The following is a 115,343-nucleotide window of genomic DNA, read 5'->3' on the forward strand; positions in this document are numbered from 1 at the left end:
ACTGAGCCCGTAGAGGACTTTCACCTCCTAGATCAACGCCATGCTCGGCGCACAACAAAAAGCCCTGCGAGATTGCTCTTGCAGGGCTTTTTTCAAGTTTTCATTTCAATCAGTCATGTCAGCTGACAATTATGAGCGAACCCACTCGTATACCAAGCTTGGCTTAGCATGTACTGGCGCAGTGATGGTTAGATCTTCTGTACTAGAATCCTCTAACGTTGCGTCAGGCGTATTCGTTAGCTCAGCATCCTCAGATACCTCGTTGCCCTTAATCACTTGTACGCCTGAGTCAGTTTCGTCACCAACGACTTCAGCAGCGTCTGTTGAATCATCACCTACAGACATTGTGTTGTCTTGAGTTTCAAATTCAGGGCTCACTTCAGGCTCAATGTAAGATTCTTCAACCTTCGCAACTTGGCGAATACTTGCTACTTCTTGCTCAAACTCTTGTTGAGTCGACAATAAGTGAATTCGGAAAGTGACTTCGTTGTTCTGAATCTTCAGAATATCTAGGCTTGCCACCGAGTTTAGACGCTTAAGTGCGTTCTCTAACTGGAAGAAGTCTTGAGCATTATTCAGGCTAATAAACTGCGTTAAAATCGATTCTGATGACTCACTCGCTACCGTCACAGCACTTTTGCCTGCGTAGTAGTTACTGATTTGGTCAACTAACTTCTTAGAAGTCGTGTCGCTGTTACCCGATAGTGAACCACTTACAGGCGATGTTGGTGCACTCGTCAATTGACTTGGCTTTTGATCGTATAGAGCCCAACGTAGGCCTGAAGATTGAGCCTTTATCACCAACACAGCATCAACAGGATAACGCTGACTCGCTTTACTGATTGGCGTAACAAAGCTACCCCACAAATCAGAAGTCGCAATACCCGTAATATCGTCAAAGTCACCCACAGGCAGCGTTAGAGGCAAGCCACGCTCTTTTGCGTTCGCTTGTAAGCTAGCTGCTAACTGTGAGTTAGAGTGTTCCCATACGATGTTCTTGTCGTAGTTGTCCTCTTCCACAAGCCAAACAAGGATGTTTGAACGCGTGTCAGGCCAGTAAGGTAACTGTGCTTGAGTCAACAGAGAACGGATTTGAGCACCGTTAAAACGCATACGCAATGTTGATTGGTCATTGCTTTCGCCAAAACTCATTTGAGACATGTACTGCGAACTCTTGCGCATCGCCTTTTGAATCGTCTCATTCGAAGCGACATCAGTTTGGCCAGTCGCACGTATCAATACCTGCTCCATACCTGTATTTCTTGCCACTTGTTCTGGCTGTTTGTCTTCAGCGTTAATCGCAACTTCAGCACTAAAAATATCTACTTGAGTTAAGGCATAACTCGGAGAGGCTAATAGTCCCATCAACAACAATGCTATGTAGCGCATACTGATCCTAATATTCAAATTTTGTGCCTAGATGATAAGCAACTATGGATTGAGGGGCAAGGTCGATAGCGCCCACTGTGTTTAATAACCACAAAATATCACCTGGCCATGATAAATCGCTCACTTATAAACTGAATTTCTAGGGCTTAGATGGATATAAAACATCACTAAGATAAATAAATTTGATCTATTTGGTGTAGCAATCGATTGCCAAGTGATAGAATCCCGCGAATTTTATTTTTCGCTTTTCATATAACGACCATTTTTAAGGACATAACATGAAAAATGCTCTGCAAGGTGCGCAAATGCTGTTTGTAGCATTTGGTGCGCTTGTATTAGTGCCGCTACTGACTGGACTCGATCCCAACGTTGCACTGTTTGGCGCAGGTATCGGTACCCTTTTATTCCAACTTATTACACGCCGTTCAGTGCCAATCTTCTTAGCATCTTCTTTTGCTTTCATCGCGCCTATCATGTTTGGTATTCAAACTTGGGGTGTTGGTGCAACCATGGGCGGCTTGATGGCGGCGGGTGTTGTGTATGTACTAATGGGCGCGTTAATTAAAGTTCGTGGCGTTGGCTTCATCCATAAACTGCTTCCACCAGTCGTTGTTGGCCCTGTGATCATGGTTATCGGTTTAGGTCTTGCACCTGTTGCAGTTAACATGGCGCTAGGTAAGACAGGCGATGGTGCGGTTCAGCTTGTTGATGCAGACGCTGCCCTGTGGATCTCTTCAATTTCACTGTTAGTGACGATTGTCATCAGTGTGTTTTCAAAAGGCTTCCTTAAGCTACTGCCAATCTTCGGTGGTATTGTTGCGGGTTACATCACCAGCTTGGTATACGGCGCGGTAGACTTCACTCCAGTAGCGCAAGCATCTTGGTTAGCACTGCCAAACTTCACAACGCCAGAGTTCAACATCAACGCTATCTTTTTTATGGTATTTGTCGCGATTGCCCCTGCCGTTGAACACGTAGGTGATATGCTTGCGATATCTAACGTGACCGGTAAAGACTACCTTAAAAAACCAGGTTTACACCGCACTATTACTGGCGACGGTGTGGCAACAATTGCCGCTTCAATGCTGGGCGCGCCGCCAAACACTACGTACAGTGAAGTAACAGGTGCAGTAATGCTGACGAAAGCATTCAACCCAGTGATCATGACTTGGGCTGCTGTTACTGCTATCGTTCTTGCATTGGTTGGTAAGCTAGGCGCACTACTTCAAACGATTCCGGTTCCTGTAATGGGTGGCATCATGATTCTACTGTTTGGCTCTATCGCAACAGTGGGCCTTAACACACTCATCAAGAACAACGTTGACCTGCATAAATCACGTAACCTTGTGATTGTGGGCATTACTTTAGTCTTTGGTATTGGCGGCATGGCCTTTGGTATCGGTGACTTTAGCCTACAGGGCGTAAGCTTGTGCGGTATCGTTGCGATTCTACTTAACCTAGTACTTCCAGAAGAGCTAGGTGACAACACTGTGGTAGATAAAGCTCAAATCGATTAATGAGTCGGTAAGGCTAGATTCCAAAGAATCACAACCTAACAAGATCAAAAAAGGGAGAGCATCGAATGCTCTCCCTTTTTATTAATACGGTTAATTCAGCGAGTTAAGGAACTGTTTAGAGTCACTTAAGCTGAAACCGAATTACTTAGTACCGAAGATCTTATCGCCAGCATCGCCAAGACCAGGAACAATGTAGCCCTTGTCGTTTAGCTTTTCATCGATTGCAGCAGTGTAAAGTTCAACATCTGGGTGCGCTTTTTCTAGAGCCGCAATACCTTCAGGAGCCGCTACAAGAACAAGAATCTTGAAGTGCTTACAACCTTTCTCTTTCATTAAGTCGATAGTCGCGATCATAGAACCACCCGTTGCAAGCATTGGGTCTACCACTAGAGCGATACGCTCATCGATGTTAGATGCAAGCTTGTTGAAATATGGAACTGGCTCAAGCGTTTCTTCGTCACGGTAGATACCAACAACGCTGATACGTGCGCTTGGGATGTGCTCAAGAACACCGTCCATCATGCCTAGACCAGCACGTAGGATTGGCACTACTGTTACTTTTTTACCTTTAATTTGGTCAACTTCAACTGGACCGTTCCAACCGTTAATCGTCACACGCTCAGTTTCAAAGTCTGATGTCGCTTCGTATGTTAGAAGGCTACCCACTTCTGTCGCTAGCTCACGAAAACGCTTAGTGCTAATCTCACCTTCACGCATCAGGCCAATTTTATGTTTTACTAGCGGGTGTTTCACTTCAACAACTTTCATTTCCAACTCCGGCAATATTTAAACAAACCTGTAGATTATACACGAACTCTAGGGTTATTTCAGAATCTTTATTCTAATAAAAAAAACTGCGCAAACGTTTGCTCTTCATATTCAAGCCCTGTTAGAATAGCGCCGTTTTCACATCCAACTTAAGTTCGAGGACTATCCCGTGAGTGGTAATACTTCTTCTCTAAGCTACAAAGACGCTGGTGTTGATATCGACGCAGGTAATGCACTAGTAGACCGTATCAAAGGTGCTGTTAAACGCACTCGTCGCCCTGAAGTAATGGGCGGTATTGGTGGCTTTGGCGCCCTATGTGAACTTCCAACGAAATACAAAGAGCCGGTACTTGTTTCAGGTACTGATGGTGTTGGTACTAAACTTCGCCTTGCTTTGGATCTGAAAAAACACGACACCATTGGTATCGACCTAGTGGCAATGTGTGTGAACGACCTAATCGTTCAAGGTGGTGAGCCTTTATTCTTCCTAGACTACTACGCAACAGGTAAGCTAGATGTAGACACAGCAGCAGACGTTGTTTCTGGCATCGCTGAAGGTTGTGTTCAAGCTGGTTGTGCACTTATCGGTGGTGAAACCGCTGAAATGCCGGGCATGTACGAAGGCGACGACTACGATGTTGCTGGCTTCTGTGTTGGCGTTGTAGAAAAAGCTGACATCATCGACGGCACTAAAGTAGCAGCAGGCGACGCACTTATCGCTGTTGGCTCAAGTGGTCCACACTCAAACGGTTACTCTTTAATTCGTAAAGTCCTAGAAGTTTCTGGTGCTGATAAGAGTGAAGAACTAGAAGGTCGCACTATCGGTGAGCACCTACTAGAACCAACTAAGATTTACATCAAATCGGCACTTAAGATGATTGCAGAGCATGACATTCATGCTATCTCACACATCACAGGTGGTGGTTTCTGGGAAAACATCCCACGCGTACTTCCTGAAGGTACTAAAGCAGTCATTGATGGCAAGAGCTGGGAATGGCCTGCTATCTTCAACTGGCTACAAGAGAAAGGTAACGTGGAGACATTCGAAATGTACCGCACTTTCAACTGTGGTGTAGGCCTAGTTGTTGCTCTACCTAAAGATCAAGCAGACGCTGCTGTTGAACTACTGAAAGCTGAAGGCGAAAACGCTTGGGTTATCGGTGAGATCGCAAACGCTGAAGCTGGCGAAGAGCAAGTTGAAATTAAATAAGTGATACGCTCACTTACTTAGTTAATCAATGAGGACCTAATGGTCCTCATTTTGCTATTTAGCCCGCAGAAAACCTTAGTTTATGTAGGTACATTGTAAACAATTCAGTTAATCAATCGTATGACCCACTCTATGAAAAACAATCACTCAAATAAAACCAGTCACTCTCAGAAAAACATCGTTGTGTTAGTTTCAGGAAGCGGAAGTAACTTACAGGCTATTTTAGATGCCTGCGATAGCGATATGATTGATGCATCGGTTAAAGCTGTCTTCTCAAACAAAGCAGAGGCTTTTGGATTAGAACGAGCGAAAACCGCAGGTGTTGACGCTCATTCAGTGAATCCAAAAGACTTTGGTTCACGTGAAGAGTTCGATCATGAATTGATGATTCAGATTGATGCATACCAACCCGATTTAATCGTACTTGCGGGGTACATGCGTATCCTGAGTTCAGAGTTTGTTCGTCACTATGCAGGGAAAATGGTCAACATCCACCCTTCTCTGTTGCCGAAATACCCAGGCCTACACACCCACCAGCGTGCCATTGATGCGCAAGACAAAGAACACGGTACTAGCGTCCACTTTGTTACCGAGGAGCTCGATGGCGGCCCTGTGATCTTGCAAGCTAAGGTGCCGGTATTTGAAGATGATGATGCTGATATGTTGGCAAGCCGAGTGCTGACTCAAGAACACTGCATTTACCCTATGGTCTGCAAGTGGTTCGCGGAAGACCGTTTATCAATGGTCAATGGACAGGCTGTGTTAGACGGTAAAGCATTAGGTAAACACGGTTACGCAGAAGAGTAATTCGTCAAACGACTCTCAGACAACAAATTGCTGAAAAACAAAAAGGCCGCTTACTGACTGGTTAGTGCAGTAAGCGGCCTTCGTTTGTTCGGGTTCAAGCAATACGATCTACAGCATTAGCTTAATGGCTCTGTCGGTGCTTGGCTCGCTACCTTTTTCGGCGCATAAGCAACATCTTCTAACGCTTGATTGTTGTTGCCAATCAGCTCACCAAAATGAAACAGTGCGTATTCGCCCGGCTTCATTCTAAACCACTGTTCATTGTCCGTAAGAGGTTGAGTTGCTACCACCGTCACCACATCATTTGGTGTAGTTTCTTCTTGGAAGTTAATCTCAACATCTTCATCAATCAGGCTCGCTTTACCAAAAGGTGCGCGCCTTGTTATCCAGTACAAATGGTTGGTACAGAAGGTCATCACATACTCACCATCACTGAGTAACATGTTGAAAACGCCTTTCTCACGCAGCTTGTCACAACACTCAGCCACAAAGCGAAACATACCTTCCATATCTTGAGGTGGCTCAGGAAAACGCTCTTCGAGTTGTTTGAGTAACCAACAGAAAGAGAGCTCACTGTCTGTCTCGCCGACCGGTCTGAAACGACCACTGATCAGATCGTCGTAATCCGTTAATTGACCATTGTGAGCGAAGGTCCAGTATCGCCCCCAAAGCTCACGAGTAAAAGGGTGTGTATTTTCTAGATTAACACCACCACGGTTCGCTTGACGGATATGACTGACAACGGCTTGGCTTTTAATTGGGTAGTTTTGAACCAACTCAGCGATCTTAGATTCACAGCTAGGGTTAGGATCTTTAAATGTACGAAAACCCTTTCCTTCATAGAAGGTAATACCCCAGCCATCGCGGTGCGGGCCAGTATTGCCTCCACGCTGCATAAGACCAGTAAAGCTAAAACAAATATCAGTTGGCACATTCGCGCTCATACCGAGCAATTCACACATGGTTTAATCTACTCCCTATTAAAACCAATGGAGCCTAAGCTGGGCTCCAAATGTCTGTAAAACTATTATTCCATCTCTTTTTCAACAAGCTGAATCACAATATGAATGATCTTAATGTGAATCTCTTGGATGCGATCTGCGTAACCAAAGTGTGGCACTCGGATTTCGATATCAGCACAACCCGCCATTTTGCCGCCATCTTTACCCGTCAATGCAATCGTCTTCATGCCTTTAGCTTGAGCAGCTTCAATCGCTTTTAGAATATTGGCAGAGTTACCTGAAGTCGACAGACCGAACAACACATCACCTTTACGACCTACCGCTTCTACATAACGAGAAAATACGTGGTCGTAGCCAAAATCATTACTCACGCAAGACAAGTGGCTTGGATCTGAAATCGCAATACCAGCGTAACCTGGACGGTTTTCACGGTATCGGCCTGTTAGCTCTTCCGCGAAGTGCATTGCATCACAGTGTGAGCCACCGTTACCACAAGAAAGCACCTTGCCTTCTTGCTTGAATGAGTCAGCAATCAGTTTTGCCGCCGCTTCAATTTGAGCGATGTTATGGTCGTCACTCAAAAACTTGTTAAGAACGTCAGCAGCTTCGTTTAATTCACTTTTGATTAGGTCTTGGTACATAAGGCTTATCTCTTATTTTTTTTAACGCAACTTAAAGTGCGTGAAATGAGAACTGAGGGTTCCCCCTCTTTATATCACTGAGTTTACCCACAAACATGAAATAGTGTCGACACTTAAGCCCAAAGATTGCCACCTTTATTAACCAGTCACTGTCGATCCGCCCAAATATTCACCACCAACCTCTCACAATTAGAATTTTAACTCTATTCAGATCGCTTTTTATCCAATTTAGAGTTTTACAAATATTTAATATTTTGTTTACACTTAACTGGTTAGACCTCTTACCTAAAACTTAATAACAATAAGTGATCTCTGAAAAGGAAATCGATCATGAACATATTGCTCTCCCTACTCGGTATGACCGTCATCTTAGGCGTCTGTCTTTACCATAGAGTTAGTCTTGTGCGTGCATTAGTTGTACTAACCTGCGCGATGATAGCACTCACACTGTTTGGCGGCGTCGCGATTACTGGCTGGCTTTGTTACCTATTAGCCGTTGCGATCTTTGCTGTACCGACCATTCGTCAGACACTGATCAGCCAAAAAGCACTCTCTTTATTTAAGAAAGTTCTACCGGCGATGTCTCAGACAGAAAAAGAAGCACTAGAAGCCGGCACAGTATGGTGGGAAGCAGAGCTGTTCAAAGGCAAACCTGAATGGAAGAAACTTCAGAACATTGCTGACCCGAAACTCTCTGAAGCTGAGCAAGCGTTTTTAGATGGTCCAGTAAATATCGTGTGTGAAATGGTCAATGATTACCAAGTCACTCATGAGCTTGCTGATTTGCCACCAGAAGTATGGCAATACCTGAAAGACCATAAATTCTTCGCCATGATCATCAAGAAAAAATACGGCGGCTTAGAGTTCTCAGCTTACGCTCAATCTTTGGTTCTACAGAAGCTAACAGGCGTTTCTAGTGTATTGTCATCGACGGTTGGCGTACCTAACTCATTAGGCCCTGGTGAGCTTTTACAACACTACGGTACAGAAGAACAAAGAAACCACTACCTGCCTCGCCTAGCGGAAGGTAAAGAGATCCCTTGTTTCGCACTAACTAGCCCAGAAGCTGGCTCAGACGCTGGCTCTATTCCAGATTACGGTGTGGTTTGTAAAGGCGACTGGCAAGGCGAAGAAGTACTCGGCATGCGCCTAACTTGGAACAAGCGTTACATCACTCTCGCGCCTGTCGCGACGGTATTAGGCTTAGCTTTTAAACTTCGTGACCCGGATGGCCTGCTTGGTGATCAAAAAGATCTTGGTATCACTTGTGCGCTTATCCCAACGGATTTAAAAGGCGTAGAAATTGGCAACCGCCACTTCCCACTAAACGTACCTTTCCAAAATGGCCCGACGCAAGGCGACGATATCTTCGTGCCTATCGATTTCATCATTGGCGGTCAGAAAATGGCCGGTCAAGGCTGGCGTATGCTGGTTGAGTGCCTGTCGGTTGGTCGTGGTATCACACTGCCTTCAAATTCAACTGGTGGCATCAAGTCTGCCGCGCTTGCAACTGGCGCTTACGCTCGTATCCGCCGTCAGTTCAAACAGCCTATTGGCCGCATGGAAGGGGTTGAAGAGCCACTTGCACGCCTTGCAGGTAACGCTTATGTAATGGACGCTGCAAGTAACCTAACCGTTGCGGGCATCGACCTTGGTGAAAAGCCTTCGGTTATCTCTGCAATCGTTAAGTACCACTGTACTCACCGTGGCCAGCGCAGCATCATTGATGCGATGGATATCGTCGGTGGTAAAGGCATTTGTTTAGGCCCATCGAACTTCCTAGCTCGTGGCTACCAAGGCTCGCCTATCGCGATTACGGTTGAAGGCGCAAACATCCTGACTCGTTCAATGATCATCTATGGTCAAGGTGCGATTCGCTGTCACCCTTACGTACTGAACGAAATGGAAGCGGCTTATTCTGAAAGCAGCGATGCGCTTGATAAGTTTGATTCAGCGTTAGCAGGGCACGTTAGCTTTACGATGAGCAACCTAGTCCGCAGCTTGTGGTTTGGTTTAACCGATGGTCGTGGTTCTGATGCGCCAACACCTTCAAATAAAACAGATAAACAGACACAGCGTTACTACCAACAGCTAAACCGCTACAGTGCAAACCTAGCGCTACTGTCTGATATCTCAATGGCAGTTCTAGGTGGATCACTGAAGCGTAGAGAACGTTTATCAGCAAGATTGGGTGACATCCTGAGTCAACTTTACCTCGGCTCAGCAACGTTGAAGCGCTTTGAAAGTGAAGGCAGCCACGCTGAAGATCTACCGTTAGTACATTGGGGGATGCAAGATAGCTTACGTCAGACTGAAGTGGCGATTGATGAATTCTTAGCGAACTTCCCTAACCCTGTGATTGGTCGTCTGCTTCGTGTTGTGCTAATGCCATTTGGTCGTATCCGTCGTGCTCCAAACGACAAGCTCGATAGCAAAGTTGCGCACATTCTACAAACACCAAGCGAAACACGCTCTCGTATAGGTCGCGGCCAATACCTAGAAGCGACGGAATACAACCCAGTAGGTAAGATTGAAAAAGCGCTAGAAGTGATTCTTCAAGCTGAACCTCTGTTCGACAAAGTCTGCAAAGAGACACATCAAAAACGTGCCTTCTTACGACTTGATCTTGTTGCTCAGTTGGGACTTGAGAAAGGTATCTTAACGCAAGACGAAGCAAATCTTCTGATTAGCGCTGAGGAACATAGACTGTACACGATTAACGTGGATGACTTCTCACCAGAGGAGCTTGCAGCAAAATCTCAGTACCCAGACCAATCGATTGATAACGTCGCTTAAGGCCAGAAAAAGAAACAAAAACGGGACTACTATGAGTCCCGTTTTTTTGTTCATGATTTCGTTGCCACAAATTCCAATGCTTTATCTAGCAGCTTATTCTCTCTAGACAATCTAATCATCTAAGCGAGTTACTTGGGCGCCTTGAGCTGCATCTCAGGTAACGCTTTTTTCTTCGCCTTGACCTTACGAACCACAAACCAAATCAATAAGCCCAATAGAATCGCGACCACATTACCCACCGCAATAATGATCATACTGCGCTGTCTGTCATCTTCACGTTTTTGAAGGATCATCAACTCTGTTGCGATACGCTTCTGTTCAGCAAGAGCTTCTTCTTGAAGACGTCGTGACTCTGCTAAGTCGATATCTTCAACAACGCTGTACGACTGCTCGGTAATTGGAAAAATCAGCGGGCGCTGACTTGAAGCATCAGTGGCATAAACCATCCCTGACCAATTATAAATTCCTAAATCGCCATTATAAGGCACCTCTAAAGCGACTTTCATTGCGTCGACTTCAGCTTGCCCCTGCTTGTACATCACATATTCATCAGGAGCCTTGTGCTCAACATGAACCGCTAACGAGCTCGGTGCGATCATCCCCTGTTCACCAGACACCACAATAGTATGAGGTAAACCCTCTTTTCGTGATTGAATGAAGGTGCTAGTGATCGGTGTTGGGTAAACCAAGACTTCTTGCTCTTGCGCTCGCAGGAACACGCCATTACCAGAGGTAATACGCGCTCGGTATTTACCGGGCTCGATATCAATTGGCAAAGAGACAGTGAACACACCATCTCCGGCCTTTTCATCAAGATCAGCGCCATCATCGGCAAACTCGCCCATCACAACCGGCACCGGGCGCGCTTCTCTCACCAAAGACTCTTCGTTTTCAACAAACTTAGTAAAGGTAACCTTAAGCTTCACGCGATCGAGAAAATCGCGCAGCACCAGCGGCTTGCCATCAGAAGTCAGTCGAGCGGTAAATTTGATGCGCTCTGTTTGATACAACTTATCTGGGAACTCATTAGCATCCAAAACAAGATGAGACAGCAGCTTGATATTGTTCTTAGGGGAAACTTTACCTATCGCTTGCCAAGGGCCGGGCATCGGATTGTCGATAGAGATAATGTCCATGGACGATTCTTCGTACCAACGGACATTATCAGCATTGCGCCAAGAGTAGTATTTCTTGCCATCAGGGCGAACCAAAACGACAGGTTTAGAGTTATCGGCTCGATAAATCACAAAGGTGACTTGTTCAATACTGGAATCAACTCGAAAACGGTTGTCCAATAAACTCATAACGGATTCTGTTGCTGCATGTAAGCCAAAACTTAACAGCAATAAGCAACCGGTAGCCAATACCCTTAACATACTTTCTCCCTACTGACGCCAGAGGCAGCTTCCGCTTTTCTCGACGAGATCTAAACGACTTTGATGCGCTTCTACTTCATCGGCCGTAGCTCGTAAAACCTTTAGGGATTTTCGACCACTTTCTACTCTTCGTATGCTTTCGGCTTCGCCTTCCTGTTGACCAGCGTTAAATTGCAGCGAAGTTTGGCCACCCGTCATCAATAAGTAGACGTCGGCTAGGATCTCCGCATCGAGCAATGCGCCGTGGAGAGTACGGTGCGAGTTATCGATACCATAACGGTCACATAAGATATCTAGGTTGTTTCTTTTACCCGGGAATATCTTCTTCGCCATTGCCAAGGTATCGGTAACTTTACAGTAGTCATCCGTTTTACCTATCGCAGGATTAAGCTTCTCAAACTCATAGTCCATAAAGCCCGTATCGAAGGGCGCGTTATGAGCCACCAGCTCCGCACCTTTGATAAAGTCGAGAAACTCTTTATGTATGTCTTGGTACTCAGGCTTATCAATCAAGAATTCATCGGTAATACCGTGAACGCCAATCGCCTCTTCTTGAATCGCACGATCGGGCTTGATGTAGACATGGAAATGACGCCCGGTCAATCTACGGTTGATGATCTCTACTGCACCAATTTCAACGATGCGGTGACCCATATAGTGAGGGCCACCTTCTGTATTCATACCGGTGGTTTCGGTATCGAGTACAACAATGCGCTTATTTTCGTTCGAACTGTTTTTTTCGTTCGTGCTTTGTTCTGGAGTGCTACTGGTATTCATAAGGATAACTGTGTCAGACTATGCCGATAATGTGCTTGAGGTAATAGTATCAAATCATGACGAAACAAGTTGAAATTTTCACTGATGGTTCTTGTTTAGGCAACCCTGGTCCCGGCGGCTATGGCATCGTACTTCGCTACAAAAAAGTCGAGAAGACGCTAGCAGAAGGTTTCACGCTAACAACCAATAACCGTATGGAAATGCTCGCCGCTGTCGTGGCTCTGCAAACCCTCAAAGAACCTTGCTCTGTGATTCTGACCACAGATAGCCAATACGTGCGTCAAGGCATCACACAGTGGATTCATAACTGGAAAAAGCGTGACTGGAAAACAGCCGACAAGAAACCGGTTAAAAATGCCGATCTGTGGCAAAGGCTCGATAAAGAAACCGCTCGCCATAACGTTGATTGGCGCTGGGTAAAAGGACACGCGGGACACAGAGAAAACGAAATGTGTGATGATTTAGCGCGAAATGCAGCGGAGAATCCGACTCTAGAAGATACGGGCTATCAACCAAGCTAATCGTCTTTTTAATTAGACGCACATTTCAGAAAGCGATTTATAATTTCTTAAACTAATTGACAATTTCTCAATCGAATTGATAGATGAAAAGCCGACAACTAATCGGCTTTTTCTGTTTTTAGCGGATATGACGCTTTGGCTGAATCCATTGTACGGCGCGTATTGGTTCTAAAACTTGCCCCAACAGGCGAGAAACGTCGCTTGAGGTGCCAATGTGGTTTGATGGGTTTTAGCGGGTAAGTACGCTTACGAGCAACAATAAAGTATTGGCTTCCGGCGAAGGATGCACAACCACCTAAGCTGTTCTCCAACCACGTCCACATCGCTTGATACTTACTCATAGGAAACAGCGCGTAGGTGTCACAATGAATTACTTCATAGTTAAGTACACCTAACCAGTCTTTAATTCGACTTGGCGTGTACATACGCCCACTCCAGGGTAAGCTGTTCTTTCGCCAAGGCATCAAACTGGCAAGCCCAGTGACACTGATTGGGTTGAAGCCGGTGATAATGATATAGCCATCGTCCATCATCACTCGATCGACTTCTCTCAATAAGCGATGCGGGTCATTGCTATAATCTAGCTGATGACTCAGTACTACAACATCAAAGCTTTTCTCCAAAAAGGGTAAATTATAGCCATCCGCTATCACATTATGTAATGGGTTCTGGATATCTAGGTTTACTTGATGTTGAATGTTGCATGTGCAGCTAGAAATCTCACTACTGAGGCCACCGAGCTTGAGCATATGGTAACCAAATAGCTTTGGGCACCACTCATCGAGTCGAGTTTGAATAGATTCTCTCAACCAGTCCCCATTGTGCAATTGCGCCCAAGTGTAAGGACGTTCAAACTTCTTTCTGCTACGTGCTGGCTTCATCAATAATCTGTCTCACTTATTCTGTCGCACTAATAGTGACTGGAGAACCAATAATGTTACATATCAAAAGCATACCTGCATTTAACGACAATTACATCTGGCTGATTCAAAATAGCGATCGCCGTTGTGCTGTCGTCGACCCTGGTGATGCGGCTCCAGTATTAGAGTACTTGGCACACCATGAGCTAACTTTAGATGCAATCTTGATTACACACCACCACCACGATCACATTGGTGGTGTTCCAGAACTCGTTAGACAATTTCCCGGCGTGGATGTTGTCGGTCCAAGGAATGAACCTATCCCTACCTTAACTCATCCGGTCGATGATGGTGATCAATTAGAACTGTTTGGCGAAGTATTCCTCGTCCTAGGGCTCAGTGGCCATACTGCGGGTCATATTGGTTATGTGGGCGATGCCAAACTGTTTTGTGGTGATGTGTTGTTCTCTGCGGGCTGTGGCCGAATCATGGAAGGCACACCACAACAGATGTTCGATGCACTGAATAAGATCACGGCTCTGCCTCAAGAAACCGAAGTTTATTGTGCACATGAGTACACTGCAGCCAATATCGCTTTCGCATTAGCCGTAGAGCCTGATAACCAACATTTGCAGCAATATCGCGACCAAGTGAACCGACTTCGCGCTCAAAATAAGTCGACCATCCCCACAAATTTGAGACAAGAGAAGTTTGTGAACCCCTTCCTGCGCTATACCGAGCCAAGTGTAGTGAAATCAGTGTCTAATCGCACCGAGCAGACCGATCCTTTATCGGTATTCACCGCTTTACGTGCGTGGAAGAACGAATTTTAACAAATACAGACTTGTCACTCATAGGGGGTGGCAAGTATTATCATCGGCCGTTAATTAAAAAGGCTGTAACATGCGAGTTAAGTACAGCTGGGCTTTGGTATTACTACTTTCTGGTTGCCAATTAACTCAGTCAGAGAATCCAGACCAAGCTTCCGAGCAAACCAACACATCTCCTACTAAAGAAGTTTCTCAAGCGAACGTTTCATCAGAAGCAACAGCCAAAGAAGATCAAAAAGTTGAAGCACCTGTCGTTACTCCACAAACACAAGAAGATGTTTGGAAACGCATTGCGATGCAACTTGAAATGGAAGTGCCAGACCAAAAGAAGGTCGACTACTACCGAACTTGGTATCTCAAGCACCCGAGTCATCTAAAAACAGTATCAAAGCGTGCTGAACCTTTCTTGTATCTGATCACGACTAAGATTGAAGAAAAAGGCTTACCACTAGAATTGGCACTACTACCCGTTGTAGAAAGCTCTTTCGATGCGTTTGCCTACTCTCATGGCAGTGCTGCTGGTCTATGGCAATTCATTTCAGGCACTGGCAAAGACTACGGGCTTGAACAGAACTTTTGGTATGACGGCCGCCGCGATGTTGCCGCCTCTACCGACGCCGCATTGGACTTCCTCTCAGATCTTAACCGACGTTTCGATGGCGACTGGAATCATGCGATTGCTGCCTATAACAGTGGTGGTGGTCGAGTAAACAGCGCAATCCGCAAGAACAAGAAGCTTGGCAAGCCAATCGACTTTTTCTCTTTGGACTTACCAAAAGAGACCAGCAGCTATGTACCTAAACTGCTTGCTCTAGCAGATGTCATTGCCAACCAAGAAAAGTATGGCATCGATATTCCGGCGATCCCGAATAAGCCAGTGCTGACTCTGGTTAACCCTGAAGAACAGCTTGATTTAGCCATTGCTGCGAACTACGCAGGCATTCCTGTCAAAGAACTTCAAGGTTACAACCCGGCTTACAACCAATGGGCAACGGCACCAGAGAAACACCAACAACTATTACTTCCTTTAGATTCAGTTGAGAAATTCAACAAAGAAGTCGCTGCCAATAAAGGCAAAGGCATGAAGTTGGTGCGTTACAAGGTTCAATCTGGTGACAGCATTAGCGTACTGGCAAGCAAATATAACACCACCAGCAAAGTGATCCGCTCTGCAAACGGTTTGAGCAACAACAATATTCGTATTGGCCAGCACTTACTTATCCCAACATCCACCAAAGACGACAAGACATACGCCCTAAGCGCCTCAAACCGCCTAGCAAGCACACAGTCGAAGAGTCGTGGTCAATATAAGCTCAGCCATACTGTAAGAAGTGGTGACAGCCTATGGACGATTGCACGCGCAAATAAGGTCTCTCATCAATCACTGGCTAAGTGGAATGGCATGGGACCACGCGACACGCTTAGAGTTGGTCAAGAACTGGTCATTTGGAAGAACGGCTCAGACGGCGCCATCATCCGTACGATCTTTTATAACGTAAGATCAGGTGACACAGTCAGCGGTATTGCATCAAAGTTCAAAGTAAAAAGTACAGATGTTGTAAAATGGAACACTTTGCAGAACAAAAAATACCTACAGCCAGGACAAAAACTGAAGCTGTATGTTGATGTAACTAAGGTAAGTGTATGAACCCGTCAAGTAACCCACTCGTCATGCTGTTGGATATATTCCGTTCGCCAACAGCTTGTTTCTTAGCGCTTTATCAACGAAGTGCTTGGGGATGGCAACCCTACGTCGTATTAATGCTCAGCCCATTTTTGTTTTGGGGTGCTTATTTTTCGAATGTAGATTTTGCATGGTTAAGTGCAGAGCTCTCGCAGCAACTGGCTCAAACGAACCCTGACCAATTGGCGTTACTTGACAGCAATACCTTACTCGCAAGTGAAATCATCAGCGACGTATTTGGCCGAACATTAACCATCGTTCTATTGGCATTCTGGTTTAACCTAGCAACCAAGCCAAGCCAACATCAGCACAGCTTTTGGCGATGGTTTGCAGCGGCATCGGTTGTTATATTCCCAGCTGTTTTAGGTGATGTAGCAAGCTACGCAAGCCTGATACTCAAGCATGGACATGTGATGAACTACGCTGCCGACTTGAACAGCTTAAATGGCTTGATCAAGTTACCGCTAACTAATGATTGGTCACAGTTTGCTAGCTCATTACCACTGCTTCTGCCATGGTACATCGTGCTAGGTTATGCTGCGGTATTAACGTGGACTGAGTTTGAACGCGGGCAAGCGCTTGTGATTTCAGGCTTACCATGGGTTGGCTACTACCTAATCTGGGCGCTCTACATTTTAATCTTTTAAGTAGAAGAGATAAGGCTAGCGAAGACTCTCTAGCCTATTGTTCCGTTAGATTTCCCAAGGTAACCACCGTGCGAATGGTTAAGTTCCAATGACTAATAGCTAATCACTATTTAGCCTTAAAGGTCACTCGCATAGGGTTATGATCAGAAGCGTCCGTAATGGGCGCTTTTGCTTTTTCTACCTCTAGCCCTCGATAGAACACATGGTCGAGCACCAGTCCTGTAATGAACTGAGTTCTGTTATCTGGCTCAAAGGCAACTTCCGTCAAACCAACCTTCTCCAACGCATCTTTCAATACAGCAACGCGAGCTTCACTCCAGCTATTAAAGTCCCCAGCAAAAATAACCGGCCCACGATACTTTTTCAGATTGTCAGTTAAGCTCTTGAGCTGAGCCTCGTAATCTTCCGTACCAAAGGTAAAGTTCACAGCGTGGATATTAATCACAGCCAGCTCTTCGCCATTGTTTAGTTGGTAACGCGACCAAAGCGCCGATTTAGGCAGTTGAAGCCAAGGTTCTTCATGAGTATAAGCACACGCTTCAATCGGTAAATGGGTTGCTAGGTTGAGTACCCCAGCACTTTGCTCAAAGGCCTCAAACGCATTAACACGTGTGCTTCCCCACTGTCCGCTCATTACCCATTGGCGAAGTCCTTCTGTCATACTAGCTTCTTGCAGCAAGACTAAATCGCTACCTGCCGACAGCTTATTTAACTCACTCTGCCAATTATTTCGGTTTTGCTTGTAGATATTCCACACCGTAATGTCTAAGCCATCAGACACATCAATCGCTTTCGGTGCAGAGTTTTGGTAGCAACTGTAGATGTCGTTACTGGTACTTTGAGAGGAAATGATCAGGTTGGGTTTATTCGGGATCACGAAGATAAAATGAAAACTAACGACAGCAAGCGTTATCAATAACGTGATAACAATGATGGTTTTCTTAAACATACAGCACCCTACCAGAGATGAAAAAGGAGCGATAAACGCTCCTTTTAGGGTAATAGTTTTTTTATACGGCGTCTTCGTCTTCTTCGCCAGTACGAATACGTACCACACGTTCAACTTCAGTAATGAAGATCTTACCGTCACCAATTTTACCTGTTTGAGCCGTCTCAATGATGGTATCAACACATTGGTCAGCCACTTCGTCGGTCACAACGATTTCTAGTTTCACTTTAGGTAAAAAGTCGACCATGTACTCTGCACCGCGGTATAGCTCAGTATGACCTTTTTGACGTCCAAAGCCTTTAACTTCAGATACTGTCATACCCGTAATACCCACTTCTGCAAGTGCTTCACGTACATCATCAAGTTTGAATGGCTTGATAATGGCTTCAATCTTTTTCATGTTCATCCCTTAAACTGTGCGAATGGCTCATTATCGGTTAGCTATAGTAAACATTCAATGAAAAAAGCCAGAGCTTTAAAGCTCTGGCTCGAAATTTATCATCTTGTTTAATCAGCGCTTTGAGAAGGTTTTACTTAAGGCTTGCGTAGTAAGCGGCTAGATTCGCGATGTCTTCATCACTCAGCATTGAAGCTTGAGCCTGCATTACAGCGGCCAAACCGCCGGTGCGCTGGCCATTCTTATAGGCCTTAATTGATGAAGCGATGTATTGCTCGTTTTGACCTTTAAGGTTTGGATAGCCAGGGATCACTGCGATACCGTCTGCACCATGACATGCCGCACAGATTGCTGCTTTAGCTTGACCCGCAGCAACATCAGCCGCCAGAGCGTTACCACTCAATAGTCCAAATCCAAGAACTAATCCTAGTGTAATTTTCTTCATTGCATATTCCATTAATTATTTTTATTAAAGTGACGGTGAATTGTGACATAAACTTTTTCTACTTGCTCCAAAGCGCTTCACAATCTTGACCTTCGTAGTTTTTATCTACGAATAAGCCTAAAACAGCGATCACTCGATCGCCATCCATTAATATCGGCGTTCTGCGTCTTAACCAACTGGGTACTTGGTACTCTTGAAACAACTTCTTAAGCTTCCTGCTATGACCGCGCCCAACAGGGTGTGCTGACAATCCCTCAGGGTTAAATATCACTCGCAGTGTTCCTCTCGTTGTGTTGAGACTAAAATGTTGCGCATCACAGTGGTTAGATACACCATCACTCGCCGCTGAAGTTAAGTGTAGTTCCCCTAAACCGTCAGGCAAAACTAAGCTCTCTTCCATCGAGATATCACTTTGCCAGTTCGACAAGTCTTTGGTCTCTTTTACGACATGGAGCTGATGATTAAAACGTCTAACCTCAACCTCATTCAACACCAGCTTAGGGTTGGCGTCTGCCTGAGCACATGCCACCTCATCCCATATAAGTTTGAGCTGCTTTTGGCTCGGCATCGGTTGATTACAGCGGCTCAACCACATTCTTAATAAGCGTGCACGCAGTAAATCAGAGTACTGAGATAATACCTCAATACTTAAGCTGTGCTTCTCAGTCAAAGCTTGTTGTAAGTGAGATTCTAACAACTCATCCAACAGTAACTCTTGCTCTGCACATAGCTGAGCACTACGACTGACCGATTCTCGAAAACTAGGCCAACGCTCGGTCAGTGTCGGAGTGACTTGATGACGAATAAAATTACGGTCAAAGCGAACGTCTTGATTACTCTCATCTTCTACCCAAGTTAAAGCCATATCGCGCGCCGCCACTTCAATATCCGTTCTCGTCACCGACAGCAGTGGGCGAACGATATGAGCACCTGAAAATGGCATCACTTTCGCCATTGAAGAGAGCCCTTTCGGACCACTGCCACGCTTAAGAGCTAACAAGAAGGTCTCGACTTGGTCATCGATGTGCTGTCCTGTCACTAACACATCACCTTGTCTAATATGCTTTTTAAGGGCTTGGTATCGCGCGTCTCGAGCCAGCTTTTCAACGCTTTCTCCACGGCTAATATCTAGCGAGACTCGTTCAATGAACAAGGATACCGACAAAGCATCACACCATGTTTTGCACTGCTCTGCCCAATAATCAGCATTGTTGCTTAAGCCGTGGTGAACATGTACCGCACAGCAATCGATGTGATGGGACTTAGCGAATTGGGCAGCCAACTCCAACAACACTCGTGAATCGACACCACCACTGAAAGCGACGATCAACCGACAAGGCTTAAGCGCGCTTTGATCAAGTACAGATGTGAAGGTATCAATTAAGTGTGTCATGAGGCTAATAAACCAAGAGATCGTGTGTTAAGGGATAATGTTTTAATAATAAAAAAGGGTTGGCACTGAGTCCAACCCTTTCATCATTTGTTCGTATAGCTAGCCTTATCGCTAAGGCAAGTTATCAGCAGTAGCCGTAGCTCATTAGACGCTGGTAACGACGCTCAAGCAGCGTTTCGTTATCAAACTGCTCTAGCTCTTCTAGCTGTTTAACTAACATGTCTTTCATGTTTTGAGCGGTTTGTGCAGGGTCGCGGTGCGCGCCACCTAGAGGCTCAGGAATGATTTCGTCGATAAGCTCAAGCTCTTTAAGACGAGGAGCAATCAGGCCCATCGCTTCAGCTGCTTGTGGTGCTTTATCTGAATCGCGCCATAAGATTGAAGCACAACCTTCTGGAGAGATTACTGAGTACGTAGAGTACTGAAGCATGTTCACGTAGTCACCAACACCAATCGCTAGTGCACCACCAGAACCGCCTTCACCCACAACGTTACAGATAACAGGAACTGAAAGGCCAGCCATCACTTTTAGGTTTTTAGCGATAGCTTCAGATTGACCACGCTCTTCAGCACCAACACCTGGGTATGCGCCCGCTGTGTCGATGAAAGTAATAATAGGCATGTTGAAACGCTCAGCAGTTTCCATTAGACGTAGCGCCTTACGGTAACCTTCTGGCTTTGGCATACCAAAGTTACGGATCACTTTCTCTTTAGTCTCACGACCTTTCTGGTGACCAATAACCATAACAGGACGGCCATTTAGACGAGCCATACCACCCACAATAGCTTTGTCGTCAGCGTAAGCGCGATCGCCCGCCATCTCTTCAAACTCTGTGAATGCATGCTCCAGGTAATCTTTGGTGTAAGGACGTTGAGGGTGACGAGCAAGTTGAGCTACCTGCCATGCACCTAAGTCACTAAAGATTTTCTGTTTAAGCTCTAAGCTTTTTTTCTCTAGTTGTTCGATTTCTTTGTCTAGATCTACCGCTGTGTCACCACCGTGACGCGAAACGTCACGTAGCGCTTCGATTTTTGCTTCAAGTTCAGCGATAGGCTTTTCAAATTCTAGAAAGTTCAGGCTCATCTATGAATCCTTGTTGATTCAGCTCCGCATTCGCGAAGCTAAATTTTAGTTAAATTCGAGTTCTACTTGGCTATTTCCAAGCAGCTGTTTTAATTCGTCTAGTAATGTATCACTTGGCGTCACGCGCCATTCTGTGCCCAATGTTAACCGCGCTCTAGCGTCGGCACGCTGGTAGTATACATTGACTGGGACCGTTCCGGCTCTATAAGGTTCTAAGATTTGACTAAAGCGTTCAAAAAATTGACCGTTAATTTGGGATTGGTCGATAGATATCGACACCCCACGAGCATATTTCTCACGGGCGCTTCCTAAGTCCATGACCTCGCGCGCGGACATTTTAAGCCCGCCATTGAAATCATCAAAGCTGACCTGTCCGGAAACGACCACAATTTTGTCTTTTTCGAGCAATTCTGCGTAGCGATCGAGCGCATCCGAGAACAACATCACTTCCATTCGCCCCGAACGGTCATCAAGTGTCATCAAACCAATTCGCGTGCCGCGCTTCGTCGTCATCACTCTCGCAGCAATCACCAAGCCTGCAATTGTTAGTGATTGGTCACGACGCGTTGGCGTGGCATCTTTCAAACGACAGCTGGTGTATTTCGCTAACTCTTTGATGTAAGCGTTAACCGGGTGACCCGTTAAATACAAACCAAGCGTTTCACGTTCACCTTCAAGCCAAACCTTCTCAGGCCATTTAGGCACTTGGGTATACTTGTGTTCAACCTCTTCCGGAGCGTCGGTCAACACGCCAAACATATCAGATTGACCAAAAGACTCGGCATGGTGATGTTGACTCGCTGCCTTCACCGCATCTTTCAAAGATGCCATCATCGCCGCTCGGTGAGGACCTAATCTATCTAAGGCTCCGGATAGAATCAACTTTTCGATAACACGTTTATTAACCTTCTTCAGATCAAGACGTGCACAGAAGTCGAATAAGTCTTTAAAGTAACCACCTTTATTTCGCGCTTCAATGATCGCTTCAATAGGGCCTTCACCGACCCCTTTGATCGCACCGATGCCATAAACAATCGCGCCATCTTCATCCACGTTAAAGCGGTACAGACCCGAGTTGATATCTGGTGGTAAAAGCTTGAGCTTCATACGGAAACATTCATCAACAAGGCCAATAACCTTCTCGGTGTTATCCATATCTGCCGTCATTACCGCAGCCATAAATTCCGCTGGGTAGTGCGTTTTCAGCCATAGCGTTTGATAAGAAACCAGTGCATATGCTGCGGAGTGAGATTTGTTAAAGCCGTAGCCCGCAAATTTCTCTACCAAGTCAAAGATCTTCATGGCCAGCTCGCCATCAACACCATTGGCTTCAGCACCCTCTTTAAAGGTACCACGCTGCTTTGCCATCTCTTCTGGCTTTTTCTTACCCATCGCACGACGCAACATATCCGCTCCACCAAGCGTATAGCCAGCAAGGATCTGTGCGATTTGCATTACCTGCTCTTGATACAGGATGATGCCGTACGTAGGTTCTAGCGTCTCTTTCAGCGATTCGTGTTGCCACGTTTCATCAGGGTAAGAAACCGCTTCACGGCCGTGTTTACGGTCGATAAAGTTATCTACCATGCCTGATTGCAGAGGACCCGGACGGAACAGGGCTACCAATGCGATAATATCTTCAAAACAGTCGGGCTGTAGACGTTTGATAAGGTCTTTCATACCACGCGATTCCAGCTGGAATACCGCGGTGGTTTCAGAATTTTGTAATAGGTTAAATGACGCTTGGTCATCAAGAGGAATCGACTCGATACGAACCGGTTCTTTCCCCTCTTTCTTCAAACGTGGATTCACTAGGCCTAACGCCCAGTCGATGATGGTCAGGGTACGCAGCCCCAAGAAGTCGAACTTAACCAAGCCAGCCGTTTCAACGTCATTCTTATCGAACTGCGTTACTGGGAAGTTACCTTCTGCGTCGGCATAGATTGGCGCAAAATCGGTGATCGTGGTGGGTGAGATAACAACACCACCTGCGTGCTTACCGGCATTTCGCGTACAACCTTCAAGGATGCGACACTTATCAATCAGCTCACGAACTTCTTCATCGCCATCGTAAAGCTCTGGCAATGCAGGTTCAGCAAGGAATGCTTTCTCTAGCGTCATACCCGGGTCTGGCGGTACAAGCTTTGAAATTCGATCGACGAAACCAAACGGGTGGCCCAATACACGGCCTACATCGCGGATTACCGCTTTTGCCGCCATGGTACCAAAGGTGATGATCTGAGAAACGGCATCACGACCGTACATTTCAGCCACGTGATCAATAACTTGGTCACGCTTATCCATACAGAAGTCGATATCGAAATCGGGCATGGATACACGTTCTGGGTTCAAGAAACGTTCGAAAAGTAGATCGTATTCAAGTGGATCGAGATCGGTGATATCCAAGGCGTAAGCGACTAGAGAGCCGGCACCAGAACCACGGCCAGGACCTACTGGCACATCGTTGTCTTTTGACCACTGGATGAACTCCATTACGATCAAGAAGTAACCTGGGAAACCCATGTTGTTAACAACTTCGAGCTCAATCTTGAGTCGCTCATCGTATTCCGGTCTGCGCTCAGCACGCACTTTTTCATCTGGGAATAGGAACGCTAGACGTCGCTCAAGGCCTTCTTCAGATTTCTTGATCAAGAAGTCTTCAATCGCCAAACCTTCCGTTGGGAAGTTAGGCAGGAAGTACTCGCCCAGACGAACCGTTACATTACAACGCTTAGCAATCTCAACACTGTTCTCAAGTGCTTCAGGAATGTCTGAGAACAGCTCACACATCTCTTCTTCACTACGTAGATATTGCTGCGCGCTGTAGTTCTTAGGGCGACGAGGATCGACCATAGTGAAACCATCATGGATCGCCACGCGGATTTCGTGAGCATCAAACAGGTCTTCAGTTAGAAAAACCACTTCGTTGGTTGCGACAACAGGCAGGTCTTCCTGTTCAGCAAGCTCTAACGCAAAGTGTAAGTATGACTCTTCATCTGGTCGTCCGGTACGAATCAGTTCCAAGTAAAAACGATCGGCGAAGTACGTTTTGTAAAACTCGACGCTGCTTGCAACCAAGTCACGGTTACCTTTCAGCAACGCCTTACCAATCTCACCTTCTTTGGCGCCCGATAGAATGATCAGGCCTTCTGCATTCTCAATTAGCCACTCTTTATCAATAACAGGCTGATGTTGAACATGACCACGAAGGTAAGCTTTTGAGATGAGTAACGTTAGGTTGTTATAACCTTTATTGTTCGTTGCGATAACGGTGAGCTTGGTCAACTCGTCACCGAATTCTGGAGACTGCATCAAGAAGTCAGCACCAATAATAGGTTTAACCCCACACCCATGGGCAGTACCGTAAAACTTCACTAAACCACACAGGTTGGTAAAGTCGGTCAATGCTAGAGCAGGCATACCCATTTCAGCGACTTTTTTAACTAATGGTGGCACCTTGGATAGGCCATCCACCATCGAAAAGTCACTGTGTACGCGTAGGTGAACAAATTTTGGATCTGACATTATTTTTCCTGAGTTCTAGGTTTAGGCCTAGGATTACAACTGTGTGTATTCTATTTTTTTCTAATACAAGTTAGCAACTTTATTAGATGCCAAGCTCTAGTTAACGTAAAGCTCTAATCTATACCAAGAATACGTTTTACTGGCTTAAAGCTCTTGCGGTAATGCTCGGTTACACCATGTTTTTCAATCGCTTCGAAATGCGCTTTGGTCGGGTAACCTTTATGCTTAGCAAAACCAAACTCTGGATGAAGTTTATCAAGATCTTCCATCTCTTGGTCACGAACCACTTTAGCGATAATAGACGCCGCACTGATTTCAGCCACTCGCAAGTCACCCTTCACAATAGCAAGACCATCCATCGGCAGTTCAGGAACGCGGTTTCCATCTATCAACGCCATATCAGGTTGAACGCTCAAACCTGCGATAGCTCGCTGCATAGCTACCATCGTCGCTTGCAGAATATTCAACTCATCAATTTCTTGTGGAGAGCAACGACCGACAGACCACGCTAAAGCTTTCTCTTTGATTTCTGGAAGCAGCGCAAGACGCTTTTTCTCAGATAATTTCTTTGAGTCGTTCAAGCCTTCAATTGGGTTGTTTGGATCGAGGATAACCGCAGCAGTCACCACGTCGCCAACCAAAGGGCCACGTCCTACTTCATCCACGCCAGCAAACAGCTGGTAGCCTTGCGGGTATTCAAATGGAGGAAGCTCTTTTTTCTCTTTTACTGCCATAACTAATCTCTTAATATTCTGTAAGTAAGCGCTTTATGCTTCAACAAAAGGTCGGTCAATCAATTTCAATACTGCGTTAGCGGCTTGTTTGTCTGCGTCTTTACGGATCCAGTGATGCATCTCGGTAAAGCGTTCGATCAAGGCACTGTTATCGGCTGATAGCATTTTATCGACAGACGGGAACAAAAAGTCTGGGTGGCACTCTTCAAGAATATGCTCTTTCACGATCTCTTCACCAGCCAAAATATTCGGCAGTGACACAAACTCAGTGATCGCCAACTTCTTAACAATGTAACCCGTCAGCTTATTTACTTTGTAACCAACCACCATAGGGCGTTTAAGCAACATACATTCAAGAGCCACGGTACCTGAAGCCAAGAGCACAGAATCAGCGGCGGTAATCACGTTGGTTGCCGTATCTTCGACTAACGTGAATTCAAGCTCAGGTGCGGTCGATTGCCAGATTTCAGTAAACTGCTTTTTACGCTGCTCGTTAACGAGCGCAACAACAAAATTGATATCCGGATACTTCTGCTTGATACGTTGGCAAGTTTCGATAAATGGCTGAGCAATCAAACCCATCTCACCACCACGACTACCCGGTAATACGGCTAACCACTGCTTGTCTTGATCAAGACCTAACAGCTCTCGAGCATCTTGTTTACTAGGCTCTAAAGGAATCGCGTCTGCCAACGTGTGACCAACAAACTCACAGGCAACGTTATATTTATCGTAGAACGCTTTTTCGAACGGCAAGAAAGCCAAGACTAAGTCGGTTGCTTTGTCGATTTTAAAGATACGCTTTGGACGCCAAGCCCACACTGAAGGGCTCACGTAATGCACCGTTTTGATACCAGCGTTCTTAAGGTCTAACTCAAGCCTTAGGTTGAAATCGGGCGCGTCGATACCGACAAAGACATCGGGTGGATTTTGAGTGAAATACTTAACCAGCTCTGCTTTTACTTTTAACAAGCGAGGTAAACGGCCAAGCACTTCAACTAAGCCCATAACGGCCAGCTCTTCCATCTCGAAAAGAGACTCACAACCTAGGGCTTTCATTTTCGGCCCGCCAATGCCAACGAACTCTGCATTCGGGTATTGTGATTTGATCGCTTTGATAAAGCCTTCACCAAGCGTATCGCCAGACAGTTCGCCGACAACAATGCCTACGCGCAATGGTTCATTCGAAACGAAGTCCGAGCTATTGGTTGCTGCTTCTTGCTGTGCCATAGTTTTTCAATTCCCTTGTTGCCTAAAACAAAAAAGACCGCCTAACGAGTAGCGATCTTTTTGTTATACCATTCTGATGAAGTAGTTATTGCCATACTCACATTGATTGGTACATAACCATATCGAGTATTAACGAATAATACCGCGCTCAGAGTTCTCTAGCATTTCAAGCATAGGCGCTACCGAAGTAAACTCTTTTGCCATTTCAACTAAAGCCACTTTCGCTTCTTCAAGTGTTTTACCTGAACGGTATAACTCTTTGTACGCCTTCTGTAGTGCACGAATTTCAGGTTTTTCAAATCCGTTACGCTTCAAACCTACTAGATTAAGACCGAATGGAGCCGCGTGGTTACCCTGTGCAAGCACGTACGGCAGTACATCTTGAACAACTGCAGAACAACCACCAATGTATGCGTAAGCACCAATTGAGCAGAATGGGTGAATCGCAGAAAGTGCCATAACACCAGCGTAGTCGCCAACCGTTACATGACCGCCAAGAATAGCGTTGTTACCAATGTGAGTGTGGTTACCAACAATAACATCGTGCGCTACGTGAGCATTAACACAAAGTAAGTTGTCATCACCAATCACTGTGGTTGCTTTGTCTTGAACCGTACCACGATGGATTTGAACCGCTTCACGAATTACGTTGCGATCACCGATCACAACTGTTGTGTCTTCGCCGCCGTATTTCTTATCTTGGTTTTCTTCACCGATAACAGCGTGTGGGAAGATACGGTTTTCTTTACCAATGGTTGTGTGACCTTTGATCACAACGTGCGACATCACTTCAGTGTCGTCTCCAATGGTCACGTTACCAGCAATGTAAGTGAAAGGCCCAACCGTCACGTTAGCACCGATAGTTACATCACCTTCGATTACTGCTGCCGGGTGAATTTTCGCTGTTTCATGAATCATATTAAAACTCTCTACGAGCACATTTAAGTTCAGCTGAACATACAACTACGCCGTCAACCTTAGCAACACCATTAAACGATGCGATGCCACGACGTTCTTTTAAGAATTCAACTTCGATAACCAGTTGGTCACCAGGTACTACTGGCTTACGGAATTTTGCTTTATCAACACTTGCAAAGTAGTAAAGCTCGTTGCCAGAAGGCGCACCGAAAGATTTGAATGCTAGAAGGCCTGTTGCTTGTGCCATTGCTTCTAAGATCAACACGCCTGGGAATACAGGAAGCTGAGGGAAGTGGCCTGTGAACTGAGGTTCGTTAACAGAAACATTCTTAATTGCGGTCAGTGTTTTTTCTTTTTCAAAGCTAGTCACACGATCAACCATTAAGAATGGGTAGCGATGAGGTAGTAGTTCCTGAATTTCAGTAATGTTCATCGTTGTCTGTTCAGTAGTCAAAGTCGTATTCCTATGTATATTCTTTATTTAATTAGAAGGATTATAAACGAAAAAGACTCGCTGTACGCGAGCCTTTTATTAGAAATGCTGGAATTATGATTCCGCGCTCTTCTCAATAAGTTTTTCAACGGTTTTCAAACGCTTGTTCATTTCATCAATACGATGAACTCGCGTCGCTGTTTTACGCCAGTCTTTATTTGGCTGTAAAGGAATACCCGAAGAGTACATGCCTTTCTCAGTGATGCTGCGCATTACCATCCCCATACCGGTGATTGTAACGCCGTCAACGATTTCAATGTGACCATTAATCACACAACCACCACCAATAATACAGTACTTACCTATCGTCGTGCTGCCTGCAATGATAGTACCACCAGCAAGAGCTGAACCATATCCGATGTGAACATTGTGAGCAATCTGGAGTTGGTTATCTAGGATAACGTTGTCTTCGATGATTGTGTCATCTAATGCGCCGCGGTCGATGGTAGTACACGCGCCAATTTCTACGCGGTTACCAATGCGAACAGAGCCGACTTGCGGGATCTTAACCCATTCGCCTTTCTCGTTCGCATAACCAAAGCCATCAGAGCCAATAACAGTACTTGATTGGATCAGACATGCTTCACCAATCACAACTTCATGGTAAACACTTACGTTAGCCCACAGCTTAGTGCCTGCGCCAATTTTTGCATTTTTACCAATAAAGCAACCAGCACCGATGATCACATCATCACTAAGTACTACACCAGACTCAATCACAGCGTTCGCACCAATAGACACATTTTGTCCAATAGTTGCATCGCTAGAGATTGAAGCAGAATCAGCAATAGCCGCTGCGGGTGCAGGAGTAGTATCAAGCGCTTGAGCAACCTTAGCAAAAGCAACGTAAGGGTCACTAACCACAATAACGTTGGTCTTACACAATTCGCGCTCACTCTCTTTAACCATAATAGCGGACGCTTTACAGTCACCTAGGTGCTTGCTGTACTTCACGTTAGAAAGGAACGTAATGTTACCTTCTTGCGCTTTATCCATAGGAGCGACTGCTGAGACGGTAATCGTACCGTCTCCGTGTAGCTCTCCCCCAGTAATCGTTGCCAATTCGGCTAAAGTCAGGTTCTTCATAAAACTTATTTCAGTGATTTAATTACTTGCTCAGAGATGTTGTATTCAGGCTTACCGTATTGTAGAGCTTGAATATCAACGATCATGTCGTAGCCTTCTTTCTCTGCAACTTTAGTTACAGCATCTTGAATCACTTTGAACAGCTTCTGCTTCTCTTGTGCTTCACGACGTTGACTTGCTTTTTCTAATGCTTGAGCTTTGATTTTGTACTTGCTGTCTAGTTGGCCAACTTCGATACGAAGCTTCTCAACTTCTTCAGGACCTAGTAGCTCGCCATCACGCTTAAGCTTTTCAATCTTGGTTTTCGCTTCAGCTTGAATGCTTTGTAGCTCAGCCGCTTTATCTTTGAACTCATCCTGCATTTTTTGAAGAACAACTTCACGCTGAGGTAGAGCCTGGAATACTTGTGCAGTGTTTACATAACCCACTTTTTGCGCAGCTTCAGCAGCTGTTGCAAAGAAAGAAGAGCTAAGAACTACAAGGCCTAAACCTGCTGCTTTAATCATATTTTTCAAAATATTGTCCTTTAAATATTAGAAAGTTCTACCAATGGTAAATGTGAAGAACTCTTCATCATCACCTTCGTAAACTTTAATTGGTTTCGCTAGAGAGAAAACCAGTGGGCCCATTGGTGACATCCATTGAAGAGCGGCACCATAAGATGAACGGTAATTTGTTGGGTCAGAGTAATCGTAGTAGTACTGGCTGCCACTATTTGGTGCGCCGCGGTCTACGAACTCTGTGTCCCATACACTTGCCATGTCGAAGAAAACACTGGTTCGAATCTGGCTGCGCGCTTCATCAGAAGCAAACGGCGTTGGTACAATTAACTCTAAGCTTGCTAAGGCAACCGCGTTACCACCCACCGAATCATCAGTAGCGGTATCATAGGTTGGGTTGTTACCTGTGCTGCTTCCGTAAACGGCTTTCGGGCCAGCTGAGTTAGAACCAAAGCCACGTAGGGTTGTAAAACCACCTGCGTAGTAGTTCTCGTAGAATGGGAACAAGTTATCGTTACCATCTGTTTGACCATAACCATTACCATAGCCTAATCGGCCGCGCATCAATAGTGTGAACTCATGCTTTTTGGTCAGCGGGATGTAATGTTTTACATCGTACTGCATTTTGAAGTACTGAGCATCAGAGCCTGGTACCGTCATTTTAGCGAAAGCACGTTGGTGGTTACCCTCAGTTGGGAAGAAACCACGGTTCAAATTGTTACGCGTCCATGAAATATTGATATCGAAGTCATCGGTTAAGATGTGCTCGTCACCGTATTGGTCGATACTTCTCGCGAACTGTTCAACTTGGATATAAGTCGGTACGTTACCGATCTTGTTGTGCGTATAGCCCACACCAAACTCGATACGGTTCAGCTCATCCATAGGGAAACCCCATGTTAGGCTGGTACCGTAACTTTGGTTGGTATAGTCGACGATGCCCGCTTCAGAGGCTTCAAATTCGTTGTAGAAGATCTTACCGCCTAAGCTCACACCATCAAGGTTCCAGTATGGGTCACGGTAGTCTAAGCTCACGTTCTTTTGGTAATCATTCATCATGGCACTTACGCCAACACGGTTACCTGAACCTGCAAAGTTATCTTGTTGCAAACCAACTTGGAAACTAACACCTGATTCAGTACCGTAGCCAACACCAAAGTTGATACTGCCTGAGTTCGCTTCCTTAACGTTGTAAACCAAATCAACTTGGTCTTCACTGCCAGGAACACGCACTGTTTGTACATCAACCGTTTCAAAGAAACCTAAACGGTTAAGACGGCTCTTACCGGTATCAATGGACTTAGAGTTAAGCCAGCTGCCTTCCATTTGACGCATTTCACGACGCAGTACTTCGTCTTTCGTTGAGTTGTTACCCGTGAATCGAATATCACGAACATAGATACGGCTGCCCGCTTCTACATTGATAACCAACGACACTTCTTTGGTCTCATCGTCAAATTCAGGAATCGTGCGAACTTGTGGGTACGCGTAGCCAGATTCACCAAGAATTCGTTTTACGTTCTCTTCCAAAGACGTTACCGAAGAACCGTTGTACGTATCGCCGTCTTCGAATGGCACTAACGCTTCGAAGTCAGCCTCACGACCGATTAATTCACCACGGAAAGAGACATCTTTAACGGTGTAGGCTTCGCCTTCATCGAGGCCAAGCGTGATGTAAACACCTTTTTTGTCTGGAGAGATCGCCACCTGCGTAGAGTCAACCTTAAACTTAAGGTAACCACGGTCAAGGTAGTAAGATTTCAGCGCTTCGATATCACCGGCTAATACTTGCTTTTGGTATTTTTCATCCGCAAGGAAATTCCACCATGCAACATCAACATTCAGATTGAAACGACTAAGCAGTTCAGAGTCAGAGAAGACTTCATTACCGATAAAGTTGATTTGCTGAATCTTAGCGGATACGCCCTCAGTAAACACAAACTTAAGGTCAGAACGGTTACGTGGCAGAGGTGTCACAACCGCTTTTACTGTCGCGTTGTACTTACCAACACTGTAGTAAAAATCTTCAAGGCCTTTTTCAATGTTACTCAGCGTAGTACGGTCAAGGGCTTCACCTTCACGAACACCAGACGCATCTAGGTTCTGCTGAAGTTGCTCTTCTTTGATCGCTTTGTTACCCGAGAATGAAATGCTCGCGATGGTCGGTCGTTCTTTCACTTGAACAACTAAAACACCTTCATCGCGAAGGACTTTAACGTCCTCGAAGTTACCTGAAGCATACAGTGCACGAATGATCTCAGATACATCGCTTTCATCCACTTCATCGCCAATACGCACTGGCATTTTCAGTAGAGCAGCACCAAGTGCAACACGCTGTAAACCTTCGATCTTGATATCTTGAACCACAAAGTTTTGTGCTCCGTTCGCAGCCACACTAGTGGCCAATAGACTTGCGAACAGAATTTGCTTAATCGCCATACTTATTCTAATTATTCCTTGCTACTACCAATGCCTGTGAGAAACCATTCACAGACGAGTAAAATCATTAAATATTGCCAGAGCCATCAAAGAGAAGAGGATTGCACCTCCCACTCTGTATCCCATTTCCTGAACTTTTTCAGGCACCGGTTTACGAGTAACGGCCTCAATAGCGAAAAAGAGCAAATGTCCGCCATCAAGCATAGGCAGCGGAACCAAATTAATAATCCCTAAGTTAACACTAATCAGAGCCAAAAAGCCCAAGAAGTAAACCAGACCATAATCGGCGGTTGTACCTGCACCTTTAGCGATTGAAATAGGGCCACTCAAGTTGTTTAAGCCAACATCACCAACGATGAGCTTCTTAAGCATTGTCAGTGTCAATCCAATGATTTGACCTGTTTTATCAAATGCTTTTCCTACAGACTCAATTACACCAAATTGTAACTCAAAGCGATAATCTTCTGGCCATTCTGCGACTTCCGGAGCAATACCTGCATAGCCGATTGTCGAACCATCAGAAAGCTCTCGACTTTTGGGTGTCATAACCAATGACTGCTCGGCACCATTTCGCAATACGACCAAGTCCAATGATGTCATTGGATTAGCACGAATTAACTCAACAACCGACTGCCACTGTTCAATAGGTTGCCCGTTAATCTCAACAATTTTATCGCCAGCTTCAAGACCTGCATCGTATGCAGCGCCATCATCAATGATTTGAGCCAGTACGGTCGATATCTCTGGAGAATACGGTCTAAAGCCCAGCGTTGTCATTGCAGATTCAGTTTCTGGGTTGAACGACCAGTCTGAAATATCCAATGTCATTTGTTGCTCAAAGCCGATGTCGTCTTGAGAAGCAACCGTCACTGTCATGGATTGATCACCAATGTGCGATATCAACCCCATATTGACTGATTCCCAATCTGCGGTTTTGATTCCTGAAATAGATTTAAGTTCCATTCCAGTTTCAATTCCGGCTTGTGCAGCAATAGATTGTGGAGTGACTTCACCAATCACGGGCTTAACCGCGGGTACGCCAATCAAAAATACTAACCAATACGCGAACACCGCAAAGATAAAATTGAATGCAGGGCCTGCACCCACAATCGCCGTTCGTTTCCAAAGCGGCTTCTTGTCGAAAGCGTATTGCTGTTGATCTTCAGAAAGATCGTCAACACGACCATCGAGCATCTTAACGTAGCCGCCCAGTGGAATCACTGACAAGCTGTATTCAGTACCATCACGGCCCACTTTACTCCAGATTGATTTACCAAAACCAATCGAGAATTTTTCAACTTTCACACCACAACGACGAGCGACCCAGAAGTGTCCAAACTCATGAACAGCAACCAGAATGCCAAGCGCTACGATAAAAGATGCGAAGTTCCACAGAATTCCACTCATGCTAGCTGCTCTTTAATAAATTGAATGGCTATTTGACGAGACATATTATCGAGCTCGAGAAGGCTTTCCAAGCTATCTAAACCCTCAGAGTTATGTTGTTCACATACTTTGCTCATAACGTGTTCGTTAATGACAGCAATATCGGTAAACTTCACCTGATTGTTCAAGAAAGCATCGACCGCGATCTCGTTTGCTGCATTAATGGCTGTTGTCGCATGCTGACCTAAGTAGCACGCTTCAATCGCTAACCTCAAACACGGGTAACGACTGAAATCTGGTTCTAAGAAGGTAAGCTCACCCACTTTAGTAAAGTCTAAAGGCTTAACACCCGCCTCGGTACGATTAGGGTAAGACATCGTCAAAGCGATTGGCGTTGCCATATCTGGTTCGCCCATTTGAGCAAGCACAGAGCCATCCTTGTACTGAACCATCGAGTGAATCACAGACTGCGGGTGAATGATGACCTTTAACTGCTCCTGAGAAGCATTAAATAGCCATTTCGCTTCAATGTACTCTAGCCCTTTATTCATCATAGTCGCAGAATCGACAGAGATCTTAGGCCCCATAGACCAGTTAGGGTGTGCAATTGCGCGTTCAGGAGTCACTGATTCGAGTTCAGCCACATCGGTATAACGGAAAGGACCACCAGAACCAGTCAGAAGAATATGGTTAATGCCGTTTTCTTCAAGGTTACAGCGGCCTAGGTTAGTTTGTACGTTCTGCGGAAGGCATTGGAAAATAGCATTATGCTCGCTATCGACAGGAAGCAGCTCTGCACCGTATTTTTCCACGGCGTCGATAAACAACTGCCCAGACATCACCAAAGCTTCTTTGTTTGCAAGCAAGATACGCTTGCCCGCTTTAACCGCAGACATAGTAGGAAGTAAACCAGCGGCACCAACAATCGCGGCCATTACCGTGTCCACTTCCTCTAGAGAAGCAACCTGACACATGCCTTCAGTGCCTGAAAGTACTTTTACGTTAGGGTAACTCACGGACAACACTTCAGTCAGTTGAGACGCTGCATCAGAGCAAGCCATAGCAACATAGCTTGGTTGCCACTTTTCAACTAACGCCAGCATCTTTTCAACATTCGAGCCTGCAGCCAGTGCAACCACTGAATAGAGATCTGGGTTTTGCTCAACGACTTTTAGTGTACTTGCACCAATTGAGCCGGTAGCGCCAAGGATAGTTAGATTTCGCATCACATATGACCGTAGAAATGTAATAAAGGGCAGAATCACTGCCCTTTTTTATTAGAATGCTAAATAAAGCAGAGCAAAGACAGGGAATGCAGCCGTTAAGCTATCTATTCTATCTAGTATACCACCATGACCAGGAATCAGATTACTGCTGTCTTTCACCCCAGAAACACGCTTAAACATGCTTTCAACAAGGTCACCTAGAACAGAAATAACAACGGTCACAAGGGTAATAACAATCATGTGAAGTGGGCTTGTGAATTGGATGTCAAACAAGTCAGCAAAGATCCAAGCCACGATCACCGCAGTAATAATGCCACCGATAAGACCTTCAATCGTCTTATTAGGGCTTACCGCTGGTGCCATTTTACGCTTACCAAAACTCTTTCCTGAAAAGTATGCGCCGCTATCTGCAGCCCAAACAAGCAAGCAAACAAACATCACCAGTTTAGCACCGTGGTAAGGATCAGCATCGATACCGTTAGCACGCAGGATAACCACACTCCAGAAGAATGGCAGCAGAGTCAGCACACCAAAGGCGTGACGAAGAAGAGAAGAGTCTTTCCATGCAGGCATAGACTTAGGATAAGTCACCGCCATGCCACTCGCGATTACCCACCAAATCGAGCCAATCGTTAGAATGGCGTAGTGAGCAGTAGACAAGTTATTAAGGCTAAATGCATCAAAAGGGATAAAAGCAAAACTTGCAGCACTTACCACAACCGTTGGAATCAACGCTACATAACGTGATTTGCTTTCAACAAACTGAGTCCACTCCCAAAAACCCAATAGCGAGATTACCGCTAGTGAAAGAATAAATGTAGGAAGTGATAACTCGAAAATACCTAGAATAACTAGGGGAGCTAAAATCAACGCCGTAATAATTCGTTGTTTCAAACCAAAAAATCCTTATTAACTGTCCATCAGAGCTTTAATTTGCTCACCGGTGCATCCAAAACGACGCTCACGGTTAACAAACCAAGTCACAGCTTCTACTAAGCTGTCTTCATTAAAGTCTGGCCAGAATTGTTCAGTGAAATACATTTCGGCGTAAGCCAACTGCCAAAGCATAAAATTACTAATGCGGCATTCGCCACTGGTACGGATAAGTAGATCGACTTCAGGAATATCTGCCATTGTCAGGTGCTGTGTAATCATAGCTTCATCAATGTCATCTACATTAATATCACCAGACTTTACCTGTTGAGCAATAGAGGTCATTGCTTGCTGAATATCCCACTTACCGCCGTAGTTAGCTGCAATATTAATAACCATACCCGTATTGGTGCTAGTCAAAGCTTCCGCTTCTTCTATCTTCTTTTGTAGTCGATCATTGAAACGACTTTTATCACCAATAACACGAAGTTGTAGATTATTTTTATGAAGCTTTTTAACTTCACTCGACAGCACTGAAATAAACAGTTCCATCAAGATACCGACTTCTTCTTCAGGACGACGCCAGTTTTCGCTACTAAATGCAAAAAGAGTAACGGCTTTAATGCCAAGTCTGGCTGCAGAAGAGATAGTTTTACGAACGGCTTGAACACCGTTTTTATGGCCAAAGACGCGAGGCTTGCCCTGAGCTTTTGCCCAGCGACCATTACCATCCATAATGATAGCAATGTGTTTAGGAAGAGAGTCTGTGAACGCTTGAGAATTATGCATAAAAGAGTGAATCAAATTCTAATAGTCGAACAGAGTAGCATAAAAAAACGCTGCACCGTGAGTACAGCGTTTTTCCGGAAAGAAAAGAATATGGAAAATTAAACTTCCATCAACTCTTTTTCTTTAACAGCTAGAACTTCGTCTACGTTCTTAACCGCAGCGTCAGTTAGCTTTTGAATTTCGTCTTGTGCTTTACGATCTTCATCTTCAGAGATTTCTTTATCTTTAAGAAGTGCTTTTAGATCGCCATTCGCGTCACGACGGATGTTACGGATAGCAACACGGCCACCTTCAGCTTCGCCACGAACGATTTTAACTAGGTCTTTACGACGCTCTTCCGTTAGCGGTGGAAGTGGAACACGGATAACTGTACCCGCAGACATAGGGTTTAGGCCTAGGTCAGATGTCAGGATTGCTTTTTCAACTAGAGGAGTCAGTGTTTTATCAAACACTGTAATAGCTAGTGTACGTGCATCTTCAGCGATAACGTTAGCTACTTGAGTCAAAGGCGTTGGAGCACCGTAGTACTCAACAGTAAGACCAGAAAGTAGGCTCGGGTGCGCACGGCCTGTACGAATCTTTTGCAGGCTGTTTTTTAGTGCATCAACACTTTTTACCATGCGCTCTTGAGCGTCTTTTTTGATTTCGTTAATCACAATTTCACCTTGATTATGTTCTTTCTTCAAGAAAGCTTTTTATTTGGAGTGATAAGGATAAGCTTACCAAGGTACAACACCTCAGTAAGCCCGAAAAATTAGTCAGCGTCGCTGATTAATGTACCTTCAGTTTCACCCATAACCACGCGACGTAGTGCGCCTGGTTTATTCATGTTAAATACACGGATTGGCATTTTGTGATCACGTGCTAGCGTAAATGCAGCCAAGTCCATTACTTTAAGTTCTTTATCAAGAACCGTGTTGTAAGACAACGTATCATACAACTCTGCGTCTGGGTTTGCTACAGGGTCAGAAGTAAATACACCATCTACTTTTGTCGCTTTTAGAACTACGTCAGCTTCGATTTCGATACCACGTAGACATGCAGCAGAATCCGTAGTGAAGAATGGGTTACCCGTACCAGCAGAGAAGATCACAACGCGACCTTGACGTAGTTGGCTGATTGCATCTGCCCAGTTGTAGTCGTCACACACACCTTTAAGAGGGATTGCAGACATTACACGTGCGTTTACGTAAGCACGGTGAAGAGCGTCACGCATTGCAAGGCCGTTCATTACCGTTGCAAGCATACCCATGTGGTCACCAACAACGCGGTTCATGCCAGCTTCAGCAAGACCAGCACCACGGAACAAGTTACCGCCACCGATAACAACACCAACTTGAACGCCTAGTTCAACCAATTCTTTTACTTCTTGAGCCATACGATCAAGGATCGTTGGGTCAATACCAAAACCTTCTTCGCCTTGTAGCGCTTCACCGCTAAGTTTTAACAGAATACGTTGATACACTGGTTTAGGGTTCGTAGTCATGGAGTTTACCTTCCAAAGAGTTGATGATTAACAGTCATGGATAAAAACTGAAGAGCTCAGTTTGCATTCATAACAGCTAAAAGTCGGAAATAATTCATTATTCATAAAAAGACCGCAGCATTTGCCACGGTCTTTTTCAAACAATACGCTAAGGATTAACCTTTTTGTACCGCAGCAACTTCGTCAGCGAAGCTCATTTCAGCCGCTTTCTCGATGCCTTCACCAACTTCTAGACGTACGAAGTCAGATACTGAAGCGCCTTTCTCTTTCAGGATAGCGCCAACAGTTTGCTTAGGCTCCATGATGAAAGCTTGACCAGTTAGAGAGATTTCGCCCGTGAATTTCTTCATACGGCCAACAACCATTTTCTCTGCGATTTCAGCTGGTTTGCCTTCGTTCATAGCGATTTCAACTTGAACTGCTTTTTCTTTCTCAACTACGTCTGCAGGTACGTCTTCTGGGTTTAGGAACTCAGGACGTGATGCAGCAACGTGCATTGCAACGTGCTTAAGCGTTTCAGCTTCGCCTTCACCAGCAACAACAACACCGATTTTCTCGCCGTGACGGTAAGAAGCTAGTGCAACACCTTCAACGAATTGTACGCGACGGATGTTGATGTTTTCACCGATCTTAGTTACTAGTGCAATACGCGCTTCTTCAAATTTAGCTTGAAGAGCAGCGATTTCTAGACGTTCTGCTAGAGCAACTTCAGCAACTTCGTTAGCGAATGCAAGGAAACCTGCATCTTTAGCTACGAAATCAGTTTGGCAGTTAACTTCAAGAAGAGCAGCTGCGCCGTTTGCTTCTTTGATGATGATTGCGCCTTCAGCAGCAACGTTACCAGCTTTTTTAGCTGCTTTCGCTGCGCCAGATTTACGCATGTTTTCAATTGCTAGCTCGATGTCGCCTTCAGCAGCAACAAGTGCTTTTTTACATTCCATCATGCCCGCAGCTGTGCGTTCACGAAGTTCTTTAACTAGAGCTGCAGTTACAGTTGCCATTCTCTATTCCTCAGTAAATTCTAAAAAAGATAAAAAACAGGGGCCTAATTAATTGGCCCCTGATATTGACTGTATTCAGTCCGTTAAGCCACCGATTATGACCGCTTAATATGAACTAAATATGGCTCAGAGCCGCTATTATTCAGCTTCTACAAAACCGTCTTTTTCAGCAGCTACAGCAGCAACATCTTTGTTACGACCTTCTTTAACCGCGTCTGCAGCAGCGTTTAGGTAAAGCTGTACTGCACGGATTGCATCATCGTTACCTGGGATAACGAAGTCAACGCCGTCTGGGTTAGAGTTAGTATCAACTACAGCGTAAACTGGGATACCTAGGTTGTTTGCTTCTTTAACTGCGATGTGTTCGTGATCAGCATCGATTACGAATAGAGCGTCTGGAAGGCCGCCCATGTTCTTAATACCACCAAGAGATTTCTCTAGCTTCTCCATTTCACGAGTACGCATTAGAGCTTCTTTCTTAGTAAGCTTGTCGAAAGTACCGTCTTGAGCTTGCGCTTCAAGTTCTTTCAGACGCTTGATAGACTGACGAACAGTTTTGTAGTTCGTTAGCATACCGCCTAACCAGCGGTTGTTAACGTAGAACTGGTTGCTGTTGATAGCAGCTTCTTTAACAGCTTCAGATGCAGCGCGCTTAGTACCAACAAAAAGAACTTTACCTTTCTTCTCGCCAACTTTAGCAATTTCAGCTAGAGCGTCGTTGAACATTGGTACAGTTTTTTCTAGGTTGATGATATGTACTTTGTTACGAGCACCAAAGATGAATGGCTTCATTTTTGGGTTCCAGTAACGAGTTTGGTGACCGAAGTGAACACCAGCTTTAAGCATATCGCGCATTGATACAGTTGCCATTTTAAAATCCTCTATGGGGTTAGGCCTCCACATCCCCCATGAATCCGACCCCTAACAACTAACCACTTTTCAGCCGTTATCTATGTTGTTGAGGCACCCCGGAACATGTGTCGGAATGTGTGTGATTTAAAGAAATAAGTTAGTGGACACAAAGCTTGTTTCGCCAATTGGAGAAAACAGTCCTGATGTCCGGCGCGCTTTATACCATATTTTGTCTATCTATGGCTAGAAAAAATTCTAAAAATGGCGACTGCTATACTGATCCCTATCGGCGAATTTCACCTATAAATAGTGTCGCTATTCATTCACTTCTGTCTCAATAAATTGATCACGATTCACTCACGTTGAGCAGTATCCACCAGCAATGTATGGGCATGGGAATGTTGCGCTAAATTGCTGCACTGATAGAATAGCCCCAATATGCACACTTAGGTGCTACCAAATTAAGAGATATGCAATGGCTGTAAAAATTAAAACTGCTGAAGAAATTGAAAAAATGCGCGTCGCCGGCAAGCTGGCCGCTGACATTATTGAGATGATCGAACCTCACATCCAAGTGGGTACCACGACGGAAGAGCTCAATACGCTTTGTCATGAGTACGCTCTAGAAAGAGGTGCATACTCTGCGCCACTCGATTACCACGGTTTCCCTAAGTCTATCTGTACGTCTATCAATCATATTGTGTGTCACGGCATTCCCGCGTCACAAGACGAGACGGGTAGCACAGGTCAATTCAAACCTGCGGTACTCAAAGATGGCGACATTCTGAACGTTGATATCACAGTTATCATCCCTGATGACGCAAATGCCGATCTTAGTACTCGCCCTCAAGGCTACCACGGTGACACCTCTAAGATGTTCCTAGTGGGTGAGGTTTCACCTGCAAACAAGCGTCTGTGCATGGTTGCTCAAGAAGCACTTTACGAAGGCATGCGCCAAGTTAAGCCAGGTGTTCAACTTGGTCAAATCGGTACTGCTATCGAGAAGTACATCAAAACAAACAACAAGAACAACCCACGCGCTAAGTTCTCTATTGTTAAAGATTACTGTGGTCACGGCATTGGTTCTGAATTCCACGAAGATCCACAAGTAGTTCACTACAAGAACAGCGATCGCACCGTGCTAAAAGCAGGCATGTGCTTCACTATCGAGCCAATGATCAACGCGGGTAAGTTTGGCTGTCGTCTTGATGACGAAGATAGCTGGACAGTATACACAGCAGACAGCAAGAACTCGGCTCAATGGGAGCACACTCTGGTTGTAACTGATACTGGTTGTGAAGTACTAACACTGCGCAGCGATGATACAATCCCACGTATCATGAAGAACGCTTAGTTCACCGAACTGAGCGCATCAGCCTTTTAAAAATATCCTCGCATTGTCGAGGATATTTTTTATCCACTCAATTTCGATTTTCCATCAGCTTCTGTTAAATTGTTTACTATTCTCATTTGCTTGCACGGATAGCAGACTATGCCTTATCAATGCCCTCTTACGTTCAATGACGAACAAATTGAAATCTGCGAATTAAAAAATCAGCTCGAGATCTTCACGCAGTATCAAAAAAATGAATTTCTGAACCACCATCCCGTCACCGATTTGGTTCTACTGCGCTCCGAATACATGGATTTACTTCTCAATCGTTTGTGGGAAAATTTCGGATTCAACAAACTGCCTCATATTTCACTTGTCGCAGTGGGTGGTTATGGTCGTGGCGAACTGCATCCTTTGTCTGACATTGATATTCTCATTGTCTCGCAAAAAACACTACCACCAGCTCTTGGTGAAAAGGTCAGTCAATTCATTACTCTACTTTGGGATTTAAAGCTCGAAGTTGGCCATGCTGTGCGAACTATTACTGAGTGTCTCGATATCGGCACCGATGATTTAACCGTCGCGACCAACCTACAAGAGTCGCGATTGTTATGTGGTAGTGAAGACACTTTCCAAGAACTAAAACTGAAGATTCATTCCGATTCATTTTGGCCAAGTGAGACGTTTTACAAAGCCAAGATTCAAGAACAGAGAGAGCGTCATGCTCGCTACCACGACACCACCTATAATTTAGAACCGGACATCAAATCGACTCCGGGAGGGCTCAGAGACATCCATACCCTGAGCTGGGTTGCGCGTCGCCACTTCGGCGCGACCTCTTTGTTAGAGATGAGCAAATACGGCTTTCTGACCGATGCTGAATATCGTGAGCTCGTTGAGTGCCAAGATTTTTTATGGCGTGTTCGCTTTGCATTGCATATTGAACTGCGCCGTTACGACAACCGTTTAACGTTCGCGCATCAAGCTCAAGTCGCTGAACATCTGGGTTATACGGGTGAAGGAAACCGTGGTGTTGAGATGATGATGAAAGAGTTCTACCGAACCCTTCGTCGTGTTGCTGAACTGAATAAGATGCTGCTTAAGCTGTTCGATCAAGCGATCATCAATGGCGGTCAAACCCAAGACGCTGAAATTCTCGATAGTGATTTCCAACGTCGAGGTTCGTTGATCGAAGCGCGCAAGCCTGCCCTATTCCAAGCAAGACCAGAAACCATTCTCGATATGTTCATCCATATCGCCAATGACTCGACTATCGAAGGGGTAAGTCCACCAACATTGCGACAACTGCGTACGGCACGCCGTCGATTGAACCGATTCCTGCATACCATTCCTGAAGCTCGTGACAAGTTCATGGATCTAGTTCGCCACCCTAATGCCCTGCACAAAGCCTTTAGCTTAATGCACAAATTGGGCGTGCTCTCTGCGTACTTACCGCAGTGGAGCCAGATCGTTGGTCAGATGCAGTTTGACCTATTCCATGTTTACACCGTGGATGAGCACAGTATCCGCCTGCTCAAGCACATCAACCGCTTTGGTCAAATCGAAAACCACGATAAGCACCCTATCTGCTGTGAAGTCTATCCTCGAGTACAGAAGAAAGAGTTGCTGATCCTTGCCGCTATCTTCCATGACATCGGCAAAGGCCGCGGCGGAGACCACTCTGAGATAGGTGCGGTTGAGGCTTACTCTTTCTGTATTGAACACGGGCTATCGAAGCCTGAAGCCAAACAAGTCGCGTGGTTGGTACAAAATCACCTATTGATGTCAGTAACGGCTCAACGTCGTGATATCTACGACCCAGATGTGATCACCGAATTCGCCAAAAAAGTGCGTGATGAAGAATCACTCGAGCTACTGGTTTGTTTAACCGTTGCCGATATCTGTGCGACTAACCCTGAGCTATGGAACAGTTGGAAACGAACCCTGTTAGCTGAGCTGTTCCACTCAACGCAGCGAGCACTGCGCCGCGGCTTGGAAAACCCTGTCGATGTCAGAGACCGTATTCGTCACAACCAACAAATGGCATCAGCACTGCTGCGTAAAGAAGGCTTCACCGCTCGTGAGATTGAAGTGTTGTGGCAACGCTTTAAGGCCGATTATTTCTTGCGTCACACACATAAACAAATCGCTTGGCACTGTGAGCACTTACTTCGCCTAGAAGACCCAAGCCAACCGTTAGTGCTGATCAGTAAGAAAGCGACGCGTGGTGGCACAGAAGTGTTCGTTTATTGTAAAGACCAAGCAGCACTGTTTGCGACCGTGGTTGCCGAACTCGACAGACGTAACTTTAACGTTCATGACGCGCAGGTCATGGTTAGCAAAGATGGTCATGTTTTGGATACCTTTATCGTACTAGACCAGCACGGCGAAGCGATTGATGAAGCAAGACACAAAGCCGTTGCTAAACATCTGACTCATGTATTGACTGATGGCCGCCCGACTAAGATTAAGACGCGTCGCACGCCACGTAACTTGCAACACTTTAAGGTCAAAACCTTAGTTGAGTTCCTACCAACCAAGAGCAAGAAACGTACCTTGATGGAGTTAAGAGCTCTTGATACGCCGGGGTTATTGGCTCAAGTCGGTGCAACCTTTGCGGAGCTAGACATCAACTTGCACGGTGCGAAAATCACCACGATAGGTGAGAGAGCTGAAGATTTGTTTATTCTGACCAGTGATGCGGGAGGCAGACTGTCTGAAGAACAGGAACAAGCGCTAAGAGAAAGGTTAACTGAGCATGTTTCAGAACTCGCACCTTAGAAAGCGAATTCAGTCTAAAAACAGGTTTAATAACCAAATAAGTGTGGGCAAAGATAGAGAGCGATCTTGCCCACAACTTACAATCAATTCACAGATATCAACTATCTAGCTCGTCGTTAGGCTGCTACATTGATCAAGTCAATTACATAAAAGTATTACATTCATAACCTAGAGGTCGCTTATGTATCCAAACCTCACTGGCTTAGGTATCCACGAACCTAAACAGATTGAACGTTACTCCCTTCGCCAAGAAGCGCACAAAGATATCCTGAAGATTTACTTTCGTAAGCAGAAAGGGGAACTGTTCGCGAAAAGCGTTAAATTTAAGTACCCACGACAAGTAAAAAGTGTGCTTGTTAGCGGTGGCAATAATCAATACAAAGAAGTGACAGAGATTAACCGCAACCTCACTCTTGTGATTGATGAACTCAACAAAATCACCAAACCGACGCCAACGGCTGAGGTGGATGTGAAGCAGAAGATCCTTACCGACTTACGCCATCTAGAGAAAGTGGTATCAAGCAAGATCGCTGAGATCGAAGCTGATCTAGAAAAGCTAAAATGATCCCGCGACTAACTATTACTGTTAACTAACCAACATTAGTTATGCCGTTAAGGTTATACAGATACAAAAAGGGCTGATATCACTATCAGCCCTTTGTTTTTTATTCTATTTTCTCTATTCACTTAGACTGGAGATTGCCTAAACACGCGAGACTTACTTAGACAAGCAAGTTTGAGCATCGATTAAGTTAGTATCCCACTCAAAGGTTTCAAACAACCTTAGCCAAGTTTCATCAAGGTTGGCCTTCATCACCAACTCTTCTTTTGTGAAAGGATGGATAAAGCGAAGCTCAGAAGCGTGCAACAACAAACGATGCGAATCTAAATCATCACGGAACAGTCGATTGTGCTTACCATCACCATGTGAAGTATCACCGACAATCGGATGTCTTAGATGAGCCATGTGACGACGCAGCTGATGTTTGCGACCTGTCTTTGGCATCATCTCAACCAAGCAATAACGACTGGTAGGAAAGCGTCCTGTTGAATATGGCACTTCTACTTTTGCTAGCGGTTCATAGACTGTCACTGCCTCTTGCGCTTCTTTGTCTTCTTTCGCGAACTTATCTGCGATCTTATCCAGCTCAACCTTAAGTGCATAATCGAGCGTATCGCCCTCTTCTATCCAACCACGGACAATCGCATGATAGGTTTTTTGCATCTCATGATTAGCGAACATTGGCATCACCTGTGAAGCAACCTCACTCGACAACGCAAACACCAACACACCCGATGTCGGTCTGTCTAAGCGGTGTAATGGAAATACATGCTGACCAATTTGATCGCGCAATGTCTGCATAACAAATTGCGTTTCGTGTTTATCCAACCATGAACGATGCACTAGCATGCCAGCGGGCTTATTCACCGCGACAAAGTACTCATCTTGATAAATGATCTCTAACATTACGCACATACCTCATCAATGCTCTGAATTGTCACTAGCAGTTCGACTTTGTCTGCCTCATTTTTCCACACTTCACCAAAATAAGGATGGATAGCAAAGCCTTTCGGTAGGCTCATTTGGGCATCCATCATTGCGTTGATCTTAACGATAAAGATCCACTGCAACCACTCTTCCGGTTGTAACGAATCAATCCCGAAAGGTTCAACGCTCGCCAGAGCTTCATCCGAAGGCGGAAGCGTGCTCCATAGCGAACATTGGCGCATTTGTTCTTCTAATTGTTGAAGTAAAAGAGGTAACTTTGTGGCTGCTGTCATTTTTCACCAAGTTATTTATCTAGTGACCTTGAAATTGGGGCATAGAGTACCATCTATTTAGGAAAGAAAGTTAGGAGCTTTATTACTATGGAAACGATTCACACGCTCACTCAGTTACTAAAGAATAGCGGTTGCCAGTACGATATCTACGACCTAGGTCGCCGTATTCAGAAGATCGACAACACCTTATTCTCTGATGTTGAGCAAGGGAAACAGCCGTACCCATTTCCACTTCAGAAACAAGCTCACTTAGCGATTAGTTACTGGAACGAACACAAGCAACCTTGGATCTGGTTCCTAAAATTCAAACTGGACGAAAGAGGCCTATTACATCAAGGTGATGTCGGCAATTTCCTTAAGTTTGTTATCGAAGCGATGGGCACACGTTTGAACGGTGAGATCAGCGAAGAGCAACAACAAAAGCTGTCAAACAACCCATATACCTTCAAGCCTTCAGAAGACAAAATGGCCGTGTTCCATAGCCAAGTAAGAGCAGGTTTAGACCTTGCAACGAGCCAATACTACGAACACGCTCAACACTACTTCACAGGCGATCTAGGCTGGGACAACTGGAAAACCGTTGGCCTACAAGGCATCACTGATATGTGTGCTCGTTTAGGCAGCCAACAAAATGGTGTCGCGATTCGCAAAGCATTGAATAAGCTGCCTTCAGAACCTCTATACGCGACTCTCGGGGCGCTTGAGCATACGCAAATCAATGACAAGCTCGCTCAACGCTTACAAGAAATGGCAGAGAATGAGATTAACAGTCAAGAGCCAGATCTGTTCTTACTGTCAGCACTGGTACGTGCCCTTTCTGGCGCAGAGCAAAGCACAACCAACGCCGTAATTAACCAAGTTCTGGCTAGCCCGCGCTTAAGCCACCAAGAAGTATTGATTGGTTTGGCTGGTCGCAGCTGGCACGCACTGCAAGATCCTGCGATTGCTGAGCAGTTCTTGCTGCGTCTCGCACAAACGGGCAACCAAAACTTGTTCAATCAGTTATTTGCAGATTTAGTGATGATTCCGACACTGAGAATGGTATTTTTACCATTATTGAACTCGAACCCATCACCAGAACTCGCCAATGCACTTGTAGAATTACAACAAGCGGCTAAGTCGCAATAGATACCAGACAGAACAGCTCAGTAGCTCATAACAAAAAGCTCAAATCACGAACGGAATAGAGAGATAAAAGGAAGTATGGATTAAATGATAGATAACTTATTGGCTATTTTGATGCTGTGCTTCTTTTGCTTTCTGTTTTGGCAACAGCGCAGGCAATCCGAGCTTGCGAAAGCTGCCATTGCGAGAAAATGTAAAGAGCTCGACTTACAGCTATTAAGTGTTGCCTTTAGTGGTCATAAACTTAAGATGCGCCATGAGCTCACCACCATTTGGCGCTGGCACACCGTGTATCAATTTGAGTTTTCAGCGTTAGGTGATGACCTGTACCAAGGGAAACTGACCATGGTGGGCTTCCGTTCTATGCGGTTTGAGCTACAGCCTCATAGAATGTAACGTCGCAATACGCGGTATAACTATATTCATGATAAGGGCCAAACTGATCTTGTTTGGTCTCTTTAAATGCAAAGCCTAACTTTTCAAGTAACTTAATTGATGGGTTATGACCAACATTAACGGTCGCGACAACATTCGTTAGGTGTTCTTCAAAACAAACCAAACTAAAGAAAGGTTTTAGCACTTCACTAGCAAGGCCTTGATTCCAAAACTCCTTGTCCAGAATAAATCCCAGTTCATGCTTCCCTTCTTCAGACGAAACAAACAAATGCCCGAGGTATTCGCGGGTTTGGTTGTGGATAATGGCTCGGCAAAAACCAACGTTGTCGTTCAGTATTTCTTGAAATAGGTGTTTTGCAGAGGCAATAGAATGCGGCCCGTTCATTTCAGCACGATTGATGGGGCAGCAATTCAACTTGATAAAGTCATGTTCTAACTGCTCGGTATAAGGTACCAACAGCGTTCTTGAGGTTGCTATCGTCATAAAACACTCCTTGTGTTGACCATTAGCAGAAAAGCAGATGTCGCGTGCTTAGATAAAAGCTCCTGAATTAAAGAGAGCCCCTAGATAGAGAAAAAGCCTTAGGAAAAGAAAAGCCCCGACACCGAAGTGTCAGGGCTAGGGTCTTACTCGCAGCAGTCCGGCTACTAATTAATGCTCCATGCATCATCCATAATAGTGGCTGTAATCCTTCAGCTCTTTCCTTTACTTCGCCGTCCTAGCGGTGTCCAATCATCCTGAAAGCTAACAATCCTAGTTAGCGCACATCACTTGTTCCGTGAGCGGTGTCCTTTACATCGTCCTGATGCTAATCCAACCCTTTAATCCTAAAGGTGTCCATTGTCATTCCGTTGCAGCTAACTTCCTGTTAACTGACTGTATTCCTACAATGTCCTTACGCTCCATGCTTGATCACTCAATCCTAAGTAACCAAATCTTCATCCTGAAGATAACCAAATCCTTGGTGCTTTCCTGTTCCGTGTCAGAATCCTTCCGACAAGGTTTAATTTACGCGATTTAGGATTTCGGACAATAGATTTGCATCACATTTTGAATTCAAGAAAGTTGTTAATTATATAAAACAATTAAAATTCAACACCTTAACCATGTGCACATCAATCTCTCTAGCGATGTATTCGTGTTATCTCACAACCTTTGTAAGAGATCTCTCACAAGCCATGGGCGGTTTTATGATTCGCTATCATTCACCAGAGCGAGTAAAATGACTAAAGACTAAAAATGGAGATCAACATGCTGACAAAAGATGTTTCTGAAGAGTTGAAATCAGTGCTTGAAGGACTGCAAGCGCAAGGGAAAGAGCCGACAGTTGCTTTAGTTAAGGCTCGTATGAGCACATCCGTTCCGATGCCCGCTTTAATCACGACCATCAAGAGCTGGAAAAGCGCAAATCGTGTTCCTAAAGTTGAAGTCGCGACACAAGAAGAGCCAGCACTTGATCGTGTTAGCCAACTGGAAAAGCAAATCCTTGAACTCACTGCTCGCGTTGCCATGCTTGAAGCTAAACTAACTGATCAATAAGGCAACTGAGCAATAAGTTGACCGATAAATAAGCTAACAGAGAAATAGAACACTATGAAGATATGGGTTGATGCGGACGCTTGTCCAAAGGTTATCCGAGAAACAATCGTACGCGCAGCTGAGCGCACAGGGGTTGAATGTACCTTTGTGGCAAACCATCTGGTTCCCGTTCCTAAACGCAATAACATTCACTCAATTCAAGTGCCAAGCGGGTTTGATATTGCTGATGATGAAATCGTAAAGCGCACTGAACCCGGCGATCTTGTGATTACATCCGATATCCCTCTGGCTGACGAAGTGATCACTAAAGGTGGGCAAGCACTCAGCTCTCGTGGTGAGCTTTACACCAAAGAGACCATTAAAGCGCGTCTGAACATTCGTGACTTTATGGATACCATGCGCTCAAGTGGCATCCAAACGGGTGGACCAAGTGCCCTTTCTCAAACCGACCGTCGTGAGTTCGCAAACCACTTAGATAGAATTCTAGCCAAACGCTAGCTGGCTCATCCGAGCTTAACCTAGTTCTATCTCTCCATAAAAAATCAAAAAACCTGCAAACAATGCAGGTTTTTTTAATATCAATTAGAAGAAGGTTTCCCCTACTCTACAACTAAGGCGTGTAGTACGTTGCAGCGCCTGGACCTACTGGTAGACCGAATACGAATACCCATAGGTAGAACAAGATGCTCCAACCAAACATGAATACCATTGAGTAAGGCAACATTGTCGCGATCAGTGTACCGATACCTAGGTTCTTCATGTAGCGAGTTGCTACGGCAAGGATAAGACCGAAGTAGCTCATCATTGGTGTAATGATGTTGGTTGTTGAATCACCGATACGGTAAGCCGCTTGAATCGTTTCAGGTGCGTAGCCTACTAGCATTAGCATTGGAACGAAGATTGGCGCTGTTACTGCCCACTGTGCAGAAGCTGAACCGATCATCAGGTTAATGAAACCACACATTAGGATGAATGCGAAGAACAACATTGGACCCGTTAGGCCGATATCCTGAAGGAATGTTGCGCCGCCTACAGCAACCACTTGACCAAAGTTCGTCCACTTAAAGAAAGCAACAAACTGTGCAGCAAAGAATACAAGAACGATGTACATGCCCATTGAAGACATAGACGTTGCCATTGCATTAATCACATCACGGTCATTCTTCATTGAACCGGTAATTTTGCCGTAAACAAAACCAGGAATAGCAAAGAATACAAAGATAAACGCGACGATACTTTTCAGGAATGGAGAGCCTGAAATCGTGCCCGCCTCTGAACGTAGAACACCGTCAGCAGGAACAACAGTCCAAGCTAAAAGCGCACTCACGATTAATACAGCGACACCCGCCAATCTAAGGCCTTTCTTCTCAATAGCAGTAAGCTTACCCATTGAGTCATTTGAAAGATCTTCAGACGCGTCTTCGACATTGTATTTACCCAGTTTAGGTTCAACAATCTTCTCTGTTACCAATGCGCCGGCAATCGAGATAAAGAAGGTCGAAATAAACATGAAGTACCAGTTTGATTCAGGGCCAACAGAGTAAGATGGATCAAGCATTTGTGCTGCTGTTTCTGTGATACCAGAAAGCAGTGGATCAACCGTACCGATAAGTAGATTTGCAGAATAACCACCAGATACACCAGCAAATGCTGCCGCTAGACCTGCTAATGGGTGACGACCCAAAGAGTGGAAAAGCATTGCTGCAAGAGGGATAAGTACTACGTAACCCAGCTCTGAAGCCGTGTTAGAGATAATACCGGCAAATACCACGGTTACAGTAACCATGCGCTGAGATGCGCCCATTACCATGCCGCGCATTGCCGCAGATAATAGACCTGAGTGCTCAGCAATCGCAACACCTAGCATTGCAACAAGTACAGTACCAAGTGGCGCAAAGCCAACAAAGTTCGAAACTAGATTCGTTACGATGAGTTGTAAGCCTTCAGCATTAAGTAAGCTTACAACGTGGATCATACCATCAGCAGCACGACCACTAGCACCTTCAGGGCGAGGGTCCATGACAGACACTTCAAAGTAACCAGCAATACCTGAAGAAACTAGGATTGCGACACAGAAGATAGCAAAAAGAGTGATTGGGTGGGGTAAAAGGTTCCCCAAATATTCAACGCTGTCTAAAAAGCGTGTGAAAATAGGTTTTTTTGGTGCGTTGTTTTTTATTGAAGCAGATGAACTCATCTGTTCCCTCCTTGTGTAGTGATTCCTGTGCAATTGTGACAAAGATGTTCAAATTGCCAGCGAAGGGTACGCGACAAAAATATCAATTAGAAATTCAAAATGTTACAAAGTGTGTAACAAACGACAACTTTCAACTCTATTTGAACAATTAATTAGCAAATAAATCTATATTAAACACAAAAACTAGATTTATAATTTACAACAACGCATTCACTAGAAATATAACTCACAATATAACCCATTGATTCACTTGAAAATAAAATACATCGTACGTTAAATGCACACTCGATATCCGGTTAAGTTCCTCTCGAAGGAAAAGAAAAACAGACAAATGAATGAAGTTTGACTTTCCCCTCGTTTTTACACACATGTCACATCATATTGACGGTTATTTTTGAACCGCTTTAAATCTTGGATTGGATTTACAGATCACATAGTGACGCCCTCTACGCTTAACTATCTGGCAATCAGGGTGACGGCTTTTCGCACTTTTAAGTGATTTAACAACTTTCATTATTTAGCTCCCTTACCTAATTGACCAAAGCGACGAGTAAAATTAGCAACACGTCCCTCTTTATGTAGCACTCTCTGTTTACCCGTATAGAAAGGATGTGATTTTGAAGATACTTCAATAGTGAAATAAGGGTAAGTATTACCATCTTCCCATTCGATAGTACGCTCTGTTTTCAAGGTGGAGCCAATCAAGAAGTCCTCATCAACATTGGTGTCGTGGAACACCACTGTGCGGTAGCCCGGGTGGATATTCGGTTTCATTGTATTTCCCTAAATAATTAAATTGATACGTTATAACATATCAAATGTTAATTATTATCAAAAGAAAAACAAGCGATTTTATGATATTTTTCCGTCTTAACTGAAACCAGAGAACACCTTGCTATGTACACCATTAAACCTGTTGGCTTTATTGAGTCTCCTTATAAAGAGAAGTTCGCTGTGCCAAGACAGCCTAGGTTAGTACCAACATCCACCTCAAGAGTCAGGTTGGTTGACGCAGCAAACTGCCTTGAGTCTGTTCGAGATATTGAGCAATTTAGCCATGTGTGGTTGTTGTTTTTGTTCGATAAGAACCTTGAAGCAGGCTGGAGACCAACCGTGAGGCCACCTCGCCTTGGCGGCAATGAACGTATTGGTGTCTTCGCGTCTCGTGCCACATTCAGACCCAATGGAATTGGCATGTCTGCGGTTGAACTCAAAGGTGTATCTCAAGAGAAAGGGCAGACTTGGTTGGATCTTGGCAGCGTCGACTTAGTAGACGGCACACCGATCATCGACATCAAGCCTTATATCCCCTACTCAGATTCGATTCCGGATGCATTGGGAGGGTTTGCCGCCGACGAACCAGAGGTGCTCGACGTTAACTTTTCGCAGCAAGCGCAAAGTAAGCTCGCAAGCCATCCACAGGCGCGCCATATCATTCAGGTGATCAAAGAAGTATTAGGCCAAGATCCTCGCCCTGCCTATAAGAAAGGTAAACCTGACAGTAAGGAATATGCGGTAAATTTGTTCGATCTTAACGTGAAATTCGTAGTTGAAACGCTTTTCATCAATGTAACTGACATTGAACGCTTTTGAGATCCCAAATAGGCTGATATTATATGCGGCTATATCAGATTTGCTGTGGTTGCGAACGACAGCAAGTTTTCTTTTATCAATGATGAAACGGATACCATAGAATGCGTACCAGTAACTACCTTCTTTCTACTCTGAAAGAGACTCCAAACGACGCAGAAGTTATCAGCCACCAGCTGATGCTACGTGCAGGTATGATCCGTAAGCTAGCTTCAGGTTTATATACTTGGCTACCTACTGGTCTACGTGTACTGCGTAAAGTCGAAAATATCGTTCGCCAAGAGATCGATAATGCAGGTGCCGTTGAAATCTTGATGCCCGTAGTTCAACCGTTTGAGCTTTGGGAAGAGACTGGCCGTTCTGAAAAGATGGGGCCTGAGCTACTTCGTTTCACAGACCGTCACTCTCGTCCATTTGTTCTTAGCCCAACAGCTGAAGAAGTGGTAACGAGTCTAGTACGTAACGAGATCAGCTCTTACAAACAGCTACCTCTAAATCTGTACCAAATCCAGACTAAATTCCGTGATGAGCGCCGCCCTCGTTTTGGCGTAATGCGTGCACGTGAATTCTCTATGATGGATGCGTACAGCTTTGATATCGACAAAGAAGGCTTAGAAAAGTCTTACCAAGCGATGCACGATGCTTACTGTAAAGCATTCGACCGTATGGGCCTTGAATACCGTCCAGTATTGGCAGACTCTGGCGCAATCGGCGGCAGCGGCTCTCAAGAGTTCCACGTTCTTGCTGAAAGCGGCGAAGACCTAATCGCATTCTCAACTGAGTCAGATTACGCAGCAAACATCGAAAAAGCAGAAGCACTTGCTCCTACTGAAGATGCAGCAGCACCAACTCAAGAGATGGAACTGGTTGATACACCAAATGCGAAAACTATCGCAGAATTGGTAGAGCAACACGGTCTAGCAATCGAGAAGACAGTTAAGACTCTATTCGTTAAAGCATCTGATGAAGTAGAAGCAGATATTATTGCTCTAATCATCCGTGGTGACCACGAGCTTAACGAAGTGAAAGCAGAAAACCTTCCACAGGTTGCTTCTCCGCTAGAGATGGCTTCTGAAGAAGAAATCCGCGCACTTGTTGGTGCAGGTCCTGGTTCACTTGGACCTGTTGGCCTAGAGCTACCATTCATCGTTGACCGCTCTGTTGCTGTAATGAGCGACTTTGGCGCTGGTGCAAACGTAGATGGTAAGCACTACTTCGGCATCAACTGGGGTCGTGACGTTGAGCTGGCTCAAGTTGAAGACCTACGTAACGTAGTTGAAGGCGACCTAAGCCCATGTGGTCAAGGTACTATCCAGCTTAAGCGTGGTATTGAAGTTGGTCACATCTTCCAACTAGGTAATACTTACTCTAAAGCAATGAACTGTAACGTGCTTGGCCCTGATGGTAAGAGCGTAATCCTAGAAATGGGTTGTTACGGTATCGGTGTTTCACGTGTTGTTGCATCTGCTATCGAGCAAAACCACGATAAATTCGGTATCACTTGGCCAGACGCACTAGCGCCGTTCCAAGTTGCTATCGTACCAATGAACATGCACAAATCTGAGCGCGTTAAAGAAGCAGCTGAGAAGCTATACGCTGAATTAACAGCTATGGGTATCGAAGTTTTATTCGATGACCGTAAAGAGCGCCCTGGTGTTATGTTTAAAGATATCGAGCTTGTGGGTATCCCTCACACTATCGTTATCGGCGATCGCAGCATGGACGAAGGTAACTTCGAATACAAAAACCGTCGTACTGGTGATAAAGAAGCTATCGCAATGGACACGGTTATCGAGCACCTTAAGGCTCAACTAGCTTAGTAATCCGATTACTGACTAGATAAACATTGAAAGGCTGCCGTTAGGTGGCCTTTTTTGTGCCTGTCATTTCGCTTCAAACTCCCTTCTATTTATCAGTAGAGTAAATAACGTAAGTTAATCCCCTGTTCATCTTTAAATCCGTATATTGGTGTCATCAACTTTTTGGACATGCTCACCATTGGAGGTATCGATGGATATCAAAAGCTTACTGAACCAAGCACTTAAATCAGATCTCGTAAAACAAGGTACTCAGAAACTTTCACAAGGGTCTTCAAGTTTAAGTGGCTTTTCTCAAGGCAGCAATAGCAAGAGTAGCAGTAAAAGTACACTCGGAGCCTTCGGTGCAGGCGCAGTTGGCGGAGGACTGTTAGGTGCGTTAATGGGCTCTAAGAAGACTAAGAAAATGGGTAAGAAAGCGGCTGGGATTGGCGGCGCAGCAGCACTGGGCGCTTTGGCTTATAAAGTCTACAACGACTACCAGTCCAAACAAGGCCAGACACCTAACGCCGAACAGGCTCAGTTTGATGAAAATGATGCAAACCACAGCGTGCTGATTCTACGATCGATGATTGCCGCGTCTAAAGCTGATGGCCATGTTGATGAAGAAGAGATGGCTAAGATAGAGCAAGCCGTCGAGAATATGGGCGCTGATTATCAACTGACTAAATTGGTCTCTGAAGAACTGCATAAGCCACTCGACCCAAGCGAAATCGCTCAACTGGCAACGTCACCTCAACAGGCGAGTGAGATCTACTTAGCCTCTTTGATTGTGGCCGACGAACAGAATTTCATGGAAAAGGCGTACCTGAAAGAGCTCGCGAAACAGCTCAATCTTGCTGATGAAGTCACCTATCAACTTGAACAACAAGTCTCTGGCTAATCGGCAAGTACCAAACGAAGCCGTAAAGAACGGCCTAAGCAGCGAGCTAACCAAGTGAGATATTGAGCAAGGACAAACTAACTCTGAACTTGATCAGATCCACTTTGTTTTTGCTTATCTCTATGTGTATATTGAGATCAGTTATCATTTGGTTAGGTATAAAAATGAAAGTATACGATTGTTGTGATTTGGTTCGTGAACTGTATTCTCAAATTGGCAGTGGCGACCAAGGCTATATCCCTAAAGCGATCACCTGCGCAGTAAAAACATTGAATGACCTTGCTGCCGATGAGTCTCTTCCTAAAGAAGCTCGTGAACGTGCAGCCTTTGCCGCTGCTAACTTACTGATTTCAGATTTCGAGGACTAATATGAACCTCGCTAACTTTGAAAAAATGGATCCAGTGATGTTGATGAGCATCGTCAACATGAAGCTTCGTGACGACTTCGGCGGTGATTTAGATCGAATGGTCAACTTCTACGAAATCGACAAAGCAGCCTTAATCGCTAAGCTCGCGTCTGCTGGTTTTGAGTATCTTCCAGAAGCTAAACAGTTTCGATAGTCGTTTAAAAAATCTTCCTATTTAAAGACCAACCTCTGTGTTGGTCTTTTTTTGTTGGTGATACGTAATAAGGAAACACGCAGCAAACCCATTATAAATTATCTGTATGCACCTATACTTTTATATCTTAGAGTCAACGAACGCGCCTTGAACCAAAGCGTATTGTTGTATAGGCTACCTAAACTAGCATATAAAACTCATCACTAAACTTGATGATAGTGAAGGATTAACAATGAAAAGACTCGGACTTTTAGCCGTTATCGCAGCCGCACTCACCGCAGGTTGCGCTTCAAATACTCAGCAAGACAACTTTCGCGAAGCCTCTTTTGAGCTGTGTAATACTGAAGTCGATATTTACTCTGTAAGCCATGATGAACGAGTTCGTATTGTCTGTTCTGATGGCTCTAAATTCGCTTTGAACAGCGAAGACACATTAGAAGTGATGCGTGACATCAACATCGACTACTGTGATGGCGAAGGCCTAGGTAAGTTCAGTGAAAGCCGCCACTACTACTCTTTCAAGTGTAAGTCAGGCACCCTACTTAGCATCAAAAAGTAGAATCGACACTACCAAATACCAAAGGGTTGATGTGAAAGCATTAACCCTTTTTAATACCCGCTTTTCTTTACTCTTAATCCCAAATCCACCAGCCACCAGATACAAAAAATAGCTCCTTTAAAGAAGCCTCTAGTATCATTGCTTTTCAAAGTAGTTGTTTGAAATTCTAAGAGAGCACGCAGAGATTACGGGTGTAAGTGAGCATGCTCGACAACAATTTTAAAACTTCCAAGTACAAAAAAGGCCCCTATTAAGGAGCCTCTAGTATCAATATTTTTCAAAGTAGTTGTTTGAAATTCTAGGAGAGCACGCGGAGCTTACGAATGTAAGTGAGCATGCTCGACAACGTAATACCCAAAAAAACAAAAAAAGCTCCCAACAGGAGCCTTTCAAATCGTATTTTTCAATCAAATAGCTTTAGTTCAAGGAAAAGGCGCGGAGTTTACGAATGTAAATGAGCACCTTTGACACAGAAATTAAGCTATTTGAGCCAGAAAAATTAAGCGTAAACAGGTAGACGCTTACAGATCTCTAATACTTTTGCTTTCGTTGCTTCGATAACAGACTCATCGCCCATGTTATCTAGGATGTCACAGATCCAACCTGCTAGCTCTTTCGCGTCTGCTTCTGAGAAACCGCGACGAGTGATAGAAGGAGAACCGATACGGATACCTGAAGTAACGAATGGGCTACGTGGGTCGTTTGGTACTGAGTTCTTGTTTACAGTGATGTTTGCTGCACCTAGTGCTGCATCTGCTTCTTTACCTGTGATGTCTTTGTTGATTAGGTCAACTAGGAACAGGTGGTTCTCTGTAGAACCTGAAACGATGTTGTAACCACGAGCTAGGAATTCAGCAACCATTGCTTTTGCGTTAGCAACAACACGTGCTTGGTATTCTTTGAACTCTGGCTCTAGAGCTTCTTTGAACGCTACTGCTTTACCAGCGATAACGTGCATTAGAGGACCACCTTGGCCGCCTGGGAATACTGCTGAGTTCAGCTTCTTGTAAAGATCTTCGCCTTCGTTAGAAAGGATTAGACCACCACGAGGACCCGCAAGCGTTTTGTGCGTCGTTGTAGTTACTACGTGAGCGTGTGGCACTGGGTTCGGGTAAACGCCTGCAGCGATTAGACCTGCTACGTGAGCCATATCTACGAACAGGTAAGCACCTACTTTGTCAGCGATTTCACGCATGCGCTTCCAATCACAGATTTGAGAGTAAGCAGAGAAACCACCGATGATCATCTTAGGCTTGTTCTCGATAGCCAGCTTTTCCATCTCTTCGTAATCGATTTGACCCGCTTCATCGATACCGTAAGGGATGATGTTGTAAAGCTTACCAGAGAAGTTTACTGGAGAACCGTGAGTTAGGTGACCACCGTGTGCTAGGCTCATACCTAGAACCGTATCGCCTGCATTTAGTAGTGCCATGTATACAGCGTTATTTGCTTGAGAACCTGAGTGAGGCTGTACGTTTGCGTACTCTGCACCAAATAGTTCACATGCACGTTCAATTGCTAGAGTTTCAACTTTGTCTACGTACTCACAACCACCGTAGTAACGCTTGCCTGGGTAGCCTTCAGCGTATTTGTTTGTTAGCTGAGAACCTTGAGCTTCCATTACACGTGGGCTTGTGTAGTTTTCTGAAGCGATAAGTTCGATATGCTCTTCCTGACGAAGAGTTTCTTCTTGGATAGCTGCGAATAGATCCGCATCGTAATCAGCAATGTTCATGTCACGCTTAAGCATCTGTATCTCCTGACTCAGATTGTACTGAAAGTTTCAAAAAAACCACACAACGACCGAAAGCAAACGTTTCCGTCACCGTTTTGATGTGACGCATTCTACATAATTTGATCTAGGTCATAAAGAGCTAATTGCAATTTTATCATGCAGTTTTTTCATAATCACAAATAAGATTCATCATGGTTATTTGGCTTATCCAACCAAAGATGGCGCTTACTGTCAATTTTACGCTTTACACCCTGTAAAACGCAGATTACATAGGTTTACCTTAATTTTGCCCCTCAAGCTACCGAAAGCTAAGGTTTTTCTCTACTATGCACGCCTTTATTGGTTAGGTAATTATAAAAACGATGGAAAAACACTCACGTAAAGAAGATTGGGTAGCGATTCTCACTGGCACGTTTTTAGTGGCGTTAGGCGTCTTCTTTTTACAGTCAGCGAACCTGCTTACCGGGGGCACTACTGGCTTGGCTCTGCTTTTGAGTCAATTCTTGCCTGTAACCTTTGGTATTTTGTACTTTGTTGCCAATTGTCCATTCTATTTATTAGCATGGAAACGATTCGGCCGTAGCTTTGCTATTAGCAGTGCGATTTCTGGTGCTTTAGTGTCTGTGTTTGCCGATCATTTATACTTAGTTATCTCGCTAGAAGTTCATAACGAGATCTATTGTGCTGTTGCCGGCGGCTTACTAATGGGCTTAGGTATGCTAATCCTATTCCGTCACCGCTCAAGTCTGGGTGGCTTCAACGTACTGTGCTTGTTTATCCAAGACCGCTACGGTATCTCGGTAGGCAAAACACAAATGGGTATTGATGCGTGTATTCTGTTTGCATCGTTCTTCTTCGTGTCACCTTGGGTGATTGCCGTATCTGTATTAGGCACCGCAGTATTGAACATCGTATTGGCAATGAACCACAAACCAACTCGCTACTCGGTGAATTACGCGTCTTAAAGTTCATTACCTGCTCTGTCGTTGCTGGCACTCGATGCTCAAACTTCTAGCAAGTAGACTCGAGGCACGATATTCCAGCCATCACTAAAACAAAAAAGGCTTTGGGAAGCACTCCAAAGCCTTTGTAGAAGCCTAATCTTTTAAGGGGAATCAAAATTAGGCTCATTGAAATGAAACAAGGTTACCCTTCAATCAAAAGAATACGAGTCTCGTAAGGTTGCAAAACTTGATGATGAGACGCCACTAAACTCTCGCTCACTTGATAATTAGACAACAAGCTCTTAGCCTTTGCCATCTCAAAACGTTCAGGTAAAACGCATTCAGCCTCTTCACCATAATAGTTGTTAATGCACAGCAGAGTTTGTCCTTCACTCTCACGAGAGTACGCAAATACCGACGGGTGCTCAGGCAATAGATCTTGATAGCTGCCATCCGTAATCACTGGTACTTGTTTGCGTAACTCAATCAAGCTCTTATAGAAATAAAAAACAGAGTCTTTGTCTTCCAGTGCTTGCTCAGCGTTAATCTCAGAGTAATTATTCGCTACATCAAGCCATGGCTGAGCTTGTGAGAACCCTGCGTAAGGCTCACTGTTCCATTGCATTGGTGTACGAGAGTTATCACGAGACTTCTGCGCCAAAATCGCCATCATATCTTCATGAGCCACACCATCACGGTTCACCATGATGTCGTACATATTGGTACTCTCAACATCACGATACTGGCTAATTTCAGTATAGCTAGGGTTAGTCATGCCAATCTCTTCACCTTGATAGATATAAGGTGTGCCCTGCATCATGTGGACAGAAGCGGCGAGCATCTTGGCTGATTCAACGCGATATTGCTGGTCGTTACCTAAGCGGCTCACGACTCTTGGTTGGTCGTGGTTACACCAGAATAGTGCACCCCAACCTTTTCCGTTCAAGCCAGTTTGCCAGTGGTTAAAGATTGACTTGAGCTGTAAGAAATCGAAGGGAGCGTTGGTCCATTTCTCACCATTGGTGTAATCGACCTTAAGGTGGTGGAAGTTAAACACCATCGATAGCTCGCTGTTATCAACGTTTGAATATTGCTGACAATGCTCCAACGTGGTTGAAGACATCTCGCCTACAGTCACGCTACCGTACTTCTGGAATACCGCTTCGCTGATCTCTTTTAGGTATTCATGTACGCGCGGGCCATCGGTATAGAAACGACGACCATCGCCAATATCATCATTAGGGAAGTCTTGCTGCTTTGAAATCAGGTTAATGACATCGAGACGGAATCCATCGACGCCCTTCTCTGCCCAGAAGCTGATAACGTCTTTTACTTCTTCGCGTACAACCGGGTTCTCCCAGTTGAGGTCGGCCTGTTCTTTCGCAAATAGATGTAAGAAATACTGACCAGTGGCTTCATCCATTTCCCATGCATTACCACCGAACTTAGACTGCCAGTTGGTTGGTGCTTGACCATCTACGGGATCTTTCCAAATATAGTAATCGCGGTAAGAGCTGTTTTTGTCGCCCAAAGCAGATTGAAACCATGCATGCTCTGTCGAGGTGTGGTTTACCACGATATCCATCACGATACGGATACCACGTTGGTGCGCTTCAGACAGCAATAAGTCGAAGTCTTCCATGGTGCCGAATTGAGGATTAATCGCGTAGTAGTCTGAGATATCGTAACCATTATCGATCATAGGAGATGCGTAAACCGGGGTTAGCCAAATCGCATCGACACTCAAATGTTTGAGGTAATCCAGTTTCGAAATGATCCCTTTGATGTCGCCAGTACCTTTACTGCCACTGTCGCAGAAGCTCTTTGGGTAGATTTGATAGATGGTTGCGGTTTTCCACCAGCTTTCATCATGTTCAGTCATCGCCATCTCTAACACTCACTTACCAGAAAATATAAAATAAAAATCACCATGTGAATCATGGTCGAATAGCCGTTATAACTAAAAGAAAAAGCTATAACTAAGAGAAAAAGCGATAACTCATTTTGGAGTCATCGCTTATTCAATGCATTACGCGTTCGCGGTTTCTAACTCACCCTTGGATTGGGCTCGCTTGTAGAAAAACAGGGTTAGCGTGATAGGCAGTACTATCGCCACCAGCATCGCGACTAGGTAAATCGACCAATATTGAGGTTGAATCGATAGGATGCCCGGCAAGCCGCCGACACCGATACCATTCGCCATCACACCCGCGCTACCACAGATTGCGGCTGCAACAGCACTACCAATCATTGCGCTCAGCATTGGGAATTTGTATTTAAGGTTAATACCGTACATCGCAGGCTCTGTTACACCTAAGTAGGCTGAGATTGCCGCAGGAACCGAGATGTCTCGTTCACCTTCACGCTTACTCAAAATAATAATGCCAACTACAGCAGATGCTTGTGCAATGTTTGATAGCGCAATCAAAGGCCAGATTGGTGTGCCACCTAAGTCTTGCATCAGTTGTAAGTCCACAGCGTTGGTTGTGTGGTGAATACCCGTGATAACCAAAGGTGCGTATAGGAAACCAAAAACCACTGAACCAAGAATCGCAAAATCACCTGTCATTGCCGCTTTAGCTGCGAATGCCACACCATCGCCTAACATACGACCGAATGGGCCAATGAAAGCGTGCGCTAGAATCACAGACAAAATAATCGATACAAATGGCACCACAACTAGGTACAAGTAAGCAGGGACGATGCGCTTAAGATTGGTTTCAATGAACGCCAAAGCCACACCCGCTAACATTGCTGGGATCACCTGAGCCTGATAACCGACCTTCTCAATCACAAACAGTCCAAAATCCCATACCTCAGGTACCGATTTACCTATCATGTATGCGTTCATGAGTTGTGGTGAAACTAAGGTCACACCGAGCGTGATACCCAAAATTGGGGTTCCGCCAAGCTTCTTAACCGTAGCCCAACACACGCCAACCGGTAGGAAGAAGAAAATAGCTTCGCCGATCAACCATAAGAAAGAGTGAACGGTTGCCCAGAATTGACTGATTTCAACTAAGGTTTTGCCGTCGAACATGCGAATGTCGCCAATCACATTACGGAAACCAAGAATCAAACCACCTGTAATGATGGCAGGCAGCAGTGGTACGAAAATTTCGGCTAAATGGGAGATACCACGCTCAAGGAAGTTCATATTTTGACGAGCAGCCAGCTTCGCCTCATCTTTTGATGATGCCTCTTTACCTGTCTGTTCAATCAGAAGTGCGTACACTTCATCAACTTCAGTGCCAATCACAACTTGGAATTGGCCTGCGTTAGTAAAACAGCCTTTTACTAGCTTCAGTTTTTCGAGTTCAGCTTTGTTGGCCTGCTCTGTATCGTTCAATACAAAACGCAGTCGAGTCAGACAGTGGCTGACACTCGCAATGTTTTCTTTACCACCGACTAACTCGATAAGACGCGCAACGTCTTGCTTCGCTATCTTACTCATACTACCCCACCCTGGTTTCATTCAATTACTCTTCTAAACCATGCAGCTATAACCACTTCGATTTAGATTGATGGGAACATTCCCAATCACGGTTATTATAATGCCCACATGAATGATAAATTAAAATGGGAACAGTCCCATTAATTGAAAGAGATCACACTCTAATTTTAATCTAAGCGGTTCAATTTCGCTTAATTGAGTGGATTATAGAATCGGAGATTGAGTGTGATGAGAGATCTCTGAATTGCCTAAAAGCTGAGAGATCAATAGATTAGCGGCCAATTTACCTGCAGATTGATACCCAGGATCAATGCTAAATACTCGAGGGAACAAGAAAGAGAGAAGATCATTACCACCAACGCCGGTGACGACCACATCTTCACGTTGTCGCTCTTGCAGACGTTTGATCACACCGAGAGCCAATGTGTCACTAGCACAGACTATAGCTTGGGTGTTAGGTGTTAGTACCTCATCCACCAGCTGATAAGCACTTTCGTGATGAAGTTGACCAGTACGATAGTTTGCCACCGAACCTGTGTTTTCACACCAATCGAGATAAGCCTTAAGACGCAGTTCACCGGTTGATTTGTCGCTAGGATCAACTCCGATGAAGCCAACCTCAGAGATCCCCTGATCCGACAGATGCGCTAACGCACTATTGATCACCTGTTGGTTATCATAGTTAATCGACGTCACGTTCTCGGTATCCAGAGCAATAACCACCGCTTTGTGTTCCCAAGCTTCAATCGCAGGAATATCGCAATCAGTAAAACCAAACACGATTATGCCGTCTACATTGCGGCGCTTGAGAACCTGAAGGTGCTCATTGGCTTTTTCTCTATCTAGCTGGCTTTCCATGATCACGACATCGTAATCCGCTCGATACAACTCAGCCAACATAGTGCTAACTGCTTTGTTTTCAGAAGGGGAATCCAGACGAGAAATGATGACACCGATGACTTTTTGACTGCCACCACGCATCGACTGCGCAGACTTTGAAGGCGTGTACCCAGATTCTTGAATTACTCTTTCCACCCTTTCTCGGGTTTCAGGTTTCACTTTTGGATCATTGGTCAGAACGCGAGATACGGTTGACTTACCAACACCGGACAGCTTAGCAATATCGAGAATAGTGAGTTTTTTGCTCATAAAAAGTCTAACGTTAAAGGGAAGAGAAGAAAAAGTGAGGGCATACCCCCTCACTTAACTGTTTGTAAATCCTAGAAGTTAACTATGACTTACTTTCGGCAATTTTTATAGACGACACGACCAAGTTCTAGACGCGCGTTGTCACCTTTAGTGCGTAAAGTGACGCTATTGATCAGTTCAGAGGTTCCATCATCTAAGATGTAATTCGTTCCTGAACCTGCCGATATTTGAGTTAGGCGATATTCATTCTCTGGCAAACGTAATACCGCTTTTTCATTACCAAGGTAAGCGACCTTAAATGAAGCGTCAGACTCACATTGATAAGTCACGAATTGATCGTCCGATACTGCACCATCAGGCGCCGCGGATTTAGAACACCCGACTAACGCTACCGTACATAGAGATGCTGCCAACAATGCTTTCATACTGCGTTCCTCATCTTTATATAGTGAACAACACTTATATCTAAGTGAAGGAGACTTAGTGTCTTAACCTTTTAAGAAAGCTGGCACGTCTTTAATGCTATCAAGTACCACGCTAGCCAACGCTTCACCTTTTTCAGTGATGGGTTTACCCGTTCTTACCAAGACTTTAGTACCAACACCTGCTGCTTCTGCAGCCATCATATCTTCCGCTTTATCGCCGATCATGACCGAGTTAGCCATATCAATCTTCAGAAAGTCACGAGCAGAAATGAACATGCCTGGCTTTGGCTTACGACATTCACAATCTTGCTTGTAGTCACCAATACCGTGCTCAGCGTGGTGAGGACAGTAATAAATGCCATCGAGCTCGACACCATTATCAACAAAGTTCCAATCCATCCACTGCGTTAAAGAAAGAAAACGGTCTTCACTAAACATGCCGCGAGCAATACCAGATTGGTTGGTCACTAGCACCAATAAATAACCCATATCTTTAAACGCTTTCGCCGCTTCAAACACACCATCGATGTATTCAAAGTCATGCTCATCATGTACGTAGCCGTGATCAACGTTAATCACTCCATCACGATCTAAAAAAACAGCAGGTTTAGACAAAATTTTGTTCTCTATCAACTCTCTATTAATCATTAATTATTACACGCTTTATTTGCTTCATCACTATCTATTTAGTTTTGCGTTCGTTAACGATTTGTTTCTAGCTTAGCCATACAATCGACGTTTAGCCGTCTAGACGTAAAAATATCTATTGACTTAGATCATAGAACACCATAGCATCGTCTGTAAATCGAGCGAGCTATCGACATATTATTCTGTTCTACCTGCACGGGTTTCTCTATGATTAAAGTGAATCAAGTCAATAAGGTTTTTTATCAAGGCACTAAAGAAATCAATGCCTTAATTGATATCAACCTCCACATTCCTCAAGGTCAAATCTTTGGAGTCATCGGCTCTTCAGGTGCAGGCAAAAGTACCCTAATCCGCTGTGTAAATATGTTGGAAGCCCCGACTTCGGGTGAAGTGATTGTTGATGGTATCGACCTAACAAAACTCAGCAAATCAGAGCTTAGCGAAGCGCGCCGTAACATCGGCATGATATTCCAGCACTTCAACCTGCTGTCTTCTCGTACTGTATTTAACAATGTAGCACTGCCTCTAGAACTTGCTGGTAAAGATAAAGCGATTATTGAAGCGAAAGTCAGCGAGTTACTTGAACTGGTTGGCCTTGCTGATAAGCGTGACACCTACCCGGCAAACCTAAGTGGTGGTCAAAAGCAGCGTGTGGCGATTGCTCGCGCACTGGCCTCTGACCCGAAAGTACTGCTATGTGATGAAGCCACCAGCGCATTGGATCCAGCAACAACTCAATCTATCCTTGAGCTGCTGCGTGAAATCAACCGCAAGCTGAACATCACTATCCTGCTTATTACACACGAGATGGATGTGGTTAAAAGCATTTGTCACGAGGTTGCGATCATTGGCGGCGGTGAATTGGTAGAGAAAGGTACAGTCGGTGACATCTTTGCTCATCCGAAGACAGAGCTAGCGCATCAGTTTATTCGCTCAACGTTGGATCTGACGATCCCTGAAGATTACCAAGCACGTTTGCAAGAGACTCGCTTAAACAGCAGCTACCCGCTGGTGCGTCTTGAGTTTACTGGTGCAACGGTTGATGCTCCGCTAATGACGCAAATCGCACGTAAATTCAATATCGATGTCAGCATCTTAAGTTCTGACCTTGATTACGCCGGTGGCGTGAAGTTCGGCATGATGGTCGCTGAACTGTTCGGTAATGAAGCAGATGATAATGCTGCTATCCAATTCCTACGCGACAACAATGTAAAAGTAGAGGTGCTTGGTTATGTCCTTTAGTTTCAACGAGATTGCTGACTGGATCAGCCTTAACGGTAACCTTCTATTAGGCGCAACAGGCGAAACGCTTTACATGGTTGCTGTTGCAGGCATTGTTGGCTTCGCGGTCGGTATTCCACTAGGCGTGATTCTGCATACGACTAAAAAAGGTGGCCTGTTAGAGAACACCAAAGTAAACAAGATTCTAGGTGCGATTGTGAACGTGGGTCGTTCAGTGCCTTTCTTAGTGTTGATGGTTGCGATTATCCCACTAACTAAGATGCTGATTGGTACCTTCATAGGCACAACAGCAGCGATTGTTCCATTGACGATTGGTGCTATCCCATTTGTGGCTCGACTTATCGAAAGTGCACTACTTGAAGTACCAACAGGTCTAGTAGAAGCGGCTCAATCAATGGGCGCAACACCAACACAAATCATCAATAAGGTTCTGCTTCCTGAAGCACTACCGACTATTATCAACTCAGTAACGATTACGCTAGTGACACTTGTGAGCTACTCAGCAATGGCGGGCACGGTTGGTGGCGGTGGTCTAGGTGATGTCGCGATTCGTTACGGATTCCACCGTTACGATGTGACCATCATGGCTGTAACGGTAGTGATGTTGATTGTGCTTGTACAAATTATTCAATCAATCGGTGATTCCTTAGTTCGCCGCGTTGACCACAGATAAAGACTCAGCGCTAAAACGCAAACTCTCTAAAACAAGAGTCGTCTGAACCAAATTAAATAGATTTATTAAAAGGAGATTATTATGAAATTTAGCCTTAAAGGTTTACTAACTATCGCAGCAGCAGCTTCAGCGCTAGTTCTAGCAGGTTGTGGCGATAAAGAAGTGGATACTTCTAAAGTAAAAGTTGGCGTAATGGCAGGTGCAGAAGCGCAAGTTGCTGAAGTGGCAGCTAAAGTAGCGAAAGAGAAATACGGCCTAGACGTTGAACTGGTTACTTTCACGGATTACGTAACACCAAACGCAGCTCTAGATGATGGTTCTATCGACATCAACGCATTCCAACACGCACCGTACCTAGATCAGCAAGTGGCTGACCGTGGCTACAAGCTAACTATCGCTGGTAACACGTTTGTTTACCCAATTGCGGGTTACTCTAAAGAAGTGAAATCGGTAGACGAAATCCAAGACGGTGCTCGTATTGCTGTACCAAACGACCCTACAAACCTAGGTCGCTCTCTACTTCTTCTTGAGCAACAAGGTCTTCTTGAACTTCGTGAAGGCGCAGGTCTTCTAGCTACAGTTCGCGACATCGTGGGTAACCCTAAGAACCTAACGATTGTTGAACTAGACGCAGCTCAACTGCCACGTTCTCTTGATGATGTTGCTCTATCTATCATCAACACAACTTACGCGAGCTCTATCAACCTGACTCCACAAAAAGATGGCGTATTCGTTGAAGACAAAGATTCTCCTTACGTAAACCTAATCGTTTCTCGTGAAGACAACCTAAACGCTGAAAACGTACAAAACTTCGTTAAAGCTTACCAAACTGAAGAAGTGTACAACGCAGCTTCTGACATCTTCCAAGGTGGCGTCGTTAAAGGTTGGTAATCAACTAAACGACAGCACTGTATAGATACCCGAAGGGGCTGACATAACGTCAGCCCCTTTTTATTGGTTAGGATTTACCAGAAAGTTCGACTTACCACCAAGCTTCCACTTGCATACCAACGCTCATTTCACTGTTTTTACCTTCACCGAAGGCATTGTCGTTTTCAGCATCATTCAAGTAAGTGGCGAAGATACGGAATTCAGGACGAGACCAGAAACCCACTTGTGGAACCCAAGCCTGAGCGATTGTGAATTTACCACCTGCCCCATCTTGGTTATCAATCGTTTCTACAAAACCACCAATTTCAAGGATGGTACGCATGCGCTTGTCCCACTTATAAAGCGGACGAATGACTGCACTGAAAGAGTCATCATCACTGTTATTAGCACCCACACCGGTTGACGCGGCATAACGCACAGTGTGGCCAAACTCGATGTTCTCACCAATCGCAAGCACGCCCCAGTTAATCAAACGGAAGCCATCGGCGTCATTGTTGTTTGCATCACGAACGATGCCTTTACCCGTTCCAAAAGTCGTCATCTGCTCGGCATAACCAGAGTTAGCAACCTGTAGAATGGTTTTGTTGAAGCCGCCAGATAGGTTTTGATTCAAGCTCGCCGTTAGCATTACGCTGTCATCCGCATCCACCGTTTGACCTTGTTTTTCATTGGCGAAGTTCATATCAATACCGACCTCAAGATCAGCATTGCTCCACAATGGAATGCCCGCATAACGTATATCAGCAATCATGGCTGTGGTTTCTTTGCCATCAAACACATCGCCAGTCACCGTGTCTTGAATCAAAGCCACCGATAATTTACCAGGGCCTAGGTTGATGTGTTCAACGCCGGCTCCAATACCACTTACATCCCAGTAGTAGTTATCAACGATGTGCACATCATGACGTTGGTAGTAGCGCTCACCCGCCCAAATCCCAATGTCCTTATCTTCAAAAAGCCCCACCGCCTGAACATTCAATTGCACCACATCCACGCTTTTATCCGCGGCATTCTCATCTTGGCCTTGCCAGTACGACAACATGGAATCAACTAAAAATGAAACGTCGTCCTCAGCATACACTTCTTTCTTAAAGCCAAACTCACCATACAGGTCATTTTCGTTGCCGAGTCGGCCAACTTTACTCACCTCCCACTTGCTGTTTGAGCCGCCTTCATTACTCAGGCCAACGCCTCCGCGCATGTAGCCATTGAACTCTAATGGTGTGGTTTCATCAGCGTATAAATTAGGTGCAAGTAAAGCCGTAGAGAGTGCAGCAGCAATAGGTAACAGTTTCATCGTCCATTCCTTTCAGATCTAGAATCAGGTTATTATTTATAAATGGGAACATTCCCATGGGATCGATCCCATTTATATTGAGCAGAATATAAATTGAAAGAGAACTGATTGATTACTGTGATCCAGTTAACTATTGAAATAATCAAAAGTTGATGAGTGTGGGATTATTTTGGTGAATACTTGAGGGCTACAGAGAGAGATAGACAGCACAAAATGAGCGCATTTAAGGGCGAAATAGGTTCAACAATATTGGCAAGCCCAATACTTGATTAATGCTCAACATGGAGGGCAAAGAAAGAGAAAGAGAAAGAGAAGCTAACAGGGAGAAAACAAAGGAATAAGTATCGAAGTATTGATTAACACTTCGATACATTGAATCGATAATTAAGCTTTATGGATTACTTCAGGTGATCCCAAGAGATGTTTGACACCAATCGGCAGTCATCACACTTGAAATAGAAAATATCGTGGATAGGCGCATCTAGCAGCCATTCACCACCACATTGCGGGCATTTGCGCTCTTTTTCATCTTTCAGGCTGATCCCACCGACACGGTATAAGTAGTAGTAGGTTGGAACCTTAGTCAGATACTCAATGCGCCCTCTTAGACCCCAACCGCGTTTAAACAGCACACTCTTCGTGTCACTGATCTCGGTTAGCGTTGCATGTTCCGCGCGACAACCACCACCCATTTGTACTTCATCACAGGCTTGCCATTCGGTCTGCCATTTCAACACGGCTTTATGGTCGCCATTGAAGGTAGGTGGATTGCGATACAAAGGGATTGGTAGCAAGCTATCGCCACTACGCAGCGGTGAACAGGTGTGCACGAAAGTCGTGTATAGCACCTGCCAGCTTGGTGTTTCATCTTCTGCCACTTCTTCTGAGTTCAGATCTCGACCTAGCAAACGCATTTTAGGCGCTAGTAGGCTCGCGTTAGACAAGCGATCAAAACACACTTTCACAAAGTCTGAGTGATTCCGCGGGTGCAAGCTATCTTGCTCCGGGCACACAACGCGAACATAGAATTCACCATCGCCCATCACGATTGGGAACTCACGACCTAACACTTGTCCGTTATAACGAAGTGCATCCATTAAGCCATTAACCGCCTTGTCGACAGCGCTTACCGTTGTGTTATCAAAACACTCAAATTGAAGTTCTAGTACGTACATCTATTTATACCGCTGGTTGTAGCTTTTCTAAAAATTCTGCCAATGTCTCGGCGAGCACATCACGATTTTTGGTACCTAAGCGCTCCAAAATCACGTTACCCGTTAGGTTACAGATAGAGATAACATCCAGCTCAGCATCGGTCGCGGCAATGAAAACCGTTGGTTTTAGCTTCAAGCGACGCTGAGTTACTAGGTGACCCAAAATGTTTTCTTGTAGGCATTCGAAGTCTTCATCACTCCAAATCTGTAACAGAGTCAATTCGTTACCATCGAAAGTTGCGTTCATATCTGCGCTGAATTGTGCGCCGTAGAAAGTTTTGATGTCTTCATGCAGAGTCAACTCAATACCGGTTTCAACGTTGGTGAAATCCGCGAATTGCTCACGTGGATAGTGCTTCCACAACACGGCATCGCCACTCTTTTCTTCTACGCATGGCGATACGATGTCCAGCAACTCCTCATTACGAGGTAAGCTTTGGTGTTTCTGCTGCCACGCGTCAACGTATCGCTGACTAAAAGAAAGTAGTGCGTCTTGAGCACGTTGAGTCATGAAAATCTCCTAAACACAAAATAATAAATAGAATCCGAGCCCTTTCCGCGCCGATTAAGCGATGACTTAATGACAGGGTAAGGGGGATTCAGTAAAATCGACCCCATTCTAATCGAATTTGAAACGAAAGTATGAGCAAATATTCTGACGCAAAAGAGCTAGCGGGTTTAACCCTTGGCCAAAAAACTGAGTACTCTAACCAATACGATGCAAGTTTATTGCAACCAGTGCCTCGTAGCCTTAATCGCGATGATCTTGCGCTAAACGGCGAGCTGCCTTTTGTTGGTCATGATATTTGGACGATGTACGAGCTTTCGTGGCTAAACACCAATGGTCTACCACAAGTGGCTGTCGGTGAAGTTTTCATCCCAGCAACCAGCCCAAATTTAATTGAATCAAAATCTTTCAAGCTGTACCTGAACAGCTACAACCAGACTCAATTTGAAAACTGGGATCAAGTAACCGAGCGCCTGACCCAAGATTTGTCGGCATGTGCAGGCGAAACGGTGATTGTGAATGTAAACTCAGTAACCGACTACACTAACCAACCTATCGTGACGATGGAAGGTGACTGTATCGACAACCAAGACATACAAATCACTAGCTACGACTTTGAAGCGTCGCTGCTTGAAGGCGCTGCTGGCGAACAAGACGTTGAAGAAACACTGCACAGCCACCTATTGAAGTCGAACTGTTTGATCACCAATCAACCGGATTGGGGCAGCGTTGAGATCGCATATTCTGGTAAGCAAATTGACCGTGAAGCTCTGCTACGCTATTTAGTTTCTTTCCGTGAGCACAATGAATTCCACGAACAATGTGTTGAGCGTATCTTCACTGACATCATGAAATACTGTGCACCTTCGAAGCTAACTGTGTTCGCACGTTACACACGTCGTGGTGGTCTGGATATCAACCCATACCGTTCAACAGAGCAAGATAGACCAAGCCACAATAAGCGTATGGCTCGCCAATAATCAGGCGAGAACCACCCACACTTATTTGAACCTACCAAATCTTTAAAGGGACATTGAAATGCGTTGGTTATACGTTGTTAGTCTATTTATTTTAAGCTTAAGCACATCGGTCAATGCGTCGGTTTATTCGTCGGCGCTACTCAATGAAGCCAATAATTTGGTTGAGATCGAGCCGAGCCAAGCAAAACAAATGGCCAACAGCTACCTAACGCTGCGTGTCCTTTCTGATCAACGCGAGAAAAGCCCTTCAGCTATTTCTCGCGAAGAGACAGACTCCTCGATTCGAACACCAAACAGCAGTATCGATGCGTATAAGATCTTAGCCAAAGCGGAATACAACCTTGGCAATATGCGTATTGCGATTCAGCACATCGACAAAGCCTCCGAGCTAGCGCAAACCTATAAGCTTGATTACCTAAAAATAGATCTTCAGATCCTAAAAGTTCGCTTACTTTGGCTGAGTGATAGAAAATCAGCCAAAGCAAAATCAGAGCTCACTAACATTGAAACAAATCTAGAGTCGGTGAATAAAACCTTACGCTTAACGGAAGGCATTACCTATCGCTTGATCATGTTGAAAGCCGACATCGCCTCTTACGACAACAAGATCGATGAAGCCGAAAAGTTCTATCAAGAAGCCAAAACCTATCTCGATCAACGTTACTCTGAAAAAGTCACCATCGACTACCATATCTCCGTCGGCGAGTTTTATCTGACTCACAAAGAGTACAACCACGCGTTATCCGAGTTGTTGTATGGCTACTGGAAATCAGTAGAGGGCAATCTAAGTTCACGTTTGGCCAAGGTCAACCGCCTACTTGCGCAGCTTTTCTTTGAGCGCCAAGTGTTGGATAAAGCGTTAGAACACCTATCTCAAGCCGCTGATTTCTATGACAACTTTGAAAACTCGCCTGTCTTAGCACAAGTGCTTAAGAAAATGGGGGATGTGTACTTCTATCAAGGGAAATATAACCTTGCCTTGGTACACTTCTTCAACGTTCTTGATCACGAAAGCACTGACCGAGATATCCACCAAGTCATTGATATCCGACTAAGTCTATCGGCGACCTACTTACGCCTTTATAACTACCCTCTAGCAGAACAGTACCTAACCCGTGCCCTTGAGCTGCTGGAATATACCGACATTCCAAAGCTGGAAGGCCGTGCTGCACTGTTATCTGCAGGGTTAGCGTATCACCTACAAGAAAGCGAAGACGTGATAAAGCATGCGACACGTGCACTTGAGATCTCACGCCAGATAGAGAACATGCGCCTTTCACAACGCTCGTACTACTTACTTTCTTTGGGTTATGAACAGGCAGGTCGTCCACAGCAAGCATTGGCAAACCTCAAGCAATACAACAGCCTTGTCTCTCTAGAGCAGCAAAAACTCAACCGTGTTGGCGAAGACGCGTTCCGTCAACAGAAAGAATTTGCCGAACAAACCCTGCACTACGCAGGCCAAGCGCAAGAGCTAGAAAAGTACAAACTAGAGCATCGCAAGTTCCAGAAAATATCGTTCGCCCTATTCTTGTTCAGTATTATCTTGTTCTTCTTTGTGCTTCGCCGTGGCTACCTCATTCAAACCTTAGCCAAAGAAGTCGACTCACTACGAACAGACCTGTTTACGCACTCACGATCTAAGCTCCCGAACCTCAGAATGCTGAATGCCAAGCTGTCCAATTCGCTAGAACAAACCAGCCAGACCTTCGAACAGTGGCAACTTGGCGAATTGATTCATGAGCCACTCAACGACCGCTTACGCTTCGTGATGATTGATTTACCGTTCTTACGCAATATGTACACGCAGAACGGTTACAAAGCCGGTCTAGAACTGGAAGACGCTTTCGGTGAATTCCTAAAATCTAAGCTTGAAGGCCCAGCTCGTGTCTACCACTTCTCGGATGCGAACCTGCTTTATATCGAGCCAAACGCGGACCGTGATTTGTCGCCTGAGGACATGTTCAGAAAGATTCAGTCTTGGGTGAATGACTTCGAAACAGAGCGAAACATCAACCGAACGGTCCGTATGGGCATCGCTGACTACCCATTCTTGCCACGCGCTTACACCGCAATTAACGATCAAGAGCTGCTCGACGTATTGTTGATGTCGACCAATCTCGCCCGTGAGATAAGTCTCAAAGAGCGCAGTAGCCAATGGGTCTATCTAAAAGCTATCGATAATGCACCAGCAGCGAGCCTTGCAACTGGTAACATAAGAGAAGCGTGTAAACATGCGATTAATCAAGGGTTAATAAAAATACAATCCTCGTACCAGAATGAGGACAACATCAAAAAAATGCTAAAAGATGACTGATTTGCGAGCGGTTAAGAGCAGCAAGTCGTGACCTTATTTTTAGTTTTGTTATTATCGATGTAACGGAATTTCATCAAAATGATCGAGATCGGTCTACGCGGCGCTAATAAATACATCTATGGGCATTCTTGAAAAAGACATTCAGGCGCAACTCCACCAGCTGAAATCTCAGTTGGAGCAGGTCCGTTTGACGCAAAGAGACACCTCGTTCAAGTTTATTAGAGAACAGAAAGTTCTAAAGCGTATCGTCACGTCTTTAAGTGATGCATGTGTTGGTAGTAACAGCCATTTAGATGAAAACCTCATTGCCCTTAGGGAAGAGCTAGAAAAGCAAAAAGACATTAGCTCAATGATCCCAAAACTGGCAGTATTAGAAAGGATGCTTAAGCAGAAAACGTTGGCTATGGATAAACAGAACGGGTATCTGGACGATAGCATTAAGCACAGTGGGGAAACGCTGCAGCGCATAACTGGCCTTCCAGCACAGCTCAAACGCGACCTACGAAACTTACTTAGCTTCTCCGAATGCAATGGCAGTCAGAAAGTCGACCACGCCATGAAACTTCTCGGTATTTATGAGCGTGCCATAAAGATTATGGCGAATAACTCACGCACCCATTTTGCTGACGCTGCGCACTCTCCGGAACAAGAGCTCCTTTCCGACCTATCAAACGAACTACAACATCTGATCACTGAACTCGACTTCGAGGGTGAATCGGGTGATCTGCTTACCGATATTCGAGCGAAGCTGCTGCTTGGTGTTTCCACACAAAACCTACTTGAGCTAACACTTCAGATCCTCAAACTGGTTATTGAAGGCACCAACCTAGAACGTAAGAAGTCTGAACAATTCATCGATCAGCTTAATTCTTCTTTAGAGTCCAGCATCAAAACGGCAGACCAAAATGCCGACCAGAGCCAGAGCTACTTTGAGCACCGACAAGGTCTAAACTCTGAGTTAAATGAACTAGTCACTAGAAGCCAAAGCTCGGTAGATAAAGCGAAAGATATTGATAGTTTAAAGCTGTCGATTAATCCGCTACTCAGTGAAATCGCCTCTCTTTCGGAAAGGCTGAACCACGCAGAGCAAAAAGAACAAGCTCTGATAGAGAGAATGAGTTACGGAAAGACTCAGTTAGATTCACTCTATGAAGTGACGCAAGATTACCGTAAGCGCTTGGAAGATCAGGCTCAGCGTATGCTGCTTGATCCTCTAACCAAGGTTTACAATCGCACTGCCTTTACTGATCGCTTAGAGCTTGAGTATCGCCGCTGGATCCGCGCGCAACATTCGCTACGCGTAGTACTGCTCGACATCGACAACTTCAAAGCAATTAACGATAGCTTTGGTTACACCGCGGGCGACAAAGCACTCAAGATCATCGCAAGAACTATTACCAAAGAAGCAGGCACCACCGATACTGTGGCACGTTTTTCAGGTGAAGAGTTTGTGTTATTGCTGCCAGAGCAAACCGATGAATATTGCCATCAGGTGATTCAGAACATTCAAACTCAAGTAAGCCGCCTGCCCTTTAAATTCCGTGACCAGCAAATCACGATCACTTTATGCGCGGCAAGTACTCAGTTTAAAGAGTCAGATACACCTGAAGAAGTGCTAGAGCGACTCAATAAGACTCTAAATAAAGCAAAACAACGCGGTACCAACCAACTTGTTTGGCACTAGGCCAGCCCTAGATTTAATTTATTTCATTTTTTCAAATACTTATCACATACCATTTCCCTCAATGTTTGCTAAGCTAATGATTAACATTCGCTTAACAAGCATTCATGGCAAGCAACGCTGTCGTATCCGTTTCGTCTGGTTAACTCTCTCCTACCTTTAACCAAACACTTTCAACGTTTGCTTCTCACTCTCGAGCCATAGGGTCACTTCAACGTCCCCTGCTCTTTTCAACAAGGAGGCACTATGATCACTCATATCAGCCCTGCCGGTAGCATGGATTTACTCTCTCAACTTGAGGTTGAGCGTCTTAAGAAAACCGCGTCTAGTGATCTGTACCAACTGTATCGCAACTGTACGTTAGCGGTCCTGAACTCGGGTAGCCATACCGACAACTCCAAAGAGTTGCTCGACAAATATCTGTCGTTCGATGTCGAAGTCGTTCGCCGTGAGCGTGGTATTAAGCTCGAACTAAGCAACCCACCAGAGCATGCCTTTGTCGATGGTGAAATCATCAAGGGTATTCAAGAGCACCTATTTTCAGTGCTGCGTGACATTGTTTACGTCAACATGCATTTAGCCGATAACCAACGACTCAACCTGACTAATGCCACTCACATTACCAACCTTGTGTTTGGTATCTTGAGAAATGCAGGTGCGCTGACGCCGGGCATCGAGCCTAACCTGATTGTATGTTGGGGTGGTCACTCTATTAATGCCAGCGAGTACCAATACACTCGTGAAGTGGGTAATGAACTCGGCCTGCGTGAACTGAATATCTGTACCGGTTGTGGACCGGGTGCGATGGAAGGCCCAATGAAAGGGGCTGCCATTGGTCACGCGAAGCAGCGTTACACCGATCATCGTTATCTGGGGCTTACCGAGCCTTCGATCATTGCGGCTGAGCCACCAAACCCAATCGTCAACGAACTGGTGATCATGCCAGATATTGAGAAGCGTCTTGAGGCTTTTGTTCGTATGGCGCATGGCATCATCATTTTCCCAGGCGGCCCCGGCACGGCGGAAGAGCTGCTGTACATCTTAGGGATCATGATGCACCCGAATAACGCCGAACAACCAATGCCGATTGTGTTAACGGGCTCGAAAGAGAGTGAGGCTTACTTCCGCTCAATCGATAAGTTCATTGGGGAAACTCTAGGGCCTGATGCGCAGAAACATTACGAGATCGTGATTGATGACCCAGCACGCGCTGCGAAAATCATGAAACAAGCGATGCCAGATGTGCGTTCTCACCGTAAAGAGACCGGTGATGCCTACAGCTACAACTGGTCACTGCATATTGAGCCTGAGTTCCAACTGCCATTCGACCCAACACACGAATCTATGGCGGCGCTTGATCTTCATATGGACCAAAAAACAGAAAGCCTAGCCGCTAATTTACGTAAAGCGTTCTCAGGCATTGTGGCTGGTAACGTCAAAGCAGAGGGTATTCTGGAGATCGAGAAGCACGGCCCATTCCTAATTGATGGCGACAAAGAGCTAATGACCAAGATGGACCAACTGCTGAATGACTTTGTTGAGCAACATCGAATGAAGTTACCGGGAGGGACCGACTACGTGCCTTGCTATAAAATCGCCTCACGTGATTAAGGCGTTTACGTTACCAACGTTTCAACTCACCAAGTGATACGTTACTATAAGGGGCTAGCAGCCCCTTTTTTATTGCCTATTTAGTGGAAACTTATGTCTATCCATCTTGTTATTATCGATGCCTTAAACCTCATCCGACGCGTGCACTCTGTTCAGCCGGATCCAACCGATATAGCAAGAACCATTACCACCACAATTCGCACTCTCAATAAGATTCTGAATGAATCAAAGCCCACCCACATCATCGCGGTATTTGATCACCATTTACAAGACCGTGGCTGGCGCGCAGATGTGCTTCCTGCTTATAAGCAGAATCGTAAACCCATGCCAGAACCATTGATGAAAGGCCTTGATGCTATTCAACAAGCTTGGTGGGAGTTAGGCATTGATTCACTGCTGTCTGATGGCGATGAAGCGGATGATCTCGTCGCAACACTGGCAAAGAAAGTGGCTGACCACGGAGAAACCGTCACCATCGTCTCGACGGATAAGGGCTACTGCCAACTGTTGTCACCAACGCTTCAGATCCGAGATTACTTCCAGCACCGCTGGCTAGACAAACCCTTTATCGAAGCTGAGTTTGGCGTTAAACCTGAGCAGCTTGCAGATTACTGGGGCTTAACCGGTGTGAGCTCTAGCCAAGTACCGGGGATTCCAGGTATAGGACCAAAAGCTGCAAAAGAAATCTTAACCACTTACCCGGATATCGAAGCGGCCTATCAAGCAGAAGATCTGCCGAAAAAATATCGTAAGAAGTTCGACGAACACATCGAATCCGCTCGTGTATGTAAGCAAGTATCGGCACTCAAAACCGATATTGATTTAGGGTTCAACCTGCAAGATATTCGTTACGAAGCAAACGCTTAAGTCGCTGTGACTCGATAATATTGATACAAAAAATGCCCCTTAAAGGAGCATTTTTTATCACTGACACACTAACGTAAATATTAGTGCGGTGAGATGTTTGAAAGCGCCTGAATGTGGACCGTGATCTCTTCGCGATCGTGGTAAAGGTGCTTAGCCTGCATCTTGAACTTCACTTTGTTCTCAATCAGGAACACTTTTAGGTTCTCGATATCTTGCAGTACTTCATCGTAACGGCCTTTCATAGGCAGTTTAAGGTTGAACAGTGCTTCTTTCGCCCAGCCTTTGATGATCCACTCACCCATAAGGTGAGCAACACGAGCTGGCTTCTCAACCATGTCACAGATAATCCAAGTTACGTTCTTACGGTCTGGTTCAAACTTAAAGCCATCCACCATGTGGTGCTTAATTTGACCTGTTTCCATTAGGCTGTCTGCCATCATGCCGTTATCAACACAGTGAACGAACATCGAGCGCTTAACCAATTGGTAAGTCCAACCACCTGGACATGCACCTAAATCAACACCCCACATACCTGGAGCCAAACGCTCGTCCCACTCATCACGAGGGATGAATACGTGGAATGCTTCTTCTAGCTTCAATGTAGAACGGCTTGGCGCATCTGATGGGAACTTCAGACGAGGGATACCCATAAAGAACTGGGAGTTGTTCGTTGGGTAAGAGTAACCAACAAAACAGTGACCCGGAGCGATAAAGCATAAATGAAGCACAGGCTTCTTAGCGTTATCTTTCGCTGTCATCAGGCCTTTACCACGCATCGCTTGACGCATCGGCACGGTAAATTTACGGCAGAACTTCAAAAGCTCTTTTGCTTCGTTAGTATCTGGCGTTTCAATACGGATATCACCACAACGAGGGAAACCTTCTTTCTCAGAAAGCGCCTCAAGAATTGGAGAAATACGGTCATCGGTTGGCAGGTCTTTAATTTCAACAGCCACTGCCAACATTTGACGAGCAAAGATCAGTGATTGGAAATCGATCTCTTTTACCAGTTTATCGGCTTCGCCTGCTTGATAACATTCAAACAATACAAAGCCTGTATTGTTCTTTAAGCGAGGAAAACCAAACACTTCCAGTTGTGTTGCCTTGTCTTGAATTTCGCCAGCACATTCTTTTTCAAAACCAGAGCGACAATAAAGTAGTACGTGTTTCACTGAGTTACCTCTTTTATATTCAAAGCAGCGAAGGAGAAGACTCCCCAACCAATGATAAATAGTAGACCACCAAACGGTGTTATAGGGCCAAACCATTTTATTCCTGTCAGTGCCAAGCCATAAAGGCTGCCACTAAAACAAAGGATGCCGATGATAAAGCAAATTGCCGCAATGAAAAAATATTTTTGTGATTTAGCGCCAAGTTTCATCTGCAGCAGAGCGCCACACGCCAATATCGCTAGAGTATGGATAAATTGGTACTGAACACCCGTCTCAAACACGCCTAGCAGATATTCAGACAAGATAGCTTTCAAACCGTGAGCTGCAAAGGCGCCAAGCATCACAGCAACCGCACCAGAGATGCCAGCAAACGTGAGTAAATACTTACTTCTCATTGAGTACCTCTTTGATAAACGCTGATAACTTCTCAACGGTTAACGCAATATTCTGCTGCTCGGTGTAACCAGAACTCTTACGAGGTTTAAAGCTGTGGTCGCCATCGGGAATAAATTCAACACGAATAGAATCAGACAGATCAAAATCAGCAAACTCTTCACGCTTACCAAAGGTATCGCGCTCACCTTGTAAAATGAGGCATGGCTTTGCTAACTCAGCCAGATGCTCACCTTTGTATTTCTCGGGTTTACCTGGTGGGTGGAAAGGAAAGCCTAAACACGCCATTGCGGCCACCTTATCAAGTTCAGACAAATGGCTCGCCATACGCCCTCCCATCGACTTACCACCAATCACAAGCTTATCGGCATCAACCTGCTCAATAATCTCTTGATAGGCTTCAAGTAGCTTAGGCGCTCTGTCAGGTGGACGACGCTTACCATCTTCAGCACGTTTAATCATGTAAGGGAAGTTGAAACGAATCACTCGTATCCCTTTAAAGGCTAACCCTTTGGCTACCGACTGCATGAACTCATGCTCCATGCCTGCGCCAGCACCATGGGCAAAGATAAAGGTGATGGGATTGTCTTCACCATCAATGATGACGTTATTCATCGAGTAAGTCCTCTTGTTCACTTTGCGCTTTCGCTAGCATCCAGTCGCGGAAGGTAGCAATACGACCCATGTCGGCTTGTTTCTCATGACAAACCACATAGAAGGCGTTCTTACTCACCAACACTTCATCAAAAGGCGCAATCAAACGACCCGCTTCGATTTCAGGCTGCGCCAACACGTTGTTACCCAGAGCAATGCCCTGGCCGTGAGCCGCTGCCTGCAGCACCATGGTTGAGTGACTGAAGATAGGGCCGTGATTAACGTTTACCCCATCGATGCCATTTTGCTTAGCGAACTGTTTCCAATCCTTTCGAGAAGTATCATGCAATAGCGTATGACATGCTAAATCACTGAGAGATTCTAATGGTTTTACTCCTAGCAGCACGGAAGGTGAGCAAAGAGGGATCAAGTATTCTTGGTAAAGCTTATCGGCTCTAAGCCCCGACCAATTACCTCGGCCATAATAGATAGCGACGTCTACATCATCGGTTAGCGAGCCTTCATCCATATCAACGGCTTTGATTCTTACATCAATATCAGGCTCTTGCTGATTAAAGTCAGCGAGCCTTGGTACCAACCATTGAATAGCAAAACTCGGCGGTAAACTGATGGTCAATGCGCCCTTCTCACTTCGCTCCAGCACTTTGTCTGTCGCTTCTGCTAGTGATGTGAAAATATCTTTGATATCTAAGAAGTAGCTTTGACCTTCTTCAGTTAGCAGCAAAGAGCGGTTTCTTCGGCGAAACAGCTTCAAAGATAAGAATTCTTCAAGCGCTTTGATCTGATGACTGACTGCCGCTTGAGTAACAAACAACTCTTCTGCAGCACGCGTAAAACTCAAGTGTCGAGCTGCAGCTTCAAACACTCTTAGCGAGTTTAATGGGGGTAATCGACGAGACATAGTTACTCTCTAAATAAGCATTAGTTTTTTTTATCTGAAACATTATAATTTGTCCATTGCCTAGCAGCCAGAGAAATTCTATATTTCATCCCGCAGCAGCTAGCCTGAACGGCTTGATTCTCTCTAGAATCAATTGGCTTAGCTCCTGCGATGTTGTGTTTGCAAACTCGTTCTTTTCGAGTTGGGTAGAGTTCTACCAAATGTTTTGTTGCAGTTTATACTGAAACGAGGCATGTACTTCCTGTATTTATTTTGACCTGTCTGTCAAATTTGTTTACACCGCCTTATGGGCGGTGTTTTTTTATGTGCAAAGAAATGTAACAACAAGTTTATCAATAGCTGTGCTAATTAATCTTTATTATTTTTCATCGCCAATCACAGAATCAGACACCCACTCAAATAATCAACTGAACACATACAAATAGCACCATTGAGTTGCACTAAAAAGTAACAGAATACTTCAAGATACTCACACTTCTTCGGTACTTATAAACCCGTTTAGAACACACTCTTTCTATCAATCAAAAATTTCAAAGCTGAGCATGACGATAGCACGCCCAAACTCACGCCTCTGTCTGACTACTGTAAATCATTCACAATAGAAAATAAAAAAGCCGCTTACTTTTCAGTAAACGGCTTTGCAAAATGATTAACGGTTGGTCAATACACCACTATGGGCGGTAAACCTTAACGTTATGGAAGCCTTGCTCTTGTAGGTAAAGCGCCTGTAGACGGCTCATTACACCACGGTCACAGTACAGCAAGTACTCTTTCGCTTGGTCTAGGTCGCCAAACTGAGTCGAAAGCTTGAAGAATGGGATGTGTTTAATTTCAACACCCTCGATCTCTAGTGGGCTTTCGTCTTCTTCTTCTGGGCTACGGATATCAAGAACGATAGCGTGCTCAGCAACAGCTTGAACTTGTTCAACTTCAGGCGCTTGCTCTTGGCTCTCTTTCTCGATGTCACGGATATCCATAACACGAGCGTTCTCGATCACTTGATCCAGCACTTCAAAGTTAAACTTAGCTTCTTCTGCTTCTAGTTTGCCTTTCTTCGCTTTCACTGTTGGCTTCTTAGAGATAACACCACAGTACTCAGGCATTACTTTAGCGAAGTCTTCAGTACCGATGATACGAGAAAGGTCAATGATGTCTTCTTTATCCCAGTTGATAAGCGGACGAAGAATCAAAGTATCTGTCACGTTGTCGATGTGGCGAAGGTTAGTTAGCGTTTGGCTAGAAACCTGACCAAGTGCTTCACCCGTTACTAGAGCTTCAATACCGAAGCGCTCTGCAACCATACCACCAGCACGCATGAACATACGCTTAAGAACAACGCCCATTTGGCCGTCTTCTACGTTCTCAAGAATTTCAGCAACCACTGGTTCAAAGTCTACAGAAATGAACTTCACCTTTGCAGATGAGCCGTATTTATTCCATAGGTAGTGAGCCACTTGCTTAACGCCAATCTCGTGCGCTGGGCCACCAAGGTTAAAGAAACAGTAGTGAACCTTAGAGCCACGTTTGATGTGCAGGTAGCTTGAAACACCAGAATCAAAGCCGCCAGAGATCAAGCTTAGTAGATCTTCTTGGGTACCAAGAGGGAAACCACCTAGGCCTTTGTGACGAGCTAGAACTTGGTTTAACTTATCGTTAGCCACTTCAACTTTAACGGTTACCTCAGGGTTCTTAAGTCGAACTTTAGCTGACTCAACTGCTTGGTTTAGGCCGCCGCCTACGTAGCGTTCAAGTTCAATAGAGGTAAAGTCATGCTTACCACGACGCTTAGCTCGAACAGAGAAAGTCTTGCCTTCAATGTCAGCACGGCTGCGTTCTAGTACTTGCTCGTAAATATCGTGCAAGTCTTTAAACTCAGACTGTTGAACTTCAAGAGAGTGGTGAATACCTGGAGTGTGAGTCAGAGCCTCTAACACTTCTGCGTAGTACTGGTCACTCTCAGACGTCACTTCGATATGATCGCGACGGTTGAATACCGCAACACTTTCACAGCGACGTTGAATAACGTTACGAATGTTGCACTCTAGAATCCTTGTGAAGCGCTTACGCACCGATTCACTTTTTACAAAAATTTCCGGATGGGGCTTAACAATAAATTTCATAGTACTTTCACAACATTAATGTTCAAAATTTTGAAAACGCTCATCGCCAAGTAAATTAGAGAATTTACACAGCACTTGAAGCAAGAATAGATCATATCTAAATCTAAGGGCGCGAATTATACATGAGAAAGTGAAGCAAGGAAAAGAGTGCTTGCTGTAACACCATCATTAAACCGCTTGTTATTAACAGTAGCAGGTTTCGAAACGACATAAATGCCGCAGAGAGAACCATTGAAGACCAGCAAACAAAAAGCCCAACCTCATTATAAGGTTGGGCTTTCGATGCTATCTGCATGCTACCGTGTGTACACGTATCGGCTATTCATTAATAACAGGCACTTCGTCACTGTAAAGCGGCTCGCCCTGCATGATGCTGATTTCAACGCGGCGGTTGAGGCTACGTTGCCATTCAGTATCGTTCGGCTCGACTGGCTCGGTATCCGCCATGCCGCGTACTCTCAAGCGTTGATGAGAGAAACCACGCACCTTTTCCATCTCTTGAGCAACAGACACTGCTCGCTGTGATGACAAGTCCCAATTAGATCGATAAAGCTCGGAATCAAGACGTTGATTATCGGTGTGCCCTGAGATTCGAACGATACCCGGAACATCTTTCACCAACTCAGCAACCTGTCTCACCAAAGGTCGGAACTTAGGCTGTAGGAAAGCAGAACCCGATGGGAATGCACCCTTCTCACGAATTCGAATCACAATCTGCTGGCCAAGGTTTTCAACTTCAATCGCGCCTTGGTCTATCTCTCGCTCCAATGCCTTCTTGATGCTTTCCATCAAGGTTTCCATCTCTTGCGATTGAGCTTCAGCTTGTTGTTGCTGTTGGTCTGACTCAGAGTTTTGATTGTCGTGAGTCGAAACCTCTGGCGACTTGCCTCCGGTCATCTTGCCTTGATCACGCATGGTACCGCCAGCACGCTCAGATTCACCTTCATGAAACTCAAGCGTTTGCTGCGTAATATCAATCGTCTGCTGCATGATCACATCAATCGGTGTCGGCTCTGGACGACCAGGTCGAAACTCTTGTGCAATGATGCTGGTGCCTTTAGGAATGTCTTTCACTTCCAAGCGGTTTTGTACACCAAACGCAAATTTCATCGAGCCAGCGATCTGTTTGAACTTCAGTACGTCCATCTCAGAGAATGAGAGCAGCAGTACGAAGAAACACATCAGCAGTGACATCAAGTCAGCAAATGTCCCCATCCATTGAGGCAATCCCGGAGGAGGACATTTACATGGATTTTCTTCATCCATCTTCAACTCCTCTTACGCAGGTTCACCATCAATCGTACGCTTACCTTCGTTTAGGTAGCTCTTCAGGTAACCATCGATTACTCGTGGGTTCTGACCATCTTGAATCGCGAGTACGCCATCCATAACCAAACGACGGTTGAGTGTCTCTTGGTCACGACGCAGCGCAAGCTTGTCGGCAATTGGGAAGAACACCATGTTCGAAAGAATCGCACCATATAGGGTGGTTAAAAGTGCCACCGCCATCGCAGGGCCGATCGCTTTTGGATCATCCATGTTAGAAAGCATGGCAACCAAGCCAACCAAGGTACCAATCATACCCATCGCGGGTGCTACATCACCAAATGCAGAGAACACCTTCGCGCCCTGCTCATGACGCTCTGTGGTTAATGCGATGTCTTTTTGCAGTGCAGCACGAACTACATCTCCATCATGGCCATCCACCAAAAGATCGATGCCCTTTTGCATGAAACTGTTGTTAATTTCCATCTCTTCCAGTGCTAAAAAACCACCTTTACGAGCCGCATCAGCCATCTCTACAACTTTCGCAATAAGATCTTCAGGCTCATCCGCTTTAAACATAAAAGCTTTGCCTGCGATTTTAGTCGCACCAAAGAACTGTCCCATGGTGAACTTCATTAGAACAACAAAGGTTGAGCCCCCAACTACGATCAAAATGGATGTCGTGTCATAGAACATCCCGAGGCTTCCACCTAGGATCATTGCCATAATTACAAAGGCAAATCCACCAATCAAACCTATTAGGGTTGCTAAATCCACTGAGCACTCCTCATGCTTTTTTGTAGCTCTATGTCGACGATAATCTTTGTATCGGCAAGACTATAAGATCTTTTAGTAAATTCTTGGCCTAAGTATCACACTTTTCGTTTTTGAATCCCAACTATTGGCTTACTTTGCTCTTATACGTAGCACATAAACTCGATAAAGCTAAGGTTATTCAAGCAAAGTGCGTTCAAGCCCCTTAAAAACGAACTTTCTAGCAAAATTTCTTGGTTACATTTGACCATCTCAGCGGCCTAGGGTAACGTTCGTTCATCTTTCCAAACGCAGATTTATTATGGCTACTAAGAAACCTGAAAATATGAGCTTTGAAGCGGCTATCGAAGAGCTTGATGGCTTGGTTGATCAACTAGAAAATGGTGATCTAGCTTTAGATGATGCGCTGAAAAAGTTCGAACGAGGCATCTCCCTCGCTCGTGCTGGTCAAAGTAAACTAAACGATGCTGAACAGCGTGTTAGCATCTTACTGCAAAATGATGAAAATGCAGAACTTAGTGACTTTAACCCACAACCAGAATAACGAATTGTATGAGATCCCCTATGATCGAGACTTTATTGTCTTATCAAGCACGTAATAACGAGCAACTGAACCTTTGGCTTGATCGCCTGCCACACCAAAATCAGAACCTTATCAACGCGATGCGTTATGGGTTACTTTTAGGCGGCAAACGCGCACGTCCATTTCTTGTCTACATTACAGGGGAAATGCTCGGCTGTACCGCTGAAGAACTCGACACTCCAGCTTCTGCAATCGAATGTATTCATGCCTATTCTCTGATTCACGACGACCTTCCAGCAATGGATGACGATGAACTTCGTCGTGGCCATCAGACTTGTCACATCAAATACGATGAAGCAACGGCAATTTTAACTGGCGATGCCCTACAAACTCTCGCGTTTACTATACTTGCGGAAGGCACATTAAGTGCTGACGGGGAAAGCAATCGCGTTCGAATGATTCAACGCCTAGCTGAAGCGTCTGGTGCACAAGGTATGTGCATTGGACAAGCTCTTGATATTGAAGCTGAAAACCGCTCTGTCACGCTAGAAGAGTTAGAAGAAGTTCACCGTAACAAGACTGGCGCTCTAATGAAGAGTGCGATTCGTTTAGGTGCTCTCGCTGCTGGCGACAAAGCGTTTGAAGTGATGCCTCAATTAGATAAGTACGCCGATGCAATCGGGTTAGCCTTCCAAGTTCAGGATGATATTTTAGATATCATTAGCGATACCGAAACTTTGGGTAAACCACAGGGCTCTGACCAAGATTTGAACAAAAGCACCTACCCTTCTTTGTTAGGTTTAGAGGGCGCTCAAGAAAAAGCGCAAACTCTGCTACAGGAAGCGCTTCAAGCTTTGGCTGCAATCCCATACAATACCCAGTCACTCGAAGAGTTCGCCCGATACGTCATCGAGCGCAAGAACTAAGACAATAAGCGCGCATTACCTATGACTCTTGATATATCAAAGTACCCAACTCTTGCTTTGGCTGATAAGCCAGAGGATTTGCGTCTACTTCCAAAAGAGACGCTTACACAGCTTTGTGATGAATTACGTACCTATCTTCTTAACTCGGTGAGCCAGTCAAGTGGTCACTTAGCGTCAGGCTTAGGTACAGTAGAGCTGACAGTTGCTCTGCATTACGTGTACAACACGCCTTTTGACCAGTTGGTTTGGGATGTTGGTCACCAAGCATACCCGCACAAAATTCTTACAGGTCGTCGCGACCGCTTGTCGACTATCCGTCAAAAAGATGGACTGCACCCATTCCCATGGCGTCAAGAGAGCGAATACGACACCCTTTCTGTTGGTCACTCTTCAACATCGATCAGTGCTGCACTTGGTATGGCTATCAGTTCGAAGAAAGAAGGCAAGAACCGTAAAGTCGTGAGTGTGATTGGTGATGGCGCGATTACTGCGGGTATGGCATTTGAAGCCATGAACCACGCGGGCGATATTCACAATGACATGCTGGTTATCCTGAACGATAACGAGATGTCGATCTCTGAAAACGTAGGTGCGCTAAACAACCACCTAGCTCAAGTTCTTTCTGGCAGTCTTTACACGTCAATTCGTGAGGGCGGCAAGAAAGTGCTATCAGGCGTTCCGCCGATTAAAGAGCTGGTTCGTCGTACAGAAGAACATCTAAAAGGCATGGTTGTCCCTGGCACCATGTTCGAAGAGTTAGGCTTTAACTACATTGGCCCAATTGATGGTCACGATGTCAATGAGCTGATTAAAACGCTTAAGAACATGAGAGACCTTAAAGGCCCTCAGTTCCTGCATATCATGACTAAGAAAGGCAAAGGCTACGAGCCAGCTGAGAAAGATCCAATCGGTTACCACGGCGTACCGAAATTCGATCCAGCACACTCAAGTCTGCCTAAGAGCACCAGCTCTAAACCAACTTTCTCTAAGATTTTTGGTGACTTCCTGTGTGATATGGCGGCGCAAGATCCTAAGCTAATGGCGATCACGCCTGCAATGCGTGAAGGTTCTGGCATGGTGCGTTTCTCGAAAGAGTACCCAGAACAATACTTCGACGTAGCAATTGCTGAGCAGCATGCTGTGACCCTAGCAACGGGTATGGCGATTGCGGGTGATAAGCCGATTGTCGCTATCTACTCGACGTTCCTACAACGTGGCTACGATCAACTGATCCACGATGTGGCTATCATGGACTTACCGGTCATGTTCGCTATTGACCGTGCAGGTCTTGTCGGTGCTGATGGTCAAACACACCAAGGTGCGTTCGACTTAAGCTTTATGCGTTGTATTCCAAACATGGTGATCATGGCGCCAAGCGACGAAAACGAATGTCGCCAAATGCTTTACACTGGCCACCAGCATACAGGTCCAAGTGCCGTTCGTTACCCTCGCGGTAATGGTATGGGTACTGAGATACAAAATAAATTTACCGCGCTTGAGATTGGTAAAGGTCGTATCGTTCGCGAAAGCGAAAAAGCAAAAGATGGCTCGAAGGTCGCTATCCTAAGCTTCGGTACTTTCCTTGAGAGTGCACTTCAAACGGCTGATGCTATCGATGCTACAGTGGCAGATATGCGCTTTGTTAAGCCCCTCGACGAAGCTCTGATCAAACAACTTGCTGCTGACCACGATGTACTAGTGACTATCGAAGAAAACGCGATTGCAGGTGGTGCGGGCGCAGGTGTGATTGAGTTCTTGATGCAAGAGAAACTGCTGATGCCAGTATTGAACCTTGGCCTACCAGACAAGTTCATTGCTCAAGGTACGCAAGGCGAACTGCATGAAGAGCTTGGTTTGGACGCGAAAGGCATTGAGAAGTCTATCACTGACTATCTTGCCAAGTAGCTTTAATACGTAAGCTCGTAAGCTCCGCAAACAAAAAAGGTTGGCCCTAGGGTCAACCTTTTTAGTATCTGCTAATTAGTTTGGTGTATCGCCAACTAAACCTTAGCCCTTCAGTTAACTCACACTAACCAACCTGCGAAATGTGCCACGGCATACAACGAAATAGCCGCCATAATACCCGCTACAATATCGTCAATCATGATACCCAAGCCGCCGTGAATTCGCGCATCTAGCCAACCAATCGGCCAAGGTTTTACCATGTCAAAGAAGCGGAAAAGCACAAAACCAGTCAGAAGCCATTTCCAGTCATCGGCAGGGATATTCAGCATAGGCACTAAGCTCATGGTGATCCAAAAGCCCGCAAACTCATCCCAAACGATAGAACCGTGGTCATGCACGCCCATATCATCAGACGTTACTTGGCAGATCTTAATACCAATAATGCAGCTTACCACCACCACGGCAACGTAAGCAGGAAACGGTAGCTGAACCAACATTAGGTACAACGGAATTGACGCAAGCGTGCCCATTGTGCCGGGAATAATAGGCGATAAGCCACTGCCAAAACCCGTTGCTAAGAAATGCCAAGGATTTTTAAGAGAAATAAGAGAAAGTGGGTTTGTCATCAATTAACCTTAAAGTGATCGTAACCAGTTAAGTTCCAGCTTAGTGGTTCACCATTATTGTGTAATTCAAAATATTCTACAGGTCTTATCTGGCCAATGCAGGTGACTTTTGTACCTGTGTGTGACAAAGCACTTTCCAGCGACCCTTTATTCTCTTCTGGTACAGTAAAGCACAGTTCGTACTCTTCACCACTCGTTAGCGCATACTGCTGAGCTGAAGTGATATCAGGAGCGAACTGACGTAACTCTGGAGAGATAGGCAGCGTGCTTACATCAATACTCGCGCCAACTTGAGAACGCTTAAGGATATGTTTTAAATCAGCAATAACGCCATCAGAGATATCAATCGCCGATGAAGCAAGGTTCACTAGAGCCTGACCCGCTAACACTCGTGGGGCGCTCACATAATGTCTCTCTTCAAGCTCAGCAGCATAGGGCTTCGCTCTGTTCTGCTCAGGGTTAAGTAACACTTCTAAGCCAGCTTTGCTGTCACCTAGATTACCTGTTACGTAAATCCAGTCGCCCACTTTCGCGCCATCTCTGCGCAGCGCTCGTCCTTCAGGAACAAAGCCCTGTACCGTCAGTGTCAGGCTTAGTGGACCTTTGGTTGTGTCGCCACCAATTAACTGAATACCAAAGTAGTCTGCGAGTTTAAAAAAGGAGTCACAGAAGGGAGCAAGCCATGCTTCATCGATTTCAGGCATGGTTAAAGCAAAAGACACCCAAGCAGGCGTCGCGCCCATTGCAGCAAGGTCACTGATATTGGAAGCCAACGCTTTGTGTGCCACCCAAGCCGGATTCGCCTCAGCTAAGAAATGGGTCCCAGCCACTAAGGTGTCCGTGCTGATCGCTATCTCAACATTGCCCGGCGCTTTGACCAAAGCACAATCATCGCCAGCAGCTAGAAGAACGTCTTTACGTTGTGGTTGTCGATTTACAAAATATTTTTCAATCAGGTTAAATTCGCCAGACATCACATGCCCTATCTTTAGTCTCATAAAAATCGCCGTAATCATGGATATTACAGAAATTTAGTTACAAAAAAGGCCAGCATAAAAGCTGACCTTTAGATTCAATATACGAACGTCTTATTTCTTACGAACGTGCGGTGCAGCTTTATCAAGCACACCGTTAACAAACTTATGGCTGTCTTCTGCTGCAAATACTTTTGCAAGCTCGATAGCTTCGTTGATAACCACTTTGTATGGTACATCTTCGCGACGAGTCATCTCGTACATAGCTAAACGTAGAAGCGCTAGTTCCATCAGATCCAGATCTTGCATAGGGCGAGATACGAATGGACGAAGCTTGCTATCAAGTTCCATGTGGCTAAGAGCAACACCAGTTAGTAGGTCGCGGAAGTATGCAACGTCTGTTTCTGGCATAGCAAGAGCAGGCTCTGCAGCATGATGCTCTTCTTCATCATACTTACCACCAGATAAGAACTGTTCTTCAACGGTAGCAATATTTTCTTTAGTAATTTGCCAAGAATAAATTGCTTGTAGAGCAAATTGACGTGCGTTACGACGTGCGGCTGGTTTCACACTGGCCCCCATTAGGAATCGATTTCAGAAAGAACGTTGATCATCTCAAGTGCGCTAAGTGCTGCTTCTGCACCCTTATTACCAGCCTTGGTTCCTGCGCGTTCAATAGCTTGATCGATCGTATCAACAGTAAGAACACCAAACGCTACTGGAAGAGAATATTCCAGAGACACTTGTGCCAAACCTTTATTACATTCACTACAAACATAGTCAAAGTGAGGTGTACCGCCACGAATTACTGTACCAAGAGATACAATCGCATCGAACTTACCTGTTTTTGCAACGCGCTGCGCTACAAGTGGAAGTTCTACTGCACCAGGGCAACGAACAACAGTGATGTTGTCTTCGCTTACTTGTCCATGACGCTTTAAAGTATCGATTGCACCAGAAAGTAAACTTTCGTTAATAAAACTGTTGAAACGAGCAATAACGATAGCAATTTTTGCATTTGGCGCTGGGAAGCCACCCTCGATCACTTTCATAAGCCTTCCTTTAACTATTTTCATCAAGTGAGAATCGCCGGATTCTAGCACAAAACTGTGAGCAATATCTAATGGTAATTTAGAAGAACAGACACCGGCAATGTAAAGATGATAATGCAGCGCCAATCCCAAACATATAGGAACAGCGAGTAGCCAAGTTTGTGTATTGAACACGTATTGAGTCGAACTTGGCTACTTTGCTCTTTTGGCAAGATTTATCACCAAAAGAGCCACTGAGATTATCGGTAAATTATGTCACTACAAACGGAGAAACGTCTGCTCGTTGACACATATTTTATTCGCAAACATACTCAACAACGTTAAGACCAAAACCACCTAATGCGTGGTAACGCTTAGTGCTTGAAGAAAGCAGACGCATATCGTGCACACCTAGATCTTGAAGAATCTGAGAACCGACACCAACACGACGCGAGGTACCCTGCTTCTTCGCCATAGTTGGCTGCTCGTTCTTGTCTTGCGCTTCGAATGTCTTCACTTTGTGAATCAAAGAATCAGACGACTCTTCGTTGCCAAGAATAACCAACACACCGCCTTCGTCGCCAATACGCTTCATCGCTTTATCTAGCGACCAGCTGCGTTCAGTACCACGGTCTGAATGAAGCAGATCGGTGAACGTGTCATGCAGGTGAACACGTACCAAAGGAGCACCTTCAGATAGGTCGCCTTTTTGCATCGCGTAGTGGATCTGGTTATCAATTGTATCGCGGTAAGTCACCAGCTCGAAATCACCAAACTCTGTTGGTAAATGGCATTGTGCTACACGCTCAATCGTTGTTTCTGTGTTGTTGCGGTATTCAATCAAGTCAGCAATCGTGCCTAGCTTGATGTCGTGTTTTTCAGCAAACACTTCAAGGTCAGGGCGACGAGCCATAGTACCGTCGTCGTTAAGGATCTCAACGATAACCGATGCTGGCTCGCAGCCTGCAAGACGTGCTAAATCACAACCTGCTTCTGTGTGTCCTGCGCGAGTCAGAACACCGCCATCTTGCGCTGTCAGTGGGAAAATATGACCAGGTTGAACAAGATCAGCCGCTTTCGCATCTTTCGCCACTGCCGCTTGAACCGTCACTGCACGGTCTGATGCAGAGATACCCGTTGTTACGCCCTCTGCCGCTTCAATCGAAACAGTAAAGTTAGTGGTGTACTGTGCGTTGTTATCTTGAACCATAGGCGCTAGACCCATGCGGTTTGAACGCTCTTTGGTTAGCGTCAGACAAATTAAACCACGGCCGTACATCGCCATGAAGTTAATCGCTTCTGGCGTCACATGTTCTGCTGCCATGATCAGATCGCCTTCATTTTCGCGATCTTCATCATCCATCAGGATAACCATTTTTCCTAGGCGAATGTCTTCAATAATTTCTTGAGGAGTACTAATTGGCATTGTTCTATATCCTTTGAAATGGTTCTGCTTCCTAGAACCGACACTATTTAAACCTGATGATATTGCTTCGCTTTACAAAGTCTCGCTTAACGCACTTTGTATCAACGGTTAGGCAAAACCATTCTGCTGTAAGAATTCCATCGTTAATCGAGATTCAGGCTCAGATTCTTGTTGCTGACCTTGCAGTAAACGCTCCATGTAACGTGCTAATACATCAACTTCTAGATTCACTTTACGACCGACATTGAATTGGTCGATGGTGGTTTCTGAAGAAGTATGAGGAACGATAGTCAGCTTGAATGCGTTCTTACGTAAATCGTTCACAGTCAGGCTAATGCCATCAACTGTTACTGAGCCTTTTTGAGCCACGTATTTTGAGATTTCTGCTGGCATTTCTACCCAGAATTCAATCGCACGGCCAACTTGGTTACGTTCAACAATCTCACCCACGCCATCAACGTGACCAGACACTATATGTCCACCGAAACGCGTGGTTGGTAACATTGCTTTCTCAAGGTTAACTTTATCGCCCGCTTGGTAATCGACAAAACCCGTTTTTTTCAGGGTCTCAAGCGAAAGATCTGCACTGTAGCTGTGGTCGTTATATTCAACAACTGTCAAACACACACCATTGGTAGCGATACTGTCGCCTAACTTAACGTCAGCCATATCAAGCTTACCAACATTAACCGTTACGGTGATGTCTTCTCCGCGGGGAGTGATTGCACTCAATGTACCTACGGCTTCTACAATTCCTGTAAACATTTTAAAACTCTTTTTGTTGTCAACGACACGTATGTAGTTGGAGTAACTATTTCCACTGTGGTTTCGTTACTATCTGTTTCGAAATACGGGTTTCGCAACGATGCGAATATCCACACCAACCTGTCGAACATCTTTAATTTCTAGGTCAATAACGTCAGACATTGAAGTGAGCCCTAATGCACCCATCAAACCTCGTCCGTCACTGCCCATAAGTTTAGGTGCTAAATAAAGGATTAGCTCATCCACCAGCTGCTCTTCAATCAAGCTTTTTGCCAATGTTGCGCCCGCTTCGACCCAAATATGGTCGATATGATTGGCAGGTAATTGACGCATCAGATCGTGCAAATCGAGCTGACCTGCATCTGTGGTTGCGACTTCAATATCAGCAGATGCTTCGGCAACTCTCAACACCGATGTTGAAGTCTGGAATAACTTGAGTTCAGGACGCAGTTGGTTTTGACGATCAAGAATCACGCGAATCGGCTGACGCAGCTCGTCTTCAGCGTAATGACCTTTGATACTGCTTGGCAACTCTGCCCAACGAACATTCAACGACGCGTTGTCTTCAATCACCGTCTGGCTAGTTGACAACACAGCGCCTGATTTTGCTCGGTAGTTCTGAACATCACGACGTGCTTCTGGCGATGTGATCCACTGGCTTTGGCCATTTTCCAATGCCGTTTGCCCATCAAGGCTAGCGGCCATCTTTAACTGAACGAATGGCATGCCAGTTTGCATACGCTTGATAAATGCAGGGTTCAAGTCGAGAGCGTCTTGCTCTAGCAAACCGATTTCAACCTCAATACCCGCATCGCGTAGCATTTTGATACCACGACCTGCGACTTTTGGGTTTGGGTCCTGCATGGCACAAATCACTTTGGCTACTTGAGCCTTAATCAAACCTTCAGCACAAGGCGGCGTTCGACCGTAATGAGAACAAGGCTCTAGCGTGACATAAGCCGTCGCACCTTTTGCTTTGTCGCCTGCCATTCGCATGGCATGTACTTCAGCATGAGGTTCGCCAGCTTTGGCATGAAAACCTTCACCAACGATCTGACCGTCGGTTTGTACAATGACACAACCCACATTAGGGTTTGGCGCAGTAGTGTAAATGCCGCGTTTTGCTAACTGAATAGCACGCGACATCATTTGAAAATCTAGGGGAGTAAAGTTTGACATGATTGAGGAGTTAATCCTCTAATTTAGCGATTTCTTCGCCAAACTCTCGGATGTCTTCAAAGCTGCGGTAAACAGAGGCAAAACGAATGTACGCCACTTTATCCAATTCTTTCAATTGGCCCATCACAAGATTACCAATCATCTCGCTTGGTACTTCACGCTCACCAGTTGCACGGAGTTGTGACTTAATCGTACTGATCGCAAGTTCAATCGCGTCAGCACTCACTGGGCGTTTTTCTAGGGCGCGCTGTACACCACCCACCATTTTATCTTCATTAAATGGTTCGCGGTTTCCATTCGACTTTATGACTTTAGGCATCACAAGTTCTGCCGATTCGAACGTAGTAAAACGTTCACTACATGCAAGGCATTGACGGCGACGACGAACCTGATGGCCATCGGCTACCAGTCTTGAATCGATTACTTTAGTGTCGTTCTCTGAACAAAAAGGACAATGCATATCACCTCCAAATAATTGAATATCAGTGTAACGGAATTGCCAAACGTTAGGAAAGAAAAAGGGCCAATTAAGGCCCTTTTGTGTGGTGATTCATTGATTATTGCTACTCGACCGCCATTTCAAAAATGAGCTGAGGAGTAAAATTAACGACCAGCGTTAACCGCGGACTAAATAGTTCGCTTTACCTACCCATTTGTAGCTTGTCAGCTCTTCTAAGCCCATTGGGCCGCGAGCATGCAATTTCTGAGTAGACACGGCAACTTCAGCACCTAAACCAAACTGTGCTCCATCAGTGAAACGTGTTGATGCATTCACATAAACCGCTGCAGAACCAACAGAGTTAATGAAACGCTCTGAGCTCTCTAAGCTATTGGTCATGATCGCATCTGAATGACTCGCGTTGTGTACACGCATGTGGTCAATCGCTTCTGCCACATCCGCTACCACTTTCACGCCTAGCGTGTAGCTTAGCCATTCAGTGTCAAAGTCGCCTTCAACCGCATCACGTTGGTCTTCAAAACCCGCTAGCAGCGATTTTGCACTGGTATCAGCAACTAAGGTTACCTTGCCGGCTAAACGCTGTTTCAGCTTAGTTAGGAAAGCTTCAGCAACCGCTTCATGCACTAGCAGTGTATCTAACGAGTTACACGCCGATGGACGTTGAACTTTTGAGTTTTCGACCACATCGACAGATTTCTCAAGATCAGCGCTTTCATCAACGAAGATATGGCTGATACCAAAGCCGCCGATGATTACTGGGATGGTGCTGTTCTCTTTACACATCTTGTGCAGACCAGCGCCGCCACGAGGAATGATCATATCCACGTAGTCGTCCAGTTTAAGCAGTTGAGAAACGAGTTCACGATCAGGCTTCTCGATGTACTGAACAGAAGCGGCTGGAAGCTCCGCTTTCTCTAATGCAGACTGGATAACCTTAACCAGTTCCATGTTCGAGAAAAACGTCTCTTTACCACCACGTAGAATGCTTGCGTTACCTGTCTTCAGACACAGAGCTGCAATATCGATGGTTACGTTCGGACGCGCTTCATAGATAACACCCACCACACCAAGTGGCACGCGGCGGCGAGACAGTGACATACCGTTTTCTAGTACTTTGCTGTCAATTTCGCTGCCAACTGGGTCATTCAGGCTAATCACGTTACGAACATCGTTAGCGATACCGGTTAAGCGCTCTTCGTTAAGAAGTAGACGATCGAGCAGTGCGTCAGTTAAACCCGCTTCACGACCCAGTTCGATGTCTTTCGCGTTCGCTTCTAAAATCGTTGTTGCGTTTGCTTCTAGCTCATCAGCGATAATCGCCAATGCTTTATTCTTTTGCGCCGTAGATGCGGTCGCTAGGTGGAAAGCAGCGTCTTTTGCTGCGATACCCATGTTAGTTAAATCCACGTTTAACTCTCCCTAAATTCTGTCTGTCTTTGGATGCAAAAAGGTGATTCACCTTATCATCACGAGCTACTCTTGGATTACAACTAGGTCGTCACGGTGAATGACTTCTGACCCATAATCGTATCCAAGGATGTCGCCAATATCTTTACTGTGCTTGCCTGCAATTTTTGCTAGGTCTTGGCTTGAATAACTGGCGATACCACGCGCAATTACTTTGCCTTTGCTGTCTGTGACTTGGGTAACTTCACCACGAGAGAATTCGCCTTTAACTCGAACAACCCCTTTCGCCAACAAGCTGCTGCCTTTGGTGTTGACTGCGTTTACTGCGCCGTCGTCAACCACGATGTCACCTGCTGAAGCAGGGCCCGCTAAAATCCAGCGTTTACGGTTTTCAAGCGCTTCCGCTAAAGGCAAGAAACGTGTGCCTTGTGGGTTATCACTCAGTGAATCAAACACCACATTTTCAGCACTGCCCGCAGCAATAATCACTTCGATGCCTGCGCGACGAGCAATGTCAGCCGCCTGCAGTTTTGTCGCCATGCCGCCAGTACCCAACGTAGTACCGCTGCCACCTGCGATCTTACGCAGCGTGTCATCAATGGTTTTCACTTCTTTGATGAGCTCAGCATTTGGATCTTTACGAGGGTCAGCCGTAAACAGGCCTTTTTGGTCTGTTAGTAGCAAAAGCTTATCAGCACCGCACAAAATACCCACTAAGGCCGACAAGTTATCATTGTCGCCCACTTTAATTTCGTTGGTTGCTACTGCGTCGTTTTCGTTTACTACCGGAATAATATCGTGCTCAACCAGTGCGTTGATCGTGTCACGTGCATTAAGAAAACGCTCGCGATCATCGAGATCAGCACGAGTCAGTAGCATCTGGCCAATCTTAAGGCCATAGATAGCAAACAAAGACTCCCAAACTTGAATCAACTGACTTTGCCCAACTGCCGCAAGCAACTGTTTGCTCGCCATTGAGTTGGGAAGTGCGGGGTAACCAAGGTGCTCACGTCCTGCTGCAATTGCACCAGACGAAACCATAACCACAGAGTGGCCTTGTTTTTTTAATTCAGCACATTGACGAACCAGCTCAACCATATGAGCGCGGTCTAATGCCAATGTTCCACCAGTTAAGACACTGGTACCCAGTTTAACAACGACAGTTTTACGCTGTGTTGTTGTCCCGCTTTGATGATTTGTTGTCATGAAGTCTTTTATGGATAAAACAAATAAGAGGTGATGTTTTAGCAATCAAAAGGGGAATTCACAAGCAGAAAAGGTGCGAAATCGCACCTTTTTGCTTTATATAGAAGAGTAACCTTTAAAATTAGACGAATTCGACAGACTCTTCGTCTAATTGGATACTGATTTCAAACTTACTTTGAAGTTCATCAACCAGTTTCTTGTGGAAGGCTTCTTGAGTTCGAGAGACCTCAGCGACCGCCTTTTTAGGTAACGGCAAAGAATCCCAGTTACCATCGATGTTGTACTTGCCGATATTGTACTTCGCCGAATATCCCTCTTCCGACTTATCCAATTCCAGCCACCAGCCCCAGAACTCGCGTTCTTCTGGTGATTTTTTATCGTTCACACATACAGACAAGCAATCAAAGATATAGTGGCCTTCTTCTGATTGCGGTTCCCTTAAGTAAGGCCCGATCGCCTTTAAAACATTCAACAAGCGGTAATGCGTAGGTTGTTGTGTCACTTCTGACATATTGAATCTCCATTTTCAATGTTAAGAATGACGTTACTCAGACTGTTATACGTAGAAACTACGCATTTGGATTTTATAAATGACCTCTGAGTATCAGGTACTTAGTTTGTACATTTTTCATGCTTAACTAATTTAGGAGAAATGTCATCTAAATAATTCATCCTCAAGCCACTTTATCGCCAATTCGAGGGATTGCTCATAACCTTGTGTAATTGACTTAGCTTTGATTTTCTTCGCTTTTCCGTAATCACTGTAAATAGCAACCAGTTGATTATCCATTGGCGGTGAAACCGGGTCGCCTTCCAGAGCCAATGCCAAGATAGGAACACTGGTTTTACTGTTTGACAGCAAACCTTGTACCTTGAGTGACCACGCCATCAACTGCCCAGAAAGGCTAGAGATATCGACCGCCCCTTTACCAAGGCGCGAAGCCAACACATCTAGATGCATTTTAGGCATCTGCTTAAGTTTGTCTGCATGAACAAAGATATCGTGAATTGGCGCGCCTAAAGAAATACACGCTTTAATCTTATGTTGCTCGAGGAAAGATAATCTCACCATCGCATTGCCACCGAAGCGGAAACCAAACAAGCCGACTTTGTGGTGATCGACCCATGGGATGTTAGGCAATTCATTCAGCACTGCTTGGTGAAGACAAGATGAGTCTTCTGTTAACGGCCAATGTGCACTGTGCCCTATTGATGGCATGTCTACCGTTAACATAGCAATGTTCTTAGGTGCTAAATAATCCCTAAACAGGCGCCACATATCGGTTTGCAAGCTATCTAGACCCGCGCTGACAATCACAACCGGTTGTGGTTTATCTGTCTTGGTTAGATGCAAGTTCGCTTTGATCTTCTTGTTTTGGTATGGAATATCAATCTGCTTGACGATCAACTTAGTGTGCTTGATCGCTTCAGAATACGCTGCGTTGGCCAACACTTGAGCCTGAGCTGCCAAGTTGTCGCTCTTGAGGTGTGGGTAACCCGCAATACTGAAGCACAACGATGCGGAAAATAGCTCTTCAGCCATCTCTTCACCATTCTTCTCATTAGAACGATTTTGATGCTGCATACCCAGCTTGGTCCATTCGTATGCCCAGTTACCACTTCGGTAACCCATGACCGTATCAAGCCACTCATCGGTTGTACGAGAGTTATCTGATGACGCGATGCGAGCCAATACCGCTTCCTGCTCTATTGGATTAACGCCTTGCCATACCCACTGAAGACGTCTTAGGTTTCGATACCATGATGAGTTTTGCTGTTCACGTTTCTCATCCAATAGCGCTTCAGAGCTTGGCATGTATTGTGTCAACATTGAGGTCTCTTTCGCTTGCTTGTGCTTTACAAACAAAGTTTCCGAAAGGTTCGAGCTCGTTTCTTCTGGTTCAGACATTGGGATACTTAATAAGAAATGGTTGTCACTAATAATATAAAAAAAAATGACCCTATAAAGGGTCATTTCTCAAAAAACTAAGTTTACGCTTATTTTGACTTGCGATTTACTGGCTCTACGTAGCTTAGGCTAGTATCCCAAGGTTGCTCAATCCATGTGTCTTGAGCGATATCAACAATGTACTCGTCTAGCAAATCAGCGCCAGATGGTTTTGCACATACAGCGATCAGTTTCGCTTTAGGGTACATTTCGCGAAGCTTACGTGCAGTGTCACCACTATCAACCAAGTCTTCAACGATTAGGAAGCCTTCGCCGTCACCTTCAGGTGCTTTAACTACTGTCATATCACGTTGGTGATCGTGGTCGTAGCTAGAAATACAAATCGTATCTACGTGACGAATACCTAGCTCACGAGCCAAGATTGCACCAGGAACCAAACCACCACGGCTTACTGCCCAGATGCCTTTCCACTGCTCTGCTGGCATTTGCTTTTCAGCAAGTTGACGGCAGTAAGTCTGCATGTTGTCCCAAGTGATAACGAATTTGTTGCTCATAGTATAAAACCTAATAATTTTGTCATGTTATTAGAGGCTATTTCAAACATAGCCTCTTCAGCGATTAAGCAGAAATCTAGACGATTAAGCGAAAATGTATTTAAGAATAAAGATAGCCGACATTACCCACACAGCAGGTGAAACGTCGCGACCTTTACCACTTAGCAGCTTAATTGCAGCGTAAGCGATGAAACCTAGTGAGATACCCTCAGCGATAGAGTACGTCAGCGGCATAAGCAGACATGTTACCACGACTGGTGCTGCTTCCGTAAGATCACGCCAATCAATGCCAACTAGGCCAGACATCATCAGAATTGCTACATAGAAAAGTGCACCTGATGTTGCGTAAGCCGGAATCATACCTGCAAGTGGCGAGAAGAAAAGAGCCAGTAGGAATAAGATACCAACAACAACAGCCGTTAGACCGGTACGGCCGCCTTCAGCAACACCCGCAACACTCTCAACATAAGAAGTAGTATTTGATGTACCTAGCAGTGCACCAATAGATGTTGCTGTAGAGTCAGCAAGCAGTGCTTTGTTCAAGCGAGGTAGTTTGCCGTCTTCTTTGATTAGGTTTGCTTTCGTTGCAACACCAACCAGAGTACCCGCTGTATCGAACAAATCGACGAACAAGAACGCGAATACCACTGAAATCATACCGATTTCAAATACAGCAGAGAAGTCAAGCTGCATGAATGTAGGAGCAAGGCTTGGTGGTGTAGACATGATGCCGCCGTATTGAACGTCACCAATAACAATGCCAAGAGCTGTGATAGCTAGAATCGCAATCATTACTGCCCCTTTCACGCCACGGTGAACAAGAGCAATCGTTAGGAAGAAACCAAGTGAGCCTAGGATAGGAGCAATCGCGGTAATGTCGCCCAGTGAAACTTTAGTTGCTGGGTTAGAAACAACGATGCCTGCATTGCTAAGCGCAATAAACGCTAGGAAAAGACCGATACCTGCAGAGATACCAACACGCAGAGACATAGGGATCGAGTTGATAATCCATTCACGGATCTTAAAGATGCTTAAGAAGATGAAGATTACGCCTGATACGAAAACCGCTGCCAGAGCAACTTGCCACGTATAACCCATACCCATTACAACAGCGTAGGTAAAGAATGCGTTCAAACCCATGCCTGGAGCTTGAGCAATTGGGTAGTTAGCAACAAAGCCCATGATGAAACAGCCAATAGCAGCCGCTAAACAGGTTGCTACAAATACAGCGCCATGGTCCATACCAGCATCAGCTAGAATCATTGGGTTTACAAAAATGATGTAAGCCATTGTTAGGAAGGTTGTTAGACCGGCGATGATTTCAGTGCGCACATTGGTGCCATTTTCACTGAGTTTGAATAGCTTTTCGAACATTATCGAATCCTATAAGGGTAAAAAGTAAACGGTTGCGTAAACGATTGGCTGTGGATTATAAAGTTATCAAATAACAAATTCCAGATAGAATTAAGGCTCTAATCGATATTTATCAGAATGCCGTATGAAACAAAGCGATTACAAATGAGAAATAACAAGAATAATAACCATTAAAAACAATTAATTAGGTAAAATAAAGGCGATGAGATTACTTGGTTATTTTTTCAACCATCGGTTATTTCCATTGAGAATGTAGCCATCATATTCTCAATTTAAACCCACAAGAGTTGTGTATTTTTCAACAGGATCAGTAATAAGACGCAAATTGACATTTTGGCGTTTAAAAAACAACCACTCAGAACAGCAAAGAAAGTGACAAGCGAAAGCGGTTTGGAAAAGTAGCAGGCAAAAAAACGCCACTCAAAACTGAGTGGCGGTAGAATCTGTCAACCAAAAGGGCTGTAAAAGAATTCCAATATATAGGGGTGAACAAAACTGTTCGAGTTACATGCTTACGGTATTAGTAACCAAAGCTTGTAGGGTATGCAAAGTTGCTAGTGTAAACAGAGCTGTTAATCCAGAACATTGCAGATGGTAAACCTTTCATAACTATCACCTTAATAAATCAATAAAAAACGAATTTGATTTCTCGGTTCCTTGGAGGCGATAAAACGGACTCATCCTTTGAGCATTTACTCTTCATCTCAGAAGTTGGTTATTAATATACCCTAAAGAAAAAAGATTACAAGTATTTTTTGCTATACGTCACATTTTTGGCCATTTACGGTTATTTTGCAAACTTATTTTGTAATAAAATTACAAAATAGAATTAAACAAACGTTTGCCTGCTCCATTTATAAGCATCAAGGCGCTTAGCTGTGATCAGATGGACAAGATCGCTTTCAAAATTTGAGCTATTTGAGGTTTAGAACCGCTACTCGTCAAAACGCTCAAGTGGTATGCTGTTGCCATCAAAACAGACCCATATTTTAGATTTTTGTTCTAGGTTTTTCCCCATACAAAACCTAAATATATGGTTATTAAATAAAAAAGGAGTCATCCGTGTCTGAATTCCATTCTGAGATCAGTAAATTATCCCCTGCCCCTATCTGGCAGTTCTTCGATAAGATTTGCTCAATCCCACACCCTTCTAAGCATGAAGAAGAGCTTGCTCAATACATTATTGCTTGGGCAACAGAGCAAGGCCTAGATGTACGTCGTGACCCAACGGGTAACGTATTCATCAAAAAGCCAGCAACGGCGGGTATGGAAAACAAAAAAGGTGTAGTGCTACAAGCTCACATCGATATGGTTCCACAAAAGAACGAAGACACAGTTCATGACTTTGCTAAAGATCCAATTCAACCATACATTGATGGTGAGTGGGTTACAGCTAAAGGCACAACGCTTGGCGCTGATAACGGCATGGGCATGGCTTCTTGCCTAGCGGTTCTTGCTTCAAACGAAATCCAGCACGGCCCTATCGAAGTTCTACTAACAGTAGATGAAGAAGCAGGCATGACTGGTGCTTTCGGTCTTGAAGCGGGTTGGTTAGAAGGCGATATCCTTCTTAACACCGATTCAGAGCAAGAAGGCGAAGTGTACATGGGTTGTGCTGGCGGTATCGACGGCGCAATGACATTTGAAATTGCTCGTAATGCGATTCCAGCTGACTTCGTAACACGTAAGCTAACGCTAAAAGGCCTAAAAGGCGGTCACTCTGGTTGTGACATCCACACAGGTCGTGCAAACGCAAACAAACTGCTTGCTCGCTTCCTAGCGAGTCACGCAAAAGAGCTAGACCTTCGCATCGTCGAATTCAAAGGTGGTAGCCTTCGTAACGCGATCCCTCGTGAAGGTTTCGTAACGGTTGCTGTTCCTGCGGCAAACCAAGAAAAACTGGCTTCACTATACAACTACTACACTGAGCTGCTTTCAACAGAGCTAGGTAAAGTAGAAGACAGCATCGTGACTTTCAATGAAGAAGCTTCTGTAGAAATGGGCGCACTTGCGTCAGCAGACCAAGCTCGCTTTATCGCGGCACTTAACGCATGTCCAAACGGCGTGATTCGTATGAGTGACGAGATTGAAGGTGTTGTGGAAACGTCTCTAAACGTAGGTGTTATCACAACAGAAGAGAACTCAATCACAGTACTTTGCCTGATCCGCTCTCTTATCGATTCAGGTCGTAGCCAAGTAGAAAGCATGCTTCACTCTGTTGCTGAACTAGCAGGCGCTAACATCGCGTTCTCTGGTGCTTACCCAGGTTGGAAACCAGACGCAGATTCAGAAATCATGCATATCTTCCGTGACATGTACGAAGGTATCTACGGTCACAAGCCAAACATCATGGTTATCCATGCTGGTCTTGAGTGTGGTCTATTCAAAGAACCTTACCCGAACATGGATATGGTTTCTTTCGGCCCAACCATCAAGTTTCCGCACTCTCCTGATGAGAAAGTGAAGATCGACACCGTTGAGCTATTCTGGAACCAAATGGTTGCATTGCTTGAAGCGATCCCAGAAAAAGCTTAATTCGATAAGCTATGTGTGTTCAGTAAATGGTGTTTTACAGTAAACACCGTTTATCTGAGACAAAATAAAACAGGTACTCAATGAGTACCTGTTTTTGTATCTAATCTTTGTAGCTACTACTTGTGACTAAATAAACAATTAAGCGCGTGAAGCCGCGTAGCTTTCTAGCTCATCAATTGAAGTTTGTGCCACAACTTCGCCATCGATGAAGTACGTCACCATCTCGCCATCACGAACACCGATTAACGTCGCACGCTCACCAGACTGGTAAGTAATGTCCATTTGGATCGTGTTTTCATCAATCTGCTGCATTTGACCTTTTTCGATCACATCTGCACTCGTGATAGGACCCACTGGCGCTTCCGTTAGAGACGGATCAAGTTGGTGGTTGATGTCTAGGTAAGTATCAGTCTTAGTATCAAAGATGTGCGGAGCACCTGTTAGTGGGTTGCTACCAGTCCAGAACTCTAGTGAGTTGAATACTATGTAATCGGCAGCAACTGTTAGACCGTATGCAGGTGCAAGTAGAATGTTCAAACCACCACGAGCGTAACGGTTATCAACAGCCTTGATGTTGAACTTCATTAGGTAACCCGTTACTGCGTTGCTACCAACACAGCCAGATAAAGCAACAGATACCACCGCTAGTGCTACAACTTTTGAAATTGTTTTTTTCATTTTGATCTCAATATTTGAATTTGGCCGCCAAAAAATGGCGGTGGATAATACCAACGAACTGAATGACAAATATCAGCTCTAAGTTAATGTATTGTCATAAAATTCAAAATTTTAAACACCCTTCAATTAGCCAGATAAAAAACTGAAACCAATTCAGAAGCCCCTTCATAAAAAACTTTTGTCGTCACCGTAAAGCGATTGATTCGTACTAAAAATCAACGATTGCTACATTCCGTGTTAACGAATTATCACCATGTTGAGAACAACCTAAATGGCAAGACTAAAACCTAATCAACCATTCGAATTACTTGGTTATACTGTTCAGCCAGGACAGCGAATGGAGATTGAACTGCAAGCGGCTCAGCTTTACACGCATTCTCCACTTTCGATCCCGATTGAAATTATTCACGGTCGCCAAGCAGGCCCAACACTGATGGTAAATGCGGCTATCCACGGCGATGAGCTAAACGGTGTTGAGATTGCACGACAACTGACCAATGCGATTGATCCAAAGAAACTGAAAGGGACATTAATTGTTGTGCCTATCGTTAACGTATTTGGCTTTATCCATAAATCTCGTTACCTACCAGACCGTCGTGACCTAAACCGTTGCTTCCCTGGCAGTGAGAAAGGATCGCTAACATCACGTATCGCTTACACTTTCTTCGAGAACGTGGCAAAGCACTGTGATTACATCTTGGATCTACACACGGGCGCGATTCACCGCACCAACCTGCCTCAGATTCGTGCAAACCTATCAAATCCAGAAACAATGCGCATCGCGAAAGCATTCGCAACACCAGTGATCATCGATTCACCACTGCGTGACGGTTCACTGCGTAGCGAAGCGGAAAAACTGGGGATTCCTGTATTAACTTACGAAGGTGGTGAAGCGCTGCGTTTTGATCATCTAGCGATTCGTGCGGGTTATCTTGGTGTGCATCAAGTGATGAAAGAAATCGGCATGCTGCGCCCTAACCGCAAAAAGTTGCCAAAGCCTGTATTGAGTAAATCCACCAGCTGGATCCGCGCTGAATCAGACGGTATTTTGCGTAACATGGTAAGACTTGGCGAACAGGTTGAAGCAGGACAAACCCTTGCTTACATCAGCTCTCCATTGGGTCACCAAGAAGGCCAAGTGATCACAACCAAAGGCGGTATCGTGATTGGTCAGCAAACTCTGCCTTTGGTCAACGAAGGTGATGCTGTGTTCCACATCGCTTACTTCAAGCAAGACGATGAAGAAGTAGGACAATCAGTAGAAAGCTACATTGAAGAAGTGGCAGAAGACGATTGGCTAACTGCACTGAATAACTGATCAGACAATGCTTAACAGTTTAAGAGCTCGACGTTAAAAGCGAGAAGCTAAACCGAGCTCTTAAACACAATAAAACAGAACTCCACAAACTAAAAAGCCCCAAAACACTTTTAACTCGAAAGAAAAAAGTTGTATCGGGGCTTTTTTTTCACAAATCCCTTATCTTAAAATTAAGGGATCTATAAATTAGTCATGCACTGAATTATTCAGCGTCTTGTTGCTCTTCTGCACGAGCTTTAGCGCGCGCTTCACGTGCTTGCTCAGCTTTAAGCTCTTTAGTGTGACGTAGTTCGTCACGCTCTTTACGTTGCTCTGATTTACGCTCGTTACGTTCAGCTTGGTTAGCGATGAAAGATGCTAGCTCTTTCTCTGCCCACTCTTGTGCTAGAGCTTCAGTTTCGAAACCAGACTCACGCTTAGATACTGTAGTGCTGCGAGACGTTACTTGACGAGTAATCTCTGCACACCAACCGTTGCGTTTTTCTGTAAGGCGGATATCAAATTTTTTGTTCTTAGACATGTTCTATTTTTTCCTAAGGGAGATCATTAAGGGATCGGTCAACTTTGATAACTCCATCTAAGTGAGCATCTTTTAACACCATCCCTTGGTAAGCGCGGTATTAGAGCACAAATCAATGAATATTGCTGCAAATATTTGCAGCGGATCACACTCCAATGCTGCAAATCGTTTGCGCCTAATTTCAATCGGTTCATAACTCTCGGTTCACCATCAACTTCTATCCTATTTTATCGATAACAATGAAATGAACTATGCTCAAACAAAGATAAATGAAAGAGATACCTGCTTGCTCAGGTTTATAGACTCTACTGTCTCACCTACTCCGCTCATAATTAAAATAGCTAAGGAGTTGCTATGGATAGCTTCATCAAAAATTTACCCAAAGTTGAGCTGCACTTACATATAGAAGGCACATTAGAGCCAGAGCTGATGTTCCAACTCGCCAAGCGTAATAACCTGTCGATTCCCTTTGAGACCCCAGACCAAGTTCGAGACGCGTACCAGTTCCACAATCTTCAATCCTTTCTCGATATCTATTACCAAGGTGCAAACGTACTGATTCATGAACAAGATTTCTACGACCTGACGTGGGCTTATCTGTTGAAGTGTCAGCAAGATAATGTGGTTCATACTGAGATCTTCTTCGATCCTCAGACTCACACTGAACGCGGCATTGACTTTGAAGTCATCGTTGGCGGGATTACTCGAGCTTTGAATCAAGTGGAGCAAGAGCTTGGTATCAGCAGCCAACTGATCATGTGCTTTCTGCGTCATCTCGATGAAGACAGCGCTTTTGAAACACTCAAACAAGCCCTTCCTTATAAAGATAAGATCATTGCCGTTGGGTTAGATTCATCAGAACAGGGCAATCCACCAGAGAAGTTTAAACATGTATTCCAAGAAGCGATCAACCAAGGCTTTCTGACTGTCGCGCACGCCGGAGAAGAAGGCCCAGCACAAAATATTAGCGACGCACTGAGCTTGCTAGGCATTACCCGAATTGATCATGGCGTTCGCTGTGTAGAAGATGAAGAGTTGATGGAACAGCTAATAGCAAAACGTACACCACTGACCGTCTGCCCGCTGTCGAATACCAAGCTCAAGGTGTTTGAGACCATGCAAGAGCACAACATCGTCGAGTTGCTGAGAAAAGGGCTGTGCGTCACCATCAATTCCGATGATCCGGCTTACTTCGGCGGCTATATGAATGATAACTTCCTCGCCGTCGCCAATGCTCACCCAGTGACCAAAAACGAATTGGCGCAGTTCAGTATTAATGCCATCGAAGCCAGTTTTATCTCGCCTCACGCCAAGGAAGATCTCATCACACAGGTACGCCAATACCTTGCTGCGAGTACTTAATGAGTTATCAAGATCAAAAAGGGAAGCTCTGAGCTTCCCTATCTATATCAATAGATAACTAATTGGCTTAGCCCGGGTGACCATCCACTCTTGGCGTTAACAGCATCATCCCAAATTTCCAGATAAATAGACCGAACGCTAACGTCCATAAACCCGCGCTGATATTGACCATCTCAAATAAATACGCCGGGAAGAATGTCACACCTAAACTACGAACGAGTGCCGCGATAAATATAGCCGAGAACGCCAAAGCCATACTTGGCCCTTTATAGATAGCACGGCCAGTATGTCCCATTGTCACGCGCGTGATCATCGCCAGAATTACCCCACTCAAACCGCCAATCGCAAACAGGTGCAGCATGTTATGGCTCGCGAACGGGTTATTTAGCAAACCGCGTAACAGTAAGCTGAGAGGGATACATAGGTAAGCCGCATGCAGCGACCACACCAAGGGTTCTGATAGTGTTGTCCAAGGCTTCCAGCGGATAAAGCGCACCAACTGTGTCACACCTGCAAATACCATCAATTCATTGCCGACTTGAGCAAAGGTCAATGGGAAGAAGCTCAACACAAATAAGCCAACCAAAGGTAGATTGGCTAACCATTCCAACCAAACCAAGGGCTGCGCTTTTTCGAAATCAAAACGACGCGCTGTAAAGAATGGGAGCACTCGCCCACCCATCACTGATAACAGCAAGGTAAACCACCACAACATAGCCTGCCAAACTGCAGACGATGGGAATGGAGGCATCCCCTTAATGGTCGCGTAACTAGCAAAGTTCGCCACGATAGCCAATATAAACAGTGGCACAAAGAATAGATTCTTCCAGCCTTTCGACTTCACGACTCGGAAACCAATTTCGTAGGCGGCGAAGATTAAGAACAGCGCCTCAACCGACGAGATCAGCCATAACGGAGCGGGTGTCCAAAACAGAATACGAGGTGCGAGCCACAAACCGACTAGCGCAGCTAATCGATAATGCTTGGTGCCATTGACACCCGTCCACGTTTGTACTGCCGTTAACACAAAACCGACCACTATCGCCATTGAGAAACCAAACAGCATCTCATGTACATGCCACCAAAGCGCCGGTACTTTTAGCATTTCAGGCTGACCGTTTTGGAACATGATGACCCAAGCTACAATCGCAATCACGGCATAGAGACTACCTAAAAAGAAGAAAGGTCGAAAGCCTAAACGCAGGTAGGCTGGAATCGCGTCTTCTACACTTTTATCTGTGATATTTAACAAACTCGCTCCTAATTCTCAGATAAGCGGCCAAGGTATTACCTAAACCATATTTAGTGTGCATCAAATCCGATGCAATATGCAGATCATATTGCATGAAACGCGCCAATTAGATAAAACCAGTAAAAACAGCGACTCACGAGATTCACCAACCAATAACAAGTCAAAAAAACACAACCAAAAGAGTCATAAAGACCTATAGATGTATAAATAGAAACTTACTGACTTTTGGTATCTCGCCACATATAGTAAGACTAGACTTAAATGGAACAACTCAGACAAGGAATGCGATGTATATTTTTGGTTATGGCAGCTTAATCAACTCATCTTCACGCCAGCTTACCGGTCAGACAGGGCAAGCGATCCCTGCGATTGTTCATGGCTTAATTCGCCATTGGAGCAAGATCGATGACAGCTATGTGTTATCACCTTTGATCGTCAATCTTGGCGAAGGACAAGTGAATGGTGTGTTGCTTGAGGTGGATGATATTGCACTGGCTGAGTTTGATCGCCGTGAGCGTGGTTATCACCGTATCGAATTAAAGGCCTCTCAGATAGAAAGCCAAGATGAATTCAAACAGGATCAACCGATCTGGGTTTACATCAAAGACGAGATTGAAGCACCTTGCGAAAACAGCCCTATCGTTCAAACCTACGTCGATACGGTATTAGCAGGATGTTTAGAGGTGTCTGAAAGCTTTGCGGCGCACTTCGTTAAACACACACAAGGTTGGCATCACCCATTAGAAAATGATCGCCACCAGCCTAAATACGGCAACCTTGCTGGGGTTTCCGATCACCATCACAGTGTGATTGATGGCTTGATACTAACTGTACGCAGCTAGTTGATTTAGGTTGGTGAACACATTGACTCACCAACCTAAAGTGAGCTTAAACGACACGAATACCTGCTGGCATCGCACGTTCAGGTGTTAGCAATACACTTTCAGATTCATCTTCCGTTTCTGCACAAAGCAACATGCACTCAGAAGTGTGGCCTCTCATCTTCGCCTTCGCTAGATTGCACAAAACAACAACCTGCTTACCCATCAACTCTTCTTCTGTGTAGTAAGGGACTAGGCTGGTCACCGTTTGCAGTGTCTTGTCACCAACATCCACTTGCACTATGTAAAGCTTGTCGGCGTTTTCATGACGCACAACCTCAATGATCTTACCCACACGCATTTCTAACTTAGCAAAGTCACCATAAGAGACAGTATCCATTTCTCACTTCCTATATTGGTTTATTTTCACTCATTAAATCATTTACTAAAATTAAGTAAAATGTAAATGTTTACACTAGCATTAAGCCTAATAATTACAAGCGGTAAAGATCTCATTACTGGAAGTAAAATGAGAGTTTCGTTGCCTTACTATCATTGTCGGTGTTAAATAGATGAAGCAATGTATAGAGGTTAAAAATGGCAACAATTAAAGATGTAGCAAAGGAAGCTGGTGTTTCTGTTGCAACCGTATCTCGAGTGATCAACAAGTCTCCCAAGGCGAGTGCAAGCTCGGTAGAGTCTGTAACTAAAGCGATGTCTAAACTTGGCTATCGACCGAATGCCAATGCTCGAGCGCTGGTAAGCCAAAGCACGAACACTGTTGGTGTATTGGTCGGTGACATCTCCGATCCCTTTTTTGGCACGCTGGTTAAGGCTGTCGACAATGTCGCTCGTGAGAACGGAAAACATATCCTTGTCGGTAATGGCTCGCACGATCGTGAAGAAGAGAGACAAGCGATTGAATTGCTGATTAACAGCCGTTGTGACGCCCTGGTGATCCACTCTAAAGGCCTCACCGACGAAGAACTGATTGCCTATGCAAAAGAGGTCAAAGGCTTAGTACTGATCAACCGTTATATTGCTGAGATTGCCAACCACTGTATTTTCTTAGACAACAAAAAAGGTGCGTATCTTGCGACGGAATATCTGATCCGCCATGGCCATAAGAACATTGCCTGTATCGCCTCATCGCATAGCATTGAAGATGCCGATGAGCGTATCCAAGGTTACTTAGCGGCACTCTCAGATTACAAAATAGCGCTCTCTGACAGCTATATTGAATACTCAGCGCCGACCAGTGACGGTGGCGAATACGCCATGACTAACCTTCTGACTAAGTCACTGCCAATCACTGGCATTGTGGCGTACAACGATTACATGGCAGCTGGTGCTTTGTCTGTCCTTGATGAAAACGGTATTCAAGCGCCAGACAAAATGTCGATCATCGGTTTCGATGATGGTTTGATTGCCCGCTATGTTCATCCAAAGCTCACCACTATTCGCTACCCGATTCAGATGATGGCAGAGAAAGCGACACGACTCGCGTTGCACTTAGCCAAAGGTGAAAACACCTCAACTGAACCAATGATGTTCTCTCCAACTCTGGTACGCCGTAATTCGGTAGAGAAAGTCTAGGTTCTGGTCGACTCATCAAGCAATAAACAAAAAAAAGCCCTAACAGAATCGCTTCTGTTAGGGCTTTCCTACCTTACTCAGATACTCAACAATTGCGCTTAATAAACCGCACTCTTGTTGAGCGCCACTTTTGCTCATCCCCCAAGAACAACGCGATAATTCACATCGTCCTATTCACAAACAAAAGATATTGACGTAACCGCTTTGAGCTAGAGCGTACTAGTTTGAAGAATCCCCCGAAAATTCAAACTGGTAACAGGTACTGTAGTTATATTCTTGTTCAGGCTTGAGAATACAACTGTCCTGCTTCCACTCTGGGTGGTTAGGAGAGTCAGGTAAGAACTGGGTTTCTAGCGCCAAACCAGCGTAGTCTTCATAGCTGCCACCACTTCGGTTTGGTGTGCCACCAAGCCAGTTTCCGGTGTATAACTGCATCGCAGGTTTGGTTGAAAATACTTTTAGTGTGACGAGCGCATCCGGTGAGGTTACGGTCGCGGCGCATTGAGTGCGTTTGCAGCCATCAGCCAATAAGAAAGAGTGGTCGTAACCCTTTGCTGCTTTCTGCTGTTCATCGCCCAACAAACGCTCTGAGATCATCATAGGCTGATTGAAGTCAAAGCTGGTCGATTTCACTGATTTAAGGTTACCTAACGGAATACCCACCGAGTTGGTCGGTAAAAACTGATTGGCGTTGATGCTCACAATGTGTGACAAACAATCGTGGCCGGCTTCTGCACCAAGTAAATTGAAGTACGCATGATTCGTTAGGTTGACTACGGTCGGCTTGTTTGTGGTTGCAGAGTAATTAATGGAAACTCGATTGTCTTCGGTGATGTCATAACGCACCGACACATTCAAATTCCCCGGGAATCCTTGGTCGCCATCAGCAGACTCTAGACTGAACACCACTGACGTTTCGGTTTGCTCGGCAATATTCCAACGGCGTTTATCAAATCCGTTCGGGCCACCATGTAAGGTATTGCCCGCTTGGTTGGTTTCCAGCTTGTAATTCTGACCATCAATTTTGAAACGACCATTAGCAATGCGGTTAGCATAACGGCCAACGGTTGTGCCCATATAGCTGGCTTGTTTATCGAAGTTCTCCATTGAGTTAACACCCAACAACACTTCTCTTTTGTTTCCCTTTACTGGCAGGATACAGCTCAACCATGTTGCACCAATATCCATGAATGTCACTTGAATGCCATGCGTATTTGATAGCGTCACTAACTGAGCGGGTTGGCCATCATAGGCTGGAGTCTGCGCCATGGATTGATGCAGGTTTTGCTCTTGTGTCATTCTAAATTCCTTCTAGTGCCAGTAAAAAGCCTCTACCTGAAGTAAAGGCTTTAGCATTTGGCCTACCATGATCTTTTTACTTGGTAAGCTCTATATTAAGTCTCGAAGCCGTTAGATTACTTCAACTAAGCCTGCTCCGTCTTTCGCTTGGCACACATAAATAGATTCTTTTAGCCCCGTCGCCGCTTGATATTTCTGTTCAACGGTTGTTTTGATTTCATCAACCAATGCAGGTGGAACCAATGCCACAATACAACCACCGAAACCACCGCCAGTCATACGCACGCCACCTTGTTCACCGATCACTTCTTTGACCATATCAACCAGCGCATCAATCTCTTTCACCGTGATTTCAAAATCATCACGCATTGATGCATGCGATTCAGCCATCAACTCGCCCATACGCTTCATATCATGAGTGCGTAGAGCTTGAGCCGCTTCAACAGTACGGTCATTTTCAGTAATCACGTGACGAGCACGTTTCGCGACCATTTCATCCAATTCAGACTCTTTCGCTTTGAATTGCTCAATGGTCACATCACGAAGTGCCGGAACACCAAAGATGCGCGCCACTTCTTCACACTGTTCACGACGTGTGTTGTATTCGCTGTCGACTAAGCCGCGTTTCTTGTTTGAGTTAATGATAACCACAGCCATATCTTCTGGCATTGAAACCGCTTGAGTCTCTAGGCTACGACAATCCAAAAGCATCGCGTGGTTTGCGCGACCTTCTGCAGAGATCATTTGGTCCATGATGCCGCAGTTACAGCCCACAAATTCGTTTTCGGCCTGCTGACCATTTAGCGCCACTTCAGCTTGGCTGATCTCTAGGTTATAAAGCACCTTGAATGTTTGACCAATCACCACTTCCAGCGCCGCAGAAGAACTTAAACCTGCACCTTGAGGCACGTTGCCCGTTACAGAGATGTCTGCACCTGTAAATTCAAAGCCGCGACCTTTTAAGCACTTCACCACACCACGAATGTAGTTAGCCCACATCTTGTCTTGTTGGAATGTGATCTCTTGAGTTAAATCGAACTCATCGACTGCATTACCGTAGTCCACTGATACTACGCGAACAATGTTGTCGTCACGCTTAGCCGCGGCGACTACCGTTTGGTAGTTAATGGCACACGGTAGAACAAAACCATCGTTGTAGTCAGTGTGCTCGCCGATCAGGTTCACACGACCTGGTGCTTGGATAATATGAGTCGCTTGGTAACCAAGGACTTGCTCAAAAGATGCTTTCACGTTTTGGATTAGGTCAGACATAAGTAAACTCTCTGGTTAAACTCTTTGTTCAATTGGTTATGGCCCCTTTACGGCACCACTTTAATTCTTTTAGATTCCCTATATCGTTCGTCGCTCACGGTAGGGAATGACAACATCAGCGACTAAACTTTTAAGCTTCTAAGCTCTTAAACTTATGGGCTTTTCATCTGCCGTCATTCCAGAATCGAGGGACGAGATATCAGGAATCTCGCTTGTTATCTACGAAGCAACGTATTACTGCTCTTTATAGTGAACGTCACTCAAATCACGCAGACGCTGCGCTGCTTGTTCTGCGGTTAAATCACGCTGAGACTCAGCCAACATTTCGTAGCCGACCATGAACTTGCGAACCGAAGCACTACGTAGCAATGGCGGGTAGAACAACGCATGCAGTTGCCAGTGATCGATGTCCGTGCCTTCTTCAAAGAACGGCGCATAGTGCCAACCCATTGAGTACGGGAATGAGCATTGGAACAAGTTGTCGTAACGACTGGTCAGCTTCTTAATCGCAAGCGCTAAATCATCACGCTGCTCGTCAGTCAGTTCGCTCATACGGCGAATGTGCGTTTTTGGTAGCAACATGGTTTCAAATGGCCACGCCGCCCAGTAAGGCACCACCGCAATCCAATGTTCAGTTTCAACCACAGTGCGAGAGCCGTCTTTCATTTCAGCTTCAACGTAATCCACTAAAAGATTCGAACCTTGTTGTTCGAAGTACTCTTTTAACAATTTCTCTTTGCGTTCAATCTCGTTGGGCAAAAAGCTGTTTGCCCATATCTGACCGTGCGGATGAGGCTGAGAACAGCCCATGGTCTCGCCTTTGTTTTCAAACGCTTGAACCCATAGGTAGTCTTTACCTAGCTCTTCAATCTGTTCATTCCATGTGTCGATAACACCGCGAATCTTGTTTACTGGTAACTCTGGCAGCGTTTTGCTGTGGTCCGGAGAAAAACAGATCACGCGGCTCAACCCGCGAACACCTTGAGTCTTGAATAGAGGGTTTTCAGACTCTGGAGCGTCAGGCGAATCGGGCATCAAGGCCGCGAAGTCATTACTGAATACATAAGTGCCGTCGTAATCTGGGTTTTCGTCGCCCGAGATACGCGTATTGGTTGGGCACAAGAAACACTCTTTCTCATACGCAGGAAGCTGCGCAGTCGATGGTTTTTCATCTTGGCCACTCCAAGGACGTTTTGCTCGGTGCGGTGATACTAAGATCCACTGACCCGTTAATGGGTTATAACGACGATGCGGGTGGTCTACTGGGTTAAATTCAACTTTTGACATGTTTAGATTGCTCTCAAATTTTGTGTCTTGGTCAATTCACCAAGATGAATAATTCTTCTACAAGGAGATTCCCTATCACGCTCGTGCCTCGCTGTAGGGAATGACG

Annotated in this window: 109 protein-coding genes; 38 read left to right on the forward strand and 71 right to left on the reverse strand. The window is 45.0% G+C overall.

Annotated elements, in window-relative coordinates; translation table 11 throughout:
- Positions 1–129: 129 nt before the first annotated feature.
- Positions 130–1,389 (reverse strand): DUF2066 domain-containing protein, encoded by a 1,260-nt coding sequence (locus AB6D58_RS04070; protein WP_017060714.1) that lies wholly within the window; start codon positions 1,387–1,389, stop codon positions 130–132.
- 278 nt (positions 1,390–1,667) lie between these two features.
- On the opposite strand from AB6D58_RS04070, the gene AB6D58_RS04075 reads away from it, so the two are divergent.
- A complete protein-coding gene (locus AB6D58_RS04075; protein ID WP_017060715.1) occupies positions 1,668–2,906 on the forward strand; it encodes a uracil-xanthine permease family protein in 1,239 nt (412 codons plus the stop codon).
- Between the two features lie 141 nt (positions 2,907–3,047).
- Here AB6D58_RS04075 and upp read toward each other — a convergent pair whose 3' ends face one another.
- Positions 3,048–3,674: a uracil phosphoribosyltransferase gene (gene upp / locus AB6D58_RS04080; protein WP_017060716.1), complete on the reverse strand. Its 627-nt coding sequence runs from the start codon at positions 3,672–3,674 to the stop codon at positions 3,048–3,050.
- A 169-nt stretch (positions 3,675–3,843) separates the two neighbouring features.
- Here upp and purM point away from each other — a divergent pair, with 169 nt between their 5' ends.
- Both purM and purN read left to right on the forward strand, forming a co-directional pair.
- Positions 3,844–4,884, forward strand: coding sequence for a phosphoribosylformylglycinamidine cyclo-ligase (purM, locus tag AB6D58_RS04085; RefSeq protein WP_008222945.1), 1,041 nt, complete (start codon positions 3,844–3,846; stop codon positions 4,882–4,884).
- A 132-nt stretch (positions 4,885–5,016) separates the two neighbouring features.
- On the forward strand, positions 5,017–5,691 hold the full coding sequence (gene purN / locus AB6D58_RS04090) for a phosphoribosylglycinamide formyltransferase (RefSeq protein WP_372156515.1): 675 nt from the start codon (positions 5,017–5,019) through the stop codon (positions 5,689–5,691).
- A gap of 116 nt (positions 5,692–5,807) precedes the next feature.
- Here purN and AB6D58_RS04095 read toward each other — a convergent pair whose 3' ends face one another.
- Both AB6D58_RS04095 and lpcA read right to left on the reverse strand, forming a co-directional pair.
- A complete protein-coding gene (locus tag AB6D58_RS04095) occupies positions 5,808–6,653 on the reverse strand; it encodes a class II glutamine amidotransferase (RefSeq protein WP_372156517.1) in 846 nt (281 codons plus the stop codon).
- A 65-nt stretch (positions 6,654–6,718) separates the two neighbouring features.
- Positions 6,719–7,294 (reverse strand): D-sedoheptulose 7-phosphate isomerase, encoded by a 576-nt coding sequence (gene lpcA / locus AB6D58_RS04100; RefSeq protein WP_017063379.1) that lies wholly within the window; start codon positions 7,292–7,294, stop codon positions 6,719–6,721.
- 330 nt (positions 7,295–7,624) lie between these two features.
- Between lpcA and fadE the strand changes: the two genes are divergently transcribed.
- A complete protein-coding gene (gene fadE, locus AB6D58_RS04105; RefSeq protein ID WP_372156519.1) occupies positions 7,625–10,090 on the forward strand; it encodes an acyl-CoA dehydrogenase FadE in 2,466 nt (821 codons plus the stop codon).
- Positions 10,091–10,218: 128 nt separating this feature from the next.
- Here the strand turns inward: fadE and AB6D58_RS04110 are convergent, their stop codons facing one another.
- Together AB6D58_RS04110 and dnaQ are read right to left on the reverse strand one after the other, a co-directional pair.
- Positions 10,219–11,466, reverse strand: a complete 1,248-nt coding sequence (locus tag AB6D58_RS04110; protein ID WP_136978527.1) for a TIGR03503 family protein — start codon at positions 11,464–11,466, stop codon at positions 10,219–10,221.
- 9 nt (positions 11,467–11,475) lie between these two features.
- Positions 11,476–12,243: a DNA polymerase III subunit epsilon gene (dnaQ, locus tag AB6D58_RS04115; protein ID WP_017060722.1), complete on the reverse strand. Its 768-nt coding sequence runs from the start codon at positions 12,241–12,243 to the stop codon at positions 11,476–11,478.
- A 56-nt stretch (positions 12,244–12,299) separates the two neighbouring features.
- On the opposite strand from dnaQ, the gene rnhA reads away from it, so the two are divergent.
- Complete coding sequence (gene rnhA / locus AB6D58_RS04120) at positions 12,300–12,764, forward strand: ribonuclease HI (protein WP_017063376.1); 465 nt, start codon at positions 12,300–12,302, stop codon at positions 12,762–12,764.
- 98 nt (positions 12,765–12,862) lie between these two features.
- On the opposite strand, the gene AB6D58_RS04125 is transcribed toward rnhA, so the two are convergent.
- Positions 12,863–13,645, reverse strand: a complete 783-nt coding sequence (locus tag AB6D58_RS04125; RefSeq protein WP_017060724.1) for a class I SAM-dependent methyltransferase — start codon at positions 13,643–13,645, stop codon at positions 12,863–12,865.
- A 53-nt stretch (positions 13,646–13,698) separates the two neighbouring features.
- Here AB6D58_RS04125 and gloB point away from each other — a divergent pair, with 53 nt between their 5' ends.
- From gloB to AB6D58_RS04140, 3 genes are all read left to right on the forward strand, one after another.
- Entirely contained in the window at positions 13,699–14,457 is a 759-nt protein-coding gene (gloB, locus tag AB6D58_RS04130) for a hydroxyacylglutathione hydrolase (protein WP_017060725.1), read from the forward strand.
- A gap of 70 nt (positions 14,458–14,527) precedes the next feature.
- Complete coding sequence (locus AB6D58_RS04135) at positions 14,528–16,102, forward strand: LysM peptidoglycan-binding domain-containing protein (protein ID WP_017063374.1); 1,575 nt, start codon at positions 14,528–14,530, stop codon at positions 16,100–16,102.
- Entirely contained in the window at positions 16,099–16,785 is a 687-nt protein-coding gene (locus AB6D58_RS04140) for a YIP1 family protein (protein ID WP_017060727.1), read from the forward strand. The genes AB6D58_RS04135 and AB6D58_RS04140 overlap by 4 nt, the downstream gene beginning before the upstream one ends.
- A 106-nt stretch (positions 16,786–16,891) precedes the next feature.
- Here the strand turns inward: AB6D58_RS04140 and AB6D58_RS04145 are convergent, their stop codons facing one another.
- The 21 genes from AB6D58_RS04145 to rpsB form a co-directional block, all read right to left on the reverse strand.
- Complete coding sequence (locus tag AB6D58_RS04145; RefSeq protein ID WP_372156520.1) at positions 16,892–17,734, reverse strand: endonuclease/exonuclease/phosphatase family protein; 843 nt, start codon at positions 17,732–17,734, stop codon at positions 16,892–16,894.
- A 61-nt stretch (positions 17,735–17,795) separates the two neighbouring features.
- Positions 17,796–18,134 carry a nitrogen regulatory protein P-II gene (gene glnB / locus AB6D58_RS04150; protein ID WP_017063373.1) on the reverse strand — a complete coding sequence of 113 codons (339 nt, stop codon included), beginning with the start codon at positions 18,132–18,134 and terminating at the stop codon, positions 17,796–17,798.
- A 130-nt stretch (positions 18,135–18,264) separates the two neighbouring features.
- Positions 18,265–18,588, reverse strand: coding sequence for a cytochrome c (locus AB6D58_RS04155; protein WP_170791809.1), 324 nt, complete (start codon positions 18,586–18,588; stop codon positions 18,265–18,267).
- A gap of 46 nt (positions 18,589–18,634) precedes the next feature.
- Entirely contained in the window at positions 18,635–19,969 is a 1,335-nt protein-coding gene (gene tilS / locus AB6D58_RS04160; RefSeq protein WP_017060730.1) for a tRNA lysidine(34) synthetase TilS, read from the reverse strand.
- A 124-nt stretch (positions 19,970–20,093) separates the two neighbouring features.
- The gene (gene accA, locus AB6D58_RS04165; protein WP_017060731.1) at positions 20,094–21,053 is read right to left on the reverse strand and encodes an acetyl-CoA carboxylase carboxyl transferase subunit alpha; all 960 of its coding nucleotides are present in this window, start codon (positions 21,051–21,053) and stop codon (positions 20,094–20,096) included.
- Between the two features lie 45 nt (positions 21,054–21,098).
- Complete coding sequence (gene dnaE, locus AB6D58_RS04170; protein ID WP_050649624.1) at positions 21,099–24,578, reverse strand: DNA polymerase III subunit alpha; 3,480 nt, start codon at positions 24,576–24,578, stop codon at positions 21,099–21,101.
- Between the two features lie 113 nt (positions 24,579–24,691).
- Positions 24,692–25,312, reverse strand: coding sequence for a ribonuclease HII (gene rnhB, locus AB6D58_RS04175; RefSeq protein ID WP_017063371.1), 621 nt, complete (start codon positions 25,310–25,312; stop codon positions 24,692–24,694).
- Positions 25,313–25,345: 33 nt separating this feature from the next.
- Positions 25,346–26,542: a lipid-A-disaccharide synthase gene (lpxB, locus tag AB6D58_RS04180; protein WP_050619939.1), complete on the reverse strand. Its 1,197-nt coding sequence runs from the start codon at positions 26,540–26,542 to the stop codon at positions 25,346–25,348.
- A 129-nt stretch (positions 26,543–26,671) separates the two neighbouring features.
- On the reverse strand, positions 26,672–27,460 hold the full coding sequence (gene lpxA, locus AB6D58_RS04185) for an acyl-ACP--UDP-N-acetylglucosamine O-acyltransferase (RefSeq protein WP_017066405.1): 789 nt from the start codon (positions 27,458–27,460) through the stop codon (positions 26,672–26,674).
- Position 27,461: 1 nt separating this feature from the next.
- Positions 27,462–27,914: a 3-hydroxyacyl-ACP dehydratase FabZ gene (fabZ, locus tag AB6D58_RS04190; protein ID WP_009847408.1), complete on the reverse strand. Its 453-nt coding sequence runs from the start codon at positions 27,912–27,914 to the stop codon at positions 27,462–27,464.
- A gap of 93 nt (positions 27,915–28,007) precedes the next feature.
- Entirely contained in the window at positions 28,008–29,039 is a 1,032-nt protein-coding gene (gene lpxD / locus AB6D58_RS04195; protein WP_017066404.1) for a UDP-3-O-(3-hydroxymyristoyl)glucosamine N-acyltransferase, read from the reverse strand.
- Between the two features lie 5 nt (positions 29,040–29,044).
- Positions 29,045–29,545, reverse strand: coding sequence for an OmpH family outer membrane protein (locus AB6D58_RS04200; RefSeq protein WP_372156573.1), 501 nt, complete (start codon positions 29,543–29,545; stop codon positions 29,045–29,047).
- Positions 29,546–29,572: 27 nt separating this feature from the next.
- Positions 29,573–31,978: an outer membrane protein assembly factor BamA gene (gene bamA / locus AB6D58_RS04205; protein WP_372127838.1), complete on the reverse strand. Its 2,406-nt coding sequence runs from the start codon at positions 31,976–31,978 to the stop codon at positions 29,573–29,575.
- Positions 31,979–32,026: 48 nt separating this feature from the next.
- Positions 32,027–33,385, reverse strand: coding sequence for a sigma E protease regulator RseP (gene rseP, locus AB6D58_RS04210; RefSeq protein ID WP_017060736.1), 1,359 nt, complete (start codon positions 33,383–33,385; stop codon positions 32,027–32,029).
- On the reverse strand, positions 33,382–34,590 hold the full coding sequence (gene ispC, locus AB6D58_RS04215) for a 1-deoxy-D-xylulose-5-phosphate reductoisomerase (RefSeq protein ID WP_017060737.1): 1,209 nt from the start codon (positions 34,588–34,590) through the stop codon (positions 33,382–33,384). The genes rseP and ispC overlap by 4 nt, the downstream gene beginning before the upstream one ends.
- Before the next feature lie 51 nt (positions 34,591–34,641).
- Entirely contained in the window at positions 34,642–35,484 is an 843-nt protein-coding gene (locus AB6D58_RS04220) for a phosphatidate cytidylyltransferase (protein ID WP_017063365.1), read from the reverse strand.
- 15 nt (positions 35,485–35,499) lie between these two features.
- Entirely contained in the window at positions 35,500–36,252 is a 753-nt protein-coding gene (locus AB6D58_RS04225; protein ID WP_017063364.1) for an isoprenyl transferase, read from the reverse strand.
- A gap of 98 nt (positions 36,253–36,350) precedes the next feature.
- Positions 36,351–36,908 (reverse strand): ribosome recycling factor, encoded by a 558-nt coding sequence (frr, locus tag AB6D58_RS04230; protein WP_017060741.1) that lies wholly within the window; start codon positions 36,906–36,908, stop codon positions 36,351–36,353.
- A gap of 98 nt (positions 36,909–37,006) precedes the next feature.
- A complete protein-coding gene (gene pyrH, locus AB6D58_RS04235) occupies positions 37,007–37,738 on the reverse strand; it encodes a UMP kinase (RefSeq protein WP_017060742.1) in 732 nt (243 codons plus the stop codon).
- Between the two features lie 155 nt (positions 37,739–37,893).
- Positions 37,894–38,739 (reverse strand): translation elongation factor Ts, encoded by an 846-nt coding sequence (tsf, locus tag AB6D58_RS04240; RefSeq protein WP_010436487.1) that lies wholly within the window; start codon positions 38,737–38,739, stop codon positions 37,894–37,896.
- Positions 38,740–38,877: 138 nt separating this feature from the next.
- Complete coding sequence (gene rpsB, locus AB6D58_RS04245; protein ID WP_009847420.1) at positions 38,878–39,609, reverse strand: 30S ribosomal protein S2; 732 nt, start codon at positions 39,607–39,609, stop codon at positions 38,878–38,880.
- A 457-nt stretch (positions 39,610–40,066) separates the two neighbouring features.
- On the opposite strand from rpsB, the gene map reads away from it, so the two are divergent.
- The 3 genes from map (at position 40,067) to AB6D58_RS04260 (ending at position 44,270) form a co-directional block, all read left to right on the forward strand.
- Positions 40,067–40,945 carry a type I methionyl aminopeptidase gene (gene map, locus AB6D58_RS04250; protein ID WP_017060743.1) on the forward strand — a complete coding sequence of 293 codons (879 nt, stop codon included), beginning with the start codon at positions 40,067–40,069 and terminating at the stop codon, positions 40,943–40,945.
- Positions 40,946–41,083: 138 nt separating this feature from the next.
- Positions 41,084–43,705: a bifunctional uridylyltransferase/uridylyl-removing protein GlnD gene (gene glnD / locus AB6D58_RS04255; protein ID WP_372112407.1), complete on the forward strand. Its 2,622-nt coding sequence runs from the start codon at positions 41,084–41,086 to the stop codon at positions 43,703–43,705.
- 181 nt (positions 43,706–43,886) lie between these two features.
- Positions 43,887–44,270, forward strand: coding sequence for a DUF3461 family protein (locus AB6D58_RS04260; protein ID WP_004734354.1), 384 nt, complete (start codon positions 43,887–43,889; stop codon positions 44,268–44,270).
- 153 nt (positions 44,271–44,423) lie between these two features.
- On the opposite strand, the gene truC is transcribed toward AB6D58_RS04260, so the two are convergent.
- Positions 44,424–45,173 (reverse strand): tRNA pseudouridine(65) synthase TruC, encoded by a 750-nt coding sequence (gene truC / locus AB6D58_RS04265; RefSeq protein WP_017060745.1) that lies wholly within the window; start codon positions 45,171–45,173, stop codon positions 44,424–44,426.
- A complete protein-coding gene (locus AB6D58_RS04270) occupies positions 45,173–45,487 on the reverse strand; it encodes a YqcC family protein (protein ID WP_017063358.1) in 315 nt (104 codons plus the stop codon). Before AB6D58_RS04270 ends, truC begins: the two co-directional genes overlap by 1 nt.
- A gap of 87 nt (positions 45,488–45,574) precedes the next feature.
- Here AB6D58_RS04270 and AB6D58_RS04275 point away from each other — a divergent pair, with 87 nt between their 5' ends.
- Together AB6D58_RS04275 and AB6D58_RS04280 are read left to right on the forward strand one after the other, a co-directional pair.
- Positions 45,575–46,615 (forward strand): DUF3549 family protein, encoded by a 1,041-nt coding sequence (locus tag AB6D58_RS04275; RefSeq protein ID WP_017060747.1) that lies wholly within the window; start codon positions 45,575–45,577, stop codon positions 46,613–46,615.
- An 84-nt stretch (positions 46,616–46,699) separates the two neighbouring features.
- Positions 46,700–47,008, forward strand: coding sequence for a DUF3301 domain-containing protein (locus AB6D58_RS04280; protein ID WP_017060748.1), 309 nt, complete (start codon positions 46,700–46,702; stop codon positions 47,006–47,008).
- On the opposite strand, the gene AB6D58_RS04285 is transcribed toward AB6D58_RS04280, so the two are convergent.
- Positions 46,974–47,492 carry a GNAT family N-acetyltransferase gene (locus AB6D58_RS04285; RefSeq protein ID WP_017060749.1) on the reverse strand — a complete coding sequence of 173 codons (519 nt, stop codon included), beginning with the start codon at positions 47,490–47,492 and terminating at the stop codon, positions 46,974–46,976. The two genes, AB6D58_RS04280 and AB6D58_RS04285, sit on opposite strands and share 35 nt — an antisense overlap.
- Before the next feature lie 768 nt (positions 47,493–48,260).
- Between AB6D58_RS04285 and AB6D58_RS04290 the strand changes: the two genes are divergently transcribed.
- Together AB6D58_RS04290 and AB6D58_RS04295 are read left to right on the forward strand one after the other, a co-directional pair.
- The gene (locus AB6D58_RS04290; RefSeq protein ID WP_017069390.1) at positions 48,261–48,548 is read left to right on the forward strand and encodes a hypothetical protein; all 288 of its coding nucleotides are present in this window, start codon (positions 48,261–48,263) and stop codon (positions 48,546–48,548) included.
- Positions 48,549–48,602: 54 nt separating this feature from the next.
- Positions 48,603–49,046, forward strand: coding sequence for a YaiI/YqxD family protein (locus AB6D58_RS04295; protein ID WP_017063355.1), 444 nt, complete (start codon positions 48,603–48,605; stop codon positions 49,044–49,046).
- Between the two features lie 112 nt (positions 49,047–49,158).
- On the opposite strand, the gene AB6D58_RS04300 is transcribed toward AB6D58_RS04295, so the two are convergent.
- The 3 genes from AB6D58_RS04300 to AB6D58_RS04310 form a co-directional block, all read right to left on the reverse strand.
- A complete protein-coding gene (locus AB6D58_RS04300) occupies positions 49,159–50,745 on the reverse strand; it encodes an AbgT family transporter (protein ID WP_010436458.1) in 1,587 nt (528 codons plus the stop codon).
- Positions 50,746–51,133: 388 nt separating this feature from the next.
- Positions 51,134–51,259 (reverse strand): type B 50S ribosomal protein L36, encoded by a 126-nt coding sequence (ykgO, locus tag AB6D58_RS04305; RefSeq protein ID WP_010436457.1) that lies wholly within the window; start codon positions 51,257–51,259, stop codon positions 51,134–51,136.
- Positions 51,259–51,519: a type B 50S ribosomal protein L31 gene (locus AB6D58_RS04310; RefSeq protein WP_017060751.1), complete on the reverse strand. Its 261-nt coding sequence runs from the start codon at positions 51,517–51,519 to the stop codon at positions 51,259–51,261. Before AB6D58_RS04310 ends, ykgO begins: the two co-directional genes overlap by 1 nt.
- Before the next feature lie 123 nt (positions 51,520–51,642).
- Between AB6D58_RS04310 and tsaA the strand changes: the two genes are divergently transcribed.
- The 6 genes from tsaA to AB6D58_RS04340 all read left to right on the forward strand — a co-directional run bounded on the left by tsaA (position 51,643) and on the right by AB6D58_RS04340 (position 56,155).
- The gene (tsaA, locus tag AB6D58_RS04315; protein WP_372156521.1) at positions 51,643–52,338 is read left to right on the forward strand and encodes a tRNA (N6-threonylcarbamoyladenosine(37)-N6)-methyltransferase TrmO; all 696 of its coding nucleotides are present in this window, start codon (positions 51,643–51,645) and stop codon (positions 52,336–52,338) included.
- A 101-nt stretch (positions 52,339–52,439) separates the two neighbouring features.
- Positions 52,440–54,155 (forward strand): proline--tRNA ligase, encoded by a 1,716-nt coding sequence (locus AB6D58_RS04320; protein ID WP_060982540.1) that lies wholly within the window; start codon positions 52,440–52,442, stop codon positions 54,153–54,155.
- Positions 54,156–54,345: 190 nt separating this feature from the next.
- The gene (locus AB6D58_RS04325; RefSeq protein ID WP_372156522.1) at positions 54,346–55,035 is read left to right on the forward strand and encodes a tellurite resistance TerB family protein; all 690 of its coding nucleotides are present in this window, start codon (positions 54,346–54,348) and stop codon (positions 55,033–55,035) included.
- Positions 55,036–55,199: 164 nt separating this feature from the next.
- Positions 55,200–55,403, forward strand: a complete 204-nt coding sequence (locus AB6D58_RS04330; protein ID WP_008222923.1) for a YaeP family protein — start codon at positions 55,200–55,202, stop codon at positions 55,401–55,403.
- Between the two features lies 1 nt (position 55,404).
- Positions 55,405–55,596: a DUF4250 domain-containing protein gene (locus AB6D58_RS04335; protein ID WP_372156523.1), complete on the forward strand. Its 192-nt coding sequence runs from the start codon at positions 55,405–55,407 to the stop codon at positions 55,594–55,596.
- A gap of 232 nt (positions 55,597–55,828) precedes the next feature.
- Complete coding sequence (locus AB6D58_RS04340) at positions 55,829–56,155, forward strand: hypothetical protein (RefSeq protein WP_017072003.1); 327 nt, start codon at positions 55,829–55,831, stop codon at positions 56,153–56,155.
- Between the two features lie 499 nt (positions 56,156–56,654).
- Here AB6D58_RS04340 and glyA read toward each other — a convergent pair whose 3' ends face one another.
- The gene (glyA, locus tag AB6D58_RS04345) at positions 56,655–57,905 is read right to left on the reverse strand and encodes a serine hydroxymethyltransferase (protein ID WP_017066387.1); all 1,251 of its coding nucleotides are present in this window, start codon (positions 57,903–57,905) and stop codon (positions 56,655–56,657) included.
- 347 nt (positions 57,906–58,252) lie between these two features.
- Between glyA and AB6D58_RS04350 the strand changes: the two genes are divergently transcribed.
- Complete coding sequence (locus AB6D58_RS04350; protein WP_017060757.1) at positions 58,253–58,855, forward strand: YitT family protein; 603 nt, start codon at positions 58,253–58,255, stop codon at positions 58,853–58,855.
- Positions 58,856–59,036: 181 nt separating this feature from the next.
- Here the strand turns inward: AB6D58_RS04350 and treC are convergent, their stop codons facing one another.
- From treC to gmhB, 5 genes are all read right to left on the reverse strand, one after another.
- Positions 59,037–60,722 carry an alpha,alpha-phosphotrehalase gene (gene treC, locus AB6D58_RS04355; RefSeq protein ID WP_372156524.1) on the reverse strand — a complete coding sequence of 562 codons (1,686 nt, stop codon included), beginning with the start codon at positions 60,720–60,722 and terminating at the stop codon, positions 59,037–59,039.
- Positions 60,723–60,863: 141 nt separating this feature from the next.
- Positions 60,864–62,288, reverse strand: coding sequence for a PTS trehalose transporter subunit IIBC (treB, locus tag AB6D58_RS04360; protein WP_017063347.1), 1,425 nt, complete (start codon positions 62,286–62,288; stop codon positions 60,864–60,866).
- A gap of 204 nt (positions 62,289–62,492) precedes the next feature.
- Positions 62,493–63,437: a trehalose operon repressor TreR gene (gene treR, locus AB6D58_RS04365; RefSeq protein ID WP_146492080.1), complete on the reverse strand. Its 945-nt coding sequence runs from the start codon at positions 63,435–63,437 to the stop codon at positions 62,493–62,495.
- An 89-nt stretch (positions 63,438–63,526) separates the two neighbouring features.
- A complete protein-coding gene (locus AB6D58_RS04370; protein ID WP_372156526.1) occupies positions 63,527–63,862 on the reverse strand; it encodes an MliC family protein in 336 nt (111 codons plus the stop codon).
- Between the two features lie 63 nt (positions 63,863–63,925).
- A complete protein-coding gene (gene gmhB, locus AB6D58_RS04375) occupies positions 63,926–64,510 on the reverse strand; it encodes a D-glycero-beta-D-manno-heptose 1,7-bisphosphate 7-phosphatase (protein ID WP_017060762.1) in 585 nt (194 codons plus the stop codon).
- Positions 64,511–64,717: 207 nt separating this feature from the next.
- On the opposite strand from gmhB, the gene metN reads away from it, so the two are divergent.
- The 3 genes from metN (at position 64,718) to AB6D58_RS04390 (ending at position 67,316) form a co-directional block, all read left to right on the forward strand.
- The gene (gene metN, locus AB6D58_RS04380; protein ID WP_372156527.1) at positions 64,718–65,752 is read left to right on the forward strand and encodes a methionine ABC transporter ATP-binding protein MetN; all 1,035 of its coding nucleotides are present in this window, start codon (positions 64,718–64,720) and stop codon (positions 65,750–65,752) included.
- On the forward strand, positions 65,742–66,425 hold the full coding sequence (locus AB6D58_RS04385) for a methionine ABC transporter permease (protein ID WP_017060764.1): 684 nt from the start codon (positions 65,742–65,744) through the stop codon (positions 66,423–66,425). The genes metN and AB6D58_RS04385 overlap by 11 nt, the downstream gene beginning before the upstream one ends.
- 81 nt (positions 66,426–66,506) lie before the next feature.
- Positions 66,507–67,316 (forward strand): MetQ/NlpA family lipoprotein, encoded by an 810-nt coding sequence (locus AB6D58_RS04390; protein WP_019824947.1) that lies wholly within the window; start codon positions 66,507–66,509, stop codon positions 67,314–67,316.
- A gap of 91 nt (positions 67,317–67,407) precedes the next feature.
- On the opposite strand, the gene AB6D58_RS04395 is transcribed toward AB6D58_RS04390, so the two are convergent.
- From AB6D58_RS04395 to syd, 3 genes are all read right to left on the reverse strand, one after another.
- The gene (locus AB6D58_RS04395) at positions 67,408–68,613 is read right to left on the reverse strand and encodes a carbohydrate porin (RefSeq protein ID WP_050633964.1); all 1,206 of its coding nucleotides are present in this window, start codon (positions 68,611–68,613) and stop codon (positions 67,408–67,410) included.
- Between the two features lie 398 nt (positions 68,614–69,011).
- Positions 69,012–69,788, reverse strand: coding sequence for a Zn-ribbon-containing protein (locus tag AB6D58_RS04400; RefSeq protein WP_017060766.1), 777 nt, complete (start codon positions 69,786–69,788; stop codon positions 69,012–69,014).
- A 4-nt stretch (positions 69,789–69,792) separates the two neighbouring features.
- Positions 69,793–70,338, reverse strand: coding sequence for a SecY-interacting protein (gene syd, locus AB6D58_RS04405; RefSeq protein WP_372156528.1), 546 nt, complete (start codon positions 70,336–70,338; stop codon positions 69,793–69,795).
- 131 nt (positions 70,339–70,469) lie between these two features.
- Between syd and queF the strand changes: the two genes are divergently transcribed.
- The 5 genes from queF to xni all read left to right on the forward strand — a co-directional run bounded on the left by queF (position 70,470) and on the right by xni (position 77,791).
- On the forward strand, positions 70,470–71,315 hold the full coding sequence (queF, locus tag AB6D58_RS04410; protein WP_017060768.1) for an NADPH-dependent 7-cyano-7-deazaguanine reductase QueF: 846 nt from the start codon (positions 70,470–70,472) through the stop codon (positions 71,313–71,315).
- Between the two features lie 58 nt (positions 71,316–71,373).
- Positions 71,374–73,632 (forward strand): tetratricopeptide repeat protein, encoded by a 2,259-nt coding sequence (locus tag AB6D58_RS04415; RefSeq protein WP_102393215.1) that lies wholly within the window; start codon positions 71,374–71,376, stop codon positions 73,630–73,632.
- Positions 73,633–73,750: 118 nt separating this feature from the next.
- Positions 73,751–75,316: a GGDEF domain-containing protein gene (locus AB6D58_RS04420; RefSeq protein ID WP_372156529.1), complete on the forward strand. Its 1,566-nt coding sequence runs from the start codon at positions 73,751–73,753 to the stop codon at positions 75,314–75,316.
- Between the two features lie 243 nt (positions 75,317–75,559).
- On the forward strand, positions 75,560–76,924 hold the full coding sequence (gene ppnN / locus AB6D58_RS04425) for a nucleotide 5'-monophosphate nucleosidase PpnN (protein WP_017060771.1): 1,365 nt from the start codon (positions 75,560–75,562) through the stop codon (positions 76,922–76,924).
- Between the two features lie 93 nt (positions 76,925–77,017).
- On the forward strand, positions 77,018–77,791 hold the full coding sequence (gene xni, locus AB6D58_RS04430; protein WP_017069498.1) for a flap endonuclease Xni: 774 nt from the start codon (positions 77,018–77,020) through the stop codon (positions 77,789–77,791).
- 80 nt (positions 77,792–77,871) lie between these two features.
- Here xni and rlmM read toward each other — a convergent pair whose 3' ends face one another.
- The 7 genes from rlmM to pomA all read right to left on the reverse strand — a co-directional run bounded on the left by rlmM (position 77,872) and on the right by pomA (position 85,035).
- A complete protein-coding gene (gene rlmM, locus AB6D58_RS04435) occupies positions 77,872–78,963 on the reverse strand; it encodes a 23S rRNA (cytidine(2498)-2'-O)-methyltransferase RlmM (protein ID WP_017063341.1) in 1,092 nt (363 codons plus the stop codon).
- A complete protein-coding gene (locus AB6D58_RS04440) occupies positions 78,960–79,358 on the reverse strand; it encodes a DUF423 domain-containing protein (protein WP_102319950.1) in 399 nt (132 codons plus the stop codon). The genes rlmM and AB6D58_RS04440 overlap by 4 nt, the downstream gene beginning before the upstream one ends.
- The gene (locus AB6D58_RS04445; RefSeq protein ID WP_102319949.1) at positions 79,348–79,971 is read right to left on the reverse strand and encodes an alpha/beta fold hydrolase; all 624 of its coding nucleotides are present in this window, start codon (positions 79,969–79,971) and stop codon (positions 79,348–79,350) included. The genes AB6D58_RS04440 and AB6D58_RS04445 overlap by 11 nt, the downstream gene beginning before the upstream one ends.
- Complete coding sequence (locus AB6D58_RS04450; RefSeq protein WP_012604639.1) at positions 79,964–80,872, reverse strand: transcriptional regulator GcvA; 909 nt, start codon at positions 80,870–80,872, stop codon at positions 79,964–79,966. Before AB6D58_RS04450 ends, AB6D58_RS04445 begins: the two co-directional genes overlap by 8 nt.
- Before the next feature lie 671 nt (positions 80,873–81,543).
- Positions 81,544–82,992, reverse strand: a complete 1,449-nt coding sequence (gene thiI / locus AB6D58_RS04455; protein ID WP_102393212.1) for a tRNA uracil 4-sulfurtransferase ThiI — start codon at positions 82,990–82,992, stop codon at positions 81,544–81,546.
- A 318-nt stretch (positions 82,993–83,310) separates the two neighbouring features.
- On the reverse strand, positions 83,311–84,258 hold the full coding sequence (locus AB6D58_RS04460) for a flagellar motor protein MotB (RefSeq protein ID WP_017060777.1): 948 nt from the start codon (positions 84,256–84,258) through the stop codon (positions 83,311–83,313).
- A 12-nt stretch (positions 84,259–84,270) separates the two neighbouring features.
- Positions 84,271–85,035: a flagellar motor protein PomA gene (pomA, locus tag AB6D58_RS04465; protein WP_017060778.1), complete on the reverse strand. Its 765-nt coding sequence runs from the start codon at positions 85,033–85,035 to the stop codon at positions 84,271–84,273.
- Positions 85,036–85,333: 298 nt separating this feature from the next.
- Here pomA and xseB point away from each other — a divergent pair, with 298 nt between their 5' ends.
- From xseB to dxs, 3 genes are read left to right on the forward strand one after another with little or no spacing between them, the layout of a single operon-like run.
- Positions 85,334–85,576, forward strand: a complete 243-nt coding sequence (gene xseB / locus AB6D58_RS04470) for an exodeoxyribonuclease VII small subunit (protein WP_004734405.1) — start codon at positions 85,334–85,336, stop codon at positions 85,574–85,576.
- A 20-nt stretch (positions 85,577–85,596) separates the two neighbouring features.
- Complete coding sequence (ispA, locus tag AB6D58_RS04475) at positions 85,597–86,481, forward strand: (2E,6E)-farnesyl diphosphate synthase (protein ID WP_372156530.1); 885 nt, start codon at positions 85,597–85,599, stop codon at positions 86,479–86,481.
- A gap of 21 nt (positions 86,482–86,502) precedes the next feature.
- A complete protein-coding gene (dxs, locus tag AB6D58_RS04480) occupies positions 86,503–88,386 on the forward strand; it encodes a 1-deoxy-D-xylulose-5-phosphate synthase (RefSeq protein ID WP_372156532.1) in 1,884 nt (627 codons plus the stop codon).
- A 119-nt stretch (positions 88,387–88,505) separates the two neighbouring features.
- Here dxs and pgpA read toward each other — a convergent pair whose 3' ends face one another.
- From pgpA to AB6D58_RS04550, 14 genes are all read right to left on the reverse strand, one after another.
- Positions 88,506–89,012, reverse strand: coding sequence for a phosphatidylglycerophosphatase A (gene pgpA, locus AB6D58_RS04485; protein ID WP_372156533.1), 507 nt, complete (start codon positions 89,010–89,012; stop codon positions 88,506–88,508).
- Entirely contained in the window at positions 89,012–89,986 is a 975-nt protein-coding gene (gene thiL, locus AB6D58_RS04490) for a thiamine-phosphate kinase (RefSeq protein ID WP_017066823.1), read from the reverse strand. The genes pgpA and thiL overlap by 1 nt, the downstream gene beginning before the upstream one ends.
- Before the next feature lie 114 nt (positions 89,987–90,100).
- Complete coding sequence (gene nusB / locus AB6D58_RS04495; protein WP_004734399.1) at positions 90,101–90,568, reverse strand: transcription antitermination factor NusB; 468 nt, start codon at positions 90,566–90,568, stop codon at positions 90,101–90,103.
- A complete protein-coding gene (ribE, locus tag AB6D58_RS04500) occupies positions 90,568–91,038 on the reverse strand; it encodes a 6,7-dimethyl-8-ribityllumazine synthase (RefSeq protein ID WP_004741508.1) in 471 nt (156 codons plus the stop codon). Before ribE ends, nusB begins: the two co-directional genes overlap by 1 nt.
- 295 nt (positions 91,039–91,333) lie before the next feature.
- Positions 91,334–92,443 (reverse strand): bifunctional 3,4-dihydroxy-2-butanone-4-phosphate synthase/GTP cyclohydrolase II, encoded by a 1,110-nt coding sequence (gene ribBA, locus AB6D58_RS04505; protein WP_017060784.1) that lies wholly within the window; start codon positions 92,441–92,443, stop codon positions 91,334–91,336.
- Between the two features lie 108 nt (positions 92,444–92,551).
- Positions 92,552–93,208 (reverse strand): riboflavin synthase, encoded by a 657-nt coding sequence (locus AB6D58_RS04510; RefSeq protein WP_010436361.1) that lies wholly within the window; start codon positions 93,206–93,208, stop codon positions 92,552–92,554.
- A gap of 69 nt (positions 93,209–93,277) precedes the next feature.
- Positions 93,278–94,357, reverse strand: coding sequence for a bifunctional diaminohydroxyphosphoribosylaminopyrimidine deaminase/5-amino-6-(5-phosphoribosylamino)uracil reductase RibD (gene ribD / locus AB6D58_RS04515; protein WP_372156534.1), 1,080 nt, complete (start codon positions 94,355–94,357; stop codon positions 93,278–93,280).
- A 40-nt stretch (positions 94,358–94,397) separates the two neighbouring features.
- Positions 94,398–94,847 carry a transcriptional regulator NrdR gene (nrdR, locus tag AB6D58_RS04520; RefSeq protein WP_004734394.1) on the reverse strand — a complete coding sequence of 150 codons (450 nt, stop codon included), beginning with the start codon at positions 94,845–94,847 and terminating at the stop codon, positions 94,398–94,400.
- A 156-nt stretch (positions 94,848–95,003) separates the two neighbouring features.
- Positions 95,004–96,254, reverse strand: coding sequence for a glutamate-5-semialdehyde dehydrogenase (locus tag AB6D58_RS04525; RefSeq protein ID WP_017060786.1), 1,251 nt, complete (start codon positions 96,252–96,254; stop codon positions 95,004–95,006).
- A gap of 66 nt (positions 96,255–96,320) precedes the next feature.
- Positions 96,321–97,505 carry a glutamate 5-kinase gene (gene proB, locus AB6D58_RS04530; RefSeq protein ID WP_012604650.1) on the reverse strand — a complete coding sequence of 395 codons (1,185 nt, stop codon included), beginning with the start codon at positions 97,503–97,505 and terminating at the stop codon, positions 96,321–96,323.
- A gap of 76 nt (positions 97,506–97,581) precedes the next feature.
- Entirely contained in the window at positions 97,582–97,971 is a 390-nt protein-coding gene (gene crl / locus AB6D58_RS04535; protein ID WP_017060787.1) for a sigma factor-binding protein Crl, read from the reverse strand.
- A gap of 144 nt (positions 97,972–98,115) precedes the next feature.
- Positions 98,116–99,369: an esterase FrsA gene (gene frsA, locus AB6D58_RS04540; protein ID WP_372156535.1), complete on the reverse strand. Its 1,254-nt coding sequence runs from the start codon at positions 99,367–99,369 to the stop codon at positions 98,116–98,118.
- Positions 99,370–99,458: 89 nt separating this feature from the next.
- Positions 99,459–99,923 (reverse strand): oxytetracycline resistance phosphoribosyltransferase domain-containing protein Tet(34), encoded by a 465-nt coding sequence (tet(34), locus tag AB6D58_RS04545; protein WP_009847475.1) that lies wholly within the window; start codon positions 99,921–99,923, stop codon positions 99,459–99,461.
- A gap of 84 nt (positions 99,924–100,007) precedes the next feature.
- The gene (locus AB6D58_RS04550) at positions 100,008–101,297 is read right to left on the reverse strand and encodes an NCS2 family permease (protein ID WP_017060789.1); all 1,290 of its coding nucleotides are present in this window, start codon (positions 101,295–101,297) and stop codon (positions 100,008–100,010) included.
- A gap of 1,062 nt (positions 101,298–102,359) precedes the next feature.
- Here AB6D58_RS04550 and AB6D58_RS04555 point away from each other — a divergent pair.
- Positions 102,360–103,832, forward strand: coding sequence for an aminoacyl-histidine dipeptidase (locus tag AB6D58_RS04555; protein ID WP_372156536.1), 1,473 nt, complete (start codon positions 102,360–102,362; stop codon positions 103,830–103,832).
- Between the two features lie 138 nt (positions 103,833–103,970).
- Here the strand turns inward: AB6D58_RS04555 and AB6D58_RS04560 are convergent, their stop codons facing one another.
- The gene (locus AB6D58_RS04560; RefSeq protein WP_017069508.1) at positions 103,971–104,510 is read right to left on the reverse strand and encodes a DUF3332 family protein; all 540 of its coding nucleotides are present in this window, start codon (positions 104,508–104,510) and stop codon (positions 103,971–103,973) included.
- A 271-nt stretch (positions 104,511–104,781) separates the two neighbouring features.
- Here AB6D58_RS04560 and AB6D58_RS04565 point away from each other — a divergent pair, with 271 nt between their 5' ends.
- A complete protein-coding gene (locus tag AB6D58_RS04565) occupies positions 104,782–105,828 on the forward strand; it encodes a succinylglutamate desuccinylase/aspartoacylase family protein (RefSeq protein ID WP_372156538.1) in 1,047 nt (348 codons plus the stop codon).
- Between the two features lie 202 nt (positions 105,829–106,030).
- On the opposite strand, the gene AB6D58_RS04570 is transcribed toward AB6D58_RS04565, so the two are convergent.
- A complete protein-coding gene (locus AB6D58_RS04570) occupies positions 106,031–106,348 on the reverse strand; it encodes a DUF3622 domain-containing protein (RefSeq protein WP_017069509.1) in 318 nt (105 codons plus the stop codon).
- A gap of 354 nt (positions 106,349–106,702) precedes the next feature.
- On the opposite strand from AB6D58_RS04570, the gene AB6D58_RS04575 reads away from it, so the two are divergent.
- Positions 106,703–107,710 carry an adenosine deaminase gene (locus AB6D58_RS04575; RefSeq protein WP_017069510.1) on the forward strand — a complete coding sequence of 336 codons (1,008 nt, stop codon included), beginning with the start codon at positions 106,703–106,705 and terminating at the stop codon, positions 107,708–107,710.
- A 67-nt stretch (positions 107,711–107,777) separates the two neighbouring features.
- Here AB6D58_RS04575 and AB6D58_RS04580 read toward each other — a convergent pair whose 3' ends face one another.
- Positions 107,778–108,962 (reverse strand): NnrS family protein, encoded by a 1,185-nt coding sequence (locus AB6D58_RS04580; RefSeq protein WP_372156541.1) that lies wholly within the window; start codon positions 108,960–108,962, stop codon positions 107,778–107,780.
- A 287-nt stretch (positions 108,963–109,249) separates the two neighbouring features.
- Between AB6D58_RS04580 and AB6D58_RS04585 the strand changes: the two genes are divergently transcribed.
- Positions 109,250–109,804, forward strand: a complete 555-nt coding sequence (locus tag AB6D58_RS04585) for a gamma-glutamylcyclotransferase family protein (RefSeq protein ID WP_017060795.1) — start codon at positions 109,250–109,252, stop codon at positions 109,802–109,804.
- 46 nt (positions 109,805–109,850) lie between these two features.
- Here AB6D58_RS04585 and AB6D58_RS04590 read toward each other — a convergent pair whose 3' ends face one another.
- Positions 109,851–110,183, reverse strand: a complete 333-nt coding sequence (locus AB6D58_RS04590) for a tRNA-binding protein (RefSeq protein ID WP_017060796.1) — start codon at positions 110,181–110,183, stop codon at positions 109,851–109,853.
- Positions 110,184–110,380: 197 nt separating this feature from the next.
- Between AB6D58_RS04590 and AB6D58_RS04595 the strand changes: the two genes are divergently transcribed.
- On the forward strand, positions 110,381–111,379 hold the full coding sequence (locus tag AB6D58_RS04595) for a substrate-binding domain-containing protein (RefSeq protein ID WP_017066816.1): 999 nt from the start codon (positions 110,381–110,383) through the stop codon (positions 111,377–111,379).
- A 219-nt stretch (positions 111,380–111,598) separates the two neighbouring features.
- On the opposite strand, the gene galM is transcribed toward AB6D58_RS04595, so the two are convergent.
- The 3 genes from galM to AB6D58_RS04610 all read right to left on the reverse strand — a co-directional run bounded on the left by galM (position 111,599) and on the right by AB6D58_RS04610 (position 115,237).
- A complete protein-coding gene (gene galM, locus AB6D58_RS04600) occupies positions 111,599–112,678 on the reverse strand; it encodes a galactose-1-epimerase (RefSeq protein WP_372127826.1) in 1,080 nt (359 codons plus the stop codon).
- A 111-nt stretch (positions 112,679–112,789) separates the two neighbouring features.
- A complete protein-coding gene (gene galK, locus AB6D58_RS04605; RefSeq protein ID WP_372127825.1) occupies positions 112,790–113,950 on the reverse strand; it encodes a galactokinase in 1,161 nt (386 codons plus the stop codon).
- A 234-nt stretch (positions 113,951–114,184) separates the two neighbouring features.
- On the reverse strand, positions 114,185–115,237 hold the full coding sequence (locus tag AB6D58_RS04610) for a UDP-glucose--hexose-1-phosphate uridylyltransferase (RefSeq protein WP_017069513.1): 1,053 nt from the start codon (positions 115,235–115,237) through the stop codon (positions 114,185–114,187).
- Between the last annotated feature and the right edge of the window lie 106 nt (positions 115,238–115,343).

Source organism: Vibrio sp. 10N.239.312.D08 (genome assembly GCF_041466145.1).
GTDB classification, from domain to species: domain Bacteria; phylum Pseudomonadota; class Gammaproteobacteria; order Enterobacterales; family Vibrionaceae; genus Vibrio; species Vibrio crassostreae_C.

Bases quoted from the DNA above. Each gene is read 5' to 3' on its own strand.
- dnaQ (WP_017060722.1), bottom strand. From the start codon at position 12,243: ATGAATACCAGTAGCACTCCAGAACAAAGCACGAACGAAAAAAACAGT.
- AB6D58_RS04335 (WP_372156523.1), top strand. From the start codon at position 55,405: ATGAACCTCGCTAACTTTGAAAAAATGGATCCAGTGATGTTGATGAGC.
- upp (WP_017060716.1), bottom strand. From the start codon at position 3,674: ATGAAAGTTGTTGAAGTGAAACACCCGCTAGTAAAACATAAAATTGGC.
- AB6D58_RS04125 (WP_017060724.1), bottom strand. From the start codon at position 13,645: ATGAAGCCAGCACGTAGCAGAAAGAAGTTTGAACGTCCTTACACTTGG.
- gloB (WP_017060725.1), top strand. From the start codon at position 13,699: ATGTTACATATCAAAAGCATACCTGCATTTAACGACAATTACATCTGG.
- galK (WP_372127825.1), bottom strand. From the start codon at position 113,950: ATGTCTGACCTAATCCAAAACGTGAAAGCATCTTTTGAGCAAGTCCTT.
- AB6D58_RS04395 (WP_050633964.1), bottom strand. From the start codon at position 68,613: ATGAAACTGTTACCTATTGCTGCTGCACTCTCTACGGCTTTACTTGCA.
- AB6D58_RS04070 (WP_017060714.1), bottom strand. From the start codon at position 1,389: ATGCGCTACATAGCATTGTTGTTGATGGGACTATTAGCCTCTCCGAGT.
- AB6D58_RS04320 (WP_060982540.1), top strand. From the start codon at position 52,440: ATGCGTACCAGTAACTACCTTCTTTCTACTCTGAAAGAGACTCCAAAC.
- AB6D58_RS04270 (WP_017063358.1), bottom strand. From the start codon at position 45,487: ATGACAGCAGCCACAAAGTTACCTCTTTTACTTCAACAATTAGAAGAA.
- AB6D58_RS04290 (WP_017069390.1), top strand. From the start codon at position 48,261: ATGCTGACAAAAGATGTTTCTGAAGAGTTGAAATCAGTGCTTGAAGGA.
- AB6D58_RS04450 (WP_012604639.1), bottom strand. From the start codon at position 80,872: ATGTCTCGTCGATTACCCCCATTAAACTCGCTAAGAGTGTTTGAAGCT.
- AB6D58_RS04330 (WP_008222923.1), top strand. From the start codon at position 55,200: ATGAAAGTATACGATTGTTGTGATTTGGTTCGTGAACTGTATTCTCAA.
- metN (WP_372156527.1), top strand. From the start codon at position 64,718: ATGATTAAAGTGAATCAAGTCAATAAGGTTTTTTATCAAGGCACTAAA.
- AB6D58_RS04350 (WP_017060757.1), top strand. From the start codon at position 58,253: ATGGAAAAACACTCACGTAAAGAAGATTGGGTAGCGATTCTCACTGGC.
- AB6D58_RS04275 (WP_017060747.1), top strand. From the start codon at position 45,575: ATGGAAACGATTCACACGCTCACTCAGTTACTAAAGAATAGCGGTTGC.
- AB6D58_RS04285 (WP_017060749.1), bottom strand. From the start codon at position 47,492: ATGACGATAGCAACCTCAAGAACGCTGTTGGTACCTTATACCGAGCAG.
- map (WP_017060743.1), top strand. From the start codon at position 40,067: ATGGCTGTAAAAATTAAAACTGCTGAAGAAATTGAAAAAATGCGCGTC.
- gmhB (WP_017060762.1), bottom strand. From the start codon at position 64,510: ATGATTAATAGAGAGTTGATAGAGAACAAAATTTTGTCTAAACCTGCT.
- AB6D58_RS04440 (WP_102319950.1), bottom strand. From the start codon at position 79,358: ATGAGAAGTAAGTATTTACTCACGTTTGCTGGCATCTCTGGTGCGGTT.
- AB6D58_RS04095 (WP_372156517.1), bottom strand. From the start codon at position 6,653: ATGTGTGAATTGCTCGGTATGAGCGCGAATGTGCCAACTGATATTTGT.
- tilS (WP_017060730.1), bottom strand. From the start codon at position 19,969: ATGACACACTTAATTGATACCTTCACATCTGTACTTGATCAAAGCGCG.
- AB6D58_RS04145 (WP_372156520.1), bottom strand. From the start codon at position 17,734: ATGTTTAAGAAAACCATCATTGTTATCACGTTATTGATAACGCTTGCT.
- AB6D58_RS04300 (WP_010436458.1), bottom strand. From the start codon at position 50,745: ATGAGTTCATCTGCTTCAATAAAAAACAACGCACCAAAAAAACCTATT.
- AB6D58_RS04310 (WP_017060751.1), bottom strand. From the start codon at position 51,519: ATGAAACCGAATATCCACCCGGGCTACCGCACAGTGGTGTTCCACGAC.
- AB6D58_RS04400 (WP_017060766.1), bottom strand. From the start codon at position 69,788: ATGTACGTACTAGAACTTCAATTTGAGTGTTTTGATAACACAACGGTA.
- ykgO (WP_010436457.1), bottom strand. From the start codon at position 51,259: ATGAAAGTTGTTAAATCACTTAAAAGTGCGAAAAGCCGTCACCCTGAT.
- syd (WP_372156528.1), bottom strand. From the start codon at position 70,338: ATGACTCAACGTGCTCAAGACGCACTACTTTCTTTTAGTCAGCGATAC.
- AB6D58_RS04610 (WP_017069513.1), bottom strand. From the start codon at position 115,237: ATGTCAAAAGTTGAATTTAACCCAGTAGACCACCCGCATCGTCGTTAT.
- rseP (WP_017060736.1), bottom strand. From the start codon at position 33,385: ATGAGTGGAATTCTGTGGAACTTCGCATCTTTTATCGTAGCGCTTGGC.
- ppnN (WP_017060771.1), top strand. From the start codon at position 75,560: ATGATCACTCATATCAGCCCTGCCGGTAGCATGGATTTACTCTCTCAA.
- pgpA (WP_372156533.1), bottom strand. From the start codon at position 89,012: ATGACAAACCCACTTTCTCTTATTTCTCTTAAAAATCCTTGGCATTTC.
- rnhB (WP_017063371.1), bottom strand. From the start codon at position 25,312: ATGGCAGTAAAAGAGAAAAAAGAGCTTCCTCCATTTGAATACCCGCAA.
- glnB (WP_017063373.1), bottom strand. From the start codon at position 18,134: ATGAAAAAGATTGAAGCCATTATCAAGCCATTCAAACTTGATGATGTA.
- nrdR (WP_004734394.1), bottom strand. From the start codon at position 94,847: ATGCATTGTCCTTTTTGTTCAGAGAACGACACTAAAGTAATCGATTCA.
- glyA (WP_017066387.1), bottom strand. From the start codon at position 57,905: ATGCTTAAGCGTGACATGAACATTGCTGATTACGATGCGGATCTATTC.
- AB6D58_RS04370 (WP_372156526.1), bottom strand. From the start codon at position 63,862: ATGAAAGCATTGTTGGCAGCATCTCTATGTACGGTAGCGTTAGTCGGG.
- tsf (WP_010436487.1), bottom strand. From the start codon at position 38,739: ATGGCAACTGTAACTGCAGCTCTAGTTAAAGAACTTCGTGAACGCACA.
- rnhA (WP_017063376.1), top strand. From the start codon at position 12,300: ATGACGAAACAAGTTGAAATTTTCACTGATGGTTCTTGTTTAGGCAAC.
- xseB (WP_004734405.1), top strand. From the start codon at position 85,334: ATGGCTACTAAGAAACCTGAAAATATGAGCTTTGAAGCGGCTATCGAA.
- AB6D58_RS04260 (WP_004734354.1), top strand. From the start codon at position 43,887: ATGTATCCAAACCTCACTGGCTTAGGTATCCACGAACCTAAACAGATT.
- ribD (WP_372156534.1), bottom strand. From the start codon at position 94,357: ATGATGTCGCGTGCTATTCAGTTAGCAAAACGCGGCATTTACACTACT.
- ispA (WP_372156530.1), top strand. From the start codon at position 85,597: ATGATCGAGACTTTATTGTCTTATCAAGCACGTAATAACGAGCAACTG.
- AB6D58_RS04510 (WP_010436361.1), bottom strand. From the start codon at position 93,208: ATGTTTACAGGAATTGTAGAAGCCGTAGGTACATTGAGTGCAATCACT.
- nusB (WP_004734399.1), bottom strand. From the start codon at position 90,568: ATGGGGGCCAGTGTGAAACCAGCCGCACGTCGTAACGCACGTCAATTT.
- frsA (WP_372156535.1), bottom strand. From the start codon at position 99,369: ATGTCTGAACCAGAAGAAACGAGCTCGAACCTTTCGGAAACTTTGTTT.
- treB (WP_017063347.1), bottom strand. From the start codon at position 62,288: ATGAGTAAGATAGCGAAGCAAGACGTTGCGCGTCTTATCGAGTTAGTC.
- AB6D58_RS04420 (WP_372156529.1), top strand. From the start codon at position 73,751: ATGGGCATTCTTGAAAAAGACATTCAGGCGCAACTCCACCAGCTGAAA.
- AB6D58_RS04155 (WP_170791809.1), bottom strand. From the start codon at position 18,588: ATGGAATATGCAATGAAGAAAATTACACTAGGATTAGTTCTTGGATTT.
- xni (WP_017069498.1), top strand. From the start codon at position 77,018: ATGTCTATCCATCTTGTTATTATCGATGCCTTAAACCTCATCCGACGC.
- treC (WP_372156524.1), bottom strand. From the start codon at position 60,722: ATGGCGATGACTGAACATGATGAAAGCTGGTGGAAAACCGCAACCATC.
- AB6D58_RS04140 (WP_017060727.1), top strand. From the start codon at position 16,099: ATGAACCCGTCAAGTAACCCACTCGTCATGCTGTTGGATATATTCCGT.
- dnaE (WP_050649624.1), bottom strand. From the start codon at position 24,578: ATGTCAGATCCAAAATTTGTTCACCTACGCGTACACAGTGACTTTTCG.
- AB6D58_RS04280 (WP_017060748.1), top strand. From the start codon at position 46,700: ATGATAGATAACTTATTGGCTATTTTGATGCTGTGCTTCTTTTGCTTT.
- lpxA (WP_017066405.1), bottom strand. From the start codon at position 27,460: ATGATTCATGAAACAGCGAAAATTCACCCGGCAGCAGTAATCGAAGGT.
- AB6D58_RS04110 (WP_136978527.1), bottom strand. From the start codon at position 11,466: ATGTTAAGGGTATTGGCTACCGGTTGCTTATTGCTGTTAAGTTTTGGC.
- treR (WP_146492080.1), bottom strand. From the start codon at position 63,437: ATGAGCAAAAAACTCACTATTCTCGATATTGCTAAGCTGTCCGGTGTT.
- AB6D58_RS04585 (WP_017060795.1), top strand. From the start codon at position 109,250: ATGTATATTTTTGGTTATGGCAGCTTAATCAACTCATCTTCACGCCAG.
- thiL (WP_017066823.1), bottom strand. From the start codon at position 89,986: ATGTCTGGCGAATTTAACCTGATTGAAAAATATTTTGTAAATCGACAA.
- AB6D58_RS04295 (WP_017063355.1), top strand. From the start codon at position 48,603: ATGAAGATATGGGTTGATGCGGACGCTTGTCCAAAGGTTATCCGAGAA.
- AB6D58_RS04135 (WP_017063374.1), top strand. From the start codon at position 14,528: ATGCGAGTTAAGTACAGCTGGGCTTTGGTATTACTACTTTCTGGTTGC.
- AB6D58_RS04570 (WP_017069509.1), bottom strand. From the start codon at position 106,348: ATGTCTAAGAACAAAAAATTTGATATCCGCCTTACAGAAAAACGCAAC.
- fadE (WP_372156519.1), top strand. From the start codon at position 7,625: ATGAACATATTGCTCTCCCTACTCGGTATGACCGTCATCTTAGGCGTC.
- AB6D58_RS04575 (WP_017069510.1), top strand. From the start codon at position 106,703: ATGGATAGCTTCATCAAAAATTTACCCAAAGTTGAGCTGCACTTACAT.
- tsaA (WP_372156521.1), top strand. From the start codon at position 51,643: ATGTACACCATTAAACCTGTTGGCTTTATTGAGTCTCCTTATAAAGAG.
- accA (WP_017060731.1), bottom strand. From the start codon at position 21,053: ATGAGCCTGAACTTTCTAGAATTTGAAAAGCCTATCGCTGAACTTGAA.
- lpcA (WP_017063379.1), bottom strand. From the start codon at position 7,294: ATGTACCAAGACCTAATCAAAAGTGAATTAAACGAAGCTGCTGACGTT.
- lpxD (WP_017066404.1), bottom strand. From the start codon at position 29,039: ATGAAGAACCTGACTTTAGCCGAATTGGCAACGATTACTGGGGGAGAG.
- AB6D58_RS04460 (WP_017060777.1), bottom strand. From the start codon at position 84,258: ATGGATGAAGAAAATCCATGTAAATGTCCTCCTCCGGGATTGCCTCAA.
- truC (WP_017060745.1), bottom strand. From the start codon at position 45,173: ATGTTAGAGATCATTTATCAAGATGAGTACTTTGTCGCGGTGAATAAG.
- ribBA (WP_017060784.1), bottom strand. From the start codon at position 92,443: ATGCCAATTAGTACTCCTCAAGAAATTATTGAAGACATTCGCCTAGGA.
- ispC (WP_017060737.1), bottom strand. From the start codon at position 34,590: ATGCGAAATCTAACTATCCTTGGCGCTACCGGCTCAATTGGTGCAAGT.
- AB6D58_RS04445 (WP_102319949.1), bottom strand. From the start codon at position 79,971: ATGAATAACGTCATCATTGATGGTGAAGACAATCCCATCACCTTTATC.
- thiI (WP_102393212.1), bottom strand. From the start codon at position 82,992: ATGAAATTTATTGTTAAGCCCCATCCGGAAATTTTTGTAAAAAGTGAA.
- AB6D58_RS04340 (WP_017072003.1), top strand. From the start codon at position 55,829: ATGAAAAGACTCGGACTTTTAGCCGTTATCGCAGCCGCACTCACCGCA.
- pyrH (WP_017060742.1), bottom strand. From the start codon at position 37,738: ATGACTACGAACCCTAAACCAGTGTATCAACGTATTCTGTTAAAACTT.
- crl (WP_017060787.1), bottom strand. From the start codon at position 97,971: ATGTCAGAAGTGACACAACAACCTACGCATTACCGCTTGTTGAATGTT.
- AB6D58_RS04390 (WP_019824947.1), top strand. From the start codon at position 66,507: ATGAAATTTAGCCTTAAAGGTTTACTAACTATCGCAGCAGCAGCTTCA.
- galM (WP_372127826.1), bottom strand. From the start codon at position 112,678: ATGACACAAGAGCAAAACCTGCATCAATCCATGGCGCAGACTCCAGCC.
- AB6D58_RS04385 (WP_017060764.1), top strand. From the start codon at position 65,742: ATGTCCTTTAGTTTCAACGAGATTGCTGACTGGATCAGCCTTAACGGT.
- rpsB (WP_009847420.1), bottom strand. From the start codon at position 39,609: ATGGCAACTGTATCAATGCGCGATATGCTTAAAGCTGGTGTTCACTTC.
- AB6D58_RS04325 (WP_372156522.1), top strand. From the start codon at position 54,346: ATGGATATCAAAAGCTTACTGAACCAAGCACTTAAATCAGATCTCGTA.
- lpxB (WP_050619939.1), bottom strand. From the start codon at position 26,542: ATGGCACAGCAAGAAGCAGCAACCAATAGCTCGGACTTCGTTTCGAAT.
- AB6D58_RS04415 (WP_102393215.1), top strand. From the start codon at position 71,374: ATGCGTTGGTTATACGTTGTTAGTCTATTTATTTTAAGCTTAAGCACA.
- AB6D58_RS04565 (WP_372156538.1), top strand. From the start codon at position 104,782: ATGGCAAGACTAAAACCTAATCAACCATTCGAATTACTTGGTTATACT.
- AB6D58_RS04590 (WP_017060796.1), bottom strand. From the start codon at position 110,183: ATGGATACTGTCTCTTATGGTGACTTTGCTAAGTTAGAAATGCGTGTG.
- AB6D58_RS04550 (WP_017060789.1), bottom strand. From the start codon at position 101,297: ATGTTCGAAAAGCTATTCAAACTCAGTGAAAATGGCACCAATGTGCGC.
- AB6D58_RS04595 (WP_017066816.1), top strand. From the start codon at position 110,381: ATGGCAACAATTAAAGATGTAGCAAAGGAAGCTGGTGTTTCTGTTGCA.
- AB6D58_RS04560 (WP_017069508.1), bottom strand. From the start codon at position 104,510: ATGAAAAAAACAATTTCAAAAGTTGTAGCACTAGCGGTGGTATCTGTT.
- dxs (WP_372156532.1), top strand. From the start codon at position 86,503: ATGACTCTTGATATATCAAAGTACCCAACTCTTGCTTTGGCTGATAAG.
- purN (WP_372156515.1), top strand. From the start codon at position 5,017: ATGAAAAACAATCACTCAAATAAAACCAGTCACTCTCAGAAAAACATC.
- glnD (WP_372112407.1), top strand. From the start codon at position 41,084: ATGCCTTATCAATGCCCTCTTACGTTCAATGACGAACAAATTGAAATC.
- bamA (WP_372127838.1), bottom strand. From the start codon at position 31,978: ATGGCGATTAAGCAAATTCTGTTCGCAAGTCTATTGGCCACTAGTGTG.
- AB6D58_RS04225 (WP_017063364.1), bottom strand. From the start codon at position 36,252: ATGCATAATTCTCAAGCGTTCACAGACTCTCTTCCTAAACACATTGCT.
- AB6D58_RS04075 (WP_017060715.1), top strand. From the start codon at position 1,668: ATGAAAAATGCTCTGCAAGGTGCGCAAATGCTGTTTGTAGCATTTGGT.
- AB6D58_RS04200 (WP_372156573.1), bottom strand. From the start codon at position 29,545: ATGATTAAAGCAGCAGGTTTAGGCCTTGTAGTTCTTAGCTCTTCTTTC.
- ribE (WP_004741508.1), bottom strand. From the start codon at position 91,038: ATGAAAGTGATCGAGGGTGGCTTCCCAGCGCCAAATGCAAAAATTGCT.
- queF (WP_017060768.1), top strand. From the start codon at position 70,470: ATGAGCAAATATTCTGACGCAAAAGAGCTAGCGGGTTTAACCCTTGGC.